105 protein-coding genes, 1 tRNA gene, 1 other RNA gene and 1 pseudogene (1 of these 108 running past the window's edge) are annotated in these 115,343 nt (G+C 66.8%); 35 read left to right on the top strand and 73 right to left on the bottom strand.

What is annotated here, in order from left to right; all coding sequences use genetic code 11:
- The 12 genes and pseudogenes from EGT50_RS01610 to ssrA all read right to left on the bottom strand — a co-directional run.
- Nucleotides 1-247 (bottom strand): annotated as a pseudogene (locus tag EGT50_RS01610) (MFS transporter) (its annotated part extends 959 nt beyond the left edge of the window); the annotation flags it as partial.
- Nucleotides 248-282: 35 nt separating this feature from the next.
- The gene (gene pgm / locus EGT50_RS01605) at nucleotides 283-1,920 is read right to left on the bottom strand and encodes a phosphoglucomutase (alpha-D-glucose-1,6-bisphosphate-dependent) (protein ID WP_127951345.1); all 1,638 of its coding nucleotides are present in this window, start codon (nucleotides 1,918-1,920) and stop codon (nucleotides 283-285) included.
- Nucleotides 1,921-1,977: 57 nt separating this feature from the next.
- Nucleotides 1,978-2,322: a fluoride efflux transporter CrcB gene (gene crcB, locus EGT50_RS01600; RefSeq protein ID WP_127950853.1), complete on the bottom strand. Its 345-nt coding sequence runs from the start codon at nucleotides 2,320-2,322 to the stop codon at nucleotides 1,978-1,980.
- Nucleotides 2,319-2,684 (bottom strand): fluoride efflux transporter FluC, encoded by a 366-nt coding sequence (locus EGT50_RS01595; RefSeq protein ID WP_127950852.1) that lies wholly within the window; start codon nucleotides 2,682-2,684, stop codon nucleotides 2,319-2,321. Before EGT50_RS01595 ends, crcB begins: the two co-directional genes overlap by 4 nt.
- A 98-nt stretch (nucleotides 2,685-2,782) precedes the next feature.
- Entirely contained in the window at nucleotides 2,783-3,622 is an 840-nt protein-coding gene (locus EGT50_RS01590; RefSeq protein ID WP_127950851.1) for a DUF1295 domain-containing protein, read from the bottom strand.
- Complete coding sequence (locus EGT50_RS01585; RefSeq protein ID WP_127950850.1) at nucleotides 3,622-4,896, bottom strand: SAM-dependent methyltransferase; 1,275 nt, start codon at nucleotides 4,894-4,896, stop codon at nucleotides 3,622-3,624. The genes EGT50_RS01590 and EGT50_RS01585 overlap by 1 nt, the downstream gene beginning before the upstream one ends.
- Entirely contained in the window at nucleotides 4,896-5,639 is a 744-nt protein-coding gene (locus EGT50_RS01580) for a DUF1365 domain-containing protein (RefSeq protein ID WP_127950849.1), read from the bottom strand. Before EGT50_RS01580 ends, EGT50_RS01585 begins: the two co-directional genes overlap by 1 nt.
- Complete coding sequence (locus EGT50_RS01575; protein WP_127950848.1) at nucleotides 5,636-6,925, bottom strand: NAD(P)/FAD-dependent oxidoreductase; 1,290 nt, start codon at nucleotides 6,923-6,925, stop codon at nucleotides 5,636-5,638. The genes EGT50_RS01580 and EGT50_RS01575 overlap by 4 nt, the downstream gene beginning before the upstream one ends.
- 35 nt (nucleotides 6,926-6,960) lie before the next feature.
- Nucleotides 6,961-7,542 (bottom strand): alpha/beta hydrolase, encoded by a 582-nt coding sequence (locus EGT50_RS01570; RefSeq protein ID WP_235870509.1) that lies wholly within the window; start codon nucleotides 7,540-7,542, stop codon nucleotides 6,961-6,963.
- 92 nt (nucleotides 7,543-7,634) lie between these two features.
- The gene (locus tag EGT50_RS01565; RefSeq protein ID WP_164873322.1) at nucleotides 7,635-8,093 is read right to left on the bottom strand and encodes a GyrI-like domain-containing protein; all 459 of its coding nucleotides are present in this window, start codon (nucleotides 8,091-8,093) and stop codon (nucleotides 7,635-7,637) included.
- 156 nt (nucleotides 8,094-8,249) lie between these two features.
- Nucleotides 8,250-8,483, bottom strand: coding sequence for a hypothetical protein (locus tag EGT50_RS17130; protein ID WP_127950845.1), 234 nt, complete (start codon nucleotides 8,481-8,483; stop codon nucleotides 8,250-8,252).
- A gap of 92 nt (nucleotides 8,484-8,575) precedes the next feature.
- Nucleotides 8,576-8,947: a transfer-messenger RNA gene (ssrA, locus tag EGT50_RS01555) on the bottom strand.
- Between the two features lie 213 nt (nucleotides 8,948-9,160).
- On the opposite strand from ssrA, the gene EGT50_RS01550 reads away from it, so the two are divergent.
- Nucleotides 9,161-10,366 carry a lipase family protein gene (locus tag EGT50_RS01550; protein ID WP_127950844.1) on the top strand — a complete coding sequence of 402 codons (1,206 nt, stop codon included), beginning with the start codon at nucleotides 9,161-9,163 and terminating at the stop codon, nucleotides 10,364-10,366.
- A 15-nt stretch (nucleotides 10,367-10,381) separates the two neighbouring features.
- On the opposite strand, the gene EGT50_RS01545 is transcribed toward EGT50_RS01550, so the two are convergent.
- The 5 genes from EGT50_RS01545 to prfB all read right to left on the bottom strand — a co-directional run bounded on the left by EGT50_RS01545 (nucleotide 10,382) and on the right by prfB (nucleotide 14,741).
- Nucleotides 10,382-11,260 carry a DMT family transporter gene (locus EGT50_RS01545; RefSeq protein WP_127950843.1) on the bottom strand — a complete coding sequence of 293 codons (879 nt, stop codon included), beginning with the start codon at nucleotides 11,258-11,260 and terminating at the stop codon, nucleotides 10,382-10,384.
- Nucleotides 11,257-11,730 (bottom strand): SsrA-binding protein SmpB, encoded by a 474-nt coding sequence (gene smpB, locus EGT50_RS01540; RefSeq protein WP_127946354.1) that lies wholly within the window; start codon nucleotides 11,728-11,730, stop codon nucleotides 11,257-11,259. The genes EGT50_RS01545 and smpB overlap by 4 nt, the downstream gene beginning before the upstream one ends.
- Nucleotides 11,731-11,828: 98 nt before the next feature.
- Nucleotides 11,829-12,734 carry a permease-like cell division protein FtsX gene (gene ftsX, locus EGT50_RS01535; protein WP_127950842.1) on the bottom strand — a complete coding sequence of 302 codons (906 nt, stop codon included), beginning with the start codon at nucleotides 12,732-12,734 and terminating at the stop codon, nucleotides 11,829-11,831.
- A gap of 62 nt (nucleotides 12,735-12,796) precedes the next feature.
- Nucleotides 12,797-13,486, bottom strand: a complete 690-nt coding sequence (gene ftsE / locus EGT50_RS01530; protein WP_127950841.1) for a cell division ATP-binding protein FtsE — start codon at nucleotides 13,484-13,486, stop codon at nucleotides 12,797-12,799.
- A 145-nt stretch (nucleotides 13,487-13,631) separates the two neighbouring features.
- Nucleotides 13,632-14,741 (bottom strand): peptide chain release factor 2, encoded by a 1,110-nt coding sequence (gene prfB / locus EGT50_RS01525; RefSeq protein WP_127950840.1) that lies wholly within the window; start codon nucleotides 14,739-14,741, stop codon nucleotides 13,632-13,634.
- 147 nt (nucleotides 14,742-14,888) lie between these two features.
- On the opposite strand from prfB, the gene hisN reads away from it, so the two are divergent.
- From hisN to EGT50_RS01500, 4 genes are all read left to right on the top strand, one after another.
- A complete protein-coding gene (gene hisN, locus EGT50_RS01520) occupies nucleotides 14,889-15,659 on the top strand; it encodes a histidinol-phosphatase (RefSeq protein WP_235870507.1) in 771 nt (256 codons plus the stop codon).
- Between the two features lie 78 nt (nucleotides 15,660-15,737).
- Complete coding sequence (locus EGT50_RS01515) at nucleotides 15,738-16,064, top strand: hypothetical protein (RefSeq protein ID WP_127950838.1); 327 nt, start codon at nucleotides 15,738-15,740, stop codon at nucleotides 16,062-16,064.
- A gap of 242 nt (nucleotides 16,065-16,306) precedes the next feature.
- Nucleotides 16,307-17,719, top strand: a complete 1,413-nt coding sequence (locus tag EGT50_RS01505; RefSeq protein WP_127951344.1) for an acyl-CoA dehydrogenase family protein — start codon at nucleotides 16,307-16,309, stop codon at nucleotides 17,717-17,719.
- 51 nt (nucleotides 17,720-17,770) lie between these two features.
- Complete coding sequence (locus EGT50_RS01500) at nucleotides 17,771-18,991, top strand: acyl-CoA dehydrogenase family protein (protein WP_127950837.1); 1,221 nt, start codon at nucleotides 17,771-17,773, stop codon at nucleotides 18,989-18,991.
- A 199-nt stretch (nucleotides 18,992-19,190) separates the two neighbouring features.
- On the opposite strand, the gene EGT50_RS01495 is transcribed toward EGT50_RS01500, so the two are convergent.
- Nucleotides 19,191-20,699 (bottom strand): PepSY-associated TM helix domain-containing protein, encoded by a 1,509-nt coding sequence (locus tag EGT50_RS01495; protein ID WP_127950836.1) that lies wholly within the window; start codon nucleotides 20,697-20,699, stop codon nucleotides 19,191-19,193.
- A 150-nt stretch (nucleotides 20,700-20,849) separates the two neighbouring features.
- Nucleotides 20,850-21,386 carry a hypothetical protein gene (locus EGT50_RS01490; RefSeq protein WP_127950835.1) on the bottom strand — a complete coding sequence of 179 codons (537 nt, stop codon included), beginning with the start codon at nucleotides 21,384-21,386 and terminating at the stop codon, nucleotides 20,850-20,852.
- 125 nt (nucleotides 21,387-21,511) lie between these two features.
- Between EGT50_RS01490 and EGT50_RS01485 the strand changes: the two genes are divergently transcribed.
- Nucleotides 21,512-23,155 carry an acyl-CoA synthetase gene (locus EGT50_RS01485; protein WP_127950834.1) on the top strand — a complete coding sequence of 548 codons (1,644 nt, stop codon included), beginning with the start codon at nucleotides 21,512-21,514 and terminating at the stop codon, nucleotides 23,153-23,155.
- A gap of 99 nt (nucleotides 23,156-23,254) precedes the next feature.
- Here EGT50_RS01485 and EGT50_RS01480 read toward each other — a convergent pair.
- Both EGT50_RS01480 and EGT50_RS01475 read right to left on the bottom strand, forming a co-directional pair.
- Nucleotides 23,255-23,328 (bottom strand) — tRNA-Met (locus tag EGT50_RS01480).
- A 190-nt stretch (nucleotides 23,329-23,518) separates the two neighbouring features.
- A complete protein-coding gene (locus EGT50_RS01475; protein WP_127950833.1) occupies nucleotides 23,519-26,431 on the bottom strand; it encodes a UPF0182 family protein in 2,913 nt (970 codons plus the stop codon).
- A 220-nt stretch (nucleotides 26,432-26,651) separates the two neighbouring features.
- Here EGT50_RS01475 and EGT50_RS01470 point away from each other — a divergent pair, with 220 nt between their 5' ends.
- Nucleotides 26,652-27,242 carry a PPA1309 family protein gene (locus tag EGT50_RS01470; protein WP_235870555.1) on the top strand — a complete coding sequence of 197 codons (591 nt, stop codon included), beginning with the start codon at nucleotides 26,652-26,654 and terminating at the stop codon, nucleotides 27,240-27,242.
- Between the two features lie 27 nt (nucleotides 27,243-27,269).
- Here EGT50_RS01470 and EGT50_RS01465 read toward each other — a convergent pair whose 3' ends face one another.
- A complete protein-coding gene (locus EGT50_RS01465; protein ID WP_206615701.1) occupies nucleotides 27,270-28,307 on the bottom strand; it encodes a YlbL family protein in 1,038 nt (345 codons plus the stop codon).
- A 122-nt stretch (nucleotides 28,308-28,429) separates the two neighbouring features.
- Between EGT50_RS01465 and EGT50_RS01460 the strand changes: the two genes are divergently transcribed.
- Complete coding sequence (locus EGT50_RS01460; protein WP_127950832.1) at nucleotides 28,430-29,863, top strand: zinc-dependent metalloprotease; 1,434 nt, start codon at nucleotides 28,430-28,432, stop codon at nucleotides 29,861-29,863.
- Here EGT50_RS01460 and EGT50_RS01455 read toward each other — a convergent pair.
- Nucleotides 29,860-30,462, bottom strand: coding sequence for a M48 metallopeptidase family protein (locus EGT50_RS01455; RefSeq protein WP_235870506.1), 603 nt, complete (start codon nucleotides 30,460-30,462; stop codon nucleotides 29,860-29,862). The genes EGT50_RS01460 and EGT50_RS01455 overlap by 4 nt on opposite strands.
- A gap of 171 nt (nucleotides 30,463-30,633) precedes the next feature.
- On the opposite strand from EGT50_RS01455, the gene EGT50_RS01450 reads away from it, so the two are divergent.
- Entirely contained in the window at nucleotides 30,634-31,557 is a 924-nt protein-coding gene (locus tag EGT50_RS01450) for a hypothetical protein (protein ID WP_235870505.1), read from the top strand.
- 7 nt (nucleotides 31,558-31,564) lie between these two features.
- Complete coding sequence (locus EGT50_RS01445) at nucleotides 31,565-32,908, top strand: ABC1 kinase family protein (RefSeq protein ID WP_127950831.1); 1,344 nt, start codon at nucleotides 31,565-31,567, stop codon at nucleotides 32,906-32,908.
- Between the two features lie 21 nt (nucleotides 32,909-32,929).
- On the opposite strand, the gene EGT50_RS01440 is transcribed toward EGT50_RS01445, so the two are convergent.
- Complete coding sequence (locus EGT50_RS01440; RefSeq protein ID WP_127951339.1) at nucleotides 32,930-33,253, bottom strand: WhiB family transcriptional regulator; 324 nt, start codon at nucleotides 33,251-33,253, stop codon at nucleotides 32,930-32,932.
- Between the two features lie 546 nt (nucleotides 33,254-33,799).
- Complete coding sequence (locus tag EGT50_RS01435) at nucleotides 33,800-35,962, bottom strand: ATP-dependent DNA helicase UvrD2 (protein WP_235870504.1); 2,163 nt, start codon at nucleotides 35,960-35,962, stop codon at nucleotides 33,800-33,802.
- Between the two features lie 151 nt (nucleotides 35,963-36,113).
- Here EGT50_RS01435 and EGT50_RS01430 point away from each other — a divergent pair, with 151 nt between their 5' ends.
- Nucleotides 36,114-36,338: a mycoredoxin gene (locus EGT50_RS01430; RefSeq protein WP_164873341.1), complete on the top strand. Its 225-nt coding sequence runs from the start codon at nucleotides 36,114-36,116 to the stop codon at nucleotides 36,336-36,338.
- Here the strand turns inward: EGT50_RS01430 and nudC are convergent.
- Nucleotides 36,335-37,267, bottom strand: a complete 933-nt coding sequence (gene nudC, locus EGT50_RS01425) for an NAD(+) diphosphatase (protein ID WP_127950828.1) — start codon at nucleotides 37,265-37,267, stop codon at nucleotides 36,335-36,337. The two genes, EGT50_RS01430 and nudC, sit on opposite strands and share 4 nt — an antisense overlap.
- 88 nt (nucleotides 37,268-37,355) lie before the next feature.
- Nucleotides 37,356-38,423 (bottom strand): potassium channel family protein, encoded by a 1,068-nt coding sequence (locus tag EGT50_RS01420; RefSeq protein ID WP_127950827.1) that lies wholly within the window; start codon nucleotides 38,421-38,423, stop codon nucleotides 37,356-37,358.
- Between the two features lie 182 nt (nucleotides 38,424-38,605).
- Between EGT50_RS01420 and EGT50_RS01415 the strand changes: the two genes are divergently transcribed.
- Nucleotides 38,606-39,001, top strand: coding sequence for a DoxX family protein (locus EGT50_RS01415; protein ID WP_127951338.1), 396 nt, complete (start codon nucleotides 38,606-38,608; stop codon nucleotides 38,999-39,001).
- Nucleotides 39,002-39,005: 4 nt separating this feature from the next.
- Here the strand turns inward: EGT50_RS01415 and EGT50_RS01410 are convergent, their stop codons facing one another.
- Entirely contained in the window at nucleotides 39,006-42,455 is a 3,450-nt protein-coding gene (locus tag EGT50_RS01410) for an ATP-dependent helicase (protein WP_127950826.1), read from the bottom strand.
- A complete protein-coding gene (locus tag EGT50_RS01405) occupies nucleotides 42,386-45,700 on the bottom strand; it encodes an ATP-dependent helicase (protein WP_127951337.1) in 3,315 nt (1,104 codons plus the stop codon). The genes EGT50_RS01410 and EGT50_RS01405 overlap by 70 nt, the downstream gene beginning before the upstream one ends.
- 55 nt (nucleotides 45,701-45,755) lie before the next feature.
- Here EGT50_RS01405 and EGT50_RS01400 point away from each other — a divergent pair, with 55 nt between their 5' ends.
- The 3 genes from EGT50_RS01400 to EGT50_RS01390 are packed head-to-tail and all read left to right on the top strand — an operon-like array spanning nucleotide 45,756 to nucleotide 48,653.
- Nucleotides 45,756-46,532: an alpha/beta fold hydrolase gene (locus tag EGT50_RS01400; protein WP_206615734.1), complete on the top strand. Its 777-nt coding sequence runs from the start codon at nucleotides 45,756-45,758 to the stop codon at nucleotides 46,530-46,532.
- Nucleotides 46,533-46,540: 8 nt separating this feature from the next.
- Nucleotides 46,541-46,837: an MGMT family protein gene (locus EGT50_RS01395; protein ID WP_127950824.1), complete on the top strand. Its 297-nt coding sequence runs from the start codon at nucleotides 46,541-46,543 to the stop codon at nucleotides 46,835-46,837.
- Nucleotides 46,838-46,880: 43 nt separating this feature from the next.
- A complete protein-coding gene (locus tag EGT50_RS01390) occupies nucleotides 46,881-48,653 on the top strand; it encodes an NTP transferase domain-containing protein (protein WP_127950823.1) in 1,773 nt (590 codons plus the stop codon).
- Nucleotides 48,654-48,660: 7 nt separating this feature from the next.
- Here the strand turns inward: EGT50_RS01390 and EGT50_RS01385 are convergent, their stop codons facing one another.
- A complete protein-coding gene (locus EGT50_RS01385) occupies nucleotides 48,661-49,014 on the bottom strand; it encodes a PLD nuclease N-terminal domain-containing protein (protein WP_127950822.1) in 354 nt (117 codons plus the stop codon).
- A gap of 321 nt (nucleotides 49,015-49,335) precedes the next feature.
- On the opposite strand from EGT50_RS01385, the gene EGT50_RS01380 reads away from it, so the two are divergent.
- Nucleotides 49,336-50,391, top strand: coding sequence for a class I SAM-dependent methyltransferase (locus EGT50_RS01380; RefSeq protein ID WP_127950821.1), 1,056 nt, complete (start codon nucleotides 49,336-49,338; stop codon nucleotides 50,389-50,391).
- 130 nt (nucleotides 50,392-50,521) lie between these two features.
- On the opposite strand, the gene EGT50_RS16940 is transcribed toward EGT50_RS01380, so the two are convergent.
- From EGT50_RS16940 to EGT50_RS01360, 5 genes are all read right to left on the bottom strand, one after another.
- On the bottom strand, nucleotides 50,522-50,686 hold the full coding sequence (locus EGT50_RS16940; protein WP_164873321.1) for a hypothetical protein: 165 nt from the start codon (nucleotides 50,684-50,686) through the stop codon (nucleotides 50,522-50,524).
- Between the two features lie 38 nt (nucleotides 50,687-50,724).
- Entirely contained in the window at nucleotides 50,725-51,459 is a 735-nt protein-coding gene (locus EGT50_RS01375) for an SDR family oxidoreductase (protein ID WP_127950820.1), read from the bottom strand.
- A gap of 235 nt (nucleotides 51,460-51,694) precedes the next feature.
- Nucleotides 51,695-52,390 carry a GNAT family N-acetyltransferase gene (locus EGT50_RS01370; RefSeq protein WP_127950819.1) on the bottom strand — a complete coding sequence of 232 codons (696 nt, stop codon included), beginning with the start codon at nucleotides 52,388-52,390 and terminating at the stop codon, nucleotides 51,695-51,697.
- Between the two features lie 146 nt (nucleotides 52,391-52,536).
- A complete protein-coding gene (locus EGT50_RS01365) occupies nucleotides 52,537-53,271 on the bottom strand; it encodes an SDR family oxidoreductase (protein WP_127950818.1) in 735 nt (244 codons plus the stop codon).
- A 228-nt stretch (nucleotides 53,272-53,499) separates the two neighbouring features.
- Nucleotides 53,500-54,471 carry a R2-like ligand-binding oxidase gene (locus tag EGT50_RS01360; RefSeq protein WP_127950817.1) on the bottom strand — a complete coding sequence of 324 codons (972 nt, stop codon included), beginning with the start codon at nucleotides 54,469-54,471 and terminating at the stop codon, nucleotides 53,500-53,502.
- 262 nt (nucleotides 54,472-54,733) lie between these two features.
- Between EGT50_RS01360 and EGT50_RS01355 the strand changes: the two genes are divergently transcribed.
- On the top strand, nucleotides 54,734-55,540 hold the full coding sequence (locus tag EGT50_RS01355; protein ID WP_127950816.1) for an acyl-CoA thioesterase domain-containing protein: 807 nt from the start codon (nucleotides 54,734-54,736) through the stop codon (nucleotides 55,538-55,540).
- Here the strand turns inward: EGT50_RS01355 and EGT50_RS01350 are convergent.
- The 8 genes from EGT50_RS01350 to EGT50_RS01315 form a co-directional block, all read right to left on the bottom strand.
- Nucleotides 55,519-56,220, bottom strand: a complete 702-nt coding sequence (locus tag EGT50_RS01350; RefSeq protein WP_127950815.1) for a sirohydrochlorin chelatase — start codon at nucleotides 56,218-56,220, stop codon at nucleotides 55,519-55,521. The genes EGT50_RS01355 and EGT50_RS01350 overlap by 22 nt on opposite strands.
- Complete coding sequence (locus EGT50_RS01345) at nucleotides 56,217-57,389, bottom strand: uroporphyrinogen-III synthase (RefSeq protein WP_127950814.1); 1,173 nt, start codon at nucleotides 57,387-57,389, stop codon at nucleotides 56,217-56,219. Before EGT50_RS01345 ends, EGT50_RS01350 begins: the two co-directional genes overlap by 4 nt.
- Nucleotides 57,386-57,808: a nitrite reductase small subunit NirD gene (gene nirD / locus EGT50_RS01340; protein ID WP_127950813.1), complete on the bottom strand. Its 423-nt coding sequence runs from the start codon at nucleotides 57,806-57,808 to the stop codon at nucleotides 57,386-57,388. The genes EGT50_RS01345 and nirD overlap by 4 nt, the downstream gene beginning before the upstream one ends.
- A gap of 63 nt (nucleotides 57,809-57,871) precedes the next feature.
- On the bottom strand, nucleotides 57,872-60,412 hold the full coding sequence (gene nirB, locus EGT50_RS01335; RefSeq protein ID WP_127950812.1) for a nitrite reductase large subunit NirB: 2,541 nt from the start codon (nucleotides 60,410-60,412) through the stop codon (nucleotides 57,872-57,874).
- Entirely contained in the window at nucleotides 60,409-61,920 is a 1,512-nt protein-coding gene (locus tag EGT50_RS01330) for an FAD-dependent oxidoreductase (protein WP_127950811.1), read from the bottom strand. The genes nirB and EGT50_RS01330 overlap by 4 nt, the downstream gene beginning before the upstream one ends.
- The gene (locus EGT50_RS01325; RefSeq protein WP_127950810.1) at nucleotides 61,917-64,055 is read right to left on the bottom strand and encodes a molybdopterin oxidoreductase family protein; all 2,139 of its coding nucleotides are present in this window, start codon (nucleotides 64,053-64,055) and stop codon (nucleotides 61,917-61,919) included. The genes EGT50_RS01330 and EGT50_RS01325 overlap by 4 nt, the downstream gene beginning before the upstream one ends.
- Nucleotides 64,052-65,446: an MFS transporter gene (locus tag EGT50_RS01320; RefSeq protein WP_206615732.1), complete on the bottom strand. Its 1,395-nt coding sequence runs from the start codon at nucleotides 65,444-65,446 to the stop codon at nucleotides 64,052-64,054. The genes EGT50_RS01325 and EGT50_RS01320 overlap by 4 nt, the downstream gene beginning before the upstream one ends.
- A gap of 195 nt (nucleotides 65,447-65,641) precedes the next feature.
- Complete coding sequence (locus tag EGT50_RS01315; RefSeq protein ID WP_127950808.1) at nucleotides 65,642-66,889, bottom strand: CynX/NimT family MFS transporter; 1,248 nt, start codon at nucleotides 66,887-66,889, stop codon at nucleotides 65,642-65,644.
- A gap of 80 nt (nucleotides 66,890-66,969) precedes the next feature.
- On the opposite strand from EGT50_RS01315, the gene EGT50_RS01310 reads away from it, so the two are divergent.
- Nucleotides 66,970-67,686 carry a FadR/GntR family transcriptional regulator gene (locus EGT50_RS01310; RefSeq protein WP_127950807.1) on the top strand — a complete coding sequence of 239 codons (717 nt, stop codon included), beginning with the start codon at nucleotides 66,970-66,972 and terminating at the stop codon, nucleotides 67,684-67,686.
- Between the two features lies 1 nt (nucleotide 67,687).
- Here EGT50_RS01310 and EGT50_RS01305 read toward each other — a convergent pair whose 3' ends face one another.
- The 4 genes from EGT50_RS01305 to EGT50_RS01290 all read right to left on the bottom strand — a co-directional run bounded on the left by EGT50_RS01305 (nucleotide 67,688) and on the right by EGT50_RS01290 (nucleotide 71,714).
- A complete protein-coding gene (locus EGT50_RS01305; RefSeq protein ID WP_127950806.1) occupies nucleotides 67,688-68,542 on the bottom strand; it encodes a TIGR02569 family protein in 855 nt (284 codons plus the stop codon).
- Nucleotides 68,543-68,618: 76 nt separating this feature from the next.
- Nucleotides 68,619-69,806, bottom strand: coding sequence for an adenylyltransferase/sulfurtransferase MoeZ (gene moeZ, locus EGT50_RS01300; RefSeq protein ID WP_127950805.1), 1,188 nt, complete (start codon nucleotides 69,804-69,806; stop codon nucleotides 68,619-68,621).
- A 41-nt stretch (nucleotides 69,807-69,847) separates the two neighbouring features.
- Nucleotides 69,848-70,606, bottom strand: a complete 759-nt coding sequence (locus EGT50_RS01295) for an HAD family hydrolase (protein ID WP_127950804.1) — start codon at nucleotides 70,604-70,606, stop codon at nucleotides 69,848-69,850.
- 16 nt (nucleotides 70,607-70,622) lie between these two features.
- Complete coding sequence (locus EGT50_RS01290; protein ID WP_127950803.1) at nucleotides 70,623-71,714, bottom strand: DUF3152 domain-containing protein; 1,092 nt, start codon at nucleotides 71,712-71,714, stop codon at nucleotides 70,623-70,625.
- A 283-nt stretch (nucleotides 71,715-71,997) separates the two neighbouring features.
- Between EGT50_RS01290 and EGT50_RS01285 the strand changes: the two genes are divergently transcribed.
- A complete protein-coding gene (locus EGT50_RS01285) occupies nucleotides 71,998-72,669 on the top strand; it encodes a TetR/AcrR family transcriptional regulator (protein WP_127950802.1) in 672 nt (223 codons plus the stop codon).
- A 151-nt stretch (nucleotides 72,670-72,820) separates the two neighbouring features.
- Here the strand turns inward: EGT50_RS01285 and EGT50_RS01280 are convergent, their stop codons facing one another.
- A complete protein-coding gene (locus tag EGT50_RS01280; protein WP_127950801.1) occupies nucleotides 72,821-73,054 on the bottom strand; it encodes a DUF3107 domain-containing protein in 234 nt (77 codons plus the stop codon).
- A 124-nt stretch (nucleotides 73,055-73,178) separates the two neighbouring features.
- Nucleotides 73,179-73,859 carry a ferritin-like fold-containing protein gene (locus EGT50_RS01275; protein ID WP_127950800.1) on the bottom strand — a complete coding sequence of 227 codons (681 nt, stop codon included), beginning with the start codon at nucleotides 73,857-73,859 and terminating at the stop codon, nucleotides 73,179-73,181.
- 428 nt (nucleotides 73,860-74,287) lie between these two features.
- Between EGT50_RS01275 and EGT50_RS01270 the strand changes: the two genes are divergently transcribed.
- From EGT50_RS01270 to EGT50_RS01260, 3 genes are read left to right on the top strand one after another with little or no spacing between them, the layout of a single operon-like run.
- A complete protein-coding gene (locus EGT50_RS01270) occupies nucleotides 74,288-75,907 on the top strand; it encodes a DEAD/DEAH box helicase (protein WP_127950799.1) in 1,620 nt (539 codons plus the stop codon).
- A 20-nt stretch (nucleotides 75,908-75,927) separates the two neighbouring features.
- Nucleotides 75,928-77,133, top strand: coding sequence for an Rv3212 family protein (locus EGT50_RS01265; protein WP_127950798.1), 1,206 nt, complete (start codon nucleotides 75,928-75,930; stop codon nucleotides 77,131-77,133).
- Between the two features lie 53 nt (nucleotides 77,134-77,186).
- Nucleotides 77,187-78,011, top strand: coding sequence for an SDR family oxidoreductase (locus EGT50_RS01260; RefSeq protein ID WP_127950797.1), 825 nt, complete (start codon nucleotides 77,187-77,189; stop codon nucleotides 78,009-78,011).
- A 51-nt stretch (nucleotides 78,012-78,062) separates the two neighbouring features.
- Here EGT50_RS01260 and EGT50_RS01255 read toward each other — a convergent pair whose 3' ends face one another.
- Complete coding sequence (locus tag EGT50_RS01255) at nucleotides 78,063-78,866, bottom strand: ParA family protein (RefSeq protein ID WP_127950796.1); 804 nt, start codon at nucleotides 78,864-78,866, stop codon at nucleotides 78,063-78,065.
- A gap of 66 nt (nucleotides 78,867-78,932) precedes the next feature.
- Between EGT50_RS01255 and EGT50_RS01250 the strand changes: the two genes are divergently transcribed.
- Both EGT50_RS01250 and EGT50_RS01245 read left to right on the top strand, forming a co-directional pair.
- The gene (locus tag EGT50_RS01250) at nucleotides 78,933-79,535 is read left to right on the top strand and encodes an acid phosphatase (RefSeq protein WP_127950795.1); all 603 of its coding nucleotides are present in this window, start codon (nucleotides 78,933-78,935) and stop codon (nucleotides 79,533-79,535) included.
- The gene (locus EGT50_RS01245; protein ID WP_127950794.1) at nucleotides 79,532-80,110 is read left to right on the top strand and encodes a GNAT family N-acetyltransferase; all 579 of its coding nucleotides are present in this window, start codon (nucleotides 79,532-79,534) and stop codon (nucleotides 80,108-80,110) included. The genes EGT50_RS01250 and EGT50_RS01245 overlap by 4 nt, the downstream gene beginning before the upstream one ends.
- On the opposite strand, the gene EGT50_RS01240 is transcribed toward EGT50_RS01245, so the two are convergent.
- On the bottom strand, nucleotides 80,065-80,502 hold the full coding sequence (locus EGT50_RS01240) for a hypothetical protein (protein WP_127950793.1): 438 nt from the start codon (nucleotides 80,500-80,502) through the stop codon (nucleotides 80,065-80,067). The genes EGT50_RS01245 and EGT50_RS01240 overlap by 46 nt on opposite strands.
- 45 nt (nucleotides 80,503-80,547) lie before the next feature.
- Here EGT50_RS01240 and EGT50_RS01235 point away from each other — a divergent pair, with 45 nt between their 5' ends.
- Both EGT50_RS01235 and EGT50_RS01230 read left to right on the top strand, forming a co-directional pair.
- Nucleotides 80,548-81,504, top strand: coding sequence for a diacylglycerol/lipid kinase family protein (locus EGT50_RS01235; RefSeq protein ID WP_127950792.1), 957 nt, complete (start codon nucleotides 80,548-80,550; stop codon nucleotides 81,502-81,504).
- Between the two features lie 307 nt (nucleotides 81,505-81,811).
- Nucleotides 81,812-82,066, top strand: a complete 255-nt coding sequence (locus EGT50_RS01230) for a WhiB family transcriptional regulator (RefSeq protein ID WP_031937408.1) — start codon at nucleotides 81,812-81,814, stop codon at nucleotides 82,064-82,066.
- A gap of 71 nt (nucleotides 82,067-82,137) precedes the next feature.
- Here the strand turns inward: EGT50_RS01230 and EGT50_RS01225 are convergent, their stop codons facing one another.
- Nucleotides 82,138-83,658 carry a sensor histidine kinase gene (locus EGT50_RS01225; protein WP_127950791.1) on the bottom strand — a complete coding sequence of 507 codons (1,521 nt, stop codon included), beginning with the start codon at nucleotides 83,656-83,658 and terminating at the stop codon, nucleotides 82,138-82,140.
- A gap of 28 nt (nucleotides 83,659-83,686) precedes the next feature.
- Nucleotides 83,687-83,902 (bottom strand): biotin/lipoyl-binding carrier protein, encoded by a 216-nt coding sequence (locus EGT50_RS01220; protein ID WP_127950790.1) that lies wholly within the window; start codon nucleotides 83,900-83,902, stop codon nucleotides 83,687-83,689.
- A gap of 107 nt (nucleotides 83,903-84,009) precedes the next feature.
- Between EGT50_RS01220 and EGT50_RS17370 the strand changes: the two genes are divergently transcribed.
- A complete protein-coding gene (locus tag EGT50_RS17370) occupies nucleotides 84,010-84,084 on the top strand; it encodes a 50S ribosomal protein bL37 (RefSeq protein WP_022597109.1) in 75 nt (24 codons plus the stop codon).
- A 106-nt stretch (nucleotides 84,085-84,190) separates the two neighbouring features.
- On the opposite strand, the gene rsrA is transcribed toward EGT50_RS17370, so the two are convergent.
- Together rsrA and EGT50_RS01210 are read right to left on the bottom strand one after the other, a co-directional pair.
- Nucleotides 84,191-84,490 carry a mycothiol system anti-sigma-R factor gene (gene rsrA, locus EGT50_RS01215; RefSeq protein WP_127950789.1) on the bottom strand — a complete coding sequence of 100 codons (300 nt, stop codon included), beginning with the start codon at nucleotides 84,488-84,490 and terminating at the stop codon, nucleotides 84,191-84,193.
- A complete protein-coding gene (locus EGT50_RS01210) occupies nucleotides 84,487-85,167 on the bottom strand; it encodes a sigma-70 family RNA polymerase sigma factor (RefSeq protein ID WP_127951336.1) in 681 nt (226 codons plus the stop codon). The genes rsrA and EGT50_RS01210 overlap by 4 nt, the downstream gene beginning before the upstream one ends.
- Nucleotides 85,168-85,578: 411 nt before the next feature.
- Here EGT50_RS01210 and EGT50_RS01205 point away from each other — a divergent pair, with 411 nt between their 5' ends.
- From EGT50_RS01205 to EGT50_RS01195, 3 genes are all read left to right on the top strand, one after another.
- Complete coding sequence (locus EGT50_RS01205) at nucleotides 85,579-86,409, top strand: MIP/aquaporin family protein (protein ID WP_127950788.1); 831 nt, start codon at nucleotides 85,579-85,581, stop codon at nucleotides 86,407-86,409.
- An 82-nt stretch (nucleotides 86,410-86,491) separates the two neighbouring features.
- Complete coding sequence (gene ybaK / locus EGT50_RS01200; RefSeq protein ID WP_127950787.1) at nucleotides 86,492-86,986, top strand: Cys-tRNA(Pro) deacylase; 495 nt, start codon at nucleotides 86,492-86,494, stop codon at nucleotides 86,984-86,986.
- Nucleotides 86,987-87,113: 127 nt separating this feature from the next.
- Entirely contained in the window at nucleotides 87,114-88,121 is a 1,008-nt protein-coding gene (locus EGT50_RS01195) for an LLM class flavin-dependent oxidoreductase (RefSeq protein ID WP_127951335.1), read from the top strand.
- Here the strand turns inward: EGT50_RS01195 and EGT50_RS01190 are convergent.
- Entirely contained in the window at nucleotides 88,108-88,875 is a 768-nt protein-coding gene (locus EGT50_RS01190) for an SOS response-associated peptidase (protein ID WP_127950786.1), read from the bottom strand. The two genes, EGT50_RS01195 and EGT50_RS01190, sit on opposite strands and share 14 nt — an antisense overlap.
- A gap of 109 nt (nucleotides 88,876-88,984) precedes the next feature.
- On the opposite strand from EGT50_RS01190, the gene aroA reads away from it, so the two are divergent.
- On the top strand, nucleotides 88,985-90,304 hold the full coding sequence (gene aroA / locus EGT50_RS01185) for a 3-phosphoshikimate 1-carboxyvinyltransferase (RefSeq protein WP_127950785.1): 1,320 nt from the start codon (nucleotides 88,985-88,987) through the stop codon (nucleotides 90,302-90,304).
- Nucleotides 90,271-91,293 (top strand): ribosome small subunit-dependent GTPase A, encoded by a 1,023-nt coding sequence (gene rsgA, locus EGT50_RS01180; protein WP_127951334.1) that lies wholly within the window; start codon nucleotides 90,271-90,273, stop codon nucleotides 91,291-91,293. The genes aroA and rsgA overlap by 34 nt, the downstream gene beginning before the upstream one ends.
- Before the next feature lie 71 nt (nucleotides 91,294-91,364).
- On the opposite strand, the gene EGT50_RS01175 is transcribed toward rsgA, so the two are convergent.
- Nucleotides 91,365-92,645 (bottom strand): NADH:flavin oxidoreductase, encoded by a 1,281-nt coding sequence (locus tag EGT50_RS01175; protein ID WP_127950784.1) that lies wholly within the window; start codon nucleotides 92,643-92,645, stop codon nucleotides 91,365-91,367.
- A 118-nt stretch (nucleotides 92,646-92,763) separates the two neighbouring features.
- Nucleotides 92,764-93,312 carry an ABATE domain-containing protein gene (locus EGT50_RS01170; protein ID WP_206615699.1) on the bottom strand — a complete coding sequence of 183 codons (549 nt, stop codon included), beginning with the start codon at nucleotides 93,310-93,312 and terminating at the stop codon, nucleotides 92,764-92,766.
- 94 nt (nucleotides 93,313-93,406) lie between these two features.
- Here EGT50_RS01170 and EGT50_RS01165 point away from each other — a divergent pair, with 94 nt between their 5' ends.
- A complete protein-coding gene (locus EGT50_RS01165) occupies nucleotides 93,407-93,700 on the top strand; it encodes a hypothetical protein (protein ID WP_127950783.1) in 294 nt (97 codons plus the stop codon).
- Between the two features lie 32 nt (nucleotides 93,701-93,732).
- The gene (locus EGT50_RS01160; protein WP_127950782.1) at nucleotides 93,733-94,839 is read left to right on the top strand and encodes a DNA alkylation repair protein; all 1,107 of its coding nucleotides are present in this window, start codon (nucleotides 93,733-93,735) and stop codon (nucleotides 94,837-94,839) included.
- A 54-nt stretch (nucleotides 94,840-94,893) separates the two neighbouring features.
- On the opposite strand, the gene EGT50_RS01155 is transcribed toward EGT50_RS01160, so the two are convergent.
- The 6 genes from EGT50_RS01155 to EGT50_RS01130 all read right to left on the bottom strand — a co-directional run bounded on the left by EGT50_RS01155 (nucleotide 94,894) and on the right by EGT50_RS01130 (nucleotide 101,309).
- Nucleotides 94,894-96,132 carry a fatty acid desaturase family protein gene (locus EGT50_RS01155; RefSeq protein WP_127950781.1) on the bottom strand — a complete coding sequence of 413 codons (1,239 nt, stop codon included), beginning with the start codon at nucleotides 96,130-96,132 and terminating at the stop codon, nucleotides 94,894-94,896.
- A gap of 61 nt (nucleotides 96,133-96,193) precedes the next feature.
- Nucleotides 96,194-97,462, bottom strand: coding sequence for a fatty acid desaturase family protein (locus EGT50_RS01150; protein ID WP_127951332.1), 1,269 nt, complete (start codon nucleotides 97,460-97,462; stop codon nucleotides 96,194-96,196).
- A 152-nt stretch (nucleotides 97,463-97,614) separates the two neighbouring features.
- On the bottom strand, nucleotides 97,615-98,733 hold the full coding sequence (locus EGT50_RS01145) for a ferredoxin reductase (RefSeq protein WP_127950780.1): 1,119 nt from the start codon (nucleotides 98,731-98,733) through the stop codon (nucleotides 97,615-97,617).
- Nucleotides 98,734-98,865: 132 nt separating this feature from the next.
- Nucleotides 98,866-99,381, bottom strand: a complete 516-nt coding sequence (locus EGT50_RS01140) for a DUF6912 family protein (RefSeq protein WP_127950779.1) — start codon at nucleotides 99,379-99,381, stop codon at nucleotides 98,866-98,868.
- A gap of 45 nt (nucleotides 99,382-99,426) precedes the next feature.
- Nucleotides 99,427-100,869 (bottom strand): WS/DGAT/MGAT family O-acyltransferase, encoded by a 1,443-nt coding sequence (locus EGT50_RS01135; protein ID WP_127950778.1) that lies wholly within the window; start codon nucleotides 100,867-100,869, stop codon nucleotides 99,427-99,429.
- Nucleotides 100,869-101,309, bottom strand: coding sequence for an HAD-IA family hydrolase (locus tag EGT50_RS01130; protein ID WP_127950777.1), 441 nt, complete (start codon nucleotides 101,307-101,309; stop codon nucleotides 100,869-100,871). The genes EGT50_RS01135 and EGT50_RS01130 overlap by 1 nt, the downstream gene beginning before the upstream one ends.
- 89 nt (nucleotides 101,310-101,398) lie before the next feature.
- Here EGT50_RS01130 and EGT50_RS01125 point away from each other — a divergent pair, with 89 nt between their 5' ends.
- Nucleotides 101,399-102,052, top strand: a complete 654-nt coding sequence (locus EGT50_RS01125; protein ID WP_328590630.1) for an Rv3235 family protein — start codon at nucleotides 101,399-101,401, stop codon at nucleotides 102,050-102,052.
- Between the two features lie 44 nt (nucleotides 102,053-102,096).
- On the opposite strand, the gene secA is transcribed toward EGT50_RS01125, so the two are convergent.
- From secA to EGT50_RS01080, 9 genes are all read right to left on the bottom strand, one after another.
- Nucleotides 102,097-104,958 carry a preprotein translocase subunit SecA gene (gene secA, locus EGT50_RS01120; protein WP_235870503.1) on the bottom strand — a complete coding sequence of 954 codons (2,862 nt, stop codon included), beginning with the start codon at nucleotides 104,956-104,958 and terminating at the stop codon, nucleotides 102,097-102,099.
- Nucleotides 104,959-105,146: 188 nt separating this feature from the next.
- On the bottom strand, nucleotides 105,147-105,818 hold the full coding sequence (gene hpf, locus EGT50_RS01115) for a ribosome hibernation-promoting factor, HPF/YfiA family (protein WP_127950774.1): 672 nt from the start codon (nucleotides 105,816-105,818) through the stop codon (nucleotides 105,147-105,149).
- Nucleotides 105,819-106,077: 259 nt separating this feature from the next.
- Entirely contained in the window at nucleotides 106,078-106,779 is a 702-nt protein-coding gene (locus tag EGT50_RS01110; RefSeq protein WP_127950773.1) for a ComF family protein, read from the bottom strand.
- Nucleotides 106,780-106,819: 40 nt separating this feature from the next.
- Complete coding sequence (gene lpqB / locus EGT50_RS01105) at nucleotides 106,820-108,607, bottom strand: MtrAB system accessory lipoprotein LpqB (protein WP_408014572.1); 1,788 nt, start codon at nucleotides 108,605-108,607, stop codon at nucleotides 106,820-106,822.
- A complete protein-coding gene (gene mtrB / locus EGT50_RS01100) occupies nucleotides 108,604-110,463 on the bottom strand; it encodes an MtrAB system histidine kinase MtrB (protein ID WP_127950772.1) in 1,860 nt (619 codons plus the stop codon). The genes lpqB and mtrB overlap by 4 nt, the downstream gene beginning before the upstream one ends.
- Nucleotides 110,460-111,137 carry an MtrAB system response regulator MtrA gene (mtrA, locus tag EGT50_RS01095; RefSeq protein WP_127946284.1) on the bottom strand — a complete coding sequence of 226 codons (678 nt, stop codon included), beginning with the start codon at nucleotides 111,135-111,137 and terminating at the stop codon, nucleotides 110,460-110,462. Before mtrA ends, mtrB begins: the two co-directional genes overlap by 4 nt.
- 68 nt (nucleotides 111,138-111,205) lie before the next feature.
- A complete protein-coding gene (locus EGT50_RS01090) occupies nucleotides 111,206-111,874 on the bottom strand; it encodes a dTMP kinase (protein WP_127950771.1) in 669 nt (222 codons plus the stop codon).
- 115 nt (nucleotides 111,875-111,989) lie between these two features.
- Nucleotides 111,990-113,486, bottom strand: a complete 1,497-nt coding sequence (gene ahcY / locus EGT50_RS01085) for an adenosylhomocysteinase (protein ID WP_127950770.1) — start codon at nucleotides 113,484-113,486, stop codon at nucleotides 111,990-111,992.
- A 99-nt stretch (nucleotides 113,487-113,585) separates the two neighbouring features.
- Nucleotides 113,586-115,091, bottom strand: coding sequence for an amino acid permease (locus EGT50_RS01080; protein ID WP_127950769.1), 1,506 nt, complete (start codon nucleotides 115,089-115,091; stop codon nucleotides 113,586-113,588).
- Nucleotides 115,092-115,343: the final 252 nt, after the last annotated feature.

Genomic DNA, 115,343 nt, shown 5'->3' with positions numbered 1-115,343 from the left:
GTACCAGCGCCCCGCTCATCGGCGCGAACAGCAGGCGCATCAGGGCGAAGGCGCTGATCACCGCGCTGGCGGCGGTGAACCCGACATTGAAACTGACCGCAAACTGCGGCAACGCCGGCGCGACGATGCCGAACCCGACGGCGACGATGAACGCCGACGCCACCAGGACCCAGATCTCCCTGGGCAGCTTCGTGTCGGTGTCAGTCGAGGTGGCAGAGTTCGACGAGGCGAAAGGCGAGTTTCTCATCGCCCACGAATGTATCGGCGGAGTCGGACAACCAATCAGCCGAGTCCCAATACCCGCGACACCAGATCCCGCGCGGCCGTCTGGACCTGTGCGAGATGCTCGGGACCGAGAAAGGACTCGGCGTAGATCTTGTAGACGTCCTCGGTGCCGGACGGCCGTGCGGCGAACCATGCGTTCTCGGTGGTGACCTTCAGCCCGCCGATCGGGGCCCCGTTGCCCGGTGCCGCCGTGAGCGTTGCGGTGATCGGCTCGCCCGCGAGCTCGGTGGCGGTCACTTGCTCCGGCGACAACTTCGCCAGGATCGCCTTCTGTGGCCGAGTCGCAGGCGCGTCGATCCGGGCGTAGGCGGGGTCGCCGTGCCGCCCGGCCAGCTCCCGGTATCGCCGCGAGGGGCTCTGCCCGGTGACCGCGGTGATCTCGGCGGCGAGCAGCGCGAGCAGGATGCCGTCCTTGTCGGTAGTCCACACGGAACCGTCGCGGCGCAGGAACGACGCCCCTGCGCTCTCCTCTCCCCCGAACCCGAGAGAGCCGTCGAGCAGTCCCGGCACGAACCACTTGAAGCCGACCGGCACCTCCACGACCGACCGGCCCAGCGCCTCGCCTACGCGGTCGATCATCGACGAACTGACGAGCGTCTTACCGACCTTCGTCGTCGGCGCCCATCCCGTCCGGTGGGTGTAGAGGTAGTCGATCGCGACGGCGAGGTAGTGGTTGGGGTTCATCAGCCCGCCGTCCGGTGTGACGATGCCGTGCCGGTCGGCGTCGGCGTCGTTGCCGGTCGCGAGGTCGAATCGGTCGCGGGCGGCGATGAGCGACGCCATCGCGTGCGGCGACGAGCAGTCCATCCGGATTCGGCCGTCGCCGTCGAGGGTCATGAATCGCCACGTGGCGTCGACTGCCGGGTTGACGACGGTGAGGTCGAGTCGGTGCCGTTCGGCGATCGCCGCCCAATAGGCCACGGACGCGCCACCGAGTGAGTCGGCACCGATCCGCAGGCCGGATGCGCGGATCGCGTCGAGGTCGAGCACGTTCGGTAGGTCGTCGACGTAGGCGCCGAGGAAGTCGTGTCGTCCTGCCACCTCGAGTGCGCGCACGAGCGGCGCCCGCGCGACCGACGACAGACCGGACCGCAACAGGTCGTTGGCGCGGTCCGCGATCACCGTCGTGGCCTCGCTCTCCGCCGGTCCACCATGCGGCGGGTTGTACTTGAAGCCGCCGTCACGCGGCGGATTGTGCGACGGAGTGACGACGACGCCGTCGGCCAGGGCCGCCGGACCGGACGCGTTGTGCCGCAGAATCGCATGGCTCACCGCGGGCGTCGGTGTGTATCCGTCACGCGAATCGATCACGACCGCAACATCGTTGGCGACGAGCACCTCGAGTGCAGTGGCCCAGGCTGGCTCGGACAGCGCATGCGTGTCGCGGGCCAGAAACAGCGGTCCCGTGATGCCCTGTGCTGCACGGTATTCGACGATGGCCTGCGTGGTCGCGAGGATGTGGTCCTCGTTGAACGCGGTGTCCAGACTCGATCCGCGATGTCCGGAGGTACCGAACACCACCTGCTGCAGCGGGTCCGCCGGATCGGGTGTGCGCGTGTAGTACGCGGACACCAGGTGCGCCAGGTCCTCGAGATCCTCCGGCAGCGCCACTTGTCCCGCTCGTTCGTGAACCATCAGACCCTCCGACTCCTCGAGACGCTGCATCGTGCTGGTGCCGACGCTACGCCCGGCTCACGACGTGATCGCAAACCCCGCCCATGCACAACCGATACCGATGACGAGACTTGCGGTGACATACAGCGCGGATGTCACGGACCGGCGTATCCGGATCAAACCGACAGCTTCGGCCGCGAAGGTCGAATAGGTCGTGAGCCCACCACAGAACCCGGTGCCGAGCAACGCGAACACCGCGACTGGCAGCGTCGCACCCGCGAGCAGGCCGAGAATGAAACTGCCGACGACGTTGACCAGGAACGTGGGGAGGGGAAAGCTCCGGTACGAGGGCAGGTGCCGTCCGGCGAGATATCGGACGCCTGCTCCGATGGCCCCGCCGAGCGCGACCCACAACACCGTCACGCCGGCTCCCTCCGCCGTCTGCCGTGTAGGTACTCGCCGACCGCCATGCCGATCCGTGCCACAAGAAGGGCCGGCAGCAGCGTCGCAGTCATGTACAGCGCCGCCGAAGCGGGGTTCTGTACGACGTCGACCTCGAACGTCGAGTAGGTGGTGAAGCCGCCCAGGACGCCGACCCCGAGGAACAGCCGGGACAACCGATCAGGGCCGACCATCGCGACAAGGACACCGAGCAGCAATGAGCCCACGATGTTGATCACCGCGACGGTCCAGATGCTGGGGAACTGTTCGGACAGCAGATACCGCACACTCGAACCGAGCGCACCGCCCGCGACGACCACGGCCAGCGCCCGCGCCTCCAACATTGCGCCCTCCTTGCCTCGCCGGGACCGCTCCCGCAGACGTGGAGACCATTGTGGAACGCCGGCAGGCCGCGGACCGACCCGGACGGCCACGCGCCAGCTCAGCGGCGTGGCGGTCGCGGCAGGAAGTAGCTGGTGCGCTGCTGGTAGTCGGGGTAACCGGGACGCTGCGCCATGTGCAGTTCGAGCCGCCTCGCCCCGGTCGCGTAGACGAGGAAGTACGTCATCGCGACCGGCGAGAGGACGGTGAGCACTCCGGGCCACGTCTGGGCAGAGATCAGGAAGATCCCCCACCAAATGCACGCGTCGCCGAAGTAGTTCGGGTGCCGGGTCCATCCCCACAACCCGCGGTCCATGATCGTGCCGCGGTTGGCCGTGTCCGCTTTGAACGCAGACATCTGGGCGTCGCCGACGGATTCGAATGCGAACCCGATGATCCACAGCAGGATGCCGACGACGGTCAACACTCCGAGACGACCGTGCGTGACGGCCGAGACCTGCACCGGCAGAGAGACGAACCACAGAGCGATGCCCTGCGTGAAATAGATCTTGCGGATCGCGGCACGTGTGCGGTTGCCGCCGGCGTCGTCGAGCATCTTCTCGTACCGGGGATCCTCACCGCGTCCGCGGCCGCGTCTGGCCATGTGTGACGCCAACCGCAGACCCCACACAGCGACCAGCGCTGCGAGCAGCCAGCGGCGCCACAGGTCGCCGTCCCCGAATACTGCCGACACCAACGCGATCACCACGAAGCCGATGCCCCACGAGACGTCGACTACGTTGTGCCGGCCGAGCCGGAACCCGAACACGGCGGTGACCACAATGAGGAGCGCGATCGCGATCAAGCTGGTGATGGTAACGAACGTGAAACCGCCCCAGTCGAATCCGGAGCTAGCGTCCTGGGCCAGAACCTGGCTGGCAACACTGTCGACGACGTTCATCATTCCTCCCGCCGGTCGAGAACGATCTGCTGGACATCGAGGTAGCCGGAGCGGAAACCGGCTTCCGAGTAGCACAGGTAGAAGTGCCACATTCGACGGAAGACCTCGTCGAAGCCGAGCCCGGCGACGTCGTCGGTGTGCGCCGCGAAGCGTTCGTCCCACAGCCGAAGCGTCCGCGCATAGTGGTCACCCATCGACAGTCGCTCCCGCACGCGCAGGCTTGTTTCGTGTTCGGTGATCTCCTCGATCGCCCGCACGGACGGCAGGAAGCCGCCCGGGAAGATGTACTTGTTCACCCAGGTGTAGGTGTTACGGGTAGCGAGCATCCGATCGTGCGGCATGGTGATCGCCTGGATCGCGACGCGCCCCCCGGGCGCGAGCACCCGATCGAGCGTGCGGAAGTAGGTGCCCCAGAACTGGTGTCCCACAGCCTCGATCATCTCGACCGACACCACCGCGTCGTACTCCCCGTCGACCTGGCGGTAGTCCACCAGATCCACGTCTATCCGATCGGCGAAGCCGGCCTCAGCGACCCTGTTGCGTGCCAACTGCTGCTGTTCGGTCGACAGCGTGACCGATCGCACTGTCGCTCCACGGGCGGCGGCACGGATCGCGAGTTCACCCCAGCCGGTGCCGATCTCGAGGATCCGGCTGCCCTCGCGGACGCCGGCTTTGTCGAGCAGGCGGTCGATCTTGCGGCGTTGCGCGTCGGCCAGATCGTGCCATGAGGGGGCCACGTCGGTGCGGTCGAACAGGGCGCTCGAGTAGGTGAGGGTGTAGTCGAGGAACAGTTCGAACAGTTCGTTCGACAGGTCGTAGTGTCGCGGGATGTTCGCCCGGGTGTTGCGGGGCGTGCCCTTCTCGCTGGGGGGTGGCTTCGGGATCACCAGTCCCCGCAGCCGCTGCAGCGGTTGGGGGATCAGCGTCGCGGCGCGGGCAGCGAATACCTCGAGCACGGCGGTGAGATCGGGCGCGGACCAGTCCCCGGCCATGTAGGACTCTCCGAAGCCGATGAGTCCGCTCTCCCCCACCCGAGCGGTGAAGTCCAGCGGGCGATGCACCAGCATCTCGGGCGCGTCCCGCAAGGTGCGGTCGCCCAGCTCCGTACCGTCCGGGAACATGACCCGGATCGGTAGCCGTGATACGGCGTTGCGGAACAGCGCGTCGACGACCCGACGTCCGACACGGGCCCGCAGACCCGACGGCGGGACATGCAGGTCACCCCACACGCATCGGTTGGGTACCAGCTCGACAGTTGCCAGCCGGGCGGTCATCACACCGCCTCCTGCCGTCGGTGCTCCGGTCGCGGCCGGACGGGTAAACCTCTCGCCCACAATCGGATTCCCTGCCACCGGATCTGTGCCGACACCCGCAGCGGCGCGAGGGGCACCGCCAGGGCGGCAGCCACCACTTCCCGCCTCGTCGCGTCCCTGCGCTCGCCCACCACGGCCGCGACAAACGGAGGCTGCCCGGGCCGCTCGAGCGTGATCGCCAACCGCAACCGCGAACCAGGCGGCGGCAATGTCATCCGGTACTCGCCGTCCACGTCGTTGAATGGTGACACGTAGAACTCCTTGGCGACCCGCGCGTTCCCATCGGCGTCGGGCTGCAGCAGATAGCAGTGCCGTTGGCCGTACGTGTTGTGCACCTCCGCTATCACGCACACCTGACGTCCGTCCGAGTCGTAGCACCAGAAGACGCTGAGCGGGTTGAAGACGTACCCGAACACACGGGCGTTGGTGAGCAGCAGGACCTTTCCGCCATGCAGATCGACTCCGTGGGCGGACAGGAACGCGTCGACGTTCTCCCGCAGGCTCCGCGATGGCTCGCCCAGGTGGTCGCCGGGCGCGAACCCGGCGAGCGGCCGCAGTGGACGCGGAAGCCGCGGCTGATCGTCGATGTCGACGTACCAGCTGTAGCTGCGGTAGCGGAAAACGTTGCGCAGCGGCGCGGTTCGCGAATGGGTGATCGTCGTCCGGTAGATCGCCGGGGTTGCGCGAAAGTCCGGTCCGGTCATGTCCACCGTCCTCCGACGCTCTCCGCGGCGCGCACCCCCGACAGCGCACCATCCTCGTGGAATCCCCACCCGTGGTAGGCACCCGCGAACGCCACGGTGTGATCGCTCAGTTCCGGCAGCCGTCGCTGCGCTGCGAGCGAGGAAGGGGTGTACTGCGGATGCTCGTACTCCATCGTGTCGAGGACCCTTTCCGGGTCCACGACGTCGCTGCCGCCCAGTGTCACCACGTACCGCTCCCCGGTGTCGGGCAGCCGTTGCAGTCGCGACAAGTCGTAGCTGACGAGAACCTGCTCTGGGCGGCTCGCGCAGGACGGCATGCAGTAGTTCCACGAAGCCCGCGCTCGTGGCGCCCGGGGCAACACACTCTCGTCGGTGTGCAGTTGCGCATGGTTCACCGAGTAGGGCATCGCACCGAGCACTTCGTGATGCAGTGCGGTAGGGGCGGCCAGCAGTTTGAGCGCCTGCTGCGGGTGGGTAGCCACCACCACGGCGTCGAACTCCCGCAGGTCGTCGCTGTCGTCGCGGATCTCGACACGATCGGCGTGCCGGTGGACGGCCCGCACCGGCGCATCGACCCGCACCTCGCCGATCCGTGCGGCCACCCGGCGCACATACTCGACGCTGCCGCCGCGCACGGTCCGCCAGGTCGGCGAGCCGCCGACACTGAGCATGCCGTGGTGGTCGAGGAACGCGAACAGCGATCGGGTCGGGTACTGCAGTGCCGTCGATGAGTTGCACGACCACACCGCCGAGACCAGCGGGGTCATGAAGTGGGCAGTGAAGTACGCGGAGAAGGCGCCGTCGGTCAGGAATTGCTGAAGTGTGCGATCGTCGTCGCCGCCGTCCGTCCGCATCGCCGACGCAGTCCGATGAAAGCGCCTGACTTCGAGCAGCATTCGCATGTACCTGGCGCGCCCGAGCGTGGACGGGGTCGGCAGCAGGCCCCGCAGCCCTTGGCCACCCGAATACACGAGACCGCAACCGTCACACCGGATCGACATGCTCATGTCCGAGTCCTGACTGGTCACGCCGAGTTCGGCGAACAGCCGCAGCAGCGTCGGATAGGTGCGATCGTTGTGCACGATGAAGCCGGTGTCGACCGGAATGACATCACCCGACGGGGTCGGGACGCGATGGGTGTCGGCGTGCCCACCGAGACGGCCGGCGGCCTCGTACAAAGTCACATCGGCACTCTTCGACAGCACCCACGACGCCGTCAGCCCGGCGACGCCGCCGCCGACCACGGCAACACGCCGACGTCGGCGAATGCTGTGCTCATCGAGCATCCCTGTACCGTTCCCTCTGCCTCGTCACCGGTTTCTCACGAAACATTCGGAGCCGAGAGCTGGTGCGATTGGTCGCGCACGAAATCGACCGCGATCCGACGCCAGCGCCAGGGGTGTCGCAGCATCGCATGACCTGCTCCGGCGACACCGATCCAGTGCACGGGCACGCCCCGGGCGGCCGCCAACTCGGTCTGCATCCGCGAGGCGAGCGGATCGGTCCAACGGTCCGCGGTGCCGTGGACGACGACCATTCGCGTTGCTGTCGGAATTCGGGCGCCCTCGCCGTCGGGCCACCACGGCGCGAGCGCAAGCAGGGCCACGACCTGTGGATCATCGGCGACAACAGCAGCGACCCGACCGCCCATCGAGTGTCCGATCAGCACAACCGGCGTCCCGGAGGGCCGCAGCTCGTCGAGCACTCCCCGGACGTCGTGGACCGGGCTGCGGTCGTCCCCGTTCCATCCGCGTCGGCGGTAGCGAACCTGACGCACGTCGATACCGCTACCGAGTCTCCGGAGCGCCCACGTGAAGGCCCACATGCGCAGATCGGCCACCTGCCACGGTCTCGTTCGGCGCCGATCGGTGACCTTGCCACCGGGCAGCACCAGAACGGTCAACGATGGTTCGGTGCCCCTACGACCAACTCGTTTCGGTAGCCCCATGAGCGAGATTCGGAGCCGACCGGAAGGTGGATGGGTACCCGGCGCGGCTAGTTGAGGCTCAGATACAGATCGTGCGGGCCAGTGTGGTCCGGTAGGTATCCGAAGTCGAGCCGGTGCGGACCGGGTCGCTGTTCGTTCGTCTCCGCCCAGCGATACATCGCTCCGAAACTGTCGGTGATCGACGCCTCGTCCCCCAGGTGCCGGTGGTGCAGATATCGGCCGGCGGGCGCCTTGCCGAGACGCCAGCCCTCGGGCAGGGACAGGGGCGGCACCGTGACGACGGCGCCGAGCAACTCTCGGTAGTCACCGTCGCCCAGATCAGTACTGAACTCGACGAAGACGTCGTCCGGGCCTCTCAGCAGGTCACTGCGCCGTGCGAACACCCGGGCCCACGCCTGCGGCACCACCACGGAAAGGTCGTCGAACGGAGCCACAACCTCGATTCCGACGATCGTCTCCGGCGGCCGCTCCACGATCTGCACGAAAGCCCCTCCCCTCCCGTTCACTCGCCTGTCCTCGAAAACTAGCAGGCTGCTGCGACGACATCCGTGATTCCCGACATCCACGTCGCCGTGCACCGGCATGGCTGCCTGGAGCTTCGTCACACGGCCCGTCGCCGACTCTGGCATCGCAAGAAGGACTAGCGTTGCCAACGCTGCCACTCAACTGACTGACACGCACTCGACGGTCGTTCCTTCGAACCGGTACACGAGGTGATCGACCATCTCCGAGTCCGGCTGGCTGTCGACGAGGTGGAGGCCTGCGTCACGCCATGACTCTCCGCGGTCGGCGAGCGACCGAGCCCACTGTTGCCGCGCTCTTCCCTCGACACTCCGGAACGAATCCAGTTGGTGCGCAGACACCGTGACAACGACCTTCTCGATACCACTCAGCACGCGCCACAACATAGTCCTCCGAGTCGAACCGGGTAGACGGACAGCAAAAAAGGCCTGGTGAGAAAGTGGACTTACTCTCTGACCAGGCCCTTTGGTGGAGCTGCCGGGAATCGAACCCGGGTCCTCCGCCGCTTTGCCAGGGCTTCTCCGTGTGCAGTTCGCTATGCCTCTACTCGGATCTCCCGGTCCCGCGAACAAGCCGTGATGACGATCCCAGTCGCTGTTGGTTGTCCCGCCCCACTCCGCGACCGAGTGGAACGGTGAAGCCCTCTAGCTGATGCCAGGATCCGGGGCGAGGGCGAACCCGGTCTGACAGACACGCAGTCGCTGATCAGGCAGCGAGTGCGTAGTCGCGCTGATTGGAATCGGCGCTTATTTGTTTGCAGCGACGCTTACGGTGGTCTCTTGCCTGCACCGACACGCTTCCCCTAACTCAACGTACGCAGTCGAAACCGTTCAGCCCCGTACGTCCCCGCGACTCTCGCGGAGCTATTTACTGTAACCCACGGGCACACGGGAATCATCCCGATTCTTGACGGCAGGTCCGAACCAGGCCCGGTTACACGTCCGGATGCCTCGGTCCAACCTATTTCACCTTCCGGTACCCGCGATTCCGTTAGTGTCGTGCCTCAGGCGTACGATCCGGTGGCTTTCAATTCTGCATTGGGGGCAATTTCATGGAGTCGTTGGCACGTCGATCTACAACTTTCATGGCACTCGTATTGGCGGCACTGGCCGCAGCAACCGTCTCGGCACCGACGACCTCGTCCGCCCCCGCGTATCCCACCCCTCTACCGGACCCGTTCTTCGCCGCGCCCGCCGACATCAACTCGACGGCCCCTGGCGACGTCCTCGCGAGCCGTCGTCAGGACACGTGGCTGCTGCCGGGGCACGAGGTGTGGCAGATCAAGTACCGGTCCACCAACTCGGCCGGTAAGCCGATCCCGGCAATCACCACGGTTGTCAAGCCCGTGAACGCGCCCTCGGACATCCCGGTCCTCTCCTACCAGGTAATCGTGAACTCACTCGGCCTGCGCTGCGCCCCATCCACGGGACTGATGACCGGAGAGATCTCAGACGTCCTCGGCCTGCCGGCCGCACTGGCGAGGGGGTGGGCGGTTGCGATCCCCGACCACTTGGGTCCCACCAGCGCGTACGGCGCCGCCAGGCTCGGCGGGATGATCACGCTCGACGGCGTCCGCGCCGTCAAGCAACTGCCGGAGCTGCGCCTGTCCGACAGTCCAGTGGCGCTGGCCGGATACTCCGGTGGCGGCTTGTCCACCGCGTGGGCGGCCGCGATGAATTCCACGTACGCGCCCGACGTCGAACTCGTCGGCGTCGCGCAGGGCGGCGTCCCGGCGGACATCGAGGAGATGGCCCTAGGCCTCGGCCAGATGGACCGGCATCCCGGATTCGGCCTCGGATTCGCCGCCGCTCTCGGACTCGAGCGCGAGTATCCGGATCGCCTGCCGATCAGTGACCAACTGAACCAGGTAGGGCTCGCACTGCGTGACGAACTCAAGGACGAGTGCGTCGCGATGATCTTCGCGAAGGGTCAGGCGTACGGCGCCGCCGAGGTCACGAACTCGACGAGCCTGCTCCAAGACGAGACCGCGCGCGGCGTGATGCGCGAGAACAGTCTGGTCAACTACTCGAGAGTGCCGACCGCGCCGGTGTTCATGTGGCAGGGCGTCGGCGACCAGTTGACGCCGTACGGTGCCGTCGCCGCGACGGCCGACCGGTACTGCAAGGCCGGCGCGTCGCTGATGTTCCGCGGCTACCCCATCGCCGAACACATGACGACTGCGCTCGTGGGCCTGCCCGAAGCCCTCCAATACCTGGAGGATCGGTTCGCGGGACTGCCCGCGCCCACCAACTGCTGAGTCACCCGCCGGCCGCTACACCGCGAACGTGGCGGCCACGGCGATCATCGCGACGGACGCGAGCGCCAGCAGCATGCCCGTAACCTGGATGCGGCTCACCCGCTCGCCGAGCATCACCATCGCGAGCAGTACCGTCGCGGCCGGATAGAGCGAGCCGATCACGCTCACCAAAGACAGCAGTCCCCCTTGCAGCGCGAACATGAACGCGGCATTGGCCGTCACGTCGAGAACCGCGACGAAGACGGATAGGTGGAGGATCTCGCCTCGCGGGGGCCGGAATTGCCACGTGCACAACGCCACCAGCCAAACCACGGCGGTCGCCGCCCCGCGGGCGGCGGCGAGCGGCCACAATCCTGTTCCCGCGGGGATCTGACCCAGTGCAATGAAGGAAAACGCGAAGGTAACCCCCGAGCCGAAGGTCAGCCAAGCGACCGTTCGACTGAACCGCATCTGCCGACCGCCGATAACCGGACCGGCCCCTCCGTCGGTCGATTCCCGGGACACCAGCACGACAGCGGCTAGTGCAGCCACGATCCCGAAATAGGCTACGGCACCGGGCCGCTCGCCGAGCATGATGCCAACGGTCACCGGCAGTCCGGCGACCAGGACGGCGGTCAGCGGCGAGATGACGGCCATCGGTCCGGACGCGAGCGCGAGGTAGAACCACCACACCGCCAGACCGGCCCCGACACCGGACGCGGCACCCCACAGCAATGACTCACCGCTGATCTCACCGCCGACGAACGGGGCGAAGGCGAGCACCAACAGGACAGAGAGCGGGTAGGAGACGATCACCACCCGCAGCGCGGTGACGCGCCGAGACGCGACCCCGCCGACGAAGTCGCTGACTCCAAAGCCGATCGCGGACGCGAGAGCGAGGAGGACAGTGGTCAGCGCATGCCCTTCACCCGGCGTCCGAGTTCGCGGGTCACCTCACGCTCCGCCGTGCGTCGGGCGAGGTCCTGGCGCTTGTCGTAGTCCTGCTTGCCCTTCGCGAGAGCGAGTTCGACCTTGACCTTGCCGTCGGAGAAGTACATCGACAGCGGCACCAGCGTCTGGTTACCCTCGCGGGTCTTACCGACCAAGTGCTCGATCTCGCGACGGTGGAGCAGCAACTTGCGAGTGCGGCGCGGCGAATGGTTGGTCCATGTGCCCTGCGTGTACTCGGGGATGTGCAGGCCGCGCAGCCACACCTCACCGTCGTCGACGGTGGCGAACGCGTCCACCAGCGACGCTTTGCCCTCCCGCAGGCTCTTCACCTCGGTGCCGACCAGCGCCACACCCGCCTCGTAGGTGTCGATGATGGTGTAGTTGTGCCGTGCCTTGCGGTTGGTCGCGATGACCTTGCGGCCCTTCTCTTTCACTTTCGGGCCCTCATTCCACTGTCGGTTTCACACCACGAACGTTGGTACGACTACCAGCATAGAGGCGCCCGCAAACGGTATATCCGGCCGAGCCGTCGTCACTTCCGCACGTACAGCCGCAGCGCGCCATAGGCGGTGATCGCCGCCAGACCGGCACCGACGATCACGATGAATGGCGATACCAGCAGCACGTCGCTGTTGGAGATCCGTGCCACGATGTTCGCGTCGTAGATTTCGGCGAGGACGTTGTCGACAAACAGGTTCTTCACCGCGAAGAGCCCCGCAATCGCCAGCGCCGAACCGATCAGCGCGGCAACGACTGCCTCGAGCAGGAACGGCAACTGGGTGTACCAGCGTGTAGCACCGACCAATCGCATGATGCCCACCTCGGTGCGCCGGGTGAGTGCAGCCACCTGAACCATGTTGGCGATCAGGAAGATCGCGGCGATCGCCTGCACGATCGCGATCGCGAACGCCGCGTTCCTGACGCCGTTGAGCACGCTGAACAGACGATCGACCAGCTCACGCTGGTTGAGGATGCTGTCGATGCCGGGACGCTGCGCGAACGCGGCGTCGATGGCACCGAACTGCTCGGGATCGCTCAGTTTGACCTTGAAGGACGCGGGGAAGCTCTGGGGGTCGACGAGCGACGCCAACTCAGGGTTGTCCTTGAACACCCGGTCGGTGGCGTCGGCGACTGCGTCGTCACGGTTGAGGTAATGCACCGAGACCACCGAGTCGGTGTTCTCGAGGTCGCTGCGGATGTTCCGGCAGATGTCCTGCTCGCAGTTCGCGTCGGAAGCGGAGATGTCCTCGGTGAGGAACAGCTGCACCTCGACACGGTCCAGGAAGATCTCCTTGGTCTTGTCAGCCATCTGGACGACCAACAGGCCACCGCCGAACAGGCCCAGCGAGATCGCAGTCGTGAGGATCATCGCGACGGTCATCGTGATGTTGCGGCGCAGGCCGGTCAGGACCTCGCTGGAGATGAAGCTGGCACGCATCGGGGTATCGCAGTCCTTGGGTCGTCTGTTCGAGGGGGCGGCGGACAGGTGCCGTCGCCGGCCTAACGGCCGACGGCGTACACGCCTCTCGCTTCGTCGCGCACCACCCGGCCGAGTTCGAGTTCGACGACGCGGCGACGCATCGAGTCGACTATGTGGTGGTCGTGTGTGGCCATGAGCACGGTGGTGCCGGTGCGGTTGATCCGTTCGAGCAGCAACATGATGTCGGTGCTGGTGTCCGGGTCGAGGTTGCCGGTGGGCTCGTCGGCGAGCAGGACCAGCGGCCGGTTCACGAACGCGCGGGCAATCGCGACACGCTGCTGCTCACCGCCCGACAACTCATTGGGCATGCGGTCGGCTTTGCCGGACAGGCCCACCAGTTCGAGCACCTCGGGGACGGTGCGCTCGATGATCGAACGGGACTTGCCGATCACCTCGAGCGCGAACGCGACATTCTCCGACACCGTCTTGTTCGGCAGCAGGCGAAAGTCCTGGAAGACGTAGCCGACGCTCTGGCGCAACTTGGGAACGCGCCGGCTCGACAGCTTGTTGACGTGGAAATCCGCGACGTGGATGTCCCCGGAGGTAGGGGTCTCCTCCCTGAGCAGAAGCTGCATGAACGTACTCTTGCCCGACCCGGAGGGTCCGATCAGGAAGACGAAGTCACCCTTGTCCACCTCGATGCTCACCTTGTCCAGGGCCGGCCTCGTGGAGGCCTTGTAGAACTTCGAGACATCCTTGACGCTGATCACGAGGACATAGTCTAGCCGTTATCGAAAAGTAATCTTGTGACGTAGTTCACGTGCTGCAGCATCAGCCCTCCGGGCTGGGAACCGTCCTTGCATCCGCCAGGTTCTTACGGTTCGAAACTGAAGGCGAGCGTGGTCTGCATTCGGCCTAGGCTTGGGCCTGGGCTTCGCTCATCCGCCAGCGAATGCCGGCCTCGATGAATCCGTCGATCTCGCCGTCGAGCACGACAGCCGGGTTGTTCACCTCGTACTCGGTGCGCAGATCCTTGACCATCTGGTACGGGTGCAACACATACGAGCGCATCTGGTTGCCCCACGAGCTGCCACCGTCACCCTTGAGTGCGTCGATTTCGGCGCGTTCTTCCTGGCGCTTGCGCTCGAGCAGCTTGGCCTGCAGAACCCGCATCGCCGACACCTTGTTCTGCAGCTGCGACTTCTCGTTCTGACAGGTGACGACGATCCCGGTCGGGACGTGCGTCAGCCGCACCGCCGAGTCGGTGGTGTTGACCGACTGGCCACCCGGCCCGGATGAGCGGTAGACGTCGACGCGGACGTCGTTCTCGTCGATGTCGATGTGGTCGGTGGTCTCCACCACCGGGAGCACCTCGACCTCCGCGAACGACGTCTGGCGGCGACCCTGGTTGTCGAACGGGCTGATCCGCACCAGTCGGTGCGTGCCCATCTCGACCGACAGCGTGCCGTAGCTGTAGGGCGCCTTGACCGCGAAGGTCGCGCTCTTGATGCCGGCCTCTTCGGCGTAGGAGGTGTCGTAGACCTCGACACCGTAGCCGCGCTTCTCGGCCCAGCGGATGTACATGCGCATGAGCATCTCGGCCCAGTCCGCAGCGTCGACGCCACCGGCGCCGGCGCGGATGTTGACGAGCGCGTCACGCTGGTCGTAGTCGCCCGAGAGCATCGTCTTGACTTCCATCGCCTCGACGTCGGTGCGCAACTGTGCCCGCTCGGCGTGCGCGTCGGCGATGGCCTCCGGCCCCTCCTCCTCGGCGAGCTCGTAGAGGACGGTCATGTCCTCGAGGCGCGAGCGCAACTCCTCGACACGGCGCAGCTCCGCCTGTGCGTGCGAAAGCTGGCTCGTGACTTTCTGGGCATGCTCCTGGTCGTTCCACAGTTCGGGATCGGACGCCTGGTGTTCGAGTTCGTCGATGCGGCGACGCAGCTCCTCGACATCGAGCACCTTCTCGACAGTGGTCAAAGTGGTGTCGAGCTCGGCTAGGTCAGAGGAAACATCAGGATGCACAGTTATCCAGGCTACCGGGTGCATCACACGGTCCGGCGCCGCACCAACCACACGACTTCCCTTCTCACCGAATCGTTGAAGGCCCAGAGCAGCATCGTCGATGGCCGAGGGCGGCGAGGGCACGGCCGGTGCATTAGCGTCGAACGGGTGACCGATCTCGAACTCGCGCTGCGTCTTGCCGACGAAGCCGACTCCATCACCCGTGCCCGCTTCGGAGCGCTCGACCTGAAGGTCGATTCCAAGCCCGACCTGACGCCGGTCTCCGATGCCGACCTCGCCGTCGAGCGCGCGCTGCGGGCTGTGCTGACCGCCGAGCGCCCGGCCGACGCGGTGCTGGGCGAGGAGTTCGGAGGAGACGCCACGTTCGAGGGGCGCCAGTGGGTGATCGACCCGATCGACGGCACCAAGAACTTCGTTCGCGGCGTCCCGGTATGGGCCAGTCTGATCGCGCTCCTCGAGAATGGGGTGCCGGTGGTAGGCGCGGTGAGCGCACCGGCGCTGAACCGCCGCTGGTGGGCGTCGGCCGGTGAGGGCGCGTGGGCGTCGTACGACGTCGGCGACGCACGCGTTCTGTCGGTTTCCGGTGTCGGCGATCTGGCATCGGCGAGCCTGAGCTTCTCCTCGCTGTCCGGGTGGAGGGACCGGGGCATCCGCGATCAGTTCGTCGACCTCACCGACGCCGTGTGGCGCGTGCGCGGCTACGGCGACTTCCTCTCCTACTGCCTGCTGGCCGAGGGCACGCTCGAGATCGCAGCCGAACCCGAGGTATCGCTGTGGGACCTCGCGCCGCTGGACCTGCTGGTCCGCGAGGCCGGCGGCCGCTTCACGAACCTCGAGGGTGTCGACGGCCCGCACGGAGGCAGCGCCGTCGCGTCGAACGGCCTGCTGCACGAGGAAGTCCTCGCACGCCTGGGCTGATCGGGTTGCGCGCGCTCGTGACCTGCGCGGCACAATCGGGGCCACCGATCAGAGCCGATCGTGACGGGAGTGACACGGATGGACGCTGACGACGTCGACTTCGCCCACACCGATCAGGCGAGCCGCAGGCGCCGGGAGAAGGCGCGGGCACTGGCCCGGTTCGCCTGGGACCGCGGCATCACCGGCGCTGAACTGCTCGATATGCGCGACGACCGCCTCCGCAAGCTGGCACGAGCCGCCGGCACCAACCCACCCAGCACCCGCGAGACATGGACTGCTGCCGCGGAGTTGATCGACGAGAAGGATCGCTGGGCTGCCCAGCACCACGGCGATCCGCGGGCCGTTCGCCCGCACACCGACGAGAAGATCATGTGGGTCAAGCCGCCCATTGCCCCGTGGAGTTGACGGAGCTGGAGTCGACGGAGCTGGAGTCGACGCAGCTGGAGTCGACGCAGCTGGAGTCGACGGAGCCTCGCCCTGGGAGTCGAGCCGAGGGGATCACCTGCACGCTCGTCTGACGTTGGGTTGAACTCGGAGTTCGCCGGCCGACAGTGCCTAGATTGTGTGACTCGTCACTTTTCCAATTGCCTCGACTTCGTTTCTTACTCCGGAGTAAGGTGGTGGTGTCCGAGTCCGCACCCGGAGAAATGGTCACCATGAGCAAGCAAGACGTTGTGAAGACGAACGGCGCCAAGCGTGAACCCCGCGATACCTCGGCGGTCGGCTTGAACCCGATCCGGCGCGACGCAATGGGCGCCGCGATGCGCGTGCTGACCCGGATCACCGGGTCCGACCTGGCCGAGAGGTACAACCTGCGGCAGGTGATCGACCGTGTCACCTACGAGGGCACCAAGACCGGCTTCCGGACGCTCGGTGCCGCGACCCGTGTGTTCAACCGCGTTTCCGGCGGCGGCGCACCCCAGCGCTTGCCAGACGGTGCCGCCAAGAACGCCCACTACTTCGACCTGACGCCCACCGACGAGCAGAAGATGATCGTCGAGACCGTACGCGAGTTCTCAGCCGAGATCCTGCGCCCGGCCGCGCACGACGCCGACGAGGCCACCGCCGCGCCCTCCGATCTGCTCGGCCGCGCTGCCGAACTCGGCATCACGATGATCAACATCCCCGAGGAACTCGACGGTGCCGCGTCCGAGCGGGGGGCGGTCACCAATTCGCTCGTCGCCGAAGCCCTTGCGCACGGCGACATGGGTCTGGCACTGCCGATCCTCGCTCCGAGCGGCGTAGCCGTCGCCCTCACCCAGTGGGGCACCGACGCGCAGCAGAAGACGTACCTGCCCGCGTTCGCCGGTGAGAACGTCCCTGCCGCGGCGGTGGTGGTGAGCGAGCCGCGCGCGCTGTTCGATCCGTTCGCGCTGCAGACCAAGGCGGTCCGCTCCCCCAGCGGCTACCGGCTCAACGGCATCAAGAGCCTCGTTCCGGCGGCCGGATCGGCGGAACTGTTCGTCGTCGCCGCCGAACTCGACGGCCGGCCGGCGTTCTTCCTCATCGAGTCCGACACCAAGGGCCTTACCGTCGAGGCAGATCCGAGCATGGGTCTGCGTGCGGCCGGCCTCGGCCGGCTCATCCTCACCGACGTCGCGGTGCCGGAGTCGGCGATCCTCGGCGACGGCGACGCCGACCAGCGTGCGCGTGAGTACGCCGACGCGATCCGTCTGGCGCGCCTCGGTTGGGCATCGCTCGCGGTGGGCACCAGCCAGGCCGTGCTCGACTACGTGATTCCCTACGTCAACGAACGCGAGGCGTTCGGCGAGCCGGTAAGCCACCGTCAGGCGGTGGCGTTCATGGTCTCGAACATCGCGATCGAACTCGACAGCATGCGGCTGGTGACGCTGCGCGGAGCGTCGCGCGCCGAGCAAGGCCTGTCGTTCGCTCGCGAGGCGGCGCTGGCCCGAAAGCTTGCGTCGGACAAGGGTATGCAGATCGGCCTGGACGGTGTCCAGCTACTCGGAGGCCACGGCTACACCAAGGAGCACCCGGTGGAGCGTTGGTACCGCGACCTGCGAGCCATCGGCGTTGCCGAAGGCATCGTCCTCATCTGACGCCGACCCGATCCGCCGGATCCCTCGGATCCTCCGACAGGAGACCTTTCGATGATCAATCTCGAACTTCCCAAGAAACTGAAAGCCTCTGCGAACCAGGCGCATCAGGTCGCAGCACAGATCTTCCGGCCAATCTCCCGCAAGTACGACCTGGCCGAGCACGCGTACCCCAAGGAACTCGACACCATGGCTGCCATGGTCGAGGGTCTGGGTGACTCGGGCCAGGCCGCAGCCGGAGCCACCCTGGGCCGGACCGCCGACCAGAACGGCGACGAACCGAAGGTCATCGCCAACACCAACGGCGGCAACATGTCGTCGCTGATGAACGTGATCGAGACTTGCTGGGGTGATGTGGGTCTGACCCTGTCGATCCCCTACCAGGGCCTCGGCAACTCGGCGATCGCCGCGGTCGCGACCGACGAGCAGCTCGAGCGGTTCGGCAAGGCGTGGGCCTCGATGGCCATCACCGAGCCCGGCTTCGGCTCCGACTCGGCGGCCGTGACCACCACCGCCGTGCTCGACGGCGACGAGTGGGTCCTCAACGGTGAGAAGATCTTCGTCACCGCCGGCGAACGCTCCACCCACATCGTTGTGTGGGCGACGGTCGACAAGACCAAGGGCCGCGCAGCGATCAAGTCCTTCGTCGTGCCACGCGATGCACCAGGCCTGAGCGTGGCCCGCCTCGAGCACAAGCTCGGCATCAAGGCGTCCGACACCGCGGTGCTTCTCTTGCAGGACTGCCGCATTCCGAAGGACAACCTGCTCGGCGACCCGGAAGTGCACGTGGAGAAGGGTTTCGCGGGCGTCATGCAGACGTTCGACAACACCCGCCCCATCGTCGCAGGCATGGCCATCGGACTGGGCCGCGCCGCACTCGAGGAGCTTCGCAGCATCCTGGAAGAGGCCGGCGTGGAGATCTCGTACGACATCCCCGCGTACAACCAGCACGCCGCGGCCGCCGAGTTCCTGGCTCTCGAAGCGGACTGGGAGGCGTCGTACCTGCTGGCGCTCCGCGCGGCTTGGATGGCCGACAACAAGAAGCCCAACTCGCTCGAAGCGTCGATGTCGAAGGCGAAGGCCGGCCGCACCGGGACCGCGGTGTCGCTCAAGGCCGTCGAACTCGCCGGCACATTGGGTTACTCGCAGCGCCCCCTGCTCGAGAAGTGGGCCCGCGACAGCAAGATCCTCGACATCTTCGAGGGCACTCAGCAGATCCAGCAACTCATCATCGCCCGCCGTCTACTGGGCAAGACGTCCGCCGAACTGAAGTAGTCTGCGCGATCGTGAGTTCGTCCCCGCCATCCACTCCAGCGAGGATGGCGGGGACGTCCTCGTCGACGGCTTCCGCCAGTTCCGCATCACTCGCGCGTGTCAATCGCCCACGCGTCGCAGAAGGGGGTGCCTGCCGCGCAAGCGACAGGCACCCTCGAGGTCTGAACTCAGCGCGGCGCTAGCCGCGACAAGTCGTCGCTCAGTTGCTGACGCCGGTCGAAGCTCGTCCGCGCTGCAACACACCGAGGATCATGTCGACGGCCATGAATCCGAGCAGGGTGAGTCCCAGCAGCGGCACGAACCATCCGACCAACAGGGACCCGATCACGATCGCAGCGACCGTCACCGGTCGCAGGCTGCGCAGCGCGCCACGAGCCGGCGGACGACCCCACCGCCGCGGACCGCGCGTGGGACGGCGCCGCCACCACATGACGTAACCGAGGACTATCACCACCAGCAGCGCGACCGCCAACGCCAACAGCGCGATCTGGTTGGCGAGACCGAACAGGATGCCCATGTGCAGGCCTATGCCCCAGCTGGTGAGCTTCGCTGCGAGCGGCCAGTCCGCGAACCGCGAGGTGTCGGTGATCTGCCCGGTCGCGCCGTCGATCGCCACCGAGTCCGGCGAAAACTGGAACGGCTCGCGAATCTGGGTCACGGTGAATGCGGTGTCGGCGTTCGACGGGATCGACGCCTCGACCGGACCGGTAACGCCAGTGGTCGCGGCGGTCGCGAGGACGTCGTCGACACGTCCGACGTTGGTGTCGAGCACCTGGGTTCCGCCGGCGGCCGGGACCGCATCGTCGCCGGTGAGCTCCTTCGACAGCGATGGCGTGGTCCAGCCGAGCGACGCCCGCAGATTGGAGACGTTCTCTCCCGCGTACTTCGACCAGGTCAAACCCGTCGCCGACAGGAACACCAGCCCCAGTACCAGCCACAGTCCGATTGCGCCGTGCCACCCGAGCGCACGATTGCGTCCACGGGTCCCACCCCCCAGCGTCCACAGCCGCGGTGCGGCGGATGCCGACAGCCGCGGTGCGGCGGATGCCGACAGCCGCGATGCGGCGGACGCGCCACGGGGGCGGGCCGCCCGGAATCGACTCACCCATAGGTAGACGCCACCGAGCGCGATCACCCACAGCCACGATGCCGCGAGTTCGCTGTAGACACGACCCGCTTCGCCAAGGTGCAGGTGTCGGTGCAGCTGGGAGATCCACGTCCGCATCGGCAGCGCGCCACTGCTGCCGTAGGCAACGAGTTCGCCGACCGGTTTCGCGGCGACCGGGTCGACGAACACCGCCAGACGCTCCCCTTCGCCGAGCGTCGGATCACTGAACAGCACCCGCGTTGTCTGCCCCGACCCGTCCGATGGACGCACCGCCGACACCGTCAGATCGGGTCGCTCGGCCTGCGCGGCCGCGACCTGCTCGCTCACCGGCGCTGCCGGTCCAGTCGATTCGACGTGCAGGTAGTCGCGGTAGACGAACTGCTCGAGGGTCGGGGCGATCGCGTACAGGCCCCCGCTGACGGTCGCGATCACGAGAAAGGGCGCCACAAAGATGCCGGCGTAGAAGTGCAGTCGCAAGACCAGCTTTCGGAGCGCACCCGGCGGCGACGAATCCCGGGACTGAGTCTCGGTGTCGGGGCTGGCTATCGGGTCGTTCAGAATGTGCGCAGGGGAGATCCCCACGCCTTCGGAAGCGTGCATGAAACAGCTCTTTCCTGAAGTTTCGGATCGGCGCGCGGGACAATCGCGCGCCGCGAGAGGACACGCCGACGCGCACCTGCACACGGTGGTGCAGGAGTCGGCGGTGAAAACGGCCGCAGACGCCGGACATCCGCGTGGGTTGCCGGGCGTCTACCAGGAAAGGACCGGAGGGCCGCGAGTACCGCCCGCAGCACGAGCGACGCGAGACGTCGTCGGTTCGAGAGTGCGGACGACCGTCGGCGTCCAACGTCGGATGTCGGGCACCGGGGGGCTGGACAGTACCGCTACGACGGTGCGCACGACCGAGCCGATCACGCTCAGCAATGAGCGCTCGGCGCCGCGCACCAGCACCGTGCCGACCGCTGTGGCCGCCGCGTGTGCCGCGAGCATCTGTGGGGTGAGGTGCAGACCGTGGGCGTGATTGGACGCCAGCACCAGTGTGAGGTGGCCGACCCCCTGGCCGCACGCCAGGAGCGCGGCGAGAACCGGCAGCTTGTTGCTCCCGCGGCAAGCAGAGGCGACAGCGACGCCGACGACCGCGCTGGCGGCAAGGAGCAGAACGAGAGCTTCCTGGCTCTGTAGGGCCTTCCCGCCGCCCAGTCCGTGCGCTGCGATACTGATCGCCCCAGAGAGGGAGCCGACGAACATGCCGCGCGCGCGAGCGACGGCATCGGCTCCGGTATTCACTCGGCAAGACTAGCGCCTACTACAACCCCTAGTACGTCCGGCGACCCGCCGAAATCGACCAATTCGCAGTATGTGATACAGGTCACTACTAGTCTGAGGCTCCGGCGTCACCGAGGGGAGTCACCATGCAGGACGTTCTGAGGAACATCACCGACACGCTCAGCGCGGTGCGGGTCATGCAACGCTCGGGCCTGATCCCCCTTCCCCGCATAGACGAGGGCATTCGCCTACTCGTCGCTGTCGAAAAGTACGGACCGTTCGCGGGTTCCGTACACGCTCACGCCGGACGGGGCCAGACGCGAACCGCACTGATCGACGAACGCGGGCAACTGAGCTACCGGGACCTCGACCAGCAGTCCAACGCCCTGGTCCGGGCGTGGCAGGCCGAAGGCATCGGTGCCGGATCCTGTGTAGGCGCTATGTGCCGTAACCATCGCGGCCTGGTACTCACAATGCTCGCTGCCGCCAAGGGCGGGGTGCGACTGGTGCTGATGAACACCGGGTTCGCCCGACCTCAGCTGGCGGACGTGGCCCAGCGGGAAGGTGTGCGCCACTTCGTGTTCGACAGCGAATTCGCCGACGTCGCCGACGCCCTGCCCTCCGATGTCACTCCGTTCCTGGCATGGGTGGACGAACCCGTCCGCACTTTCCCGGCCGAGCAACCGATCCGCACCCTCGACGACCTCATCGCTGCGTACCCCACCGACGCGGTCCCCGCGCCCGAGCGACCCGGTGTCTTCATCCTGCTCACCAGCGGAACCACCGGAACCCCGAAGGGCGCTCCGCGCGGGCGCACGTCGCCTTTGGTCACCGCGCAATTCCTCGATCGAATCCCGTTGCGCCCCAAACAGACCATGCTGATGGTCGCACCCGCATTCCATGGCACCGGAATCTCCCAACTCGGCCTCGGTCTGTCGCTCGAGAACACCATCGTGATGCAGCGGCGCTTCGATCCCGAAACGACCGTCCGACGGATCGCCGACACCCGGGCCGACACCGTTGTCCTGGTCCCGACAATGCTGCAGCGGATCATCGACCTCGGACCGGAGGTGCTCTCGCGCTACGACACCTCCAGCCTGAAGGTGATCTTCGCTGCCGGGTCGGCCCTGTCCCCCGATCTGTGCATCCGCACCCAGCAGGCGTTCGGGAAGGTGCTGCACAACTTCTACGGCTCTACCGAGGTCGCCGCCGTCACGGTCGCCACCCCGGACGATCTCGAACGCGCCCCCGGCACCGCGGGGAGGGCGCCAGCCACCTGCCACGTCGCGCTGTTCGACGACGCCGGCAACCGGATCACCGAACCCGACGTCATCGGGCGCATCTTCGCCAGAAGTAGCCTCAGCTTCGAGGGCTACACAGATGGCCGCGACAAGGAACGTATCGACGGAATGCTCTCCACCGGCGACGTCGGACACTTCGACAAGGACGGTCTGCTGTTCGTCGACGGGCGCGACGACGACATGATCATCTCCGGTGGCGAGAACGTCTATCCGCTAGAGGTAGAGAATCTCATTGCCGAACGCCCTGATGTCCGGGAAGTCGCGGTGATCGGCGTTGCCGACGACGAATTCGGGCACCGCCTGTGTGCGTTCGTCGTCCCCGCCCCGACTTCCACACCGGATGCGAACGAGATACGCGCCCATGTGAAGGCGAACCTTGCCCGGTACAAGGTGCCGCGCGACGTCGTCTTCATGGAGGAGTTGCCGCGGAATGCGACCGGCAAGTTGTTGCGGCGGGCTCTGGTCGAGATGGAGGCCGGGCCTGAGTGAATCCGGTTGAGGGACAGCGCGCCGTGCCCGACGCCGGGGTTGAGACGCCTACAAAGCAAAAGGCCCGGAAATCCATCTGGACTTCCGGGCCTTCTCTAGTAGCGGGGACAGGATTTGAACCTGCGACCTCTGGGTTATGAGCCCAGCGAGCTACCGAACTGCTCCACCCCGCGATGCATGAAACAAGCTACACGAGCGGTCGAACTGTAGGCAAATCGCCTGCGGGAGGCCTTGATCGACTCCACTCGACGCACCCGCGATTCCCAGGTCGGGGTGACGCAGTTCATTCGTCGGTATCCAGCTGAAGGGATCCTCCGGTCGTTCGCGACCGGAGGATCCCTTCAGCTTTCGTAGCGAATCGGCCTAGCCGCCGGCGTTCTGGTACGCCTGGACTGCTTCCTGTAGCTGGTCGAGCGCGTCACCGTAGGCCTTGAAATCGCCCCGCTGCTGCGCGTTCTGCAGATTCGACAGAGCCGAGTCCAACTGTGCGACCGCTGCGGCCCGGTCCGTAGCCTGGGTCGCTGGTTGCGGAGTCGGCTGCGCCTCGCCGTTCTGCGGCGTGGGAGCCGTCGCTGCCTCACGACTCTGGTCGACCGCGGCGTTGCCTGTACCGGAACCGAACACCTGGTCCAGCGCCTCCGCCAACGTCGGCGCATAGCCGACCCGGATGCCGTTGGTGTCGGTGAAACTCACCAAGACCCGTGCCAGCTGCGGGAACGCGTTCGGCGAATTGCGCTGCGTGTAGAGCGGTTCGACGTACAGGATCCCGCCGTCGGCGATCGGCAGGGTCAGCAGGTTGCCGAAGATGACCCTGTTCGACTGCCTCAGCAGCGACAGCTCACTCGCCACACGCGGATCCGAGGTCATCGCCGACTGCGCCTGCTGTGGGCCCTGAGTCTGGGTGGTCGTCGGCAACTGCAGCACCGAGAACTTGCCGTAGTTTTCCGGATCCGACTGCACCGAGATGTATGCCGAGAGCAACTCTCGCTGGAAGCCCACCATCGGACTGGTCAGCACGAACTGGGGCTGCGCGGTGTCGGGATTACCGGACAGAACGTAGTACGGCGGCTGGTTCTTGTCTGTGTCGACCGTCGGATCACTCGGCACCGACCAGAACGCGTTGTTGCTGAAGAACTCACCCGGATCGTCCACGTGGTACTTCGCGAGCATCTCACGCTGAACCTTGAACAGATCCTCCGGGTACCGGAAGTGCGCCTGCAGGTCGGCCGGAACTTCGGCCTTCGGTTTGACGGTGTCCGGGAACACGCCCATCCACGCCTTGAGCACCGGATCCTGGTCGTCCACCTGGTACAGAGTGACGGTGCCGTCGTATGCGTCGACGGTCGCCTTCACCGAGTTGCGGATGTACGACACTTCCTTCTGCGGCACCATCCGCCCCGTCGCCTGGTTGGTGCTGTCCTGCACCAGGCCTTCGAGCGACGACCGCTGTGCGTACGGGTAGTTGTCGAGCGTGGTGTACGCATCGACGATCCACTGCAGCCGACCGTCCACGACGGCCGGGTAGACCGTGCTGTCGGTGGTCAGCCACGGAGCGACCTTGTTGACGCGGTCCGCCGGATCACGGTTGTAGATGATCTTCGAATCCGCACCGATCGCGCCCGAGAACAGGATGTTGCGCTCGGTGTACCTCGCGGCGAAGGCCAACCGGTTGACCCAGTTGCCGATACCGACGCCGCCGCTTCCGGTGTAGGTGTACTTGCGAGCGTCGGTGTCGTACTCGCGCGGCGCACTGCCCGGCTCGCCACCCACGATCGCGTAGTCGGCGTCCGACGCCGCGATCACCGGGCCGAAGTAGATGCGGGGATTCTCGACCGCAAGCGCCTCATCCCCGGGCTGCGTCTCGAGGTCACTGACGCTGTAGATCGGGTAGCCACCGGTGTTGTTCTGCGTGTCACCGGTGACCGCGGTCACTTGGTTGGCGTACGCCGCGACGAAACCGTTGCCGTGCGTGTACACCGTGTGCCTGTTGATCCAGTCCGTCTGGTTGCCCTGCAGGCTCGACGGCGACAGCTCACGCGCCGCGACGACGAGGTCACGCAGTTCACCGTCCATCTGGTACCGGTCGATGTTGAGCGACTTCGGGAACGCATAGAAGTTCTTGAGCTGCTGCTGCGCCGTGAACGTCGGCGAGAGAACGTTCGGGTCGAGCAGGCGGGCGTTCGCGATGGTCGTGACATCCGCGGGTACGTCCTTGGGCTCCATTTGCGTTCGGCCCGAGTAGTCGTTGTACTCGACGGTCTCGTCGGTGATGCCGTAGGCCTGCCGAGTGGCATCGATGTTGCGTTCGATGTAGGCGCGCTCCTTGTCGGCCGCGTTCGGCTTGACCGAGAACTGCTCGACGATCAGCGGCCAAACGGCACCGACCAGGACCGAGGAGAACACCAGCAGAGCCACCGCCATTGCAGGGATCCGCAGGTCGCGGAGGAAGATCGCCGCGAAGAAGGCGATGGCACAGATGACGGCGATCGCCAGCAGGATCAGCTTGGCCGGCAGGACCGCGTTGATGTCGGTGAATCCGGCTCCGGTGAACGTCGGTTCCTTGCGGCCACTGGAAAGCAGCGCGTACCGGTCGAACCAGTACGACACGGCCTTGAGCAGGACGAACGTTCCCGCGAGGATTGCGAGCTGAACGCGCGCCGACTTGGTCAGTGCGCCCTGGCGACCGCTGAGGCGCAAGCCGCCGAAAATGTAGTGCGTGATCAGGCTCGCGAAGAACGCGATCACGACCGCGACGAACAGCCAGTTCAAAACGAATTGATAGAACGGCAGTTGGAAGGCGTAGAAGCCGATGTCCTTGCCGAACTGAGGGTCGGTGATCCCGAACGTGTCGCGATTGAAGAACAACTGCACCGTCGACCAGCTGGCCTGGCCGATGAGTCCCGCGAAGATACCGAATACGACCGGAATTCCGATGCCGAACAGCTTCTGGCGCGTCATCACGGCCGTGCGGTAGCGCGCGACCGGATCGTTGTCGCCCGGCGACGGCAGGAACATCGGCCGCGACCGGTAGGCCAGCAAGAGCGCCAGCCAAATGATCACGCCGACGACCAGTCCGACGATCAGGAACAAGGCCACTCGGGTGACCAGGACCTTGCTGAAGACGCTTCGGAAGCCGACCTCGCCGAACCACAACCAGTCGGTGTAGATATCGACGAACCGAGGTCCGACCAGCAACAGCGCCGCAGCGATCAACGCCAGAACCAGCAGCGCACGCGTACGTTTCGACAACGAAGGTAAACCGGCGGGGGGCCGCATGCCCACTTGCCATCTCCCAACAATCCGGCGACGCCATCGCGCCGCAGCCTATGCCCTGTACAGCATCACCCGAGGGTGACCGTTTCGTCCCACTCTACGTAACGGTGTGGGCCAGGAGCGGCGCCGACCGACGAACACCGGCGCGAGCCCCTGGTGCAAGGATAAAGATGTGATCCACAGTGATGGCGACTTCTACGGGGATGAGTCCGTAGACGGCCCCCTGAATGCCCCCCTGTCCGGCGAGTCCCTCCGCAGGTGCGTGCACGAAGTGATCGACTTCGTCGACGCCGGCGGATGGGGTCAACCGCCTTCGCTGTTCGCGATCGTTCCGACCGCACTCGTGGCCGCGGCGGAGCCGTCGCTCCTCGATCAGCTCGATGATGGAGCGGAACTGACGCCTATCGAACAGGGGCCGCTCCCCGAAGACGTCGAGGGCGGCTCCCCCGCTCTCGACGAGTTCCTCGCGACCACCAGTTGGCCACCCGAGGTAGTCGGCTGCGCTCTGGTTCAGGAGATCGTTGTACTGCCCCCGAGCGCCGAGGCCGCTCTCGACGACGCCCTCGCCCCGCTGCTGTCGGACCGGCACGCCGCGGACGAGGCGGCCCGAGCTGCCGCACAGTCCCATCCAGGGCGCCGAGACGCCCGTCTCATCGCGGCCGTGTTGCGGGACGGGCCGTCGATCGCGTTGCTACAGCTGCGCCCCACTGACAACGACGACCCGTTCGCAGGTATGGAACTGCGCACGTACGACAACCTCGCTCCGGGTGTCGTCGCCGCACTGTACTCAACTCTCGACGCCCCTGAAGACTGACAAGACGCAGGACTGACCGGAGGCCTGCTAGCAGCTGGGTGCGGATGCACCCGCGTTCATCGCGTCGAGAGCGTCGATCGCGCCGTTCAGCGTCTCGACCCTCACCAAATCGAGGCCGTCGGGCTGGTTCGCTCGTGCCTCGTCGCAGTTCTCCGACGGGACCAGGAACGTGCTCGCGCCCGCCTCCTCGGCAGCGATCATCTTGTAGGGGATCCCGCCAATCGGTCCTACATTGCCCTCGGGGTCGATCGTGCCGGTGCCCGCGACGAATTGGCCTCCATTGAGCTCACCAGGGCTCAGTTTGTCGACAACGGCAAGACTGAACATCAATCCCGCCGAGGGTCCGCCGATGTCGGCGAGGTTGAAGGCAATCGTGAACGGCACATCTGGCGTTTCCTTGGCGGTGACTCCCAGGTAGCCCTTGCCCGCGTCCTGTCCGCCATCGACGTCGGCTCGGGAACCGAGAGTGATCGGTGCGGTCGACTCGACGCCGTCGCGGCGGTAGGTGACCGGCACGGTCGTGCCCGGGGCTTCCGCGCCGACAACCTCGAGCAGACCCTCGAGGGTGTCGACGGGTGTTCCGTTCACCCGTAGCAGAAAGTCCCCGTCCCGCAGTACCGATGCCGCGGGTCCATCCTGGCCCACAGACGTCAGCTCCAGCGCCACCGGCATATCGAGGTATCGCAGCGCCGCCAGTTCGGCGCTGTTCTCGGAACTCTCGAACTGCGCCGAGTTCTCCTCCTGGACCTCGTCCTTCGACTTCTGCGGCGGATACACCTCCTCGCGAGGTACCAGACCCTGGCGTCCGCTCGACCACAATCCGAGAGCGTCGAACAACGTCAATTGGTCACGCACCGCCACGGTCGTCATGTTGAGGTTGCCGCTCGTCGGGTCGACCTGGGTTCCTTCGATATCGACAACCGGCTTACCGTCGACCTCACCGAGCGTGTTGAAGGTCGGACCGGGGCCGAGCGCGACGAACGGCACCTTCACCGTTGTTCCCAGCACTCCCAGGGCCACGACCGGAGCCAACGCTGCCAGCAGGGTCACCATTCGTCGGTTCACCAGGCCAAGGATAGAGCGCCGCGGACGGCACCCGGTCGGACGCTCACTCACCCCGGGCAGTGTTCGCCGCCAGCGTGATCACCGAACGGGCCATGACACGCTGGGCCTTGTACCGTTGAACTATGAGTGATCTGCCCTTCGGTTTCTCCAACGCCGACGACGACCCCGACCGTAAGAAGGACGCGGGCCGGGAAGAGGGCGGAGCATCCGGCCAACCATTCGGCTTCGATCCCAGCGCCTTCGGTCTCGGCGGTTCCGGCGGGACGGGCGGCGGAGGCTTCGACCCGGCGGCCCTCGGCCAGATGCTCACCCAGTTCGGTCAGATGCTCAGCGGAATGGGTAGCGCGATGGGTCAGGGTGGCCAGTCCGGCCCTGTCAACTACGACGTCGCAAAGAATCTCGCCCGGCAGCAGATCGGCTCGGTAACGCCGATCACCGAGAGCACCGCTTCGGCGGTCACCGACGCTGCCCGCCTGGCAGAACTGTGGCTCGACGGCGCGACGACGCTCCCGGCCGGTGCGACGCGCACCCTCGCCTGGACCCCGAACGACTGGCTCGACGGCACCCTCGACACCTGGAAGCGCCTGTGCGACCCGGTCGCCCAGCAGGTGTCCGGCATGTGGGTGCAGGGGCTCCCCGAGGAGGCCCGCAGCATGCTGGGGCCGATGACGGGGATGCTCACCCAGATGGGTGGCCTCACGTTCGGTTCCCAACTCGGCCAGGCGCTGGGCCAGCTGTCTAAGGAGGTACTCACCTCCACCGACATCGGACTGCCGCTGGGTCCCGCCGGCACCGCCGCGTTGCTGCCGGCCGCAATCGAAGAGTTCACCGAGGGCCTCGAGCAGTCACACCGCGAGGTGCTCGTGTTCATCGCGGCCCGCGAGGCCGCCTATCAGCGCCTGTACAGCCATGTTCCGTGGCTGCGGCAGCGCCTGCTCTCCACCGTCGAGGACTACGCGCGCGGCATCCGAATGGACTTCTCCGCGATCGAGGAGGCCGCGCAGGGCCTCGACCCCTCCGCGCTGACCGACCCGTCCAAGATCGAGCAGATCCTGCAGCAGGGCGCGTTCGAACCGCAGACCACACCAGAACAGAAGCAGGCTCTCGAACGGCTCGAGACACTGCTCGCACTCGTCGAGGGCTGGGTGGAGACCGTCGTTTCCGAGGCGCTCGGTGACCGTCTGCCTGGCGTAGCGGCTCTGTCCGAGACGCTGCGCCGCCGGCGTGCGACGGGTGGACCGGCGGAGCAGACCTTCGCAACCCTCGTCGGCCTCGAGCTGCGCCCCCGCAAGGTGCGCGAGGCCGCGCAGCTGTGGCGGCGACTCACGACAGATACCGGCATCGATGCCCGAGACGGTGTGTGGTCGCACCCCGACCTGCTGCCCGACTCTTCGGACCTGGACAATCCGGCGGCATTCGTCGACCGGGTCGTCGGCGGCGACGCGAGCACCTTCCACGATCCGATCGCGCAGCTCGAGCAGATCGAAGCCCGTGAGCGTGAGGAGAAGAACCGCGAGGGCGACGACCCCGACGCTGGGCCGGAAGCTGCCGACTAACCGGTAGTTGCTGTGTCTTCGCTGTCCGCACAGTCGCGGGCTGTCATGTCGGCCAAATCCGGCTGGCGTGTCACGACGGAGTACGCCTCGAGGTAGCCAATCGCCCGCTCGGTCTTCGGATAGCGACGCACCTCCTGCCAGAACCGTTCGTCGTGACCGCCGGCAACGTACAAGTGCACGAGCTCGTGGACCAGCACGTAGTCAAGGACGTATGACGGCACCGTCCGCAGCACCTCGCTGACGCGGATGGTGCCGTCGGCCGGAGTACACGACGCCCAGCGCGTTCGCATCGACGGCACCCACCGCACTGACGTCGGCGTGGCGGCATCATCCAGCCACCGCGCCGAGAGGCGTGCGGCGCGGTCCGCCAGTTCGACGTCGCTGCATTCGGCGCGTGCTGCGGCACGCTGGTCGGCGCGCTCGAGCTTCCCGATCATCTCCGCAACCAGATCGGTCTCCGCCTGCCTCGACAGGCCGGTTGGCATCAGCACTACCACCTTGTCCCCCTCGCGGCGCGCGCTGACGGTGCGCTTGCGCCGCGCGCTGCGGCGAATCTCCACCTCGGGGCGGCCACTGTCGGAGGTCCGGGTGCCAGTCACGGGGACCCACGCTAACGGGCCCCTTCGGCACCTGCACGACGAGCGGCTGCACGACTAGCGGCGAACCAACCTCCATGCATAGCCGAAACTGCACGTCACAGGGCCTGTATTCCTGTGGACAAGCGGGGCGGCCGGGCGGTTCGGGCGGACTCGGGGTGCAATCGTCGAGGCATGACCCGAGAATCCTCGACACTGCGATCCGCGACACTGCAAACCTCGAGACGGGTCCACCATCCGACATTGGATCCGCGCCGCCCCGTTCTGATTCGGCCCAGCGGACGTGTCCAGATCGGCTGGGACCCGGACACCGCCCTGATCCTCACACCTCCCGCCGGTGTGGACACGGAGTCGTTGGTGGCGGCGCTGCAACTCCTCGACGGCCGGACTTCCCGCCCCACCGCGGTCTGGCGGGCCATCGAGCACGGGATCAGCCCCACCGACATGTCCACGCTGCTCAGTGAACTCGACGAGGCGGGGCTTGTGCGGTCGGCCCCGACGCCCACAGATGCGTCTCGCACCGTCCGGATTCACGGTCGCGGGCCGCTCGCCGACGCGATCGCCGACGGTCTGGCCGGAGCACCGGTACGGGTCACGCGGTCGACCCACTTCACCACCGACACCGACGTCACTCGGTGGAACAGCATGTGCGTGGTCCTCACGGACGAACTCGTCGCAGACCCGCAGCTGGTCGACGCCCTGTTCACCGCTAGGACACCACACCTGCAGGTTCGCCTGCGCGATGGCCGCGGTGTCGTCGGACCACTGGTGCTGCCCGGCCGCACCAGTTGCCTGCGATGTGCCGACCTCACGCGGTGCGCGGCGGACGAGGAGTGGCCGCACGTCGCCGCGCAGTTGCTGGGCAGGGTGGGCCACGCCGGCCCGGCCGCCGTCATGGCCACCGCGGCGGTCGCGCTCGGACAGCTCGAAAAGGTGCTGTCCGGGGTGGCCCGCCCGGCACCCGCAAGCCTCGACGCGACCCTCGAGCTCGACCTGGACACGCACCGTCTAGCGGTCCGGCCGTGGCCGCGCAACCCTCGGTGCGCCTGCTCACGATCGAAAATGTTCTTGGACGAACCCACAAATCTTCCGTCATGATGGTCTCGTGTCCGACATCCCTCGCAGAAGCACTGCCCGCACCGCCAAGCTCGCGAGCATCCCGCTGGGCATCGCAGGACGGGCCGCGATGGGCTTCGGGAAGAAGCTGGCCGGTGCCGACGGCGACGTGATCGACGCCCAGCTGACCACGAGGGCCGCCGAACAGCTGTTCTCCGTGCTCGGCGAACTCAAGGGCGGCGCGATGAAGCTCGGACAGGCCCTCAGCGTGATGGAAGCCGCGGTTCCCGAGGAGTTCGCCGAGCCGTACCGGGAGGCGCTGACCAAACTGCAGGCCGAGGCACCGCCGCTGCCCGCCAAGCAGGTGTACCGAGTGCTCGACCAGCAGCTGGGCACCCGGTGGCGCGAACGGTTCGCCGACTTCGACGACACCCCCACCGCGTCGGCCAGCATCGGTCAGGTGCATCGGGCCGTGTGGTCGGACGGCCGGGAGGTGGCTGTCAAGGTCCAGTACCCCGGCGCCGACGAGGCCCTGCGCGCAGACCTCAAGACGCTGTCCCGGTTCGCGGGAGTGTTCGCTTCCGCGCTGGCAGGCACCGACGTCAAGCCCATCCTCGATGAACTGAGCGCCCGTACCGAGGACGAACTGGACTACCGGATCGAAGCCGATAACCAGCGCGCCTTCGCGAAGACCTTTGCCGGTGACCCGAAGTTCGTCGTGCCCCGAGTCGTGGCGAGCGCCCCCAAAGTGGTCGTCACCGAGTGGATGACGGCGACGCCGCTGTCCGAGATCATCACCAGAGGCTCCATCGAACAACGCAACACCGCGGGCGCGTTGCTCGCGGAGTTCCACTTCGTCTCTCCCGCCCGCGCCGGGCTGCTGCACTGCGATCCGCACCCCGGCAACTTCATGCTGGACGACAACGGCCGCCTCGGCATCATCGACTTCGGGGCAACCGCCCCCATGCCGAACGGGCTGCCTGCGGTACTGGGCCGCATGGTGCGGTTGAACCTCGAGGAGCGCTACGACGAGCTCACGGAGTTGTTGCGGGACAACGGTTTCGTCCTTCCGGGCCGAACTGTCACCGATCAGGAGATCGCCGACTACCTGCGTCCGTTCACGGATCCGATCCGCACCGAGTCATTCCACTTCACACGCGCGTGGCTGCAGAAGGCCGCGGGCACCGCAACCGACTTCTCGAGCGCACGCTTTCGGACGGCCCGTGCCCTCAGCCTGCCCCCCGAGTACCTGATGATCTTCCGTGTGCTGCTCGGGTCGGTCGGCATCTGCGCACAACTCGACGCCTACGCGCCGTACATGAAGATCCTCACCCAGTGGCTTCCGGGATTTGCCGAAGACGACACCGGACTCGAGGGCCTCGACGGCGCGTAGGGCCAATCATCGAATGGCACGCTAGGCGCACACCCAGGTTTTTTCCTTCCCCGCGCTCACAGCAGGCGCTGGGCTCTTTCGTGGCCGGCCGCGTGGCCGCTTGCGGGCGATCACGACACCCTGGTCGAAGATCTCGCCACCCCACACTCCCCACGGCTCTGCCCGATCGAGCGCCGCGGTCAGGCATCGACTGCGGATCGGGCATGCCCCGCACAGTTCCTTGGCGCGTTCGAGATCCGCTGGGGTGTCAGCAAACCACAGGTCGGGGTTGTCTCCGGCCCGGCAGGGCAGTTCCCGGCGTGCCGAGCGGACGACTCCCAGTCCGTCGGTGACGGCATGGTTCATGTTGCGTACTCGGCATGTCACGGTAGACACGTCTTCTCCTTGTCGTTTCGAGCGGTTGGCTCATGGTTCGTGCCGGGTTCGAGGTTCGGGGCGAACCGCGGTCGAGTGCCTGGAGCAATGGGGCTCGAAACACGAAGGCCACGGTTCGCTGCTGCGATCCGTGGCCTCGAGGGGACAGGTGGAGTGTCTACCGAACGGTGGTTCGGTGTCTGCTCCGGGCCACGGATGCGGCTGCCGTCTGGTCTGCAGCGCGCAGACGGCTTACGTGCGGTGTTGTCGCCGCAATTGACGCGGCGACCGTTTCGGTCGCCGGGAGGTATGCGCATGCGGGCACCGATACACGTGCTGCTGTTGCGTTCCAGCCGTTCATCGTTGCCACCTCCCTTTCGCGTCGTCGCGAAGCACCGGCGCCGAGTAGCGCGCGGGTATCCGCGTATTGGACATGTCACCGCACACGAGCTTCCCCGTGGCGTGCGGTCTAGAGTATGGGACCCAAACAGACCGCACAAGTTATTTTTGACCTGCGGTTTTGTCGACGGTCGCCGGTCAGGTCAGATCCAGAGTCTGCGCAACGCGCTCGCCGCGCACCACCGCCAGGACATCGGCGCCGTACTGTTCGAGCTTCTTCGCGCCGATACCGGGGATCGCGACGAGTGCCCGTTCGTCCTGCGGTTGCTGCTCGGCGATGGCGGTCAGAGTGTTGTCGCTGAACACAACGTAGGCGGGCACCTTCATCTCGCGGGACCGCTCCCGGCGCCACTGTTTGAGCGCCTCGAACAACTCGACGTCGAGATTCGACGGGCACTGCTCGCACCGACCGAGCATGGTCGCCGTCGCCCCCATCAGTTGCTTCCCACACACTCGGCATCGCGGAGGCTGCCGTTTGGAACGGGCGGGCTTGGCGATCCGTGACGCCGGTGAGTCGTCAGGGATCAGGCCGTTCAAGAATCGCGACCGGCGCCGCGTCTTACGCCCGCCCTCGGTACGGGCGAGCGCCCAGGACAAGGCCAGGTGCTCGCGGGCACGCGTCACCCCGACATAGAACAGGCGGCGTTCCTCCTCGATCCCCGCCTCGTCACCGGACGAGTTGGAGTCGCCGAGGACGTGCGCGATCGGCAGCGTGCCCTCGGTGACTCCGACGAGGAACACCGCGTCCCACTCGAGGCCCTTCGCGGCATGCAGCGAGGCAAGCGTGACACCCTGCACGACCGGTGGATGCCGCGCCTCGGATCGTGCGGCCAGTTCACCCAGCAGCCCGTTCAGGGTCAGGAGTGGGTCGTGGGAGAGCAGTTCCTCGGTGAGCGCGATCAGCGCAGTGAGCGAATTCCACCGTTCGCGGGCCTGCACACCGGCGGGCTCGGTCTCAGTCAGCCCCAGCGGGACCAGCGCCGCACGCACCAGTGTCACCAAGGCCTCGCCGGTGTCGGCGCCGTCGGGCAGGTCGTCGCGGCCCGCGACCTGTCGGAGCGCGGTGACGGCCTGGCGCACCTCTTGGCGGGTGAAGAAGCCCTCGCCGCCGCGCACCTGGTAGGGGATGCCGGCCTGGGTCAGTGCCTGCTCATGGACCTCCGACTGTGCGTTGATCCGGTACAGCACCGCGATCTCGGACGGCTCGACTCCCTGGCCGATGAGCTTGCTGATCTGCTTGGCGACGGCTCCGGCCTCGGCAGGCTCGTCGTCGTACTCGGCGAACGTCGGCTCGGGTCCGGACGGTCGCTGCCCGACCAGCTGCAGCCGCGTCCCGGCGATGCGCCCGCGGGCGGCGCCGATCACCCGGTTGGCCAGCGACACGACCTCAGGAGAGGACCGGTAGTCCCGCTCGAGCCGGACGACGGTCGCGTCCGGGAACCGGCGTGAGAAGTCCAGCAGATACCTCGGCGTGGCGCCGGTGAACGAGTAGATGGTCTGGTTGGCGTCACCGACGACGGTCAGATCGTCGCGATCGCCGATCCACGCGTTCAGCACGCGTTGCTGCAGCGGGGTGACGTCCTGGTACTCGTCTACGACAAAGCAGCGGTAGCGGTCACGGAACTCCTCGGCGACCGCGGCATTGTCCTCGAGCGCGATCGCGGTGTGCAGCAGCAGGTCGTCGAAGTCCAGCAGGATGCCGTCGGGATCGCTGGTCTTGAGTGCCTGGTAGCCGTCGTAGACGGCGGCAACCTTCTCGGCGTCGGCCGGGACATCCCGGCGAGCCCGCGCCGCGGTGGCCGGGTAGTCCTCGGGCGCGACGAGCGAGCTCTTGGCCCACTCGATCTCGCCAGCGAGGTCGCGGATGCTCTCGGTGGTTGTCGGCAGGCCCACCCGGTTCGCTGCCTGTCCGACGAGCGCGAACTTACGGTCGAGCAGACGCCATTGAGTGTCACCGACCACTTGCGGCCAGAAGTACTTCAGCTGCCGCAATGCCGCGGCGTGAAACGTGCGGGCCTGCACCTGCGGGCCGCCGCCCCCGATGCCAAGGGCACGAAGCCGGCCGCGCATCTCCCCGGCGGCGCGGGCCGTGAACGTGACCGCGAGAACCTGACCCGCCGAGACGTGACCGTTCGCGACGAGATGCGCGATACGGCGCGTGATGGTCCGGGTCTTGCCGGTCCCGGCGCCGGCGAGCACACAAACCGGGCCGCGCGGGGCGAGTACCGCCGCCTTCTGTTGCGGATCCAATCCCCCGTCGAGCCGGGTCGCTTGGTTCTCCGGGGTGGCGTCCGCTGGCATGCTGCCCATCCTCTCAGAGCGCACCGACATCCCCGTGCCGCCCGTCGCACCGCGGCCGATGTGATGTGCACCCAGGAGGGCGCAGGTGGGAACACTCGAGACCGGTCGTGGTGTTATTGCCGCCGTGACTATCCAAGCTCCTGCCCTGACCATGTACTCGACCACCTGGTGCGGCTACTGCCGTCGCCTCAAGAAGCAACTCGACGAGAATGACATCTCGTACGTCGAGGTCGACATCGAGCAGGATCCGACATCCGCCGAATTCGTCGGCAGCGTCAACGGCGGCAACCACGTCGTCCCGACGGTCAAGTACGCGGACGGCAGCACCGCTACCAACCCGACGCTCCTTCAGGTCAAGACGGCGCTGGGGCTCTAGTCGCTCGGCCTTCCGTAACCCGTTTTCACCCAGGATTCGACCATCACCCGCGCGATCGAAATCGAACCAGGCAGCCGCAGTTCGGCGTCCGACGACGCCCAGTCGCCGGCGTCGAGCGCCGCACGAACCTGATCGCGGGTGAACCAGTGGGCCTCGGCGATCTCGCCGTCCGCAAACGTCAACGCGGCGGCGGGATCGCCGACTGCCGCAAACCCGAGCATCACCGACCGCGGAAACGGCCACGGCTGGCTGCCCAGGTACCGGACGTCCCATACGTCGAGCCCGACCTCCTCCTTGATCTCCCGCACAACGCACGTCTCGAGGGACTCCCCCGCCTCGACGAATCCGGCCAGCACCGAGAACATGTGCGGCGGCCACACCGGCTGACGGGCCAGCAGGACCCGGTCGGCGCCGTCGTGCACCAGACAGATCACCGCCGGGTCGGTACGTGGGAACTCCTCGTGTCCGGTGCTCGTACTGATCCGCGACCACCCGGACATCGTCGGCCGGGTCGCAGCGCCGTCGATCGCACTGAACCCGGCGCGGTCGTGCCAGTTCAACAGCGCCACCGCCGTTGTCAGCAGACCAACGCCGGATTCGTCCAACCGATGGCCGATCATGCGCAGGTCCCCCAGTTCACCGGTGAGCGCCGGAACCCGCACCGCCCACACGTGCCGGCTATCGAGCAGGCCCAGGAACACCGCGTCCAGCGCGGGTTCCGCACCCAATGACACGGCTGCTTCGAAGACCAGGCCGCCGTCCGCGATCCGAACCTGGCCGCGGTGGTTGACCCGCAGCAGCAACGCGTCCGCCCACCCAGCGCGCAAGGCATCCATGTCCGACCGCAGTTGCTCGGCGCGGTCGATGGCGGCACGGGACAGCAGCGGTGTCTCGGCGAGGGTGAAACCGGGTGCGGTGAAGTCGGACACGCGAACGACCCTACTGCGGGTACCCCCGCGCGAACGACCATACGTAGGCACGCCGACGCGAGCCTGCCTACTCCGGGACAGCGGTCGGTCAGACGGCGACGCGCCGGATGTACAGCAGAAGGTCGTCGGCCTCGATCGCGTCGACCTCAGGCGATCCGACGCGTAGCAGGCGGCCGTCGCGCACCACTCCGAGGACGATGTCCGACAGATGTCGTGGTGAGCCGCCGACTTCCTCCGGCTCGACCCCACGCTCGGCGATGGCGAACCCCGCCTCAGGGGTGAGCAGGTCCTCGACCATCTCCACGACGCTCGGCGTGGTCCGCGCGATTCCGAGCAGTCGACCCGCGGTTTCCGACGAAACGACGACGGAGTCGGCACCGGACTGGCGCAGCAGGTGCGCGTTGTCGGTCTCGCGGATGGCCGCGACAATCTTGGCGTTGGGCGCGAGTTCGCGCGCGGTGAGCGTCACCAGGACGGCGGTGTCGTCACGGTTTGCGGCAACGATGATCGACGCGGCGTTCTGCACGCCGGCCAGACGCAATACGTCCGACTTGGTGGCGGAGCCGTGCACGGTGACGAGGCCAAGACTCGCGGCGGCGTCGAGCACCGCCTGATCGGTGTCCACCACGACGATGTCCGAGGGCAGGATTCCGTCACCGAGCATGGCGTCGATGGCGGTGCGGCCCTTCGTGCCGAATCCGACGACGACGGTGTGGTTACGCACGCGATGCCTCCAGCGCTGAATCTTGAATGCCTGGCGTGAGCTCTCGGTCAGCGCCGAGAGGGTCGTTCCGACCAGGACGATGAGGAAGAAGATCCGAAGCGGCGTGATGACCAGCACGTTGATCAGTCGCGCTTCAGGGGTGACCGGGATGATGTCGCCGTAGCCAGTGGTCGACAGCGAAACGGTCGCGTAGTAGATGCAGTCCAGCAGCGTCAGCTCGGGATCCTGCGCATCCCTGTAGCCGTCGCGGTCGATGTAGACGACCAGCACGGCAAGCGCCAACGCCGCCAGCGCGTACGAAACTCGGCGAACGATCGCCAAGGCCGGGCTCGTCTGCAACTCCGGAACCCGAAGGATGCTGACGAGAGCGAAGTCCGGCCGATCCGTCAGCATCTCCGTGCTTCGGAACCGCGCTCTCAAGCTACCGGCCATTCACTCGTCCTTATCTCCTTCTCGGCGTCGCGCATCTTGGATCGTTGCGCCCCGGATCGTCACACACCGGATCGCAGCCTAGCCGCGTGTCCGGTGTTCGCGGAACGCCATCGGCGAATACGGCCCGACGAGACCGGGATCCGCTGGTGGCCGGAAACATCACGTTCGGGCACGATGGGGTGATGCTGCCATCGTCGAATCGCTCGAGCCAGGCCCCAGCGCTGCGATTGGCCGCGCTGCTGGCCGGTGCCGGGATCATGCACTTTGTCCGTCCTCAGTTCTTCGATGCCATTGTGCCGCGTGCGCTGCCGGGGAGCGCGCGCACCTACACATACGCCTCAGGTGCCGCCGAACTAGCCACCGCGACAGCCCTCGCAGTCCCCCGTACACGCCGGCTCGGCGCCGGACTCGCCGCGGCGCTGTTCGTCGCGGTCTTCCCGGCAAACATCCAGATGACGGTCGACTGGCTCCGTTCGGGCCGCGTCTCGTCGTCCGCGAAGGCTCTCATCGTGGCCCGCCTCCCGCTCCAGATCCCGCTCGTGACGCAGGCCTTGAAGGCGCGGCGCAACGCGCCCTGACCAGTCAGGCCTGCGAACCGGTGCCCGAGCCGGCATCTCGGATCAACAGGGCCAACTGCTCGGCGTCGGGCAGATCGGCCGGAGCGATGGTCCGTCCCGTGCGCACGTAATGGAACGCCGCGCGCACTTGGTTCAGCGGCAGTTCGACAGGGCCACCGGTGGCCCGCGCCCGCCTCGCTGCCATCAGCTCGGCCCACGCCAGCCGGTAGGCCGCGAGCTGCAGGACCACGGCCCGCTCGTTCGCGGCCGAGGGCTCGGCGCCGGTCTTCCAGTCGATGACGGTCCAGCCACCGTCCGGGTCGGCGAACACCGCGTCGATCCGGCCGCGCAGCACCGTGCCGCCCACGGAGGTCTCGAACGGCACCTCCACCTCGACGGGGTTGCGGTCTGCCCACGGTGACCTCAGGAATGCGTCCTGCAGCAGCGCGAGCTCGGTCTCGGTGCCGACTCCGGTGTCGGCGGCGCCGGGCAGCTCGTCGAAGTCGAGCAGCCTCGTCGCCCCGAACCGTTGTTCCACCCACGCGTGGAATGCGGTTCCGCGCCGTGCCAACGGGTTCGGTGGGAACGGCAGTGGTCTCCGCAACCGTGCCGCCAACGCGTCCGGGTCCGCGGCGAGATCGACCAGCTGACTCACCGACATCTGCGCCGGCACCTCGACCTCTCTGGTGGCCGTTACCCTCGCGCTGCGTTCGGCCAGCAGCGCATCCACGTCGGCGGCCCAATTGTCCGGATCGTCCTGCGGCTCTTCGGGTTCGTCCGGCGGGGCGAGTGCCTTCAGCGCATCGCGCACGAGTTGCGCGCCGCGCTCGACATCTGGCCGGCGGCGCCCGAGCGGGTCAGACGGCCACAGGGCCTCCCGCGGCGTAGCGGTCAACGGGTTCTCGCTGCCATCCGCAGGGGTGGGCGCCCACACGTCGATCACCCCCAGCGGTTCATCCGTCGACGCACAGATCAGCTCGTGTAGTTCGACCAGGAATGGTGACGGGCCCTTGGGTTCGGGCCCCGACTCGCTCCAGTGGTGGCCGGAGACGAACAGGGCCCTTTCGGTTCGCGTCAGCGCGACGTAGAACAGGCGCCGATCCTCGTCCAACCGACGGTTGGCCAACGCCTTCTTATGTGCCTCGATCTCGTTCTCGAGATCCTTTCGGTGGTAGACGTTTTCGAGGTCGAGAACCGGGACTCCGTCCGCGGATTCGCCCTCGAGGACCCGGTCGCCGCGCAGCGTCGGTGGCAGTTCGGCCACCGAACCCAGCCATGTCGCGGACGTCTGCCTGGACGGGAACACTCCCTCGGTGAGATGAGGCACCGCCACGACCTCCCACTCGAGGCCCTTCGCCGAGTGCACCGTCAACACCTGGACCCGGTCTCGAGCGACCTCCACCTCGCCGGGGGTCAGGCCGTTCTCGATGTGCTCGGCGGCCGCGAGGAACGACAGCAGGCCGGTCAAGGTCGCCGAGGAGCGGTTCGCGTATCCGGAGACGACGTCGGCGAACGCGTCGAGATGTTCGCGCCCGGCTCCACCCACCTCGGACTGTCGTTTGCGGGCCTGCGCCTCGACGCCGATGCCGATCACGCGCTCGACTTCGGCCACCAGTTCGGTCAGCGGCTGCCCGAGACGCTCGCGCAGTGACGCCAGTTCGGCGGCAAGGGCCCGGATCCGCTCGTACCCGGACTCCGAATAGCGTTGGGCCGGGCCCGGGTCGGCGAGCGCGTCGGCCAGACCCGCCTGCTCGGACTGCTCCCCCGGCAGGGCGCTGTCGAGTGCTTCGCCGAGCATCGCCGGGTCGGTAACCGCACCCGACGTGCCGTAGCCCGACCGGATTCCGAGTTCGCCGGTTCGCCTGAAGAGCGCACGCAGATCCGCGGCCCCGATCTGCCAGCGAGCACCGGCCAGGACCCGCACCGCGGCGCTGCCGGCCATCGGATCGGCGATCAGGCGCAGCATCGCGACGACGTCGGCGACCTCGGGCGTGTGCAGCAGGCCGCCGAGCCCGACGACCTCCACCGCCAGTCCGCGCGCCCGCAACTCCTCCGCCATGGGCGCGGAATCGACGTTGCGTCGCACGAGAACAGCTGCGGTGGGCGGCTTTCGGCCGTCCGACCGTGCCGCCTCGTACTGCTCGGCGACGCGGTCGGCCACCCACGAACGCTCGCTCGGGGCCGTGTCGAGCAGCGCCAAGCGCACGTCCCCCGGCACCGCGGCCGGCCGGGCCCGCAACGTGCTGACCTCGACGCCGCGGTCCCGTAGCGGATCCGACACCAGGTTCGCCAGCTCGAGGGCCTCCGGTGGGTTCCGCCAGCTGGTGAGCAGTTCGAGCTTCGGGGCCGGGGTGCCGTCGGCGAGCGGGAAATCGGTGGCGAACCGCGGCAGGTTGGCCGCCGACGCGCCGCGCCAGCCGTAGATCGACTGCATCGGGTCGCCGACGGCGGTCAGCGCGAGTCCGGCGTCCTCGCCGCCACCGAACAACGACGACAGCAGCACACGTTGTGCGTGCCCGGTGTCCTGGTACTCGTCGAGCAGCACAACCCGAAACCGCTGGCGTTCGCTGCGGGCGACCTCCGGGTGCTCGGACGCAACCCTCGCCGCGAGCGACATCTGGCCGCCGAAGTCGAGCGCTCCCTCACGGCGAAGCGTGTCCGCGAGCCGGTGCACCAGCGGCAGCAGGTCGAGCCTGTGCTGCTGCACATCGAGCAATCCGAGCAGCGCCTTCGACGGACCGCCACGCTGCCTCGGTCCCGCCGGCAGCGCGTGGATGAGCTTCGCGAGTTCCGTGTGCGCCTCGCGCAGATCGTCGGGCTCGACGAGGTGCTCGGCCAGCTGCGCCGACAGTGCGAGCACCGACTCGGTGATCGACGCCGGGCTGCGGTCGGTGTCGAGGTCGCCGTCCCACGCGCTCACCACGCGGTGCGCGAGCTGCCACAGTTCGGTCTCCGACAACAGCGTCGCGGACGGCTCGATCGGCAACAGCAGGCCGTGCTCGGACAACAACCGTCCGGCATACGAGTGGTAGGTGCTGACCTCGGGTTCGCTGCCGAGGATCCGGGACCGTAGCCCGCCGCCGGGGTCGAGGTCTCCAACCAGCGACGAACCTGCCAGCGTGGTGAGCCGCTGCCGGATCCGGCGCGTGAGCTGCTGGGCGGCCTTGCGGGTGAACGTCAGGCCGAGGACCTGTTCGGGATCCACGAGGCCATTGGCGACCAGCCACACCACGCGAGCGGCCATCGTCTCGGTCTTGCCCGCACCCGCACCGGCGACGACGAGCGTGGGACCGAAGGGGGCCTCGATCACCGCGGTCTGTTCGGCCGTCGGCGGGAACTGGCCCAGTGCCTCGGCGAGTTCCGCGGCACCGACCCGGTGTGGAGTCTGTCGGCCAACGGGCGTACTCACTCCGACGTCACCTGCCGTCCTTCGTCGTGCGCCGGGCAGCTCGAGAGCACCGGGCAGTGTTTGCATCCGTCGTTGATCCGGGCCGCGAAGGTCGGCCCCCGCGTCGCCGCCCCCGCCTCGTGGATCGCATTCTCCCACAGAGCGAGTCCCTCGCCGTCGAGCGCGAGCTGGACACGCTGTGTCGCGCCCTCCTTGTTGTGCGGCTTCGCGACGAACACCAGACGCGCGCCGCCCGGGTCCGACGCGGGCTCTCCCTCGATCAGCCCCCGCGCCACCGCCACCTGGTAGGCGGCCAGCTGCGGGTGCAGTTCCGCTTGATCCTTCGTCAAGGCGTTCTTCGCGGTCTTGACGTCGATAATCACCGGACGGCCCTCGGCGTCGCGCTCGAGGCGGTCGATACGGCCGCGGATGCGTACCTTCGGATCTCCCTCCACGCGTGGTTCGAGAACGCCGTCCACCGTCACCTCGACGCCGACCTCGGTGAGTTCAGACCGAGTCCCGCGCAACCAGTTCGTGAACGTGGCGAGCATGCCGCGGGTACGTTCGAGTTCGCGCCGCGAGTACCACCCCGAGCCGAGATCCACAGACTCCCAGGCCGTCTCGAGCGCATGATCGACCCGATCCGGTGGGATGCGCCCGGCGAGGGCCTGCACCAGTGTGTGGACGAGCGTCCCCGCGATCGCGTGAGTGTTGTCTCCGTCGCTGCCGCCGTGCCGCTCGAGCATCCAGCGCAGCGGGCAGTTGTTGATGAGCTCGATCATCGACGGCGACAGCGGAACCGGCCCGTCCTCCGGATCCCACAGCGCCGAATCCGAACTCGGCGTGGCGGTCCCGTACCACTGATCCGGGTGGGCCCCGCGGACCCCGGCGTCCGCGAGTCGCGCCAACTGGTGTGCGGCCCGACGCTGGCGTTCCGGGTCGGTCGCGGCGACGTCGGGGTCGCACACGACGCTGCGCAGTTCGGCGACCAACGCGGGCAGCGCCAGCACCCGAGGGTTCTCCTCAGGCGCCGGGGCGACAACGACGGCGTCTTCGGTGTCCTGCTCGCCACCCAACAGGTCGTCGACGAACCGGGAGCGCACCAACTCGTCGTCGCCGCTCGCGGAATCGACCGCGGTCACGAGCAGCTGTGACCGGGCCCGGCTGCACGCGACCAGGAACAAGCGGCGCTCCTCGGCGAGCAGGGGTGCGGTCCGGGACAGAGTCTGGTGGCCCCGCCCCACGCCGCCGGTCAGATCGATCAGCGCCTCGGTGCCGAGTAGGGTTCCCCGCGCGCCGAGGCGCGGCCACAGCCCTTCCTGCACACCGGCAACCGCGACCACCTGCCACTGCCGGCCTGCCGCGGAGTGGGCGCTCAGGATCGTCACAGTCTCCTGGGGTGCGACCGCTCGGGCGCGGGCCGTGCCGGGTATCTGCTGTCCCACCAGGTAGTCCACGAACCCCGACAGCTGGGCGCGGGGCAACCGGTCGACATAGTCGGCGGCCTCATCGAACAGCGCGACGACGGCGTCGAGGTCACGATCGGCCTGAGCTCCGATCGGCCCGCCGTAGGCCGACGCCGCAGCCCAGCGGCGTTCGAGCCCGGTCGCCTGCCAGGCCGCCCACAGCACTTCTTCAATACCCCGGCCCCGGTCCAGCGGCACTCGCGCACGCCGGAGCACCCTCAGAACCCTTCGCAGAGAGGCTGATTCGACATCGGTGAGACCGGGCAGCAGGTGTGCGACACCCTCGCCGTCGGGACCGTCGACGACGATGGCCCGCAGCAGTTCCGCCGAGTCCCGGTCGCTACCCGACGCGAGTTCGACCCGCCGCAGGCCACGCCGCAGCCGTCGCAGACTCACGGGCTCAGCGCCACCGATCGGCCCGGAAAGCAGCGCGAGCGCATCCTCGCCACTGAACTCGCTGCCCGACAGCGCCCGAAGCACCGCCAACAGACCCGCGACGCCGTGCTGCTTCGCGAGTGGCAGTTCGCTGGCTGCGGTCGTGATGGGTACCCCCGCAGCGAGCAGCGCCCGCCGCAGCGGCGGCAGCGCACGTGGCACCGAGCGCGCGATGATTGCCATCTGCGGCCACGGCACACCGTCGATCAGGTGCGCACGCCGCAGGGTGTCGGCGATGAGGGCCGCTTCCTTGGCGGGCGTGGTCAGAACCCGCACAGCGACGCGACCCGTCGATTCGCCCTCAACGGGCACACTCATCCCGCGATGCGGCGGGTTGCCGGGCAGCCCCTTCGCGGCCACCTTCGCCGCGACAGTCGCCACGTCGGGGGCTGACCGGAAATTCGTGTCGAGAACCACCTGCGCCGGGTCGTCCCGGCCGGCCAACTCGGTGAGGAATTCCGGATCGGCGCCCCGGAAGGCGAAGATCGACTGGTCCGGATCGCCGGCGATGGCGGTCATGTCGGTGCCGGTGCCGATCAGCCGCACCAGTTGGGCGGCCTGCGGGTCCAAGTGCTGCGCGTCGTCGACGAGCAGGTGCCGGACTCGCAGTCGTTCGCGCTGCAACAGGTCGGGGTCGGTCGCAAACGCGGTGAGCGCGGCGCTGATCAGCTCGGCGGCGTCGAGAGCCGGCGCGCTGGCTTCGGGCGCCTCCACCCCGACCGACCCCCGCAGCAGCATTCCCTGTTCGTAGGCCTCTGCGAAGCGGCCTGCGGCGACCCATTCGGGCCGCTCGTGCGTGCGTCCGAGTTCGATCAGGTCCTCCGGCCCCAGCCCGCGCTCGTTCGCACGCAGCATGAGGTTGCGCAACTCGACGGCGAACCCGGTCATCCCCAGAGCCGGCCGCAGCCGCTCGGGCCAGTCCTCGGCACCGTCCTCGATGTCACCGAGCAGCAGTTCGCGCAGTACCGCATCCTGTTCGGAACCTGTGATCAGGCGAGGTGGCGGATTGCCGTGGGCGGCGGCCTGCAGACGCAGCACCGCGAACGCGTACGAGTGCACCGTACGCACGAGCGGTTCCCGCGTTGCGCGGGGACGCGTGTCCGCCGAGGACGCCTCCCCCGCCAGCAGACCGGCGGTGATTCGCTCGCGAATGGCGGTGGCCGCGCGTCGCGACTGCGTCAACACCAGCACCGACTCCGGGTCTACGCCGGCCGCGATCCGGGCCACCGCGGCGTCGACGATCAGCGACGTCTTGCCGGTGCCGGGTTCGCCGAGGATCTGCCATGGATGCCAGCCACGACCAGGTGCGGCGCTCGTCAGCACACGTGCCGGCCCGGGTGCCCACGTCCGCACCGCCGGCTCCGTGACAGATCGGCCCACAAGCCGCGCGGAGGGAGCCGCCAGCCTGGTGGATGCGCCCCATTCGGTCATGCGGAGGATCTCACCAGATGAGTCCGACACGCGACGATCCGGCATCATGAAGCCCATGCGCGGTCTCCACACCTACTTGTTCGGTACGCCCGGAGCACCCGAGGTTCTCGCACTCCACGGGCTCACGGGACACGGCCGCCGATGGGAGGCCCTCGGCAACGACCAGTTGAGTGACACCCGCCTGATCGCCCCCGATCTGCGCGGACACGGCCGCTCACCGTGGAGCCCGCCGTGGGGCCTCGATACACACGTCAGCGACCTGATCCGGGTCCTCGACGAGCATGCCACCGGCCCCGTGGTCGTTGTGGCTCACTCGTACGGCGGCGCGATCGCCTTGCACCTCGCACGCGCCGTACCCGACCGGATCCGCGGCATCGTTCTGCTCGACCCGGCTATCGGCCTGGACCCGGAGAACATGGGGCGGATCGCCGAACTGACCGTGGCGCACCCCGACTACACCGACATCGCGGAAGCTCGATCGGAGAAGGTGCACAACTCGTGGGCGGACGTTCCGACGGAGGCGCTCGACGTTGATCTCGCCGAGCACCTCGTCGAACTCAAGGGTGGCCGCGTCGGCTGGCGCATGTCGATTCCCGCGGTCGTCGCTTCGTTCGGTGAGCTCGCCCGCGACTTCGTCCTCCCACCCGCGGGCACCCCGACGGTCCTGGTGCAGGGGCTTCGGGTGCAGCCGCCGTACGTGACGCCTGAGTTCCGGGCCGCGCTGGCCGAGCATCTGGGAGATTATCTGACGATCGTCGACCTCGACTGCGGCCACATGGTTGCGCACGCCCGACCCGACGACGTCGCTACCCTCGTCCGCACGCTGCTCTAGGGGACGCGATGGCCGCGACCAGCGAGCAGCAGATCGAATGTGTCCGGGACCTGGTTGCTTCGATCCCGTCCGGCAGCGTGGCCACCTACGGCGACATCGCCGCTGCGGCTGGGCTTTCCAGCCCCCGCACGGTGGGCTGGATCATGCGCACCGACACCGCCGACCTGCCCTGGCATCGGGTGCTGGGCGCGTCCGGCCGGCCGGCGCCGCACCTCGCGGACCGACAGTTGGCGAGACTCGAACTCGAGGGTGTGCCGATTCGCAACGGACGCGTCGATCTGGCGCGGGCACGTCACCGTTTCTGATCGGCCCCTCACACACGGACACCGAATACGGCAGCATTGAGCCATGAGCACTCTCGGCACCCGTCTCGACGCGATCATTCTCGCCGGTGGACGCGCGACGCGGATGGGCGGCGTCGACAAACCGGCGATCGTGGTGGGTGGGCGTCGGATGCTCGACACCGCCCTAGCCGCGGTCGACGGCTGTGACCGTGTCGTGGTGGTCGGGCCGCATCGGGACGAACTACCGGATCGGGTCGAGCAGACCCAGGAGACCCCGGCAGGCTCAGGACCCGTGGCCGCACTCGCTGCAGGCCTCGCCACCATCGGCGATTCCGGCGGTGATTCCAGGGAGGGCCTCGTCGTCGTCCTGGCCGCCGATCTGCCCGTCCTCGACCGGGCGACCGTGGCGGACCTGGTGGCTCGGCTCGGTGACGACCCGGAGGCCGAGGCCTCGTTCGCGGTCGACGAAACCGGAAGGATGCAGTTCCTGCTGAGTGTCTGGCGGCGACCGGCCCTCGTCGGCGTGCTCAGCGCTCTGGACGGCCGAGAGAACCAGCCCATGAAGGCCTTGGTGCCGAAGCGCTACGCGACCCTCGCGGTATCGGGAATCGCCGACTGTGACACCGCCGAGGACGTCGAGCGTGCTCGGGCGATCCAGGTGCCGGGACCGATGGATGTCGACGAGGCTCGCGCGCAGATTCGGAAGTCACTGTTGCCCTTGCCCGTCCGCGACCTGCCGTTGTCCGAGACACTCGGAGCCGCACTCGCCGGCCCGCTCGTCGCAGCCGAGGCGCTACCCCGCTTCGACGTCTCAGCCATGGACGGATACGCGGTGGCCGGCCCAGGGCCGTGGCGGCTGCGGACCGAGATCCACTATGCGGGTTCGCCCACCGAGTTGCACCTCTCGAGCGGTGAAGCGGTGCGGATCGCAACGGGCGCGCAGGTTCCCGGCGGTTCAACCGCTGTGATCCGTGACGAGCACGTGGAGGTGTCGCCCGACTCCGAAACCACCGTGATCCAACCATGCAGCGATATCCCGGACCGGGACGACATGCGACGACGCGGCGAGGACTGGCAGCCCGGGCACCATCTTGCGCCGTCCGGTGTGTCGGTGACGCCGGCGGTGGTATCGGCAGCGGCCAGTGCCGAGATCACGGAGGCTTCCGTGCGTGGACCGGTGCGCGCCCACGTCGTGGTGACGGGTGACGAGATTCGTCGAGACGGGCCGCTACGGGACGGTCAGACGCGCGACTCTCTGGGGCCGGTACTGCCGGATGTGCTGCGTCACTTAGGCGTTCGGACCATCGCTCTTGCTCATCTACGAGACACCGCCGACAGCTTCGATGCATTGCTGCGCGATATCCGGGACACGGACGTGATCGTGGTGGTCGGGGCAACCGGCGCCGGCGCGGCCGACCAACTCCGCGACGCGCTGGCGCGGGCAGGGGCCAGGATCATCGTCGGACGGGTCCGGTGCCGACCCGGTGGTTCACAGGTGACGGCGGTGCTGGCGGACGGGCGAGTGGTGCTCGGACTGCCCGGGAATCCGCTCGCCGCGGTGGCGACATTGCTGACGGTGATGCCCGCGATCGTCGATGGACTGACGGCGCGGACACCCGCGACGCCTGAGACCGGCGTGGTGGTCAATGCGGCCGAGGCCGGGGCGCCTATCACGCGGATAGTTCCCGTTGCCCGACGGTCGGACGGCACGTGGCGCGCCGACACCGTCGTCCGCACAGCTCATCTGGCTGGGCTGATCGACCGAGAGGCGCTTGCACTCCTCCCACCCGACCCGGTTGATGGCCAAGTGGTCGAATTGCTTTCTCTACCCAACTGATTCACCGTCAGGCGTTAGGGTCGTTCTGACGCTGTTCACGGGCGATACGCCTCTGCTCCTCCGCCCGCTCTCGGCATCGGCGCAAGAACTCCTCATCCTCCTCGGAGCGCTGCGCGACGTGTCGACCCGGACGGTCGTACTCCGGGAAACCCGACGGCGGTGCGAGAGGTCGCCGCGGAGCAAAGCCACCCGCAGGACGTCCGGCGACGATCCACAACGCCGACCCGATCAACGGCATCAACAGGACGACGACCACCCATGCGACCTTAGGGAGGTTCCGCACGGCATGCTCCTCCGCGACGATGACATCCACCAGGCAGACGACGCCCAGGATTATCACGATCAGACCCAAATACGGCACGAACGCCGACCCTCCCCCGTTTCTGTCCCGCTCCGGGACTTACCGACCAGTAACTCCCCGACCGCATACGTCCCATCGATGAAACCAACCTGGACGCAGTGTCGCAACTTCGACTGCTGCACGAATGCGGGTGTTCGCGGCCGACCATCCGCTATCAGCGTTTGAAGTTTCAAGAGCCGCGCGGTCGGATTGTCGATCACCCAAGATCTCCTTCTTTCGCGATCATTCGCTTTCCCTTGTGCTGCTGCACTTTTCAGAGCCAACGCATCGGCACTCCGACGTTGGTGGTCTAGCCCAGTTGTGAGGTGTTTAATGAGTGCCATGGCTGGAGACAGCACCGAGCAATTCGCCGAGCGAATGATGGACGTGGTCGACACTGCCAGCACCGCGATCCTGACCAGTATCGGGCACCAGACCGGACTCTTCGACACCCTCGCCGGTCTCGAACCGGCCACCAGCGCGGACATCGCGCGCGCTGCCGGTCTGAACGAACGCTATGTTCGGGAGTGGCTGGGCGGGATGGTCACCGCACGCGTCGTCGATTACGACAGCACCACCGAGCACTACTTGCTGCCGCCGAACCACGCGGCGGTGCTGACCCGAGCCGCGGGGCCGGACAACCTCGCGCGACTCGCACAGTTCATCCCGTTACTGGGAGAAATCGAGCAGAAGATCGTCGGCTGCTTCCGTGCCGGGGGCGGCCTGCCCTACAGCGAATATCCACGCTTCCACAAGCTGATGGCCGAGATGAATGGCGAGGTGTTTGACGCCGCGCTCATCGACGTGATCCTGCCGTTGGCCGAAGGCCTGCCGGAACGGCTGCGGACCGGCGCCGACGTGGCGGATATCGGTTGCGGTAGTGGACATGCGATAAACGTGATGGCCCAAGCCTATCCCTGTAGCCGGTTCGTCGGGATCGACTTCTCGCCGGAGGGAATCTCGGCGGGGGCGGCCGAAGCGACTCGGCTGGGCTTGGCCAATGCGACGTTCCAGGAAGCGGACGCGGCCGCCCTCGACGTCACTGATGCCTACGACGTTATTACCGCCTTCGACAGCATCCATGACCAGGCGAAACCGGACCAGGTGCTGGCCAATATCTATCGCGCGCTACGACCCGGCGGCGTGTTCCTGATGGTCGACATCAAGGCCTCGAGCCGGCTCGAAGACAACGTCGGCGTCCCGCTCAGGACCTACTTCTACACGGTGTCGGCGATGCATTGCATGAGCGTTTCGCTGGCCCTCGACGGGGCCGGGCTCGGGGCCGCGTGGGGTCGGCAACTGGCCGAATCGATGCTCACCAAAGCCGGCTTCGGGGAAGTACAGGTTGCGGAGATCGAATCCGACCTGGTGAACAATTACTACATCGCGAGAAAGTGAGTCGGACACCCAACCCGGTTGGTCGCGTCGGCCGAAATCGCCAAGGCCGGCACCGTCGAGCGGCACCAACGCGTCCGACGAATTGTATTGATGGGATACGCCGTTCGGCACGGCCGCCTCGACACATCTCTCAGATCATCGGCGCCGCGAGGCTGACGCCACCGGCGCTCATCAGGCCGATCGTCACCGCGAGGGTCACCGACCCCATCAAGACAAGTGCGGCAAAGGCCGGGACCACGGCGACAACCAGCATCAGGGTGGCCCACCACAGCACCGTCCCGAGTAAGTTCGGCACCGCCGGTGATTCTGCCGGATCGGATTGCTCCGACATGATCAGAGGGCGGCTAGGTAATCGTCGAACGATGTTGTGGTCCTGTGATAGTCGCCTTGGGGAATGAGGCCGCCCGTAGCCATCGCCTTTCCAGCCTTCCCGGGCATCGTGACCGGTACCACCAGTCGGCGCAGATGCCGTGCGGCGACGATCCGGCGTGCCATGTCGACCATCTTCTCCTGCCGCGGGCCCGCGATCTCGACCGTTCCCCGTGCAGGATCGTTGTGCGAAGTCCGGAACAGAAACTCCGCCACGTCGTCGGCACCGACCGGTTGGCAGAGCATCCGCGGAACGGCCACTATCGGTGACTTCGATGCCAGCAGTGGCTCGGGAAACTCGAAGAACTGCGTTGCACGGACGACGGTCCACGGAACCGCACCGGCACGGACACGTTTCTCCTGGGCGCGCTTGCCGAGGTAGTAGCCGAAGTCGATCGCGTCTATCCCGACGATCGACAGGGTGACAAGATGCCCGATGCCGGCACGCTCGGCGGCCGCAACCAGGTTCGCCGCTCCTCGCGAGAAGTACTGGACAGCTGGCCGTGCTCGTATGGTCATCTTGTTCGACACGTCCACGACGGCATCACATCCCGCCAGCGCGGCATCGAGGCCGTCGCCGGTCATCAAGTCAACGCCCGTGGAGCGGGCGATGACGACGGTCTCGTCACCTGCCTGCCGCGCACGCGCGACGACCTTCGACCCCACCAGCCCGGTTCCGCCAACAACCGCAAGCCTCATGTTCCCCAACTCCTTTCACGCGCCCGGCACGACAGTCCGGGAGCAACGTAAGCCACTTCATGGACAAGGACGGGGTAGCGCACCGAAGAGTGACAGACTGTGTCGTACTTCACCGGGGGCGCCATCTCCTCGGCGACAGCTCCTGGCGAGTGCGGTGGTCGGCCGTGAGGTCGAGTTCAGTGAGTGTCGGCTGTGTGAGCAACCATCGGGTCCCCTGGCGGGGTGCACATCGGCATCACTTCGCCGAGAGTGGGGATCGAAGCCTCGATGTGAGACGTTGACGCACGTCCGGCCAGTCTTCCGCGCTGACCGAGAAGATGACCGAGTCGCGGACGGTGCCGTCGGATCGCCGAAAATGACGCCGCAGAGTTCCTTCATACTGGGCCCCGGGCCGGGCAATGGCCTGCTGTGAGCGGTGGTTTCTGGTGTCCGTCTTCATTTGGACGCGGCCCGCGTGAAGGGCGTCGAACGCATGCCCCAGGAGCAGCAGCTTGGTCTCCGGATTCACCGAGCTGGACCACACTGCGGGCGTGTACAGCGTGTAGCCGATCTCCAGGCGCGCATCGTGCACGCTCACGTCGAGATACGAGCTCGTGCCTACGATGGCGCCCGCGGGCAGGCCTGCTATCGCGCGCCGTGTGCGGACAACCCATGTGTTCCACTCGGGCAGAGTGTGGCGGGAGCTCAGGATCTCCGCGAAATCCTGAGGATCACGGGGACGTCCAGGCACATGAGACCACACGTCGTCGTGATCGAGGGCCCGAAACAACTCAGCCGAATCAGCAGTCGGATCGATCGAATTCAACTGCACCACATCGCCGGTCAGCTCCGTATCAGGGGAGATCGGCCAGATCAGCTCCGGCCAGGGCTCGTCGGCCGGCCGAGGATCCTGCACCGGGTCGAATCGGTCCAACTCTGAGATCTGATCCATGACGGGACTATAGAGGTTCACGGTTCGCGCCGTCGCAGCCTAGCGGTGCGAGAGAACGCAACGCCAGGCCGCGAACGTGGAGTCGGCCCGACTGTCAGGCAACCCGGCAGCCGGAGGTCGGGCTCGAGTGGAAGCCGAAGAATTGATCAGAGGGTGGCAACGTACTCGTCGAACGATTTTGTGGTCCTCAGATAGTTCCCCTGTGGGATGAGGCCGCCCGTAGCCATCGCTCTTCCAGCCTTCCCGGGCATCGTGACCGGCAGCACCAGTCGGCGCAGCTGCCGTGCGGCGACGATCCGGCGTGCCATGTCGACCACCTGCTCTTGCCGCGGCCCCGCGATCTCGACTGTTCCCCGTGCAGGATTGTGCTGCGAAGTCCGCACCAGAAACTCCGCAACGTCGTCGGCGGCGACCGGCTGGCACAGAATCCGTGGTATGGCGACTACTGGTGACTTCGACGCCAGCAGCGGTTCGGGATACTCGAAGAAGTGTGTTGCACGGACGATGGTCCACGGAACCGCACCGGCGCGCACACGATCCTCCTGTGCGCGCTTCCCGAGGTAGTAGCCGAAGTCGATCGCGTCTATCCCGACGATCGACAATGTGACCAGGTGACCGACTCCGGCACGCTCGGCGGCCGCAACCAGATTCGCCGCGGCTCGCGAAAAGTACCGGACAGCTGGACGCGCTCGCATCACTGTCCTGTTCGAAACGTCCACGACGGCATCGCACCCTGCCAGCGCGGCATCGAGCCCGTCGCCGGTCATCAAGTCAACCCCCGTGGAGCGGGCGACGACGACGGTGTCGACACCCGCCTGCCGCGCACGCGCGACGACCTTCGACCCCACCAGCCCGGTTCCACCAACAACCGCAAGCCTCATGTACCCCAACTCCTTTCACCCGCCCGGCACGGCAATGCGCGGGCAGCCGACGATCACTTCATCGACAAGGACGGGGCAGCGCCCAGAATAGTGACACACCGTGTCGTACGTCACCGTAAGGCCGAGATGCATGCCACCGCCGCAATCTCGCGGTACAGCAGAGAGCACCGCAGACGGTGGACAGGGAATTGTATTGGCTGTCAAACGATCCCGAAGGGGAGACCGAGCTCACGCGGACGCCGAATCCGGGGCGACCTCTGCGATTGCCGCCTCGTCCTCCTTACCGAACGTGTCTTCGAGTGTCTCAGGCGAGTAGTCGAGGTCGATCTCCTCGACGGGTCGACCCCGGGCGGACTCGATCGCGCCGAGACGCCGCTGCGCGCGGTCGGCGGCGTAGTCGAGGAAGTCTTGTGGCGCGATCCCGAACGGCGGCTCCTCGAACTGTTCGTTCACCCACTGGATCATGTTCAGTGCGTGCGGAAGGAGCTCACCCATGCGCTCCTGGACGAGATCCCAGTTACTGTCGTCGGCGGCAACGTGCCTACGGCAAGTGAACGTGCCCCACGCCATGTGCCGTCGCTCGTCGTCACCGATCCGACGGACGAGTTCCTGCATGCCGGGCATGATTCCGCGTTCGGTGCACACCCGCTGCCATGCGTAGTACCCAGTCAGGGCGAGGCTGCCCTCGATGACGTGGTTGTAGGTGACGGAGGCCCGGATCTGGTTGGCCGGACTCGGATCGGACTCGAGCAAGCGAAGCGACCTGGGCAGCTCCTCGTAGAAAAGGGTGCGGTAATGGGGGTTCTCGGCGACGAACGGATGCAGGTCACCATCGAGACCCACCTCGTCCATCCAGCGGCGGAACACCTGGACGTGTTTCGCCTCCTCGAAGCAGAACTGCGTCAGGTACATCTCATCGCCGAACCGGCCTTCCGCTGCCATCGCCTTCATGAACGGCTGGATATCCTCGGTCACAGCTTCCTCACCGGCGAGGAACTGCGTGCACAAGTAGGTCGCGCTACGCCTCTCCTCGCTGTTCAACGCGTGCCAGTCCTCGGCGTCCTTCGTGAAATCCAGGTCCACGGGATTCCAGAACTTCGCGTTGCCCTTGAGGAACAACCTCAAGGGGAAGGCATCCCAGTTGAGTCCACCCTGGCGCAAACTGCTGAAGCCCTGTCGGTCGACTGGTGTCATGGTCATCTCGGTACCTTCCTCCCGGCCTGCGTCGACAGCTGTCTCGCACGCCTCGAGTGCTGGACCAGAATGCGACGGTCGTCCCGGCGTGCCCGATCTCTACTCACCGTATCCGGCACGATGCCGATCGGGCGCACTTCCCGCGCACCGACACGCGCGAGCATCTCCGCCCGGAGGGCGATGTCGGTCGCCGAAGGCAATGTCGTATGTTGCGGTAAGTAGCGGTGACCACCTGGTGGCCGACAACGTGCTCGGGAAGTAGGTGCGCATGAACGAATCGGTCGGGTTCCTCACCCGCGACGGCGAGGGCTTCACCCCGCTTCCGCTGGGTATCAGTCGCTGGTCGTCGGACATGATCATCGGACCGGCGTTGTGCGGCATCCTCGCCCGTGCCGTCGAGAACGCGCACGGTGCGGAAGGGTTCGTTCCCGCGCGGCTGACCGTCGATCTGTTCGCACCGGCACGCGCCCAACGACTCGACGTCGTCACGCGGAGTGTGCGCGACGGCAACCGTATCCGTGTCGCCGACGCCGAGGCCGTCCAGAACGGCCAGGTCGTTGCCCGCGCTTCGGTGGTGTTCCTGCGGCGTTCGACGCAACCACCGGGTGAGCTGTGGACCCGGCCGGAGAGCCCTCAGCCTCCACCGCTCGACGTCCTCCAACCATTGCAGGCACCGTCCGTTCCATGGATCGGCAGCGACGCTCATCCGGGTGGCTGGTCGTCGTCATTCACCGATCACCAGGGCGCGAGCCGAAAGCGCATGTGGCAGTACCAGATTCCTGTCATCGCAGGCGAAGAGCCGTCTCCGTTCGTGCGGGCCGCGATGGTGGGCGAGGCGACGAGCCTGATGACGAACTGGGGCACCGCGGGTATCGGGTTCATCAATGCCGACCTGACGTTGGCGCTTTCCCGGCTCCCGGAGGGCCCTGAGATCGGTCTCGAGGCCGACAACCACCTCAGTATCGACGGAATCTCGGTCGGCTCCACCACCATGTTCGATCGGCTCGGCCCGATCGGCACGTGCGTCGTCAGCGCGCTGTCGAACGCGGCGCGTCAGATCGAGTTCTCGAACTGATCCACGCGCGGGGCCGCCAGCAGGTACCGAGAGGCGACGATGTCGACGACCGCGCGGTGCGTTCCGAGCGGTGCCGTGACACCGTCGGCCCCGGACTGAGCGAGCCGGGTGTGGAAGAGCCCCGGTGCCAACAGGTACGACGCCACGAACACGCGACGCTCCCCCGCCGACCGCAACTGCCGCACCACATCCGGCACCGTCGGCGTACCGGTCGCGATGTAGGCCACCGGCACCTCGCGCTGCACCCGCGCGGACAGCATCGCCGCGGCGCGGCGGACATCATGACGGGCTCGCGGGTCCGAGGAACCCGCCGCGGCGAGGACCACGGAATCTCCCGGCCGCCAACCAGATTCCCGGAGGCGCTGCTCGAGAACCCGCGCCAGTGACGGGTGTGGTCCGAGTGCACGCGTGACGGACACGCGAGGGTGGCCGCTGTCGATCACGCCGCGCGGCACGTCGGTATGGACGTGATAGCCCGACGCCAGGAAAGCCGGGACGAGCACCGCGGGACCGTCGATATCGCGCAGCACCTCGGCCGGTGACGGGCCCAGCACGTCGACGAACGCCGTACGCACGGGCCCGACGCGGTCGGCGACCGCGTCGGCCAGCGCTGCCACAGTTTCGACGCCGGCCTGGCTGCGCGTGCCGTGCGCGACGAGAACCAACTCTGCGCGACTCACGCCCGACTCCCCTCGAGCACTCGCTCGTACTCCGCTGGTTCCAGCGCCAGTCGGTAGCCCCGCTTCACAACGGTCTGCACGGCCTTCGGCACACCGAGGTGACTGCGAAGGCGAGCGATGGCCGTCTCGACCGCGTGCGGGTCCTCGCTACCGCCCGGAAGTGCCGCGAGCAGGTCCGTGCGGGAGACGACCAGGCCCGGCCGCTCCGCCAATCGGCGCACGAGCGCCATCGCTGCGGGCGAGAGCGGCTTGACCTCACCGTCGACGACGACGCAGTTTCCACGCACACTCAGGTCGTGGCCACCGGCCCGCACCTGGGCGGCCCGGCGCGGCAACTCATCGGCGATCTGCCGAGCCAGCGACCCCAACCGCGCCCGTCCGGGAGTGGTCGGGCGAACCCCAACAGCCTCGAGCGGCGCGGCCGTGACCGGCCCGACACAGGCGGCCATCACCGTGCCGTCGAGTGCCTGCAACAGCGACTCGAGAACGCCGGTCTCCTCGGCTCTCTCCAGGATCGACGCCACCGCCGGCGCGCTCGTGAAGCTGAGCGCGTCCAGGGCACCGGAGGCGACGGACTCGATCAGGCGATCCACCGCGTTGTAGTCCTCTGGGGGCATCCAGCGGTACACCGGCACTGCGATCACTTCGGCGCCCGCCGCGCGCAGCACGGCGCAGAAGTCGGGGACCGTTTCCCATTGCGTCGACGTACCGTGCAGCTGCACCGCGATCCGTCGCCCCTCGACGCCTTCCGCCAGCAGGTGGTCGAGCAGCTCCGCCGAGGATTCCGAGTCCGGGGACCACTCCTCCCGCAGGTCGGCCGCACGTACGGCTCCCTTGGCCTTCGGCCCGCGCACCAGGATGCGGCTGGCGCGTAGCGCGGTGAACAGCTGATCGGCCCGCCCCCAGCCGTCCGCGACACCCATCCAGCCCCGGAAGCCGATACCCGTCGTCGCAACCGTGACATCTGGCGGGTCCGCGATCACCTCCTCGGTGGCCCGAGCCAACTCGGTGTCGTCGGCGAGTGGGATGATCCGGATGGCCGGCGCGTGCACCACATCGGCGCCTCGGCGCGTGAGCAGCGTTGCGAACTCCTCCGCTCGCCGCGCTGCCGTGATCCCGACAGTGAACCCTCTCAGCTCGTCGCCGCTCGGCGGCCCCCAGCCGCTCATCGCGACCCGACCGGGATCGTGCCAATCTGCACGAAGTCGCCAGCATCTTCCGTGACGACCCGCACCGGGTAGACCGGTAGGTGCACCGACTCGTCGTCGAGGCAGCGCCCGTCGACGAGCGAGAACACCTGCTTGAGCAGCGGCGACGCGACGGTCGGCTCGCCGTTGCGATCACCGACGAGCCCGCGTGACATCACCGCGGCCCTTCCGAACGGGTCGATGTTGCCGACGGCCCGCAAGCTCCCATCGGCCAGCAGGAATAGGGCCACCTGGCTGCCGTCCGGGAGCAGCACGGCCGCGCCGCGTCCCGGAATGAGGTGGCTCCGGATACAAGCCGTCGTCCAGTACCGATCCTCGGCCACCGCGGGCGCCTTGTGGGCACCGACATCGCTGGACACCTGACTTTCAATCACTGTCATCGCAGACCTCCCTGTGCTGTGTCCATTGAAAAGTCGGGGTGTTTCGGCGGCGTTAATCCTCGATTACCTTTCCTGCCGGCGGCCCGGCACGTCCGGAACGCCCATCATGACCGGCACTTTTCGCGGGCCGGAGTCGTCGAAACCGACTGTGGGATCGGGCACATCGGGCGCGTTGACGAACGACACGAACCTCGACAGCTTCTCGGGGTCCTCGAGCACACCCGCCCACTCGTCGCGGTATCCGGCCACGTGCTGGGCCATGGCCGCTTCGAGGTCGTCGGCGATGCCGAGGCTGTCGTCGCACACGACGGCCTTCAAGTGATCGAGACCACCCTCGAGCGATTCCACCCACGGCGCGGTGCGCTGCAACCGGTCCGCGGTGCGCACATAGAACATGAGGTAGCGGTCGATGTAGCGGACGAGAGTCTCGTCGTCGAGATCACCGGCCAGCAACTGCGCGTGACGCGGGCTTTGGCCGCCGTTGCCGCCGACGTACAGGTTCCACCCGTTCTCGGTGGCGATGACACCGACGTCCTTGCTACGGGCCTCCGCGCACTCGCGCGCGCACCCCGACACCGCGAGTTTGATCTTGTGCGGCGCTCGCAGACCGCGGTATCGGTTCTCGAGCCGCACCGCCATACCGACCGAGTCCTGGACGCCGTAGCGGCACCAGGTGGACCCGACGCAACTCTTCACAGTGCGCAAGGACTTGCCGTATGCGTGACCCGACTCCATCCCGACGTCGACCAGTCGCTGCCAGATCTGCGGCAACTGCTCCACCCGCGCGCCGAACAGGTCGATCCGCTGTCCGCCGGTGACCTTGAGGTAGAGCCCGAAGTCCCGGGCGATCTCCCCGATCGTGATGAGTTGTTCGGGGGTGCATTCACCGCCGGGCATCCGCGGCACCACCGAGTACGTGCCGTTGCGTTGCATGTTCGCGAGGAAGTGGTCGTTGGTGTCCTGCAGCGCTGCCTGCTCGCCGTCGAGGACATGGCCGGACGACTCGCCGTCGACGACGTTGTCCGCAGACGTGGACGCGAGGATCGAAGCGACGACGGGCTTGCAGATGTCGCAGCCGCTTCCGGTGCCATACCGCGCGATCAGCGCCGAGAAGGTACGGGTGCCGGTGGCGCGGACGATCTCGAACAGTTCGGCCCGGGACTGGGTGAAGTGTTCGCACAGCGCCTTCGACAGTTCCACCCCCGACGCCGCGAGCAGCGACTTCACGGTGGGCAGGCAACCGCCGCATGTGGTACCCGCGTTGGTGCACGACTTGACCGCGGCGAGATCGCTAGCGCCGTCAGCGATCGCGGCGCAGATCTCTCCCTTGGTGACCGCATTGCACGAGCAGACCTGGGCATCGTCGGGAAGTGAGCCCGCACCGGGCTTCTCGCCCGCCGGGGAGATGAGCGCCGCGGGGTCTCCCGGAAGTTCGCTCCCGACCAGCGGACGCAGCGACCCGTACGCCGTCGCGTCGCCGACGAGCACGCCGCCCAGCAGGGTTCGGGCGTCGTCGGACACGACGAGCTTGGCGTAGGTCCCCTTCGCCGCGTCGCTGAGAACCACCTCGAGCGCGCCGGGCGTGGTGGCGTGCACGTCGCCGAAGCTCGCCACGTCGACCCCGAGAAGCTTGAGTTTGGTTGACAGGTCGGCGCCCGGGAACACGGCCTCGCCGCCGAGCAGCCGGTCCGCGACGACCTCCGCGGTCGCGTATCCCGGCGCTACGAGTCCGTAACACTGGCCCTCGACCGCGGCGCACTCTCCGACCGCGAACACGGCGGGATCGGATGTGACACAACCGATGTCGGTGAGGACACCACCTCGCTCGGCGACATCGAGGCCGGCGTCACGGGCCAGCTGGTCGCGCGGGCGCACGCCCGCCGAGAACACCACCAGCCCCGCGTCGATCACCTCACCGTCGGACAACTCCACCTGCACCCCGGCCGGTCCGGGCGCGATCGACGCGACCCCGGTCCCGGTGTGGACCGTCAGCCCGAGATCGGTGACCAGCCGGGCAAGCAGCCCGCCGCCGCCCTCGTCGACCTGCAACGGCATGAGCCGGCTGTTGTGCTCGACGACGTGCGGCGCCATCCCGAGCTGCCGAAGCGCGTTCGCGGCCTCGAGCCCGAGGAGCCCGCCGCCGATCACGACACCGGCGGCCCCGGGGCCGGCCGCCTCGGCTCGCGCTCGGATGTCGTCGAGGTCGTCGAGGGTGCGGTAGACGAAGCAATGATCGTTGTCTCGTCCAGGCACCGGCGGCACGAAAGGGTACGACCCGGTCGCGAGGACGAGCGCGTCGTATCCGAGGACGTCGCCGTCCGATGTCGTGACGGTGCGCGCCGCGCGGTCGATCGACTCGGCGCGCACGCCCACCCGCAGGTCGACGGCCGCATCGTCGACGAAGCCGTTGCCCGCCAGAGCGAGTTCCTTCGCGTCCCACGAGCCGACATAAGACGACAGCGCCACCCGGTCGTACGCGGGCAGCTCTTCCTCGCACAGCACGGTCACCGACCACGCGTCGGCGTCGTCGCGCGCCCGCAGCGCCTCGACGAACCGGTGTCCCACCATGCCGTGTCCGATTACGATCGCGGTCCGTCCGCTCATGCCGCACCTTCCTTCTGTGCCGGTCGGGTGTTGTCTGTGTTGTCGGCGTCGGCCTCACTCGAGGGATCGGCTGTTCGCAACCACTCGCAGATGCCCTCGACCGCCGAACTGCAGCCCCCGCAGCCCGTCGTGGCGCGGGTGGCGGTCGCCAGCGCAGGCACCGAACGTGCCCCCGCACGCCACGCGGTCGTCAGATTCGCCTTGGTGACGGAGTTGCAGCGGCAGATCACCGCACTGCCGGGCATGCCGGCTGGGCTGGCGGACTCCGCCGACGCGGATCCGCGGCCCGTCAGCAGTGCCATTCGGTCCTGCGGCACCGGTAGTTCCGCGTCGAACAACTGGGTGATCGTGCCGACGACGTCGGGCGTACCCAGCAGCACGGCGCCGACGATCCGCTCGCCCGAGACGACGAGTTTGGCGTAGCGGCCGCGAGCCGGGTCGGCGACGACGAGCACTTCGCGGTCGTCCTGTGGGTCCGCGCTGTAAAGGTCGGCCGTCACGTCACCCATAGAGGCGAGGTCGATGTCGTGCGCCTTGAGCCGGGTGACCGGCGGCGTGCCGACGTACTCGGCATCCGGGTCGGCACCGATGATCCGGTCCGCGACCACGGCAGCCTGATCCCAGCCGGGCTGCACCAGGCCGTACACCTCGCCGCGGTGTTGTGCGCACTCCCCGATCGCCCACACGTTCGGAGCGCTGGTGCGGAGCGCGTCGTCGACGACGATGCCGTGGTCTACGACGACTCCCGCGCCCCGGGCGAGGTCGGTCTCGGGCCGGACGCCGGCGGTCAGCACGACGAGGTCGGCGGGCAGCGTGCTGCCGTCGTCCAGGACGAGCTCTCTGCCGGTGTCGCCCTGCCGCAACGAAACTGCTCGCCGCTGAAGCAGGAGCCGCACCCCCAGGCCGGACAGGACGCCACTGAGGACCCTGCCGCCGCCCTCATCCATCTGACGCTCCATCGGCACGTCGTTGGGATGCACGACGGTGACGTCCGCCCCGCGCAGTAGCAGGCCGCGGGCGGCCTCGAGGCCCAGCAGGCCGCCGCCGAGCACCACCGCCCGACACCCGGGCCCAGCCGTGTCCGCGATGCGGTCGCAGTCCTCGACCGTCCGGAACGTGACGACACGCTCGTCGTCGGCCGCCATGCCGTCGATCGGCGGCACGAACGGGGTGCTGCCGGTCGCGAGGACGATCTCGTCATAGCCGAGCGCAGTGCCGTCGTCGCACCGCACGATCCGCGCGTCCACGTCGATCTCCGTTGCCCGGACTCCGACACGGACATCCACGTCGTTGCGGGCCCACCAATCGTCCGGACGCAGCCGGATGTCGCGGGCGGTAATGCTGCCCGCCAGCACGTTGGAGAGCAGAATTCGGTTGTAGGCGGCCCGGGGCTCCGCCCCGAGCACGACGATCTCGACTCGCTCCGAATCCCGTTCGCGCCGACGCAACTCCTCGGCCAGTCGGGCACCGGCCATCCCGTTGCCGACGATCACCACACGCGTACTCATGACGCCACCCCCACACGCGGTTCGAGACGGACCGCACTCACCTTGAACTCCGGCATCCGGCTCGTCGGGTCGAGCGCCGGATTGGTCAGCAGATTCGCACGAGCGTCCCCGGCGAAGTGGAACGGCAGGAACACCGTGTCGAGCCGCATCGACTCGTCACACCGGACCGTGACCTCGACCCGCCCGCGGCGGCCGAGCACCACCGCGTTGTCGCCGTCGCGCACCCCGGCCCGTGCTGCAGTGTCGGGATGCACCTGCACGAACATCGGTCCGGCAGCTTCTGCCAACTCGGACACCCGACGGGTCTGCGCGCCCGACTGGTAGTGCGCCAGAACTCGTCCCGTGGTCGCCACCAACGGGAAGTCGACATCGGGCTCCTCACTGGGACCTCGATGGTCGACCGGCGTGAACCGCGCGCGCCCGTCCTCGGTTGCGAAGCGGTCCAGGAACAGCCGCGGCGTACCCGGATGATCGACCGCGGGGCACGGCCAGTGCAGCGCCTCTCCTGTCTCCAGGCGATCGTAGGTAATGCCGGAGTAGTCAGCGACGCCTCCCGCGGACGCGCGCCGCAGTTCGTCGAACACCTCACGTGGCGCGGTCGGGAAGCGGGATGCCGGTTGCCCGAGACGAATCGCCAAGTCCTGCAGAACCTCGAGCTCGCTGCGGGCTTCGCCGGGGGGCTCGACGCCGCGACGGCGTCGCAGCACCCGGCCTTCGAGGCTCGTCATGGTGCCCTCCTCTTCCGCCCACTGCAGCACCGGCAGCACCACGTCGGCCATGGCCGCGGTCTCCGACAGCAGGAAGTCGCACACCACGAGCAGATCCAGTGATTGCAGTCGGTCGACGACGTGGCCGGCGCGCGGCGCCGACACCGCCAGGTTCGCGCCGTGCACCATCAGCGCTCGGGGCCCATCGGGCTGGCCCAGCGCGTCGAGCAGTTCGTACGCGCTGCGCCCCGGCCCGGGAAGCTCGGCCGGGTCGATACCCCACACCTGTGCAACGTGTTCGCGGGCAGCAGGATCTGTGATCTTGCGATAGCCGGGCAGCTGGTCGGCCTTCTGCCCGTGCTCACGTCCACCCTGACCGTTGCCCTGTCCGGTGACGGCGCCGTAGCCACTGCCCCGTCGCCCGGGAAGCCCCAACGCGAGCGCCAGTCCGATCCACGCAGAGACGGTGTCGGTACCGGTCGCGTGTTGCTCGGTGCCGCGCGCGGTGAGCACGTAGGCGCCGGTGTCGGATTGACGAGAGCGAGACAAGATCTCCACGGCGCGACGCATCGCCGCCACCGGCACCCCGGTGACGCGCTCGGTACGTTCGGGCCACCACTGCGCCGCCGCGAGCCATGCGTCGTCGAAGCCGGTGGTACGAGCGTCGACGTACTCGCGGTCGAGGTGTCCCTCGGTGACCGCCAGGTGCAGCATCCCCAGTGCCAGCGGCAGATCCGTGCCGGGTGCGAGCTGCAGGTGCAACCCGCCGCCGGCAAGCGCACGCTCGACGGTGGGAGTCCGACGGGGATCGGCAACGATCAGCCCGCCGGCCTCCGCCGCGGCGGTGAGATGACCCACGAACGGCGGCATCGTCTCGGCGACGTTGCCGCCGACCAGCAGGATCGCCTTGGCGGACGTGAGATCCGAGACCGGGAACGGCAGCCCCCGGTCCAGGCCGAACGCACGGATCCCGGCGCCGGCGGCCGACGACATGCAGAACCGGCCGTTGTAGTCGATGTTCGACGTACGCAGTGCCACTCGGGCGAACTTGCCGAGCTGGTACGCCTTCTCGTTCGTCAGGCCGCCGCCGCCGAAGATCCCGACCGCATCCGGGCCGCCGGCCGCCTGCGCGGCCCGAAACCCGTCGACCACCCGGTCGAGCGCTTCGTCCCAGGACGCGGGCCGCAGTTGTCCGGCTTCCCGAATCAGCGGGGTCTCGAGCCGGTCGGGGTGGCGGAGCAGTTCTGCGCTCGTCCACCCCTTCTGGCACAGCCCGCCGCGGTTGGTCGGGAACTGGCGGCCGCTCACGCTCACCCCGAATCGTCCGCCAGGCGTGAGCGCCATGGCGCACTGCAGCCCGCAGTAGGGGCAGTGGGTCTTCGTCGGAGCGGCCGCCGCCTCAGGGGCCAGGGGTGCTGCGGACGTCACGGCTTCACCGCGATCGGTTGTCCGGCGCCCTCCTTGGCGGCAGTGCGGCGCACGAACACGAACCACGTCACCACCGCGCACAGGACGTAGAAGCCGAGGAACACCCAGAACGCCGTGGTCGCCGACTGGGCGGGGCTGAGGTACGAGGCCCGCAGCACCAGGTTGATCCCGACTCCACCGAGACCGCCGACCGCGCCCGCGAATCCCATCAGTGCGCCCGACATGTTGCGCGACCAGGCCTTACGACCCTCGTCGTCGAGACCGTCCAGCGTCTTAGAGCGAGCCTCGAAGATCGAAGGGATCATCTTGTAGACCGAGCCGTTGCCGATACCCGAGAGCACGAACAGTGCAACGAAACCGACTATGAGTGCCGTCATGGCGGTGCCAGACGCGGCGCCGGGAGTAGCGTCGTCGATCGACCCTGCCACGACCAGGATCGCAGTGGACAGGACCATCGCCCCGAACGTGTAGAGGGTGATGCGGCCACCGCCGATTCGGTCGGCGAGTCGACCGCCGAACGGACGCGAGATGGAGCCGAGCAGCGGTCCGAGGAACGCGATCTGTGCGGCGTGCAGCGAGGCCTGCGCCGGGGTGTCCCCGCCGGCGAGGAAGTTGATCTGCAGGACCTGACCGAACGCGAAGCTGAACCCGATGAACGAGCCGAAGGTGCCGATGTAGAGGAAGCTCAGGATCCACGAGTCACGGAACCGCAGCGTTTCGAGCATCGAACGCAGATCGGCCTTCTGGTTGCCGAGGTTGTCCATGAACAGTGCCGCGCCGACGGCCGCGACAGCGATGAGCACGAGGTAGATGGCACACACCAGGTACGGCTCGGTGTTGCCGACGGTCGCGATGACCATCAGGCCGACCAGCTGGATGACCGGCACGCCGATGTTGCCGCCGCCGGCGTTCAGCCCGAGCGCCCAGCCCTTCAGTCGTTGCGGGTAGAACGCGTTGATGTTGGTCATCGACGATGCGAAGTTGCCACCGCCGACGCCCGCCGTAGCTGCTGCCAGCATGAACATCGTGTATGACGCGCCCGGGTTCACCATGAGCCACAGCGTCAGCAGCGTCGGGACCAGCAGCAAGAGCGCGCTGAACACCGTCCAGTTACGGCCACCGAAGCGGGCCGTAGCTACCGTGTACGGGATCCGGAGCAGCGCGCCGACGAGTGCCGGGACCGCTACGAGGAAGAACTTGCCCGCCGCGTCGATGCCGTACACGTCGAACGGCATGAACAACACCATCACGGACCAGACCGACCAGACCGAGAAGCCGACGTGTTCGGCGATCACCGACCACACGAGATTTCGGCGGGCGATGTCCTTGCCGCCGGCTTCCCAGGCATCGACGTCCTCGGCGTCCCAATGCTCGATGTAGTGCCCGCGCACTACGGGTGCCTTACCGGCGCGCGCGTCCTGCCCTTGTTTGGGCTGATCGGAGAGAGTGGTCACCTGGGCCTCCTACCTGTATCGGAAACCCAAAGGTAAGAGGCGGGTGTTGCGTCAGTGCTGCCCCTGATGACCCGTCCGTCAACAGTCCCTCACGCGCGCGGATCAGACCGGTGAGATTGACGAACTCGCTGGTCAGGACGCTCTGGCGCCCCATGTGTCCTCGAGCATACGGGGCTTACATGCCGCCCATGCCGAGATAAGAACGACGCCGACCGCGAGCCCGAGCAGGGCAAACGGCACTTCCCAGCCACCCGTGGACTCGTGCAGCACACCGAACATCAACGGCCCGATGCATGCGATCGTGTAACCGACGCCCTGCGTGAAACCCGAGAGTGCCGTCGAACCCGCTTGGGTGCGGGTCCGCAGATTGATCAACGTCAGCGACATCGGGAACGTGCTCGGCCCGAGGCCGATCGCGACCACCCACAAGATCGGCGCCGACATCGGCACGATCAGCAGCCCGGCGAATCCGACCAGATAGCAGACCGCACAGCCCACGACGATCGGAAACGGATTGTGCATCCGGGCGCACAGGTTCGGAGCGACGAACGCGGCGATCAAGCCCACGAACGCGAACAGCCCCACCATGGTCCCGGCGAACGCCGCGCTCGCTCCGGCCACGGTGAGAATCTCCGGGATCCACGTGAACATCGAGTACGTGATCAGCGCCGTCGTGCCGAACATGAAGGCCATGCCCCAGCCGACCGGAGAACGCCACGCTCGCCCGGGCCCCCGCGGCTCGGCCGTCGGTTTCTTCGGTGCGGCGTCGGCGCCCGTCCTGGGGTCGCGGACGAGCACCGCCAGCCACGGCGCGGCAGCCGCGAAGCCGAGCAGCGACCAGACCCCCATCGAGAATCGCCAGTCGAACGAGTCCGCGAGCGGCACCGCGACCAGCGCCGGGACGATCGTACCCGTCTGCAGACCTGCGATGTAAATAGAACTCATCAGCGCCACCCGATCGCTGAAGTATCGCTTGACCAACGGCGGGATGACGACGTTGCCGATGCCCATGCCACCGAGCGCGAGCGCGGACAGAGCCAGCAGCGACCACGTGTCCGACACCATCGCCCGGGTGAGCATGCCGAAACCGGCCATCGACATTCCGAGCAATGCAGTCCGTTCGTGCCCGATACGGCGCGCAAGTGCCGGCGTGAGGAGCCCGAACACCGCGAACATCGCGGTCGGCACCATGCCGAACACGCCGACGACCGTGGACGAGAAGCCGAGATCGTCGCTGATCTGCGACGCGAGGGGGGTGAACGAGGTGACCGCGAGTCGCAGGGACAGCGCCGACATCGCGATTGCTGCGAACACCAGAACTCGCCCCTTCAACAGGGGCTGTGGTCCTCGTGTGATCGGTGCACACGCCGCCGCGGTCATCCAGCGCAATCATAGGATGACCGGATGATGGTGGCAAAGCAGTACAGTGCACAGACCGATCGCATAAAATCAGGGGCACCGTGCAACCCGTGCGCCGTAGAAGCCTGATCACGCAGGTCACCAACCAGCTCCGGGAAGAAATCCGTTCCGGACGGTGGCCGGTGGGCTCACGGATCCCGACCGAGTCTGCACTGGCCGAAATCGCCGGGACCGGGCGCAACACCGTCCGGGAGGCGGTGCAGGCTCTCGTCCATGCGGGTCTGCTCGAGCGGCGGCAGGGATCGGGCACTTTCGTTCTCGCCAACTCCGAGGTGGGTGGCACGCTCGGCAAGTTCTTCGCCAGTGCCCAGGAACGCGACCTCATGGAACTGCGGCAGAGCCTCGACGTCACCGCCGCCAGATTGGCCGCGCAGCGGCGCACCGACAGCGACATCCAGAACCTGCGCACGCTGCTCGAGGTACGCACCGTCACGTGGGACACGAAAGATCTGCGTGAGGCGGTCGCTGCCGATGTCGCCCTGCACCGCGGCATCGTCGCCGCCAGCCACAACCACGTCTACCTAGAGTTCTACGACTCACTCCTCCCCGCTATCGAGGCGACCGTCTACAAACACTCCTTGGCTACCGGGGCCACATTCCACGCCGAACACGCCGACTTGGTTGAAGCCATCATCGTCGGCGACACTCGCCGCGCAGTGCGGGCCGCGCAGTACTTCTTCGATGAACTTCGCTCCGAGTTCTCGGACGAGGAACAGGAACCTGCCGTCGAGCAGGAACCTGCGAGGAAAGTCCAGTGAGCTAGAGCATCATCCGAACCAGCTCCGCGGTCCGGATGAGTCCGGGCAACGCCTCCGGGGTGGATCGCGGGTGCAGGGCGTGCACCGCGAGCCGGAACAGCAAGGCGCGGAGCAACATCTGTGGCCACTCGGGCAGGTCCTCCCACCGTCCGATCAGCTCTTCGTCGGCGCCACCCCACGACAACGCGTCCACGACTGCGACGCCGGCGGCCCACACCGCCGGTCGCCAATACGGCGTGATATCCGTGACGGTCGGCGCGGTACTTCCCGAGAACAGAACGGTGCCGAACAGGTCTCCGTGGACGAGCTGGTCGGGTGATCGCACTGGCTTGCGCAGCGACGCGAGCTCGCCGATCAGTTCGACGCTGCTCTTGCCGTCCCCGGACATATCCTCGAGGGCGCCGACGGCACGGGCGGTGCGCAGCGGGACCGTCTCCCAAGCGGCGCGGTCGGCTGCGACGAAGACGTCGACGTCGGCCCACGGCGCGACCGGCGGCTGCATCAGGAATCGGGGGCGCTCGAGCTGCGCCGTTGCGGCATGCAGCCGCAGCGACAGCGACACAACCTCGTCATATCGGGGTTCCGGTGCGCCTTCGATGTATGTGTTGGCGCGCCAACCGGACACCACATAGCGGCCATCGGTGGCACGCACCGGTCGCGCCAGGCGCACGGCATCGACGGCCAAAGTCTCGCGCGCCCTCGCGGACCATGCGGCGCGCGCGTGATCGGCCACCGGGGAGAGCACGACGTCGCCGAGGCGCCAGCCGCCGTCCCAGCCCGCTCCCGGTGCAACCAGCTCGACCTCGCCCAAACCGAAGATCGAGCAGATGTGCTGAGGAGGTTGTCCAGAGCTCACGGCGGTCACGCTACCGCTGCGGACCATTCAGTTCGGTGAGGCGCGCTGCGTCCGGAACGCCGTCGGTAGAACGCCGTCAGTAGACAGGCAGCGACGGATCGACCTGGTGTGCCCACGCGAGAACGCCGCCCTGCAGGTGCACGGCGTCGGCGAAACCGGCCCTGCGCACGGCCACCAGCGCCTCCGCCGAGCGGATACCGGTCTTGCAGTGGAGCACGATGCGCTTGTCCTTCGGAAGTTCCGCGAGGGCCTCACCTGACAGGATCCGGTCCTTGGGAATCAGCGTCGCACCCGGCAGATGCACGATGTCCCACTCGACCGGTTCCCGGACGTCGACGATCGCGATGTCGGCGCCGCTGTCGATCAGCTCCCGCAACTCGAGCGGGGAGATCGCCCAGCCCCCCTCTGCCTCGGCGGCAGGTTCGACGCCGCAGAACTCTTCGTAATCGACCAGTTCTGTGACCGGCACCCGGCCCGGGTCCCGGCTGAGCGTCACCGTGCGGTAGTTCATCGTCAGCGCGTCGTGGATTATCAGGCGGCCCAGAAGCGACTCCCCGATGCCGGTGATCAGCTTGATCGCCTCGGTCGCCATGATCGAACCGACAGCCGCACACAACACACCGAGAACACCGCCTTCCGCACACGATGGGACCGTTCCCGGAGGTGGCGCCTCCGGGTACAGATCCCGCAGGGTGGTTCCGGTTACGCCGTAGCCCTCTGGGGGGTCCTCCCAGAACACCGACACCTGTCCCTGGAACCTGTAGATCGAGCCCCACACGTACGGACGGTGAGCCAGCACCGCCGCATCGTTCACGAGGTAGCGGGTGGCGAAGTTGTCGGCGCCGTCGAGGATCAGGTCGTACTGCTCGAAGAGCCCGACCGCATTCGACGCATCGAGTCGGAACTCGTGCGCCCGGACGTCGACGTGCGGATTGATCTCGCGGATGGACTCGCGGGCACTGAGCACCTTGGACCGCCCGACGTCGGCGGTGCCGTGGATGACCTGCCGCTGCAAGTTCGACTCGTCGACCACGTCTAAGTCGACGATGCCGATCGTCCCGACCCCGGCCGCTGCGAGATACATCAACGTGGGCGAACCCAGCCCGCCGGCACCGATCACCAACACGCGGGCGTTCTTCAGCCGCTTCTGCCCCGTCGTACCGATGTCGGGAATGATCAGGTGGCGGCTGTAGCGCGCCACCTCCTCACGGCTCAGCTCCGCCGCCGGCTCCACCAACGGCGGAAGTGAACTCCTTGCGGGCACCACACGCTCCTGACATCGACTGGTCAACGCTCGTATCCAGCCTATGCTGCCGCGAACCGCACCTCGAGATCGCTCAGGTCCGACACCACGACGTCGGCTCCGGCGTCGCGCAGCGCATCCGCGTGGTGGGTGCGATCGACGCCCACGACCACAGCAAACCTGCCACGCCGTCCGGCCTCGACGCCCGCCAGCGCATCCTCGAGCACGACGCAACTCCCAGCCTCGAGGCCCAGTCGCCGGGCCGCCTCGAGGTACGTATCCGGCTCGGGCTTGCCGGCGAGCGAAAGCCGGTCGACGTCGAGGCCGTCGACGCGAGCGTCGAACAGGTCGGTCAGCCCCGCGGCGTCGAGCACACGCACTGCGTTGCGGCTCGCGGTCACGAGGGCGACCGCCACGTGTGCCTCACGCAGTCGCCGGATCAATGTCACGGTGCCGGAGAAAGCCGCGACCCCGTGCTCGTCGAGTTCATGAAGGAACATCTCATCCTTGCGGGCCGCGAGCCCGCACACCGTGTGTGCGGTCGGCGGATCCGACGCCATTCCGTGTGGGATCTCGATGGAACGGGACGCCAGGAACGATTCCACGCCGTCGACACGGGGGCGGCCGTCGACGTATTGCAGATAGTCGTCGGCGGAGAATGGGGCCTCACCCTTGCCGCGCTCCGCGAGGAAGCCGTCGAACAGCCTGGTCCAAGCTCGCTCGTGGACACGTGCGGTGGCGGTGACGACGCCGTCCATGTCGAACAGGAAGCCGGAGCACGCGACATCGCCGATGTGGGCGACGGCGCTCGGGGCGGTCACGGTGAGGCCCTGCCGCTCAGCCGCGCGGGTACGGCCATGGGTTGAAGCGGCACACCTTGCCGTCCATGGGCACCACTCCCTCGGGGTCGAGCTTGGCGATGTCGTCGTTCGCGGTGCCGAACGTCTGTTGCATCATCACCGGGGCCAGTCCCCCCTCGGTCTCGCACGGCTGGTGCGCCTGGTAGCCGATGGCATGCCCGACCTCGTGGTTGATCTGGTACTGCCGGTAGGAACCGATGTCACCCTGGAACGCAATCGCCCCCCGCACCCAGCGGGGCTCGTTCAACACCACCCGCTCGATGCCTGGGTTGTAGCAGGACACCTCGAGTTGGATGTCGTACCCGCAGGCCTCGCGGATGGTCATCTGGGAGGTCAGCGAGATCCGGAAGTCCGGGCCGTCACCGCCCGACGCCAAGGCGGGATCGCTCTGGTCGATCCTGCGGAACGCCCACCGGGAATCGTTGGTCCAGCTCTTGGGATTGCCGAGGGTCTGATCCACCATCCTGCCGAACGACTCGTCACCCCCGAATCCGGCCGTATCGACGCCGTCCTCGATCTCGACGGTGTACGTGAACACCCGGTCGGTCCCCTGCCCGACCTGGCCAGTGGTTCCCGGCACGACGTGCCACGTCCGCGCGCCCGCCACCGCGAACGGTCCGCCGTCGGGCAGGACGCCCGAGGGAATGGTCTCTGCGAAGTTACCGTCCGCTAGTGGCGGAACACCGATGATGCCGGTGGCGTCCGAATGACTGAGCTCGCCCAATCCCGGAGCCTCAGGCGCGGCGGACTCGGAGTCGCCGCCCCCGCGGATCGCATCCACGACCACCAAGACCGTCACGATCGCCAGGATCGGAATTGCGTACGCACGCCAGCCGTAGGTGGCGACGAACTTGCCGAGCCGACTCTGCTTCTTCACGCCCCGATCGGGACGCGGACCGCGGGGACGCCCGGCGGTCCGGCGAGTGGGATCCCACTGAGCTCGCAGCGGCTGATGCGGGTCCGGCTGTCGCCCCGAATCGGAACCACGGAGCCCCGCATCGTCCAGCGTCCGGTGCCCGGACCTCTCGGAAACGGGGGCCCTCAGGCGCGGTCCTCCTCGGTCAGTCACCCCGCCAGAATCTCACAGACCGCGTCGCCGTTCACCCGGCGCGCCGGTTTGCGCGAGGTGGCCTCGCACACGCGCGCGCCGAGTGAGATGCTGGAATACTTACTGGAGGTAAGGCCCGTTACGGCAAGCGATTGGCGAGAGATCGACACGCACGGACGAGTCGGGTTCGACGAATACCGTCGAGAAGCGTCCGGGCATCGTACAAATGATTTATCTTTCACTGAGGCGTTCCTGAGAGGTCGGACACCGAACGAACTAGGGCTTTGTGCAGATTGGGAGCAACATGACTGAACTCGCAGATCGGACCAAGGCCGATCGCGCCGCAACGAAAGCGGACGGTCAGGGTGCCCGTCGCAGCACCCGGCTACCCAGGGATGCACGGCGCCTTCAGTTGCTCGCGGCCGCCAGCGAGGTCTTCGTCTGCCGCGGCTATCACGCCGCTGGCATGGACGAGATCGCCGAGTGCGCCGGCGTGAGCAAGCCCGTGCTGTATCAACACTTCCCCGGCAAGCTGGAACTGTACGTCGCCGTGCTGCAGAGCTACGTCGACAGCCTCATCTCGGGTGTGCGTCAGGCGCTGCGCTCCACGACGGACAACAAGCAGCGCGTCCGGGCCGCCGTGCAGGCGTTCTTCGACTTCGTCGACAATGACACCCAGGGCTTCCGCCTGGTATTCGAATCCGACCTGATGGGCGAGCCGCAGGTGCAGCGCCGGGTCGAGCAAGCCACCGAAGCATGTGTCGATGCCGTCTTCGACCTGGTTGCGCACGACTCGGGCCTCGACCCCTACCGCGCCCGCATCCTGGCGGTCGGGCTGGTCGGCGCCAGTCAATTCACCGCCCGATACTGGCTCGAAGCCGCACGCCCCATTCCGAAGGAAGAGGCCGTCGACACAACCGTCGCGCTCGCATGGGGTGGCCTGTCCCACGTGCCGTTGCACGTCGGCAACAAGTAGGTCGGCAACAAGTAGGTCGGCAACAGATAGGTCGAAGCACCAGCTAGCTCGAGTAGCTCGAGCAAACAGGTAGCTCGAACAGCAGGGACCCGACAGACGAAGGGGCGCGCAGCCGCGGTCTACCGCAGCTGCGCGCCCCTTCGGTCTCGGTCTAGCTCGCCGGAGCGAATCCGACCTTGCGGCTGTCCGACGGGCCGATCTCGACGTAGGTGATCCGGCTCGCCTGGACAAGGAACTTGCGTCCCTTGTCGTCGACAAGTGAGAGGACACCCTCCGACTTACCGCCGAGCGCGTTCGTCACGAGCGATTCCACCTCGTCGGACGTCTGCGCGCTGTTGACGACGAGCTCACGTGGGCTGTCAGTTACACCGATCTTGACCTCCACGGTCAACCTCCGAACTCTCCGAGCGCTTTAGGCTGTCCCGGCCAGGTTAGTGCAGTGTCCGGCCCGTCGGCCCGCTCCGCCGCTGTGCTGAGAGCGAACAACGCAACCGTCAGTCGGACCGGTGTCAGACCAGACCCAGCACGGCCATCCGTTCGGCGTGCTTGGCCTGCATGTTGTCGAACAGCGCGGCGACACCGTTGAGACTGCCGGTCGCGTTCATCACGAGATCGGTCAGTTCGTCCCGCTGCGCCAGCACGTACTGCGCCTGGGTGATCGCCTCGCCGAGCAGTCGGCGACCCCACAGCATCAGCCGGTCCTTCTCCGTCTTGCTGACAGCGACGGCAGCTCTCACCTCGTGGACGACGAACTCCGAGTGACCGACCTCTGCAAGCACCTCACGGACGATTTCGCCTACTGCGGGGTCCAGGGAGTGGGCGATCTCTCGGTAGAAGTCGGCGGCGATGCCGTCACCGACGTACGCCTTGACGAGAGACTCCAGCCATGTCGACGGGTCGGTGGACGCATGGTAGGCGTCGAAGGCACGCACGAACGGATCCATCGCCGCGTACGTGTCGACTCCGCGGTCGGTCAGCGCCTTCTGCAGGATCTCGAAATGCGACATCTCCGCCGCCGCCATGCTGGCGAGAGCAACCTTCCCTTGCAGCGTGGGAGCCATCCGAGCGTCGTCCGCCAACCGGTAGAACGCCGAGATCTCACCGTAAGCGAGGACCGCGAACAGTTCTGCCACACCGGGGTGATCGGCGGCGATGGTCGGCACGGACGGTGTTGGCGAATCGGCTCCCATGAGGTCACAGCCTAGTCCGTACGGTGCCGGTCACCGGGTCGACGGAACGCGTCGAGAATCGTGACATAGGCCATGAGCGTGCAAGAACGGCAGCTTTGAACCGCTACAATTGTCGCGGGAGAGCGTAGCTTCAGACAGTTTCACAGGTTTCAGAACCGGTTCACGGTTCCGGAGCCAACGTCCGAACTGGAATGCAGAGACGATCTGGGCGGACGATGTGGTCGATCACAACGATCCGATCGGTCCAAACGTGAATCGGAGAAGAACTCCCGAGGACAATGTGCGCGCACTGATCGACGGCGCCCACCGTTGCTCGCCGAGACCGACATCGGTCTTCACGCTGACGCAGTGGCCGACACGGCCGGGTGGCACCGACGCAAGAGGGCACCGACATCGGCCGACTTACGGCCTGGCCCCCAACCTCGTGCGTGCGTGCCGATACGAGGAAGGCCAGTTCCCTGAGCAAGATCACGATCGACCACGAAGACAGTAACCACGCGGCCACCGCGACCACGCTCTCAGCGCAGTTGGACGAGACGCACTCCGCCCCGACCTTCGCCGAACTCGGTGTACGTGACGAGATCGTCAAGGCTCTTGGCGAGATCGGAGTAGAACGCACCTTCGCCATTCAGGAGCTGACGCTGCCGCTGGCACTTGCAGGCGACGACCTCATCGGTCAGGCACGAACCGGCATGGGCAAGACGTTCGGCTTCGGCATACCGCTTCTCCACCGCATCTCCACCGCCGATTCGGGCACCGCACCGCTCGATGGCACGCCTCGAGCGCTCGTGATCGTCCCGACTCGCGAACTCTGCCTCCAGGTCACCCAAGACCTGGAGAATGCCTCCAAGCACCTGAGGTCCGGAAAGAAGCCGCTGAGTGTGCTGTCCATCTACGGCGGTCGCCCATACGAACAGCAGATCGGGGCGCTTCGCAAGGGGGTCGACGTCGTCGTCGGCACTCCCGGACGCCTGCTCGACCTCGCCAACCAGGAGCACTTGATCCTCGGCAAGATCGGCGTCCTGGTTCTCGACGAGGCGGACGAGATGCTCGACCTCGGCTTCCTGCCCGACATCGAACGCATCCTCGGCATGGTCCCCGACAGCCGCCAGACCATGCTGTTCTCCGCGACCATGCCGGGGCCGATCATCACCCTGGCCCGCACATTCCTGAGCCAGCCCACTCACATCCGCGCCGAGGAGCCCGAGTCCTCCGCGGTGCATGAGCGCACCAGCCAGCACGTCTACCGGGCACACGCCCTCGACAAGGCCGAGATGATCGCGCGCATCCTGCAGGCCGACGGCCGGGGGGCGACGATGATCTTCACACGGACCAAGCGCACCGCGCAGAAGGTCGCCGACGAACTGGGCGAGCGCGGCTTCAAGGTCGGTGCCGTACACGGCGACCTCAACCAGGTCGCTCGCGAGAAGGCGCTCGGGGGATTCCGTAGCGGCAAGGTGGACGTGCTCGTCGCTACCGACGTTGCTGCCCGCGGCATCGACATCGACGACGTTACGCACGTCATCAACTTCCAGTGCCCCGAGGACGAGAAGACCTACGTGCACCGGATCGGCCGCACCGGCCGCGCGGGCCGCACCGGCACTGCAGTCACGCTGGTGGACTGGGACGACGTCCCGCGCTGGCAGATGATCGACAAGGCGCTCGAATTGGGTATGGAGGAGCCGGTCGAAACCTACTCGAGCTCGCCGCACTTGTACGAGGACCTGGATATTCCGACGGACGCGAAGGGTTCGGTACGCAAGCCGCGCACCGAGCGTCCAGCGAGGAATGGTGCCGCATCCTCCGAGGACGGCGAGAAGTCCGCACCCAAGCGCAATCGGGTCCGCCGGCGCACGCGCGGCGGCAAGTCGGTCGACACCCGCGCCGGCAAGTCGGTTGACACGCGCGCCGACGCGCAAGTAGACGATGCGGAGAGCACGACCGGGTCGTCGGACACCCCGCGCCGTCGACGGCGGCGCCGCCGTTCCGGCGCGGCGACCGGGGCGACCGGCAGTGAGTCGGTGAGCGTTTCGGCCGTCTCGGAGTAGACCCGGGTAATCTTCCACCTGTGCTGGCACCCGAGCGTCGTACGCGCCTGGACGTTGCGGTCGCCGCGATCATCGCAATCGTCGCCGCGGTCGCCGTGGTAGTGCTCTGGATTCACAGCGACGCTCGCGGTACGACCTCGATCACCGCGAACACGCCTGCTACGGAAGCCGTTCCGGCGCTGTCACCGCCCGAGACCCTGAGGGAGATCTGGCGCGCACCCAGTTCGGCAACGGCCGCCCCCATCGTCTCAGGCGGGGCGGTCACGACGGCCGACGGCGGTACCGTAGTTGGACGTGACCGGCTCACGGGCGCCGAGTTGTGGCGCTACCAGCGGGACATGCCGCTGTGCGGCGCCATCGGCGCCTGGAACACCGTCGTTGCCGTCTACCGCGATCAGCGCGGCTGCGGTCAGGTAACCCAGCTCGACGGGTCGACCGGTGCACGGAAAGCCCAGCGGTCCAGTGATGCTGACGACGCGGTCAGGCTGTCCCACGACGGCACGTACGTCGTCTCGCGTGGCTCGGAACGGATGGAAGTCTGGCGCTCCGACCTGGTGCGCACCCTCGAGTTCGGGCGAGTCGACGCCCCGATCAATCCGGACAAGCAACCGCGGACCGGATGCGGACTGTTGTCGGCAGCGGCCGGCGGCACCAGGATTTCGGTCCTGATGCACTGTCCGGGCGAGGCCGGCGACCGCCTCAGCGTGCTCGAAGCCGCCCCAAAGGACAACCAGGAGCCGAAGGAGATCGGCTCCGATGTCATCACGAGTTCACCGGGAGCCCGACTGATCGCGGCGTCGGGCGACCGCACCGCGGTGTACTTGCCCCCAGAACCGAACTCGGACGCGCGGATCGCGGTCTACGACGGCACCGCCACCGAGGTGGCCACGTATCCGGTCGCAGGACCGGTCAGCGCCGATGCGACCGCCGCCCGCAATGGCGGGGTGTTCACGTGGTGGACGGGTACGGAGTTGATAGCGCTGTCCACGAGCGAGCTCACGCCGGACTGGACCGCGGCGACCGGAGCACTGGGTCCCGGCGCCATCATGGGAGGGTCACTACTGGTGCCGATGCCGGACGGAATCTCGGTCCTCGACCCGACGAACGGCGTCGAACAGAGCCGCATCCCCGTCACCCGGAACGATGACGTAGCACCCATCGCGACATCGGTCCTCGGAGACGTCGTACTCGAGCAGCGCGGCGACGAGATCGTCGCCCTCCGCTGAGAAGTGCACGAAGAACCCACGCACGAAGAGTGCAACGTGTTCTAATTCCGATCATGGCCAACATCGTCGTCACCGGTGCCGCGTCCGGAATCGGAGCAGCCACCGTCGAGCTGCTGCGCAGATCTGGGAACACCGTCATCGGCGTCGATCTGACGGGAACCGAGATCGTCGCGGATCTGTCGACATCGGTCGGTCGCACCCAGGCAGCAGCCGCGGCCGTAGAGGCCGCCCACGGCGTGCTCCACGCCGCCGTCTGCTGCGCCGGACTGGGACCGCTGTCGTCACACTCCGGCGGAAAGTTGGTGTCGGTCAACTATTTCGGCACCGTCGGGTTCCTCGAGGAACTGCGTCCCTCGCTGGCCCGCGCCAAGCAGGCCTTCGCGGTCGCAATGTCGTCGAGCAGTACCAGCACCCAGCCGCGTATTCCGGAGAAAGTCGTCGCGGCGTGCCTGGACGGCAGGGAGGCCGAGGCGGTCGAACTCGGCGACGAAGTTGGCGCGATACCCGCGTATCCGGCCTCGAAACTCGCGCTCGCGCGCTGGGTCCGGCGGCAAGCGGTAACACCGGACTGGATCGGCGCGGGTATCCGCCTCAATGCCGTGGCTCCGGGCGTCGTCGACACCCCGATGACGTCCGGCTCCGATCTGGATCCGAACCTCGCCAAGGCGATCGACTTCTACCCTGTCCCGCTGGGACGGCGCGGGCGGCCCGAGGAGATCGCCGCTCTCATCCAGTTCCTCACCAGCGACGCCGCATCGTTGCTCACCGGCAGCGTGGTCTTCGCCGACGGCGGCACCGATGCGCTTCTACGCCAGGACGACTGGCCGACCGTCTGGACACCGACGATCGAAGAACTCAACCGCCACTTCACGAACTGACGCGGGCTCACCAGCACCCTCGGTGACGACGTCGCTGAGCCCGCTCCTCAGTCAGGCCGTGCCCTCGAACGGTGAGAATGTGACGAGATCGGAACCGTCGATCCAGTGATCCGAAAGATGCTGCGCCAGTTCACGATAGGCCGCCGCTCCTTTGTTCTTTCGGCCCACGAGCACGGTTGCGCCCGATGCCGACGCCTCGGCGAAGCGGACGGTCCTCGGGATCGGCGGTGCAAGGACCGGAAGGTCGTAGCGGTCCGAGACGTCGGAGAGGACATCTCTGCTGTGGGTCGTCCGAGCGTCGTACAGAGTCGGCAGGGCCCCGAGCAGGACCAGGTCGGGATTGGTGATCGCCTGGACCTCCGAGACCGTGCGCAGCAACTGTCCGACACCACGATGCGCCAACGTCTCACATTGCAGCGGCACGAGCACCTGCTGAGCCGCCGTCAGCCCGTTGAGCGTCAATACCCCAAGCGACGGCGGACAGTCGATCACCACCACATCGAACAGATCGAGCAGTGGCGCGAGGGCGCGTTTGAGTGTGAACTCCCGTCCCGGTCGCATCAGCAACAGCGCCTCCGCACCCGCAAGATCGATCGTGGCAGGCAACAGTGTCACACCGTCATCGGTCGCGAGCAGGACGTCCTTCGCGGCCGTATCCCCCGTCAGCACCTCATGGACGGACTTGTCCAACCGATCGGGGTTGTGGCCCAACGAGAACGTCAAGCACCCCTGCGGATCAAGGTCCACCACGAGCACCCGCTGACCCAGGTCCACGAGCGCCGCCCCCAGTGAAGCAACCGTCGTGGTCTTGGCTACCCCACCCTTTTGATTCGCTACAGCCAGTACCATCGTCACGGCCTCGATCCTTGCGTACTCGAGGCCCGAGCGTGAGCGTTACGCGACACCCGGCATGATGAATCCATGACCGGAACCGACCGACGACTCGTCCTACTCCGACACGGAGAGACGGAGTGGGCCCGCCTCGGTCGGCACACCAGCACCACCGACGTTCCACTGACGGAGCGCGGCGCCGAGCAGGCCCGTGCGGCCGGTGCGCTCGTGTCCGCGCTCGAACTCCGCGACCCGCTCGTCGTGAGCAGCCCGCGCCGACGCGCGTACGTCACCGCCACGCTCGCGGGACTGACCGGGGTTCAGCAGTGGGACGCGCTGGGCGAATGGGACTACGGCGACTTCGAAGGACTCACCACACCCGAGATCCGCCGGCAGATCCCGCACTGGACGGTGTGGACCCACCCGTGCCCAGGCGGCGAGACCCAAGACATGGTCAGTTCCCGTGCCGACATGGTCCTGGGCACGTGCGAGGCCACACTCACCGACCGCGACGTGATCCTGGTGGGGCACGGCCACTTCTCCCGTGCCCTGATCGCTCGCTGGATAGAGCTACCGGTTTCGGAAGGACGGCGGGTCACGCTCGCCCCGGCCGGGCTCACCGTACTGAGCTACGAGCACGGGTTCCACACGATCGTCACACACAACGTGACCCCGGGAGCAGGTACCGAGTGAATCCCCCTACGAATGCAGCGTTTTCGGAAACCGCCGCTTCCGTCCGCCGCGCCAAGCCGGCCGACGTCGCGGCGATCACCAGCCTGATCTACGGACTTGCCGAGTACGAGAAGGCGCCACACGAATGCACGGTCGCGCCCGAGCAGATCGAGGCTGCCCTGTTCGGCCCGGAGCCGGCGGTGTTCGTACACGTCGTGGAGGTCACGACGTCGGACGGGCCGCAGGTGGTGGGAATGGCGATCTGGTTCCGCAACTTCTCGACGTGGGACGGCGTCCACGGGATCTACCTCGAGGACCTCTACGTTGCGCCCGAACACCGCGGCCTGGGGTACGGCACGGCCCTGCTGGCAGCGCTCGCCGAGGAGTGCGTCGCGAAGGGCTACACGAGGCTGACGTGGTCAGTGCTCGACTGGAACGCGCCGTCGATCGGCTTCTACGAGGCCCTGGGAGCGGTCGCACAGGACGAGTGGACCGCCTACCGGCTCAGCGGCGAGGCGCTGACAGAACTGGCTGCGCAGGCTCAGCGACCTCAGGAGGCCGGCTCGTCGTCGGACGGGGTGTCCGGCGCACCGTAGCCCACTGCCATCCACCGTGACGTGCCGGGCGCGAACAACATCACGAGCGCCGAAATCACCACCAACCCCAGCAGGACGCCCCACAAGAACTGGTGTGAGGTGAGCACGTACCAGGCGACGGGCAGCAGGAGTAACTGGGCAACGAGCGCGATCGTGCGCCCCCAGCGCTGCCCGCGGAGAAGTCCGATGCCGGCAGCGAGTACCGCGCCGCCGAGGATCGCGAACCATGCCGCGGTGCCGTATCCGTTGACCACGGTCTGGTCGTGTCCGAGCAGCCCGCGGACCGTCAGCGTGATCGCCGCACCCACAGCGATCGCTCCCTCGAGGGTCACGAGTGCACCGGCCCCAAGGACAGTAGTGGGGGTCGGGACGGGCGCAGGCTGGTTCGACACGCAGCCAGCCTATACAGCGGTGTGGTCCGGCTAGGCTGATCCCCCGTGCATGCGCTCCTGATCGTCAATCCCAACGCCACCTCGACCACGCCGGCGGGACGCGACCTGCTCGCGCACGCGCTGTCGAGTCGCGTGAAGCTGACGGTGGCGCACACGACACACCGCGGCCACGCTGCCGATCTGGCCGCACAGGCGCGCACCGACGGCATCGGCCTGATCATCGTCCACGGCGGCGACGGCACGGTGAACGAGGTAGTCAACGGCCTGCTCGGTGATCCGTGCCCCAGGTCCATGCGGTCGGTACCCGCCGGCGCCGTCCCGCTTGTCGCGGTCGTTCCGGGAGGTTCGGCGAACGTGTTTGCCCGCTCTCTCGGAATGGCGGCGGACCCGGTCGACGCCACGAATCAATTGATCGATCTGCTTGCACTGCGCCGGCGTCGGACGGTCGGACTCGGCCACTGCGACAACCGCTGGTTCACCTTCAACGCGGGAATGGGTCTCGACGCCCAGGTGTGCGAGGCGGTCGACCACGGGCGGAGCAACGGCAAACTCGTCACCCCGGGCCGGTACGTGCGGCACGCCGTCCGAGCATTCTTCCGAGCCAAGCGGGAGGATCCGACACTGCGGATCGAGCTTCCCGGCCAAGAACCTATCGAGGGCGTTCACTATGCATTCGTGTCGAACACCACGCCATGGACGTACTTGAACAAGCGTGAGGTGCATACGAATCCTGGGACGAGCTTCGACACAGGCCTCGGGCTCTTCGCGATGCGGACGATGCGGGTCTTTCCCAGCTTGCGCGTCGTTCGTCAACTACTTACGGCCGGATTATCGCCCAGATCACGTTCATTGATTCGTTTCGACGATCTCCCGCAAATCCGTATCCAGTCGAGTACACCCATCGGACTTCAAATGGACGGGGACTATCTCGGTCTCCGATCCGACGTGACATTCACCGCAGCTGCCGATGCACTCACGGTGGTCGCGCCACCAACGAACTGACGCGAACCCGGGGCAGGCCCGGTGAATCGAACGCTCGATAGGCGGATCCGGGCGGGTGACAAGGGGTTCATACTGCACAATTCACCCTGTTGGGGGTGCATAAAGGCCCAGGTAGGTGTAGAAAGGACCACGGGCCACATAGGGGAACCTAACCGAGTGAGCTTGCCCACGGTGCAGCCGGAATCTATTGACTTCCCCCTGGTTCGTGAAAGCATTCACAAGTAACCGTGCTGAAACCTCCAAGTAAGCACCATGAACTTGCAAATACATAGCGGTGCACGCTGCACCCACGTTAAGGAGTAGAAGGATGGACTGGCGCCACAACGCTATCTGTCGTGACGAGGACCCCGAACTGTTCTTCCCGGTGGGAAACAGCGGCCCGGCTCTCGCGCAGATTGCAGATGCCAAGGTGGTGTGCAATCGGTGCCCGGTGACTGCGGAGTGCCTGTCATGGGCCCTCGAATCCGGCCAGGACGCCGGCGTCTGGGGTGGCATGAGCGAGGACGAGCGCCGCGCCCTCAAGCGCCGTAACGCCCGCACCCGGGCGCGGACCGCAGTCTGATCCCAGACCGCGACTTCGAGGCCCGACACCGGAAGGTGTCGGGCCTCAGTCGTGTCAGGGCGGGTCGCGGTTCAGGGCCGCTGTGGCCGCCTGCCGAGAGGGACGCGCAGAACCGCGTCGGTGCCGCCGTCCGGGGACGGGCGCAACCCGAGTGATCCGCCGAGCTCGGCCCCGACCAGGGTCCGCACGATCTGCAGTCCGAGTCGGTCGGACTTCTCGAGGCTGAACCCATCGGGCAGGCCACGTCCGTCGTCGTGAATGACCACGTCGAGCCAGCGCGCCGAGCGATCCGCTCGCAAATGCACGGTGCCCGGCTGATCGGGATCGAAGCCGTGCTCGATCGCGTTCTGCACCAATTCGGTCAGCACCATCACCAGGGGTGTGGCGCGCTCGGCCGAGAACACACCGAGGCTGCCCACGCGCTCGATCTTGATGGGGATGTTGACTGACGCAACATCGGAGAGGATCGGGACGAGTCGATCGACCACCTCGTCGAGGTCCACCTCCTCGTCCACGGACATGGACAGCGTCTCGTGAACCAAAGCGATGGACGTAACCCGTCGGACCGACTCGCTGAGCGCCTGCCGGGCCTCCTCGTTGCCCGTCCGACGAGCCTGCAGGCGCAGCAGGGCCGCCACTGTCTGAAGATTGTTCTTCACCCGGTGGTGGATTTCGCGAATCGTCGCGTCCTTGCTGAGCAGGGCACGATCGCGGCGCTTGACCTCCGTTACGTCGCGGATCACGACGGCTGCACCGACGACCTGACCGTGCGGCTTGAGCACGAGTGCCCGCAGCAACACGGTCGCGCCACGGGCCTCGATTTCCTTGCGGAGCCCCAGTTGGCCGGCCACGGTGCCGCTGATGTAGTCGGCGACCTCCTGCGACTCGAACGGATCCGTCACGAGCGAGCGGGTCGTGCTCGCGAGGTCCTGGCCTATCAGGTCTGAATTGAGACCCATCCGGTGATACGCGGACAACGCGTTCGGGCTTGCGTAGACGACGCGGCCCTCGGGGTCGAGACGGATGAATCCATCCCCCGCGCGCGGGCTGGAATTGGTGTCCGAGCGGATCTCAGGGTTGGGAAACGTTCCCTCGCTGATCATCTGGCACAGGATTGCCGCGCAGTCGAGGTACGCGATTTCGAGCGGGCTCTGCGCCCGCTGCTGCGCCAGATTGGTGTCGCGACTGAGCACAGCGATGACCTCACCATCGCAGCGCACCGGGACCGCCTCCCGCCGCAGCGGGGTCCCGCCAGGCAACGAATGGTCGACCTCGGTGACGATCTCGCCACCGAGGAGCGCCTTGAGGACCTGCGGATGCTCCGATTCGGATACAGCGGACCCGACGGCGTCGTCCGGGAAGGCGGTGGATGCCGTCGTCGGGCGGCACTGCGCAACGCACACGACGGTGAGCGGCTCAGAGCCGACCGTGTCCGCCCGGTCGTCGTGCCGCTCAGTCGCCACCCACAGCAGTACGTCGGCGAAGGAAAGGTCCGCGAGCAGTTGCCACTCGCCCACCACCTGCTGGAGATGGTCGACCGCGTTTCCGGGGAGGTCGGTGTGCTCGGCGAGCAGGTCGCTCAGCGTCGACATCTGCCAGGCTCCGGGGTGCTTCCCGGGATCAGCTGATGGTAGCGATCAGGTCACCCTGCTGGATGACGTCGCCGACCTTCACGTCCACAGATGTAACCGTCCCGGCGACCTCCGCGAGCACTGGGATCTCCATCTTCATCGACTCGAGAATCACGAGGGTGTCGCCCTCGTTCACGTCCTCACCCGCGCTCACAACGACCTGGTAGACGGTCGAGACCATCTCGGCGCGCACATCTTCTGCCACCTGGCACCTCACTCTTCGTGGACTGTCGGAGACCAGCCAATGCAACCACAGCCAACCACACGTGAAACACTGGCACGAGCCCGAGTTCGACACGGAAGGAGCTACTCATGGGTAAGCGTGGCCGTAAGAAGCGCAGCCGTAAGGGCAACGCCGCCAACCACGGCAAGCGTCCCAACGCCTGAGACGCCTACAAGCCAACTCCGGGGCCGGTGAGCACACTGCTCGCCGGCCCCGGAGTTCGTCTGGTCTGCTTCCCCGGCGGATCAGGCCGCGCCGCAGCCCCCGGAGTCAGTCCTCGCTCTCGCCGTCGGCGACCAGGTCCGTCTCGGTGAGGATCACCGTACGCCGGATCTGTATAGACAACCGCTCGCGCAGTCCCTCAGGGGCACGCTCACCACCACACTTGCGGCCGATGAGGCTCTTGACCTTCTCCTCGATGCCGTACGCCTCGAAACACTCACGGCACGTATCGAGGTGGTGCTGAAGCCGCACTCTGGCGCCCTCGTCGCATTCATGATCAAGGAGCAACCACACATCGGCGATCACTGCAGAGCAGTCCAGTTGCTCGAACTCTTTCTCCCCGGTCACCGCGAAACCTCCTGCTCCGCTGCACCACGGTTGAATCCGCGTTCCCGGGCGACGTCGGCAAGAAGCCCACGAAGCTGTTTGCGCCCACGGTGCAGCCGCGACATCACGGTTCCGATGGGTGTACCCATGATCTCGGCGATCTCCTTGTAGTGGAACCCTTCGACGTCGGCGTAGTAGACCGCCATCCGGAACTCTTCGGGAAGCTCCTGCAACGCCGCCTTGATGTCGTCATCCGGCAGTGCGTCGAGAGCCTCGACCTCGGCCGACCGCAGACCGGTCGACGTGTGCTCCGCGGTTGCGGCGAGCTGCCAGTCGGTGATCTCGTCCGTCGGGTACTGAGCCGGCTGCCGCTGCTTCTTGCGGTAGGAGTTGATGTAGGTGTTGGTGAGGATGCGGTAGAGCCAGGCTTTGAGGTTCGTTCCCTCCTGGAACGAACTGAATGCCGAGTAGGCCTTGACGTAAGTCTCCTGAACCAAGTCCTCGGCGTCGGCCGGGTTGCGGGTCATGCGCAGCGCGGCGCCGTACAGCTGATCGAGGAGCGGGAGCGCGTCGCGCTCGAACCGTTCGATCAGCCGATCATGGGACTCCGGCTCATCTCGCTTGGATCTGTCCGCAGGTTCATGGTCGTCCAGCACGCTGGCCCCTTCGCTTGCCGTAGAGGTCAAGGCTACCGCCATTGCAGGCTCGACCCCTGGGTGCGTCTTGATCACGGACGCCAGCCTGATCGCCGGACGAACAGACTCAGCACACGACACCGGCACGACCCACTCCCTTGATTGATCCAGCACTCGGCACTTTTCAACAGTCCGAGGGGGTGATGTGTTCCCGAACCCGTCATCAAGTGTCGACATGGTGTCTGCGGCAGTGCCCGGGTGTCATCCGGGCGTCATCGGGGAACACACCGGGCCGGGCCCGGAGCGCGAACCCCCAGTCAGAACCATCCGAACTGGTCCTGTTGCGGAGGAGGGACAGCGCCCAATAACGTCGAGTACATGCGTGATGCAAGTCACTCCAGCCCGTTGTCCGGCCAGCCCCGGTCACCAGAGGTAGCGGGGGTTGCCGAGCAGCCGTAACAGGGAGTATTGCCAGTGCAAAAGTTGAAAGAGTTCGGACTCTTCGGCGAACTGGCCGCAGAGTTTCTCGCGACCATGGTCCTGATTCTGATCGGCTGTGGTGCAGTTGCACAGGTTGTTGCCGGCGGCAACAGCGTCGGCGATTACAACACCATCGCCTGGGCTTGGGGGTTGGGGGTGGCACTGGCCATCTACATCGCCTCCCGGACGAGCGGTGCACACATCAACCCCGCGGTGACCGTGGCCTTCGCGACCTTCGGCGACTTCCCGTGGCGCAAGGTACCGCTGTACGTCGTTGCGCAGACGTTCGGCGCATTTGTCGGGGCACTAGTGGTGCGGCTGGGGTACGCCGATCTGCTCGCCGCCGCCGACCCCGAGCACACGAGCGCAACGCAGATCGTCTTCTCCACCCTCCCCGGTAACGGCACTCTCCCGGTGAGTGTCCTCGGGGCGTTCACCGACCAGATCATCGGGACCGCGATATTGGTGCTGCTGATCTTCGCGATCATCGACCGACGAAACACATCCCCCGCAGCCAACCTCGCACCCTTCATGATCGGACTGATCGTCGTCGCGATCGGTATGGCCTGGGGCGCCAACGCCGGCTACGCCATCAACCCCGCAAGGGACTTCGGGCCCCGACTCGCGTCGTACCTGACCGGCTACGCGACCGCGTTCACCGACCCATCCGGCTACCCATACTTCTGGATTCCGATAGTCGCGCCAGTCATCGGCGGCCTCGTCGGCTCCGCGATCTACATGCTGGTGATCGCGCGGTTCCTGCCACCACCACCGCATCCCGACCTCGACGCAATCACGCCACACGGGAAGCAGCTCCAGGAATAGGCGGCCGCGCGTGTTCCACGAGCAGGGCTGAGCCCGTGCAGACTCGGCACCTGAAATGGGTTCCGGGGCTAGCGTTGTCGTCATGGCCGGAAACTCGACGCCCGCAACGAAGCTGCTCGACAAGGAGAAGGTGTCGTACCGGATCCACAACTACGACCACGATTCGCGCGCGGGGTCGTACGGGGACGAGGCCGTCGACTCGCTCGCCGGTCGTCTCGGAGTGACGTCGGCGCAGATCTTCAAGACGCTCGTGATCAAGAAGGACTCGGGCAAGCTCGCAGTCGCGGTGCTGCCGGTGCCCTCGAAGCTGTCGCTCAAGGCGGCCGCGGCAGCGTTGGGTGCGAGCAAGGCGGTGATGGCCGAGCAGTCCGACGCGGAACGGTCGACCGGGTACGTGCTCGGCGGGATCTCACCGTTGGGCCAGCGCAAACGGCTGCCGACGGTGATCGACGCATCCGCCCTGACCTTCGACCGGGTGCTGTGCAGCGCCGGACGTCGGGGCCTGGAGATCGAGTTGGCGCCGCAGGATCTGGTGCGGCTGGCGGGGGCGGTCGTAGCGGACGTCACCACCGGCTGAACCGGCCATCAGGACACGCCGGCCAGGCACCGGAGAAGGCGCACGCGGAATTTGCCCGCACGGGACGCCGTTATCCCACGGAGAACAAAACTTCGATGAACGAAAGAGAGCGTCCCGCGTGCCTTCTCTGCCCCTTCCCATCTCGATCCTCGACCTCGCCTACATCGGGACGGGCGAGACAGCGAGTACCAGCCTCGCTGCCAGCGTGCAGATGGCGCGGAACGCTGAACGGTGGGGCTACCACCGAATCTGGTACGCGGAGCACCACAACATGCCCGTGATCGCGTCATCGGCGACGAGTGTGCTGATCGCGCATATCGCCGCGCACACCGAGCGGATCCGGCTTGGCGCGGGCGGCATCATGCTGCCCAACCACGCGCCGCTGACGATCGCCGAACAGTTCGGCACTCTGGCCGAACTGCACCCCGGTCGCATCGACTTGGGGCTCGGCCGTGCGCCTGGCACCGATCAGCAGACCATGCGGGCGCTGCGCAGTGATCCGAGTTCGGCCGATTCGTTCCCGCAGGACGTCCTCGAGCTGCAGGGCTACCTGACCGGCCCGTCCCGCCTCCCGGGCGTCGAGGCGACCCCGGGTAAGGGCACGAACGTTCCGCTCTACATCCTTGGATCCTCGTTGTTCGGCGCCCAACTGGCCGCTGCGCTGGGCCTGCCGTACGCGTTCGCCTCGCACTTCGCCCCGGCCGCGCTGCACGACGCGATCGCGCTCTACCGCCGCGAGTTCCGGCCGTCGGCGCAACTCGCCGAGCCGTACGTGATCGCAGCGGTCAACGTGATCGCCGCCGACACCGACGAGGAGGCGCAGCACCACTTCCTCGAAACGAAACGTCGGCGGGTGGATGTGTTCGTCGGCGGCGGCCGGCAGTTCTCCCCGGAGGAGGCGGACCTGATCCTCGAGTCGCCCGCCGGTCGACAGATCCTCGCGATGGTGCACTACACGGCGGTCGGCACCCCGACAGTCGTCCACGACTACCTGGCCGACTTCGCCTCACAGACCGGCGCTGACGAGTTGATGGTCGCGTCCTCGGCCACCGATCGCTCGGCCTGGATGCGCTCTCTCGAGCTGGTTGCGGACGTTGCGGGCCTCGCGTCCCGGTCGGCGGTCACAACAGGCTGATCTGCTCCCCCGTTTGTTCGCCGGTGTCCGGCGCGAGCAGGTCGGGTCCGTTGTTGCGGACGCTGTTCACCTTGCGTGACACACGTCGAATCTCGACCGCGGCGGCGGATTCGAGGCTCGGGCGGATCAGGTCGGGGTGGCCGACGCTGTCGGGGTCGAGCCAGGCGTCCCAGCGATCCGGCGGCAAGATCAGTGGCATCCGGTCGTGGACATTCACGAGCTGGTCCACCGCGTCTGTGGTCAGGATTGTGGTGCTCAGGAGCGGCGGCGACGTCGGCGTCTCGGGGTCGTGCCACACCGACCACAGGCCGGCCATGAACATCCGCTGCCCGTCACCACGGGACATGTAATACGGCACCTTGACGGCCTTGGCAGCCTTATCGCTGGACGTGGGCTCGGTCTGCCACTCGTACCAGCCGTCCATCGGGACCAGGCAACGCTTGAACCGCAGCGACGTCCTGAACGCCGCCTTGGTGGCGACGGTCTCGGACCGGGCGTTGAACAGCGGTGCGCCCTTGCCCGGCTCGGTCGCGTATGACGGCACCAGTCCCCACCGCATACGGCGGATCCGGCGGCGAACCGGGCTGGTGGGATCACCGTGGTCGTGGCGCGCGACAACGGTGAGCACCGGAGTCGTGGGTGCGACGTTGTAGTCGGCGGAATCGGGCCCGCCGGACTCCCCGGTCTCGTTCACCGCGTCCAATTCCACCGCGAGCGTCGCGGGATCCGCCGTCGTCGCATACCTGCCGCACATCTCTGCAGCACTCCCTTCCGCGGTCCACGCACAGCCCCGACCCACTGGTCGCACCCTCCATGCTGGCACGATTGCCACACACCGCCCATGCATAGGCGAAGATGGACGGGTGAGCCGTGAGAATCTGTGGAGAGCGCCCCGTGCCGTTGCCCCTGTGAACGCGTCCGTGACGCTGCCCGGATCGAAGTCGATCACCAACCGGGCGCTCATCCTCGCGGCACTCGCCTCGGACCCGTCCACGATCACCGGCGCGCTGCGCAGCCGAGACACCGACCTGATGATCCGGGGCTTGCGTGCGCTTGGCATCTCCATCACCGCGACACCCGACGCGGCGACCGGTACCACATTGCACGTCGTACCGGGACCGATGACCGGAGGGTCGATCGACTGTGGCCTCGCCGGTACCGTGATGCGCTTCCTGCCGCCGGTGGCCGCACTCGCCGACGGCTCCGTCGCGATCGACGGTGACGAGCAGGCGCGCGCCCGTCCGCTGGGCACGATCGTCGAGGCCCTACGCGGGCTCGGCGCGGATGTCGATGGTGACGCACTACCGTTCACCGTCCACGGCCGCGGCGGCCTGCGCGGCGGTACCGTCACGATCGACGCGTCCGGGTCGTCGCAATTCGTCTCCGGCCTCCTGCTGTCCGCCGCCCGGTTCGACGAGGGCGTCACCGTCCACCACGACGGGGCGTCACTGCCGTCGATGCCGCACATCGACATGACCGTCGAGATGCTGCGAACCGCTGGCGTATCCGTCCTGACGCCCGACCAGAGCGGCACCGCTGACACGTGGAAGGTGCTGCCGGGCAAGGTCGACCCGGTGAACTGGGTAGTCGAGCCCGATCTGTCGAACGCGACGCCGTTCCTCGCCGCGGCGGCGGTGACCGGCGGCACCGTCCGGGTACCGCTGTGGCCTGCGCCCACGACGCAGGCCGGGGACGCGATCCGCGGCATCCTCTCCGAAATGGGTGCACACGTCTACCGCGAGGGTGACACTCTGGTGGTGAACGGCCCGACAGCGCTGCGCGGGATCGACGTCGACCTGCACGAGGTCGGCGAGCTGACGCCTACTGTCGCGGCGCTGGCGGCTCTCGCCGGGGGCCCTTCGGTGCTGCGCGGCATTGCACACCTGCGCGGCCACGAGACCGATCGCCTGGCCGCGCTGGCGACGGAAATCAACAAACTCGGCGGTGCAGTCACCGAGACCGATGACGGCCTGCACATCGAACCACGCCCGCTGCACGGCGGCCGGTGGCACTCGTACGCCGACCACCGAATGGCCACGGCCGGCGCGATTCTGGGACTTGCTGTCCCCGGCGTGGACGTCGAAGACGTGGGCACCACCGCCAAGACCTTGCCGGGATTCGAGAAACTTTGGGCGGCCATGCTGGACGAATCCCCGTCCGCCGAGCCGGGGGCACCGTCCTGAGTCGGCGGCAGTACGACGAGTCCGACGTCCGGATCCGTCCGGGCAAGGGGTCCAGGCCACGAACCAAGAATCGACCCGAGCATGCCGACGCCGAAGAGGCGATGGTGGTCTCGGTGGACCGCGGCCGGTGGGGCTGTGTGCTGGGCGGAGACCCGGAGCGACTTGTCGTTGCGATGCGGGCCCGGGAGCTCGGGCGCACGCCAATCGTGGTGGGCGACAAGGTCGACGTCGTCGGCGATCTGTCGGGCAGGCCGGACACCCTGGCACGGATCGTGCGAGTGGCCGACCGTGCCACCGTCCTGCGTCGCACCGCCGACGACACCGATCCGTACGAGCGGGTCGTTGTCGCGAACGCGCAGCAGTTGCTGATCGTCGTGGCACTGGCCGACCCGCCGCCGCGCACCGGGTTCGTCGAGCGCGCGCTCGTCGCCGCCTACGTCGGTGGACTGAACCCGATCCTGTGCCTGACCAAGAGCGACCTGGCAACGCCGGACGAGTTCGCCGCGACGTTCGCCAACCTCGACATCCCGGTCGTGGTCGCCGGTCGCGACGACCCGATCGAACCGGTGACCGAGATGCTGACCGGGCGGGTGACCGCCCTCATCGGCCACTCTGGTGTCGGAAAATCGACGATGGTCAATCGCCTTGTCCCCGAAGCAGATCGGGCGACGGGCGTCGTGTCCGGCGTCGGGAAGGGACGGCACACATCGACTCAGTCTGTCGCGTTGGCGCTCCCCGGCGGCGGCTGGGTCGTCGACACCCCTGGCATCCGGTCGTTCGGACTTGCGCACATCTCCCCCGAGGACGTCGTCGACGCGTTCATAGACCTGGCCGAGGCCGCCGAGGACTGTCCGCGCGGATGCACCCACCTCGGTCCACCCGCCGATCCCGAATGCGCCCTGGACAATCTCACCGGTGAATCCGCCGGCCGTGTCGAGGCGGTACGCCGACTGCTCGTTGCGCTGATGTCGAACGAGCCCTGGGCCTAGGCCCAGTATCCGGTACCCGCAACAATCCCCGTTTCGTCAACGTGCCAGTCGTCGGGAAGGTGACACGGGGGTCACGAGGGTGTGATCGGCAGTTCCTTCGACCGGTCGGCGGTGAACGGGGTCGATTCGGCAGACCCGACCGCACCGTGCCGGCTGTCCGGATCGAGAACGCAGTGGGTTCGTCCAAACACGGTCGTCATGCATTTGTTGTTGTGGTTGCAGCGGCCGGAGACGGTGTGGTCGGCCTTGATCCGGTTCACAAGATCCGGCTCGCGCAGCAGCGCGCGGCCCATTGCGACGAACCCGAAGCCCTCCTGCATACCCGTCACGATCTGGTCGTAGTTGTTGATGCCGCCCAACAGGATCAGTTGCGTGTCCGACACGACCGGAACGAACTGACGGGCCGATTCGAGCATGTACAGATCCTCGTATGGGTAAGAGCCCAGCGCCCGCTTGCCGAACAACCGGACCCCAGTCTTGAGTGGCTCCTTCAACAAGGCCGCGAACTCGTCGACGGGCACGTCACCGCGGAATAGGTACATCGGCTTGAAGACCGACGACCCCTGGGTCAGCTCGATCGCGTCGAGGTTGCGGTCCCGATCGAGCAGCTGCACAGTCCTCAGGGACTCGGAGAGCCAGATGCTCCCCCGGATCCCGTCGTCCATGCTGACTTTGGCGGTGACCGCGATTCGGTCACCGACGACCTCCCGGACCCGCTGCGCAATCTCTCGCACCAGACGGGACCGGTTGTCGATGGTTCCGCCGTATTCGTCCTTGCGGCGGTTGAGAAGTGGACTGAGGAACGAACTCGGCAGGTAGAGATGGCCGAAGTGCAGTTCCACCGCGTCGAAGCCCGCTTCGACTGCGACCTGCGCCGCCTCCCCGAACTGGTCGATCACGCGGCGGATCTCGGTTGCGGTGATCTCCCGGCAGTATTCGAGCGACGACGGGTTGATCACCCGACTCGGCGATATCGCCGTCACGCCGGTGACCTTCTTCGACGCCACCACACCGGCGTGGCCGAGTTGGGCCGCGATGGCACCGCCTGCGTCGTGGACCGCGTCGGTCAGCCGGCGTAGACCCGGTAGGGCCTTGCGGCTCATCAGTATCTGCCCTGGTGCGCTGGCTCCTTCCGGAGCAACACAGCAGTACGCAACGGTGGTCATGCCCACGCCGCCCCGCGCGAAGCCGAGATGGAAGTCGATGAGGTCGTCCGTGACGAGCCCTTCCGGGGAACGCCCCTCCGACGTCGCGGCCTTGATGATGCGGTTGCGGAGTCGAACCGGCCCCAGAGTTGCCGGGGCGAACGGGTCCGGGGTCACGGTCACCGTGTCGGTGGGTAGTCCTGCCATGGTCGTGCGTCACCCTTCTCTCGATCCAGCGTGTGGGCACCACTGTCCCACTCGCGGAGGCGCTCGACACGGGAATCCCGGGAGCGCAGGGAATCCCGCCAACCACCGTGGTCGTCGATCACCCCTCCGCGTGTCTGCCTCGGTGATGTCGGCGGGTCGATCGGGCACGGGACCCGCATCGCACGGTGCACCAACCCTGGTTCCGCCGGCGTGGAACGAAGAACATGCCGCAACTGGGCGCGGGGCAGCGGCGGACGGTGAAGGAATCGGGTGCGGCTGTGAGCTGCAACGTCTCTCGCGCCACTTCGGCTTCGACCGGGCCCTCGCGTCCGACCTGACGAAGGGTGCCTGACTCGTCCATTTCGAGCACCAACGGCGCGTTCGCGGCCAGCGAGTTGATCCGTGAACGCAACTGTGGGGACCACGGTTCGGACCTGTCGGCCGCGTCGAGCGCCTCTTGGACGACCGAGCGGAGCTCGACGAGTTGATCCAGGGGCATCCGCGCCAGTCGACCGTCCGTTACGCGTTGACGCCACCGCGCCGTGAGCGATGGATCGGCAAAGAAGTCGAGGTCCTCTCCGCGGTTCGCCCCGACGATCACGGTGTTCGCCAGGTCGAGCGCGCGGCTCTCGCCGATCCACGGCATCTCTTCCACGTCACGAATCACGTGGCCGATTCTAACGGATTTGGAATTCCAAAACCGTGATAGCCTTGCCACGCTTTTGCAGGACTAAACCCGTGACAGACGTGAGAGGACAAGTATGAGCACCACGATCGAGTACGTACACTTCGAGGCCGACAACCCCGATGCCCTGGTCGCAGCCCGCGACCGGTTGGTGACGATCCTCGAAGAGCGTTACGGCAGCGACTTCCTGGGCGCGCACCTTGCCCGTTTCGACGACGGGTCGTTGATGGATTTTCTGATCTGGGCCTCTCCCGAGGCTGCCGAGCGGGCAGGACGGGAAATGCCCGTGGAGAGTCGCGCGCAGGAGTTCTTCAAGGAAGTCGGTGACGTCCATGAAATGCGGCACGCCACCGTTCTGCACGCCACGTAGGTCCGGGTAGCCAGGGAAGGGAGTTCGGTGCCGTGCCCACAGCGGACGAAATGTTGCATGCAGCGACCGTCGAGGCACTGGCCGAATGCCTCGCGCGAGCGCACGCGGGTCGGCTTCGGCGACTGCGCGGGTGCGGCGCCGAACTGTCCGGTCGGCGACACTCGGAACGCGTCACGGCGATCCGCGACGCACTCCTCGACGACCTACCTGCAGCCTTCGACGCCTTCGACACCATCCTGCGTGCCGCACTCGACGACGAGGAATTCACGGGGTGGATGATCCTCCCGGTGACCGAGGCGGTCGCCGTCCGAGGCATAGAGGTCGTCGAACCCGCACTCGAACTCCTGGCCGACCTCACTCCTCGACTGACCGCCGAGACCGCTGTTCGTCCGTTCCTGCGAACCGCCCAGAGGCGCACCCTCGCTGTGATCGAGTCCTGGACACACCATCCCGACGCCCACGTTCGACGTCTCGCGAGCGAGTCCACCCGGCCTCGGCTGCCATGGGCCACCCGGGTTCCGTGCCTGACCGCGGATCCCACGCCGGCCGTCCCGATCCTCGACGCCCTTTATCGCGACAACTCCGACTACGTGCGGCGCTCGGTGGGCAACCACCTCAACGACATCAGCCATGACCATCCGGACCTGGCTGTTGCCGTCGCTGCTCGATGGGCACTCGCGCCCGACCCCACCACCGGCGCGGTCCTCCGCCGCGGACTGCGAACACTGGTCAAGAAAGGCCATTCCGGAGCGCTGGAACTGCTGGGGTACGCGCCCGATACGCCGGTACATGTCATGGGACCCGTGGTGCGGACAAGCGCTGTCGCCATAGGCGAGCATCTCGAATTCGAGTGCACCATCACGAATCCGGGACCCGGGCAGGCCACATACCTCGTGGACTACTGCGTGCTATTTCTGCGGGCTGACGGTTCCCACGGGACGAAGGTGTTCAAACTGTCGTCGCGCACGCTCGAGGCGGGAGCCGAGTGGACGATCGTCCGGCGCCACAGCTTCGTGCCGATCTCGACGAGGCGCTACTATCCCGGAACTCATCACGTGCAGATACAGGTCAACGGCGTTCCACACCCCACGGCCCAGTTCGAGCTCACAGCCCAGACGCGGCGCGCACCCGGCCGGTAATCCGACCGGGTGCCCTCGCGGCACGCGAGCCGCGCGCAGTCCGTAGAGGGGACGCTAACGCGACAGCAACGCCCGCACGCCGCGGCGCTTCTTCGACCTCCTGATAGCCGACAGCAAGCCGTGACGTCGGCCTGTCACCGGGTCGACCGTCGCAGTCGTGTTGCCGTCGAACTTGCGCTCGGACGCCGTCTCGGGGGCGTCGTCCGTGGTGTCCTTGAGGTACTTGTTCGGCAACGACAGCTTCGCGATGGTGCGCCATGCCTTGAGGTACTGCAGGAAAAGCGGGCCGGTCGTGTACGGCAGGTCGTACTTCTCACACAGTGCCCGCACCTTGACCGCGATCTCGGCGTACCGATTCGAGGGTAGATCCGGGTAGATGTGGTGCTCGATCTGATGGCTCAGGTTGCCCGTCATGAAGTGCGTGAGCGGGCCGCCGCTGATGTTGGCACTGCCGAGCATCTGGCGCAGGTACCACTCCGCATGCGTCTCCGTGTCGACATCCGCCTTCGTGAACTTCTCGGCACCGTCCGGGAAGTGGCCACAGAAGATGACCGCGTTGGTCCACAGGTTGCGGATGACGTTGGCGGTCAGGTTCGCGGTGAACGTGGACTTCCACGCTTTGCCGGTCAGCGCCGGGTACACGACGTAGTCCTTGGCGATCTGCTTGCCGATCTTCTGCCCGACCTGACGCAACTTGATCTTGGTCTCGGCGCGATTGTCCCGACCCACGACGACCTTGCCCAGCTCGAGGTGCTGGATGGCGACGCCGTACTGGAACATCGTCGCCAGCAGTGCGTTGTAGACGAGGTTGCCGTAGTTGAACGGCCTCCACTTCTGGTCACGGGTGACCCTGATCAGGCCGTATCCCACATCGTCGTCCATGCCCACGATGTTCGTGTACTTGTGGTGCAGGTAGTTGTGCGTCTGCTTCCAGTGCTCGGAGGGATCCGCGTTGTCCCACTCCCAATGAGACGAGTGGATCTCGGGATCGTTCATCCAGTCCCACTGCCCGTGCATCACGTTGTGCCCGAGTTCCATGTTCTCGATGATCTTCGCAACGCCGAGCATGCCGGCACCGAGAATCCACAGCGGGCGCTTGCGGCTACCGAACAGGACGGCCCGCCCACCGATCTCGAGGCTGCGCTGCAGCCGGATCGTGTTGCGGATATAGCGCGCGTCGCGCTCGCCGCGCGAATCCTCAACCTCCCGACGAATGGCGTCGAGTTCGCGTCCGAGCGCCTCGACGTCGGCATCCGTCAGATGCGCATACTCCTTGATGTCCGTAATCGCCACGCGCCTTAACTTACCGTAAGTTACGTCACCGTAGGTTTAGCGTGGGCAACTGTGAGACAGGTCACTGGAGCTGCCGTCGGCGTTTCGAGCGGCGCCTGGCCACCTGAGCCTCGGCGTGGTCACGCAATGCCGAAAGTAGCCCCCGGCGGCGCCCGGTCTCGGCGTCGATCCGAAACGCCTCCGTGATCCGAGATCCCGTCGAGCGGAACTTGTGCTCAGACGACGTCTCGGGAGCATCGTCCGATGTCCGCTTCAGGAAGCGGTCGGGCAGGGCCAGTTTGTGAATCGTGCGTAGCGCGAGCAGATATTGGCGGCTCAGCGGACCGGTCGTGTAGGGCAAGTCGTACTTCTCGCACAGTGCCCGCACCTTGACCGCGATCTCGGCGTACCGATTCGACGGCAGGTCCGGAAACAGGTGGTGCTCGATCTGGTAGCTGAGATTGCCGGTCATGAACGCCATCACCGGGCCCGCATCTATGTTGGCGCTGCCCAGCATCTGACGCAGATACCACTGGGCGCGGGTCTCGGTCGCGAACTGCTCGATCGTGAACTTCTCCGCGCCATCCGGGAAGTGGCCGCAGAAGATCACCGCGTACGTCCACAGGTTGCGCACGAGGTTTGCCGTCGCGTTTGCGGTGAGCGTGTTCTTCCACGCCCGCCCCGTCATTGCCGGGAACAGGACGAAGTCCTTGCCGAGCTGTCGCGCGATCTTGATTGCGAACTGCCGGTTCGGCGCGGTGTTCAGCTGGTATCGGTTGACGCCCTCGAGGAGCTTTTGTGCCTTCAGGTCGTGCAGGGCGATGCCCCACTCGAAGCCGGCGGCGAGCACGACGTTCGCGATCGGTTGCAGCAGGTTGACCGGACGCCACTTCTCGTCGCGCGTCATCCGCAGGATTCCGAAACCCACGTCGTCGTCCATTCCGACGATGTTGGTGTAGGTGTGGTGCGAGTAGTTGTGAGCGCGCTTCCAGTGCTCGGACACTCCGGTCATGTCCCACTCCCACGTGGTGGAGTGGATCTCCGGATCGTTCATCCAGTCCCATTGGCCGTGGCTGACGTTGTGCCCGAGTTCCATGTTCTCGATGATCTTCGCGACGCTGAGCATGCCGGCGCCAAGGATCCACAGCGGGCGCTTGCGGCTGCCGAACAGGACGGCCCGGGCGCCCAGTTCGAGCGAGCGCTGTAGCCGGATGACACGGCGGATGTAGCGCGCGTCGCACACGCCGCGGGACTCCTCGACTTCGCGTCGGATGGTGTCCAGCTCGTGTCCGAGGGCCTCGATGTCGAAGTCGGTAAGGTGGGCGAACTCTTTGATGTCGGTGATGGCCACCGAGGGTCCTCCGTTGGGGTAGATCAGCTCACCGGCGTCGGTCAGCGACGCGAGGCAGTGCGCGCAACGATACGGCAACATGAGCACCCTGCAATGGGCCAGATACCGAGATCACACCCGGCAATGCGCCGGATACCGCGATCACACGGAGGTCACACCTCGAGGGTGCAGTCGCCCGCCGCAGCAGAGATACAGGTCTGGATGCGTTCGCCCTCGCTGTGTTCTTTGCCGTTTCGCAGGTCGACCGCATGACCGGAGGCGAGCGGCACCACACAGGTCTGACAGATGCCCATACGGCAGCCGAACGGCATCTGGACGCCGACCTTCTCCCCCACCTCGAGTAGCGTCGTCGCACCGTCGGCATCCGCTTGCTTGCCGGACTTCGCGAACGTCACCGTGCCACCCTCCCCGGACAGATCGGCCCGTGAGACGGCAAAGCGTTCGAGGTGCAGCCGTGACGCGATGCCTTCGCGGTCCCACGTCTTCTCGATCTCGTCGAGCATCGCCAGCGGACCGCACGCCCACGTCTGCCGCTCGCGCCAGTCCGGACAGACCTCGTCGAGCGAAGACAGTGCGAACTTGCCCTGTGAGCGAGTGTGCTGGACATGACGCTGGAACGACCCATGCGTCTCGCTCAGAGCAGCGAGTTCCTCCGCGAACATCACCGCGTCCTCAGTCGGCGCCGAATGGACGTGAACGACGTCGGGCAGATCGCCGCGGCGGTTCATCGTCCGCAGCATCGACATGACCGGGGTGATGCCGCTTCCGGCGGTGAGGAAGAGGATCTTCTCCGGCGGCGGCTCGGGGAGCGCAAAGTTGCCGGTCGGAGCCGCCAGCCGGACGATCGTGCCCGACGGCACGCCCGTCACCAGGTGGCTCGACAGGAAGCCCTCGGGCATCGCCTTGACTGTGACCGAGATCAGCTTGTGGTCGACGTTGGGAGCCGACGTGAGCGAGTACGAGCGCCAGTGCCACCGTCCGTCGACGTGGATGCCGATGCCGACGTACTGACCCGGTTGGTAGTCGAAGTCGAACCCCCACCCCGGCTTGATAACCAAGGTCGCCGAGTCGGCCGTCTCGGTGCGGACCTCCACGATTCGTCCACGCAACTCGCGAGCGGACCAGAGCGGATTGACCAGCTGTAGGTAGTCGTCGGGGAGCAACGGCGTCGTCAACCGGGTGACAGCGCCACGCACCAGGTTTGCCATCGTGGACCGGTTCGAGCCCGCGGCCTTCACCGCCGGCGTCTCGATCCAGCTCTTGAGTCCCATCCGACCTCCATCTCCCTTCGAGCTATGGCCAGCGTAGGGCATATAGCTACGGTTGCGTAAGTTACGTTCAGGTAGTGAGCCAGAGCGAGGATTCGCCGAGGCCGAACTCGGTGAGGATTCGCCGAGGCCGAATCAGAGCAAGTCGAGCAGGAACGGCAGCTCCTGAGTGGCGTACCAGGCGAGCTCGTGGTCCTCCGCGTCACCGAGGACGAACTCGGCGTCCTCGTCGCCCAGATCGGCGGCGTCGACCACCCCGGCGGCATTCTCGACGTCGGCCTCTGCCTCGGCCAGATCGACGTGCACCGACGCGACCTGGGAGAGCGTGACTACGTCACCGAGCCGGACCACCGCGTCGTCGAGGTCCGGACGAAATACCGCGCTGTCGACGTCCGCGGCGACCACCGCACGTCGATACATCGGCTTCGCGCCGTCACCCTCGTCCCCAAGAGCGCCTGCCCCGATCAGCCGCAGCGATGCACGCGCAGCCTCGGCCATCGCGACCTCGGAGAGTTCGTCGTCGTCTCCTGAGGTGTACGCCTCCCGCAGCGCCGGGGTCACCGCGAATGCGGTCCGACTCACCGGGGACAACTCCCGATCGGCCACCAGTTGCCGCAGCATCGCGATGGTCGCGGGAATGTAGACCCTCACGCCCGACCTCCGGTTCGCGCGGTCCGGCACGGGGTCGACCACCGCTCAGCCACTGACATCCACCAACTCCTCGAGAGACTCCTGCAACGACGCGGCGACCACGTCGACATCGGGCATGGCGTCGCGATCGGCATTCAAACCGTAGTGGACGTACCCGTCGTAGGACGTCAGGCCGATGCTAAGCGTCTGGTTCTTCAGCAACGGGGACAGCGGGTACATCTCGACCATCCGCATCCCTGCCAGATACAGCGGGATCTGCGGGCCGGGCGCATTCGCAACCATCAAGTTGAACATGCGCTGCGACAGGCTGCTCGCAGCCCGGGCGCCCCGCGCGTGCAACGACGCCGGCGCGAACCCCGACAACCGGATCATGGTCTGTGCCGTCACTTGCTGACTCTGCCGCGCAAACGCTTCCGTCGCATGGGCCACATGCGACAGTCGCACCACCGGATTCGGTTCGCCCACAGGAAGGTCTACCAGGAACGACGATGTCCGGCCGTGCGGTTGCCCGGCCTCGTCGGCCCCGCAGACGTCGACCACGCTCCTGCCCTTCGTGCCGGGACGGGCCTCAGAGATCGACATGGGCACCAATGCCCGCAGCGCCGTCGCTTCCGATACCGGTTCACCGCGTGAGAGGAGCCAGGTTCGCAGTGCACCTGTCACCACGGTGAGGACAGCGTCGTTGATCGAACACCCATAGCGGGCCCGGATCTTGCGGTAGCGCTCGAGTTCCGTGCGAGCCACAGCGAACCGCCGGCTACGCGAAATGGGCGTGTTCAGGGGGCTCGACGGCGCCGACTGTGTGGCAGTGCGCATCATTGCGACCAACTTGCCGAGCGCCTCTGTCGTCCCGTCGACCAGTGATGTCATGTCGCGCAACGTCATTCGTAGCGTCTCGACGCCCTCCCGGGGCTGGGAAACGACTTGGGCGAGCGCCGCCGCGACGAGGGCCGGCTCCCCCGGTGCCGGTTCGGGTATCCACAGATCGTCGGCCATGGGCGGCGGAACTTCGTCCTCGTCGAGGATCACCTGGCTGATCTCGAGCGCCTGTTCTCCGTCCACCAGCGCCGAGTGCGACTTGGTGTACAGCGCGCACCGGTTCCCGGCCAGTCCCTCGACGACGTACATCTCCCACAACGGCCGACTGGTGTCCAACGGCCGGGAAGTCAACCGCGCCACCAGATCATGCAACTGGTCGTCGCTACCCGGCGATGGCAACGCCGACCGTCGCACGTGGTACGTGATGTCGAAGTCAGGGTCGTCCACCCAAACCGGCCGGGCGAGGCCGTGCGCGACCTCACGAACCTTTTGTCGGTAGCGCGGAACCAGATGCAACCGGCTTTCGATGAGGCGCAGCACGGCGTCGAAGTCGAGTCCAGACTTGGGCAACTGCAGGATCGCGAGCGAACCCAGGTGCATCGGGGTGTTGCTCTCGTCGAGAAAGTAGAACGACGCGTCCTGCGTCGTCAGCCTCGTCGCCCTCGCCATTACCGCCCCCTGCCCTTCGCGTCGCCATCCGAATCGGAACCAATGTCCGAATCAAGAAGAATCGTAATCTCTTCCACGGCAATCGACGGATCGACGTGGTGTACACCCACCATGCCTGCTGCTGCCGCCGCGCGCACGTTGACCACGAGATCATCCACGAACACACAATCGCCCGGATCGAGTCGGAGCCGGGCGGCTACCAGTGCGTAAATCCGTAGGTCCGGCTTCGCCATCCCGACATCGCCGGACAACACGACGTCGTCGACGAATGGGCCCGCGAGGTCTCGCAGCAGCTGAGCGCCCGGTCCACCGGGATCGTTGCTCAGGATCGCTGTCCTTATGCCGCGCCGGCGTGCATCGGCAACGATCCCTGCCATGAGCCCGGTGTCCGCACCCGGTCCGTCGAGGACCCCACCGAAGTCCAGCACCAATCCGCGCACGTCCTCACCCTAGGACTCACCGACGCCAATGACGAGGCTTGTCCACACGGACCGTGTTCGCACTCTCGCTTTCGGCGAACGAACGTGTCATGCTGAGCGCCAGATTCCGTCCTCTCCGCGGACTCGACCCGCAAGTACTGTCGGGCACCGGCGGTACATGTCCACGATGCGTGCCGCCCGCCGTCCTACCGGTGACCGCGGCGCCGGAGAGGCACAGAATGAGCACAGGGCACCGCTTCCTTTCCCCAGCACCACAATTCGAGCCCCCCGCGAACGACACCCATACATCTGTACGGCGGCGCACACCGTCGCCCGCACTCTCCTCGACGTCACAGCTATCCCCACACAGCGGCCGGTCGCCACGTCGATCCACACTGCACGACCACCCTGCACTGCACACCGAAGAAGTCACACCCGAGGCGCGACGCTTCGCCGAGCTGGCGCTGCGTCTGACACTCGAGGTGATGGACCGGCGTCGGGTACCGGCCCAACTACGCGCCGTCGCCGTGCCGGCCGTGGTCGACGTCATCCACTCGATCGTTCGGTCCACCGGGCACGCTGGGCGTCGGCTGGGGACAGCGACGCTCGAGCGCGTCCGAGTGCGGTCGGTCCGGTCCGATGCGGCGGAGGTATTCGGAACCTACACGCGCGGAGATCGGGTGTTCGCCATTGCCGCGCGCATCGAAAGCGGCAATGGCGCACGCTCGCCCGGATGGGCGATCACGTCGCTGCGGATCGCCTGACGTGACATCCCCGCGTCACGCTCGGGCCCGGGTCGGGCCCGGCCTCAGCGCTTGCGCTTGGACTTGGGCGCCTTCTTGGACTTGGCTTCTGCCCGGGCTGCCTCGCGGCGCTCGCGGCGCGTGCCCGCCGGGCCATCTGCGTCACGGGCACCTCGGTCACCGGCAACTCGGCTGACCTGAGCGCTACCGTCCTCCGCCGGACCCGACAACGTCAACCCGCGCGGCCTCTCCTCGTCGAGACCCTTGGCCCGGAGTGCGACCGGAGCCCGCTGTGGCTGCGGCTGTGGCTGCGGCTGCGGCGCGGGCTGGGCCTCTGAGCGGGTGGGTTCAACCGGACGCTGACCGCCGAGCGCCGGCCCGCCGGCCGCCGTGGCTGCAGCGGACGCCGCGGTCACGCTCACCGGAGCGCCGCCGGCCTGTGGGGCGCCGGCCTGTGGGGCGCCGGCCTCGACCTGCAGGTTGAACAGGAAGCCGACCGATTCCTCCTTGAGGCCGTCGAGCATCCCGGTGAACATGTCGTAGCCCTCGCGCTGGTACTCGACCAGCGGATCACGTTGCGCCATCGCTCGCAGGCCGATGCCCTCCTTGAGGTAGTCCATCTCGTAGAGGTGCTCTCGCCACTTGCGGTCCAGTACCGACAGCAGCACGCGACGTTCGAGTTCACGCATGGCACCCTCGCCGGCGACCTCGTTGATCTGCTGCTCCCGTCTGGCGTACGCGTCGCGCGCATCCTTCAGCAGTGCCTCGAGAAGTCCGTCGCGGTCGAGGTCGGACTCACTGGCCTCTGCGGAACCGACGAGTTCCTTGTGGTCGATGCCGACCGGGTACAGCGTCTGGAGCGCGGTCCACAGCTGTTCGAGGTCCCAGTCCTCGACGTAGCCCTCGGTGGTCGCGCCGTCGACGTAGGCGGTCACGACGTCGGTGATCATCGACTCCACCTGGCCCTCGAGGTCCTCGCCCTCGAGGATGCGGTGGCGCTCTTCGTAGATGACCGTGCGCTGCTGATTCATCACCTCGTCGTACTTGAGGACGTTCTTGCGGATCTCGAAGTTCTGCTGCTCGACCTGTGTCTGCGCGCTCTTGATCGCCTTCGAGACCATCTTGGCCTCGATCGGGACGTCGTCGGGCAGGTTCAGGCGCGTCATGATCGACTCGAGTGCGGCACCGTTGAAGCGCCGCATCAACTCGTCACCGAGCGACAGGTAGAACCGGGACTCGCCCGGATCACCCTGACGGCCGGAACGACCACGCAGCTGGTTGTCGATGCGGCGGGACTCGTGCCGCTCCGTACCGAGCACGTACAGACCGCCGGCATCACGGACCTTGTCGGCATCCTCCTGGGCTTCCAAGTTGACCTTCTCGAGGGCGCCCTCCCAGGCCGCCTCGTACTCCTCCGGGTTGTGCACCGGATCGAGGCCCTGCTTGCGCAGCACGATGTCCGCGATGATGTCCGGGTTGCCCCCGAGCACGATGTCGGTACCACGACCAGCCATGTTGGTCGCAACGGTGACGGCACCCGAACGGCCGGCCTCGGCGATGATGGTCGCCTCCTGCTCGTGGAACTTCGCGTTGAGCACGTTGTGCGCGACGCCGCGCTTGGTGAACTGCTTCGACAGGTACTCGGAGCGTTCCACGCTCGTGGTGCCGATCAAAACGGGCTGACCCTTCTGGTGCCGTTCGACGACGTCGTCGACGACCGCGTTGAACTTTGCCTCTTCGGTCTTGTAGATCAAGTCGCCGTTGTCGGCACGGATCAGTGGACGGTTCGTCGGGATCGGGATGACGCCCAATCCGTACGTCTGGTGCAGCTCGGCGGCCTCGGTCTCGGCCGTACCGGTCATGCCCGACAGCTTGTCGTACAGCCGGAAGTAGTTCTGCAGCGTGATCGTCGCCAGGGTCTGGTTCTCGGCCTTGATCTCGACCTTTTCCTTGGCCTCGATCGCCTGGTGCATGCCCTCGTTGTAGCGGCGGCCGGCAAGGATTCGCCCGGTGAACTCGTCGACGATGATGACGTCACCGTCGCGGACGATGTAGTCCTTGTCGCGCTGGTAGAGCTCCTTCGCCTTGATGGCGTTGTTCAGGTAGCTCACGAGCGGCGAGTTCGCAGCCTCGTACAGATTGTCGATGCCGAGCTGGTCCTCGACCAACTCGACACCGGCCTCGTGCACGCCGATCGTGCGCTTCTTGATGTCGACCTCGTAGTGGACGTCCCGCTTGAGCAGCGGCGCGATGCGCGCGAACTCGCCGTACCACTTGCTGGACGCGTCGGCCGGACCCGAGATGATCAACGGGGTGCGGGCCTCGTCGATGAGGATCGAGTCGACCTCGTCGACGATGGCGAAGTTGTGGCCACGCTGGACCACATCGTCGAGGGTGTGCGTCATGTTGTCGCGTAGATAGTCGAAGCCGAACTCGTTGTTCGTGCCGTACGTGATGTCAGCCGCGTACGCCTTGGCCCGCTCCGCCGGCGTCATACCGGACAGGATCACGTCGACCTCGAGCCCGAGGAAGCGGTGGACACGACCCATCCACTCCGCGTCACGCCGGGCGAGGTAGTCGTTGACGGTGACCACGTGCACACCGGCACCGGAGATCGCGTTGAGATACGCCGGAAGGACGCAGGTCAGCGTCTTGCCCTCACCGGTCTTCATCTCGGCGACGTTGCCGAAGTGCAGCGCCGCGCCACCCATCACCTGGACGTCGAAGTGGCGCTGGGTCAGGACGCGACTGGATGCTTCACGGGCCACCGCGAATGCCTCGGGCAGCATCTCGTCCAGCGACTCGCCGTCCGCGAAGCGCTTCTTGAACTCGTCGGTCTTTGCCCGCAGCTGCTCGTCGGACAGCTTCTCGACCTCGGGAGAGAGGGAGGACACATGGTCGGCGATGTTCTTCAGCCGCTTCACCATGCGGCCTTCACCTACACGGAGCAGCTTCGATAGCGACAGTGACGGCACAGTCTTCTTTGTCCTCAATCCGATGTCAGGATCCCACGTCAGGTACTTGACAGCAGAATCCGGCCGAGGTCGGGTGACCCCTGCCGGATCCCATGGTATGCGCAATCACGGTCAAGCGAGTAGACCGACAGTCCGCGATGTCACGCCAGGCGAATCAACCCGTAGTCGAACGCATGGCGGCGGTACACGACCGAAGGCCGGTCGGTCTCCTTGTCGTGGAAGAGATAGAAGTCGTGTCCAACCAGTTCCATCTCGTAGAGCGCGTCGTCGACGGTCATCGGCTCGGACGGGTGAACCTTCGTCCGGACGATCTGCCCCGGACCGAGCGGAGCCTCGCCGTCCAGAGAGTGTTCGCGATCGATCGCCAACGAATCGTCTTGTGCGAGAGTGGCTGTCGCCTGCGCCACGGAGACGGGAGTCTTCTCGCCGTAGTGGACGCGGCGCCGATCCTTCGTGCGACGCAATCGGCTTTCCAGCTTGGCAGTCACGGATTCGAACGCCGCATAGAAACTGTCCGCACTCGCTTCGGCTCGGACGACAGGCCCCTTGCCGCGGGCCGTGATCTCGACTCGCTGACAGCTCTTGGCCTGTCGGCGATTGCGTTCGTGCTGGAGCTCGACGTCGAAATGGAAGATGGTGGGATCGAAACGCTCGAGTCGTGCGAGCTTCTCTGAAACGTAGACCCGGAAATGGTCCGGAACTTCCACGTTCCGTCCTTTGACGACGATTTCGGCGTTACTGACGCCCGACGGAACTGAAGCCTCTGTAGTGTCCTCATCCACGAAGACCGAGGCCTTTGCAGGGGTCGTCACTCGTACCTCCCGATTAACGGCCGGCTCAGTTCGTGAGACCGGCGAGTTCGATCTCGAACCGGGCGGGGAACCACCCGGAATCAGAATGTGGAATATCACCTCCCACCTGTGACTTCGGGTGTGACCGACGCTAGTACGTAACCGCTTCGTTTGCCACCGTTCAGCCCCACTTCACCAATGTGTCCTGCGAGACATTTGTCGGACTCGTCCTAATCCGCTGGGCAGGAGGGGTCTACCGGACAGTGCTGCGAATGTCCAATCATGCTGCCGCCACGACGAGCACGCCCGCGACGCACAGTCCCGTGGTGGCGAGGGCACGAACGGATTCCGCCGCGGTTGCTCCGGTCGTGACGACATCGTCGACCAGGACCACCTCGAGACCCGACACATCGCCGGTCCGGGGCTGCGCCACCCCTGAGACTGTGATCCGGCCGGCCAGATTTTCTTGCCGCTGCGTCACGGACAGTCCGACGGAGTCCCGTACACCCCGACGCATCGACAAGATCGGCGCAACGCGGGTGCCGTCACGGAGAACCCCTGCCGCGACACGGGCCGACCGCAGAACCGGGTCGCCCCCGCGCCTGCGCGCGGCGCGGGGACGCGTCGGCGCCGGCACGAGGCACAGCGGTCCGCGCCGGGGCGGAGCGAGCTCGCTCCACCGGCGCAGGGTCTCGACCGCGTGAGCGAGAGCGAGGCCCAACGGGTCGGCGAGATCACGCCGACCCCGTTCCTTCGCCGCGATCACCGCACTGCGCCGCGGTCCCGAGTACGGCCCGAGCGCCCACACGGGGACACCGGGGTCCACGCGAGGACACACCGCGACGGGCACATCGGCCAGAGCACACCTGCACCTGTCGCACCAACCATTACCGGGTCTACCGCAGCCCCCGCATTCGGCGGGCAGGACGAGGTCGAGGAGCGCGCGCACGCGATCAGTGTGCCCGCCGCCCACGACAACCATCGCCCCCCGGCAACGGCCCCCGACGACTACGGCAACCGGATCAACCTGGCAGCACTGGAATCGCGCGGGAACCGGCCAGTCCGGGCACCTCACGCCAGTACTGGTCACCGGCCTGGCCATTCTTCTTGAGCTCGAAGACCGCACGCGAATCGGCGACGTACTCGGTGGTTGACGTGGCGTCGACCGCGACAACCGGTGACGTGAGATTCCGACTCGGCAGCCTATCCATCCGAGACCCGTCGACGGCCACCTGCACGACCGGATCATCCGAACCGGCACGGACCACGACCACCGTGTCCGCTGTGCTCCAATCGAGCGACACCGCGGGACTGCCCAGGCCGTGTGCGATGGCCCGGGGCTCGGTCAGCGAGTACCCGCCGTCCGACGGGCGTGTCACCGTTGCGACGTACACCTCACCGTCCACGATCAGTGCGGCCCGGACGCCATCCCGGGACAACCGTAGCTCCGTGATCGGCCCGCCCAACTCGGAGATGGCGCCACTCTCGACGTCGATCGTCGTGAGCTTGCCGGTGCCGGTCTCGCGGACAACCCGCACGACGGTCGAGTTGTTCACCACGGCCCACACGGTGGAGCCGTCGAGCGCCCACGTGGGCCGAGTGATCGTCTGCGCCTCGAGTGCTGTCGCGACGTTGCCGTCATACGTCCCCACGACGAAGGCCGTCTGTGGCTCCGGTGCAGGGAGCCGCGTCTCCGCGACCGCAGCCGTCAGGGTCCCGTCCGGTGAGATCGTGGCCGAACGAAGGTTGTCGGACGCCCCGAAGTATCCGGGCACCGGCGCGACGCCGCCGTCGCCGACGCGGAGGAGTCCGCCCCCGTTCAGCGCGTGCAGCCCGACAGGTGCACTCGCCGTCGCCAGCGGATTGAGCGAGGCGACGTCCGCCGTGGTCCATCCACTCGCGTACCGCTCGTCAAGTGGTTGACTGTCCGCAAGCAGCACGTAAGGCCCCGAGATGTCCGCGTTCGCCAGGGTCCAGATCACCTGCGCGGCAAGAAGTTCCCGGGACTCCACGCTCATCTGACCCAGCCCCTGGAAGTCCACGCGTATTCCACCCAGCCCGACACCGACCCGGGACTGCTGGCCGTCGGCCTTGGTGATGGGGCCGAACACCGACACGCCGGAACCGAGTTCGTTGCGCACCGCCCCCGACAGAAACGACTTGGGCCCGTCGATGAGCAGACCGATCAATTGGGTCGCGCGCTGGTCCTGACTCGAGGCAACCCAGCGTGGGTCCGGGACGACGGTCTGCGAAGTCGGCTCGAGGAAGTACAGCGAATTGCGCTGGTAGGAACTGAGGAAATCGGGCCGGTCCATGATCACGCCGTCAGGCAGATCATCTATACGCCACTCACCGTCGACCTTGACCCAACTGAACTTGGCCTCGTACTGTCCCTGCACCGCGCGGTAGACGCCGCCCGGCTCGAGTCGGCCAACCCGGTTGGCCCGGACCGTGTAGACCGCATGGTCGGCCGATCGCGAGTCAGTGATCAGGTCGATCTTGTCGACGATCGTCGCGCTCGCGGCATCGTCCCATCGGGCCGACATTTCCTTGGTGAGGTACTGGCGGGCCGCGAGATGGCGGTTTGCCGGGTCCGCGGAGGCCTCGATGAAATCCCGCAACAACAGTTCCGGCTCTCGCCCGGGAGCCGGGGCGGGGACGCTCGTGTTGTGCGGCGCCGGCTGGATCGTGCCGATCGCCTGGGGCGCCGACGAGTCAGGAAGATTCGCACAGCCAGAGGCAAGGATGGCGAGCGTGAGCGCCGCACCCGCGACGCGCAGGTACGCCCAGCGTGAACGACGCCCCCTCACGACTTCCGCTCCCGCACCCTCGGGATCGTCGGGGACTCGTCCGGATCCGGGTCCGGTTGCATGGCCACTGTGGACACCTCAGGCAGTTCTGCCTGCACACCCGCGGCAGGAGACTCTTCGCCGGCAGACGTGGAAGCGCCGCCGAGGGCTGCCTGCTCGAGACGCACCTCCTCGGGCAACGCCTCCGCGCCCCCGTTCGCCGCTACCGCTCGCGTTCCAGGCAACTGTAGGCCCTGCGGAAGTTTCGCGGTGCCCGGCTTGAGCGGCAACGGACTACGAGTGACCTTGCGCCCGCGCACCCGCGGCAACGTGAGCCGGAAACACGCGCCGCGACCGGGCTCGCCCCATGCCTCGAGGGTGCCGTTGTGCAGGTTCGCGTCCTCGACGCTGATCGCCAGTCCCAGGCCGGTGCCGCCCGAACGACGCACCCGGGAAGGATCCGACCGCCAGAAGCGGTTGAAGACCAACTTCTCCTCCCCTGGCCGCAAACCGATGCCCTGGTCACGCACGGTGAAGGCGACAGCATCATCGTCGGCCCGCAGCCTCAGCAAGACAGGCTTACCCTCGCCGTGGTCGATCGCGTTCGCCAGCAGGTTGCGCAGGATGCGTTCCACGCGGCGTGGATCGACCTCCGCGATCACCGGATCGTCAGGGAAGTCCACGATGAGTTCGGTCGCCGTCTCCCTGGCCAGATGCCGAACCGTCGAGATCGACGCCTCTGCACACATCCGCACGTCCAACTGCTCGGCCGCGAGTTCCGCGACTCCGGCATCGTGCCGCGAGATCTCGAGCAGGTCTCCCAACAGGCTCTCGAACCGGTCCAACTCCGTGACCAGCAACTCGGACGACCGCTTGAGGAGCGGGTCGAGGTCGTCGCTGCTGTCGTGGATGAGGTCCGCGGCCATGCGAACGGTCGTCAATGGTGTCCTCAGCTCGTGACTCACATCCGAAGTGAATCTCTTCTGCAGATTGCCGAACTCCTCCAGCTGCATGATCTGCTTCGACAGGCTCTCGGCCATCTCGTTGAACGACATCGCCAGTCGCGCCATGTCGTCCTCGCCCCGAACCGGCATGCGTTCCTTGAGCCGGCCGTCCGCGAATCGCACTGCGATGCGCGACGCCGACCGGATCGGGAGCACCACTTGCCGCGCCACGAGCATCGAGATCGCGGCCAGCAGAACAGCGAGGACCGCGCCACCGATCAGCATCGTTCCACGTACGAGCGAGAGGCTGCGGTCCTCGCTGGCCAGCGGGAATACCAGGTACAGCTCGAGCGTGGAGATGTCCGACGACGTAGGGCTGCCGATGACCAACGCGGGACCCGAATAGCCGTCCGGGTCGGACACCGTCGCGAACTGATAGCTGATCTGGTTCGCTTGGACGAAGTCACGCAGGCTCGTCGGGACCTCATCCAATGGCCCGCTGTAGGTGGGTTCACGGGGTCCGTCGCCCGGCACGATGAGCACCGGGTCGAAGGTACCTGCGGAGCCTGAGGTCTGACCACCCTCGGGCTCTCGGTTAGTCAGTGCAAGTCGAGCCGCATCGAGTCGCAACTGCAGCGATCCGCTGTCGTCAGCGCCCGAGAGCTGCGCCTCGATGGTGCTGCGAGCCCGATCCATCTCCTCCGTCGCGGCTGTGACCTTCGCCTCGAGCAGCCGATCGGTGATCTGACTCGTGAGCACGACACCCAGGATCGTGATCACGATCAATGACAGTGACAAAGTCGAGACGACGACCCTGAGCTGAAGTGACCGACGCCAGAGGTGAGTAAGCCAGTTTCCCCATGCCCGACACCAGCCGATCAGCGACGCGAATGCCCGGTTGACACGCCGCCGGTTACGACCGGCACCGATCACGGTGGTCCGGCCTTGTAGCCGACCCCCCTGACCGTCAGCACCACTTCGGGATTCTCGGGATCCTTCTCGACCTTCGCGCGCAGTCGCTGCACGTGGACGTTCACCAGTCGGGTGTCGGCAGCATGCCGGTATCCCCAGACCTGTTCGAGGAGAACCTCGCGAGTGAACACCTGTCGCGGCTTGCGTGCGAGCGCGACGAGGAGGTCGAATTCGAGCGGGGTGAGCGAGATGAGCGCGTTGTCGCGCGTCACCTTGTGGGCCGGTACATCGATCATGATGTCGCCGATGCTCAGGACCTCGGCCGGCTCTTCCTCGGTGCGGCGCAGACGCGCGCGCACCCGAGCCACGAGTTCCTTCGGCTTGAACGGCTTCATGATGTAGTCGTCCGCACCGGATTCGAGACCGAGGACCACATCCACGGTGTCCGTCTTCGCGGTGAGCATGACGATCGGGACGCCCGACTCGGCCCGCAGCACACGGCATACGTCGATGCCGTTCATCCCCGGAAGCATGAGATCCAGGAGCACTAGGTCAGGCCGGGTCTCCCGGACAGCCGCCAACGCCTGACTGCCGTCCCCCACCACGTAAGGCTCAAACCCCTCACCGCGGAGCACGATGGTGAGCATCTCGGCGAGCGCTGTGTCATCGTCGACAACCAGAATTCTTGGCTTCATATCCCTATCGTTACATCTTCGAGGCTGCGAAACACGAATAAGGAGCATTCACTCCTGAGGAGTGCCGCCTAAGGTTGCTGCGGCGTGTCGTCCCGTTGCTGTAAGTGTGCCAGTTTAGCCGCCAAAGCGCCCGGATCAGTATCGGGAGCGATCGTCCACCATTGCGAGTTCCAGCTCGCCGCGGCCAACTCACGGTAGACAGCATCCGTGCGAGCCTGTAGTTCGCTGTCCTTCTCGTAGGCGTCGAGCGCGCGCACACTGTCCCCCGCCTCGCGCCGCCGTGCCCGCTCCCCGGCGAGCGCAACCGGCACGTCGAGGTGCATCTGCAGGTCCGGTCGCGGAAGCCCGAGACGTCCGAACTCGAGATCCTCGATCCAGGCCACGAACTCACCGTCGCCGTGCTGGTGCAGCCTGGCGGCGCCGTAGGCCGCGTTCGAGGCGACGTAACGGTCGAGGATCACGAGGTCGTGCGCCGCAAGGAGCTCTTTCAACTGCTCGGCCGCACCGGCGCGATCCAGCGCGAACATCACGGCCATCGCATGGACCGACTCGCTCAGATCACCATGGGCCCCCTTGAGCGCCTCCGAGGCGAGATCGGCATGGATGGAAGCACCGTAACGGGGGAAGTCGAGCGTCGCGACCCGCAGGCCGTGCTGCTCGAGCCGGGCGACGACCTTCGCGACGAGTGTGCGCTTGCCTGCGCCGTCGAGCCCTTCCAGGGCGATCAGAGTTCCCACGAGCGCCGAGCCTATCGGTGCTGACCACGGCCCCGCTACGACCACGGCCGGGGATGGCAGGAAGCCATCCCCGGCCGTTCGCCGCGACGATCGGCGTAAAACCGACCGGTACGAATCAGTACCGGTAGTGGTCGGGCTTGTACGGCCCGTCGACGTCGACGCCGATGTATTCGGCCTGGTCCTTGGTCAGCTTCGTGAGGGAGCCACCGAGGGCCTGAACGTGGATGCGGGCAACCTTCTCGTCGAGGTACTTGGGGAGACGGTAGACCTCGTTGTCGTACTCGTCGCTCTTGGTGAACAGCTCGATCTGCGCGATCGTCTGGTTCGCGAACGAGTTCGACATGACGAACGATGGGTGGCCGGTCGCGTTGCCCAGGTTCAGTAGGCGCCCCTCAGACAGCACGATGATCGAGTGGCCATCGGCGAAGCGGAACTCGTCGACCTGTGGCTTGATGTTGATCCGTGTGACCTCGGGTGAGCGTTCGAGCGTCGCCATTTCGATCTCGTCGTCGAAGTGGCCGATGTTGCCCAGGATCGCCTGATGCTTCATCTGCTTCATGTGCTCGAACGAGATGATGTCCTTGTTACCGGTCGCGGTCACGACGATGTCGGCCTGGCCGATGAACTCCTCGACTGTCTTGACGTCGAAGCCGTCCATCATGGCCTGCAGGGCGTTGATGGGGTCGATCTCGGTGACGGTGACGCGAGCGCCCTGACCGCGCAGCGCCTCGGCACAACCCTTACCGACGTCGCCGTAGCCACACAAGAGCACAGCCTTGCCACCGATCAGCACGTCGGTACCACGGTTGATGCCGTCGACCAGCGAGTGGCGGGTGCCGTACTTGTTGTCGAACTTGCTCTTGGTGACCGAGTCGTTGACATTGATCGCCGGGAATGCGAGCTCACCGGCGGCCGCGAACTGGTAGAGCCGCAGGACGCCGGTCGTGGTCTCCTCGGTGACCCCCTTCACGGACTCGGCGATCGCGGTCCACTTGCCCGCGTCCGCCTCGAGCGACCTGCGGAGCAGAGCGAGGAACACCTTGTACTCGTCAGAGTCGTGCTCGTCGTCGGTGGGCGGGACGACGCCGGACTTCTCGTACTGCGTACCGCGCAGCACCAACATCGTGGCGTCACCACCGTCGTCGAGAATCATGTTGGCGGTCCTGGGTGTTCCATCGGCACCAGCCGGCCACGTGAGCATCTGCTCGGCGGCCCACCAGTACTCCTCGAGAGTCTCTCCCTTCCAAGCGAAGACGGGAACACCCTTCGGCTCCTCCGGCGTGCCGTGGGGGCCGACGACGACGGCCGCGGCCGCGTGGTCCTGCGTCGAGAAGATGTTGCACGAGGCCCAACGGACCTGCGCGCCAAGCGCAACAAGGGTCTCGATCAAGACCGCCGTCTGGACGGTCATGTGGAGAGACCCGGAGATGCGAGCACCCTTGAGCGGCAGAACGTCCGCGTACTCACGACGCAGGTCCATCAGACCGGGCATCTCGTGCTCGGCGAGGCGGATTTCCTTGCGACCGAACTCCGCGAGCGACAAGTCCGCCACCTTGAAGTCGATACCGTTGCGATGCTCTGCCACCGGGCCCGATGGAACTGAGGTCGTCATGCTGCTTCTCCTGATAGCCATATGGAATCAGACCCAGGCTATCGGGTGTCGGTAGAGGCCGGGGACGGGCACTACCTCATGAGCACCCGGCCGCTGAACTCAACCGTCGCCGCGGGCCGCCGCACGCTCGCGCGCACCGAGCAGCGAATGCCGGCGGCTGTACACGAAGTAGATGGCGACGCCGATCGCCATCCACGCCAGGAAGCGGAACCACGTCTCCACAGAGAGATTGATCATCAACCACACGCACGCCAGGACGGAGAGGATCGGCAGCCACGGCACCAAGGGCACCCGGAATCCGCGCGGAAGGTCGGGCCGTGTACGACGCAGCACCACGACGCCGATCGACACCAGCACGAACGCGAACAGAGTGCCGATGTTGACCATCTCTTCGAGTGTTCCGATCGGGAAGACCGCCGCGAGGACAGCGACGACGGAACCGACAAGCACGGTGATCCGCACCGGTGTTCCGTGTTTGCCGGTCGGCGCGAGGCCCCGCGGCATCAACCCGTCGCGCGACATCGCGAACAGCACGCGCGTCTGCCCGAGCAGCATCACCATGATGACGGTGGTAAGACCGGCGAGGGCACCTACCGAGATGAGGTTCTTCGCCCAGTCCATCCCGTTGAGAGCGAACGCCGTCGCGAGGGTCGAATCGTTGCCGGCCAGTTCGGTGTAGTTCACCATTCCGGTCAGCACGAGGGTGACCGCCACATACAGCACGGTCACGATCGCCAGTGAACCGAGAATGCCGCGGGGCAGCGCCCTCTGGGGGTCCTTGGTCTCCTCCGCAGTCGTGGCGACAACATCGAAACCGATGAAGGCGAAGAACACCAGGCTGGCCGCGGCGAGCAGTCCGTACCAGCCGAAGTCACTCCCGCCCGCTCCGGTGAGGTACGAGAACAGCGACTGCGACAAGCCTTCCTCCGTCTTGCCGGACGCCGCCGGGGGAATGTAGGGCGAGTAGTTTTCGGACTTGATGAAGAAGGCGCCGAGCACCACGACGAAAAGGACCACCGCAACCTTGATCGCGGTGATCACCGCCGACACCCGCGACGACAACTTGGTGCCAGTTGCCAGCACAACGGTGATGGCCGAGATGACCAGTACGGCACCCCAGTCCACGTCGATCGGCCCGATGCTGACTATCGGACTCGAACTACCAAGCACCTCACCGAGATACAGTGACCAGCCCTTCGCAACCACCGACGCTGCGAGCGCGAACTCGAGAATCAGATCCCAGCCGATGATCCAGGCGATGAACTCACCGAACGTCGCATAGGAGAACGTGTACGCGCTTCCCGCGACCGGAACAGTGGAGGCGAACTCTGCGTAGCACAGCGCCGCCAGGGCGCAGGCGGCCGCCGCGATCACGAAGGCAAGCGACACCGATGGTCCGGCGACGTTGCCCGCGGTCCGTGCGGTGAGTGTGAAGATCCCCGCTCCGATCACGACCGCCACACCGAAGACCGTGAGGTCCCACGCAGTGAGGTCTTTGCGGAGCTTGGTCTCGGGTTCGTCGGTTTCGACGATCGACTGCTCGACCGACTTGGTTCGGAACAACCCCGAGCGGCTGCTCGCCGGCTTCGGATCGGGTAACACCATCGCAGCCTCCTCGGGGGTCGGATTCGTCAACAGCCTAAGCCCGCAGATGGGACCCGGGACAGTTTCGCGAACGGCCGACCGAAAGGCAATCACATCGGCACGGTCGGCGCTAGCCGATCACATCGGGCACGGTCGGCGCTAGCCGATCACATCGGGCACGGTCGGCGCTAGCCGATCACATCGGGCACGGTCGGCGCTAGCCGATCACATCGGGCACGGTCGGCGCTAGCCGATCACATCGGGCACGGTCGG

This window comes from Rhodococcus xishaensis, assembly GCF_004011825.1.
GTDB lineage: Bacteria > Actinomycetota > Actinomycetes > Mycobacteriales > Mycobacteriaceae > Prescottella > Prescottella xishaensis.
This window is presented reverse-complemented; position numbering and strand designations above follow the sequence as displayed.

Bases quoted from the DNA above. Each gene is read 5' to 3' on its own strand.
- EGT50_RS01460 (WP_127950832.1), top strand. From the start codon at position 28,430: ATGAGTGATCTGCCCTTCGGTTTCTCCAACGCCGACGACGACCCCGAC.
- EGT50_RS01495 (WP_127950836.1), bottom strand. From the start codon at position 20,699: ATGCACGCTTCCGAAGGCGTGGGGATCTCCCCTGCGCACATTCTGAAC.
- EGT50_RS01575 (WP_127950848.1), bottom strand. From the start codon at position 6,925: ATGCTCGATGAGCACAGCATTCGCCGACGTCGGCGTGTTGCCGTGGTC.
- EGT50_RS01505 (WP_127951344.1), top strand. From the start codon at position 16,307: ATGGTCACCATGAGCAAGCAAGACGTTGTGAAGACGAACGGCGCCAAG.
- EGT50_RS01380 (WP_127950821.1), top strand. From the start codon at position 49,336: ATGGCTGGAGACAGCACCGAGCAATTCGCCGAGCGAATGATGGACGTG.
- nirB (WP_127950812.1), bottom strand. From the start codon at position 60,412: ATGAGCGGACGGACCGCGATCGTAATCGGACACGGCATGGTGGGACAC.
- EGT50_RS01595 (WP_127950852.1), bottom strand. From the start codon at position 2,684: ATGTTGGAGGCGCGGGCGCTGGCCGTGGTCGTCGCGGGCGGTGCGCTC.
- ahcY (WP_127950770.1), bottom strand. From the start codon at position 113,486: ATGACGACCTCAGTTCCATCGGGCCCGGTGGCAGAGCATCGCAACGGT.
- ybaK (WP_127950787.1), top strand. From the start codon at position 86,492: ATGGCCGGAAACTCGACGCCCGCAACGAAGCTGCTCGACAAGGAGAAG.
- EGT50_RS01145 (WP_127950780.1), bottom strand. From the start codon at position 98,733: ATGGGACTCAAGAGCTGGATCGAGACGCCGGCGGTGAAGGCCGCGGGC.
- EGT50_RS01390 (WP_127950823.1), top strand. From the start codon at position 46,881: ATGAGCACTCTCGGCACCCGTCTCGACGCGATCATTCTCGCCGGTGGA.
- EGT50_RS01260 (WP_127950797.1), top strand. From the start codon at position 77,187: ATGGCCAACATCGTCGTCACCGGTGCCGCGTCCGGAATCGGAGCAGCC.
- EGT50_RS01365 (WP_127950818.1), bottom strand. From the start codon at position 53,271: ATGAGGCTTGCGGTTGTTGGTGGAACCGGGCTGGTGGGGTCGAAGGTC.
- EGT50_RS01355 (WP_127950816.1), top strand. From the start codon at position 54,734: ATGAACGAATCGGTCGGGTTCCTCACCCGCGACGGCGAGGGCTTCACC.
- EGT50_RS01190 (WP_127950786.1), bottom strand. From the start codon at position 88,875: ATGTGCGGCAGGTATGCGACGACGGCGGATCCCGCGACGCTCGCGGTG.
- EGT50_RS01515 (WP_127950838.1), top strand. From the start codon at position 15,738: ATGGACGCTGACGACGTCGACTTCGCCCACACCGATCAGGCGAGCCGC.
- EGT50_RS01250 (WP_127950795.1), top strand. From the start codon at position 78,933: ATGACCGGAACCGACCGACGACTCGTCCTACTCCGACACGGAGAGACG.
- mtrA (WP_127946284.1), bottom strand. From the start codon at position 111,137: ATGAAGCCAAGAATTCTGGTTGTCGACGATGACACAGCGCTCGCCGAG.
- EGT50_RS01420 (WP_127950827.1), bottom strand. From the start codon at position 38,423: ATGGCCGGTAGCTTGAGAGCGCGGTTCCGAAGCACGGAGATGCTGACG.
- EGT50_RS01345 (WP_127950814.1), bottom strand. From the start codon at position 57,389: ATGAGCGGCTGGGGGCCGCCGAGCGGCGACGAGCTGAGAGGGTTCACT.
- EGT50_RS01175 (WP_127950784.1), bottom strand. From the start codon at position 92,645: ATGGCAGGACTACCCACCGACACGGTGACCGTGACCCCGGACCCGTTC.
- EGT50_RS01475 (WP_127950833.1), bottom strand. From the start codon at position 26,431: ATGCGGCCCCCCGCCGGTTTACCTTCGTTGTCGAAACGTACGCGTGCG.
- EGT50_RS01585 (WP_127950850.1), bottom strand. From the start codon at position 4,896: ATGACCGCCCGGCTGGCAACTGTCGAGCTGGTACCCAACCGATGCGTG.
- EGT50_RS01080 (WP_127950769.1), bottom strand. From the start codon at position 115,091: ATGGTGTTACCCGATCCGAAGCCGGCGAGCAGCCGCTCGGGGTTGTTC.
- EGT50_RS01315 (WP_127950808.1), bottom strand. From the start codon at position 66,889: ATGACCGCGGCGGCGTGTGCACCGATCACACGAGGACCACAGCCCCTG.
- EGT50_RS01440 (WP_127951339.1), bottom strand. From the start codon at position 33,253: ATGAACCATGCCGTCACCGACGGACTGGGAGTCGTCCGCTCGGCACGC.
- EGT50_RS01285 (WP_127950802.1), top strand. From the start codon at position 71,998: ATGACTGAACTCGCAGATCGGACCAAGGCCGATCGCGCCGCAACGAAA.
- EGT50_RS01485 (WP_127950834.1), top strand. From the start codon at position 21,512: ATGCAGGACGTTCTGAGGAACATCACCGACACGCTCAGCGCGGTGCGG.
- EGT50_RS01500 (WP_127950837.1), top strand. From the start codon at position 17,771: ATGATCAATCTCGAACTTCCCAAGAAACTGAAAGCCTCTGCGAACCAG.
- EGT50_RS01430 (WP_164873341.1), top strand. From the start codon at position 36,114: ATGTACTCGACCACCTGGTGCGGCTACTGCCGTCGCCTCAAGAAGCAA.
- EGT50_RS01135 (WP_127950778.1), bottom strand. From the start codon at position 100,869: ATGGCGAGGGCGACGAGGCTGACGACGCAGGACGCGTCGTTCTACTTT.
- pgm (WP_127951345.1), bottom strand. From the start codon at position 1,920: ATGGTTCACGAACGAGCGGGACAAGTGGCGCTGCCGGAGGATCTCGAG.
- EGT50_RS01405 (WP_127951337.1), bottom strand. From the start codon at position 45,700: ATGACCGAATGGGGCGCATCCACCAGGCTGGCGGCTCCCTCCGCGCGG.
- EGT50_RS01330 (WP_127950811.1), bottom strand. From the start codon at position 61,920: ATGAGTACGCGTGTGGTGATCGTCGGCAACGGGATGGCCGGTGCCCGA.
- EGT50_RS01375 (WP_127950820.1), bottom strand. From the start codon at position 51,459: ATGAGGCTTGCGGTTGTTGGCGGAACCGGGCTGGTGGGGTCGAAGGTC.
- EGT50_RS01125 (WP_328590630.1), top strand. From the start codon at position 101,399: ATGCTGAGCGCCAGATTCCGTCCTCTCCGCGGACTCGACCCGCAAGTA.
- EGT50_RS01550 (WP_127950844.1), top strand. From the start codon at position 9,161: ATGGAGTCGTTGGCACGTCGATCTACAACTTTCATGGCACTCGTATTG.
- EGT50_RS01395 (WP_127950824.1), top strand. From the start codon at position 46,541: ATGGCCGCGACCAGCGAGCAGCAGATCGAATGTGTCCGGGACCTGGTT.
- nirD (WP_127950813.1), bottom strand. From the start codon at position 57,808: ATGACAGTGATTGAAAGTCAGGTGTCCAGCGATGTCGGTGCCCACAAG.
- EGT50_RS01590 (WP_127950851.1), bottom strand. From the start codon at position 3,622: ATGAACGTCGTCGACAGTGTTGCCAGCCAGGTTCTGGCCCAGGACGCT.
- EGT50_RS01410 (WP_127950826.1), bottom strand. From the start codon at position 42,455: ATGCAAACACTGCCCGGTGCTCTCGAGCTGCCCGGCGCACGACGAAGG.
- EGT50_RS01360 (WP_127950817.1), bottom strand. From the start codon at position 54,471: ATGACCATGACACCAGTCGACCGACAGGGCTTCAGCAGTTTGCGCCAG.
- EGT50_RS01435 (WP_235870504.1), bottom strand. From the start codon at position 35,962: ATGCCAGCGGACGCCACCCCGGAGAACCAAGCGACCCGGCTCGACGGG.
- EGT50_RS01110 (WP_127950773.1), bottom strand. From the start codon at position 106,779: ATGGTTGTCGTGGGCGGCGGGCACACTGATCGCGTGCGCGCGCTCCTC.
- EGT50_RS01230 (WP_031937408.1), top strand. From the start codon at position 81,812: ATGGACTGGCGCCACAACGCTATCTGTCGTGACGAGGACCCCGAACTG.
- EGT50_RS01225 (WP_127950791.1), bottom strand. From the start codon at position 83,658: ATGTCGACGCTGAGCGACCTGCTCGCCGAGCACACCGACCTCCCCGGA.
- ftsX (WP_127950842.1), bottom strand. From the start codon at position 12,734: ATGCGTGCCAGCTTCATCTCCAGCGAGGTCCTGACCGGCCTGCGCCGC.
- EGT50_RS01165 (WP_127950783.1), top strand. From the start codon at position 93,407: ATGAGCACCACGATCGAGTACGTACACTTCGAGGCCGACAACCCCGAT.
- secA (WP_235870503.1), bottom strand. From the start codon at position 104,958: ATGGTGAAGCGGCTGAAGAACATCGCCGACCATGTGTCCTCCCTCTCT.
- EGT50_RS01275 (WP_127950800.1), bottom strand. From the start codon at position 73,859: ATGGGAGCCGATTCGCCAACACCGTCCGTGCCGACCATCGCCGCCGAT.
- EGT50_RS01210 (WP_127951336.1), bottom strand. From the start codon at position 85,167: ATGGCGGTAGCCTTGACCTCTACGGCAAGCGAAGGGGCCAGCGTGCTG.
- EGT50_RS01370 (WP_127950819.1), bottom strand. From the start codon at position 52,390: ATGGATCAGATCTCAGAGTTGGACCGATTCGACCCGGTGCAGGATCCT.
- EGT50_RS01415 (WP_127951338.1), top strand. From the start codon at position 38,606: ATGCTGCCATCGTCGAATCGCTCGAGCCAGGCCCCAGCGCTGCGATTG.
- EGT50_RS01580 (WP_127950849.1), bottom strand. From the start codon at position 5,639: ATGACCGGACCGGACTTTCGCGCAACCCCGGCGATCTACCGGACGACG.
- EGT50_RS01400 (WP_206615734.1), top strand. From the start codon at position 45,756: ATGCGCGGTCTCCACACCTACTTGTTCGGTACGCCCGGAGCACCCGAG.
- EGT50_RS01450 (WP_235870505.1), top strand. From the start codon at position 30,634: ATGACCCGAGAATCCTCGACACTGCGATCCGCGACACTGCAAACCTCG.